The sequence below is a fragment of the Schaalia cardiffensis F0333 genome (genome assembly GCF_005886435.1).
In the GTDB taxonomy this organism is placed as follows: Bacteria; Actinomycetota; Actinomycetes; order Actinomycetales; family Actinomycetaceae; genus Pauljensenia; species Pauljensenia cardiffensis.
The window spans coordinates 2,075,773-2,191,115 of sequence record NZ_CP040505.1; the positions used below are offsets into that span (position 1 = coordinate 2,075,773).

A 115,343-nucleotide genomic window follows, 5' to 3' on the forward strand; every position below is an offset into this window, starting at 1 on the left:
GAGAGGACACAGAATCTCCTCCCCACCCCCACCTCATTATGATCTTCATCACTTCAAGTGCCCTGTAATACCCGCTGAAAGCCTGATCCGGGACGAATCAGGGTGATCCCTCCTGTCGCTTTCACCCTCGCACCCCCTACGATCGGGATGACAGTCGAATTTGAAAGGCGCATCATGTCAACTCCGACTCCCGTCCCCGCGAACAACGACGAGGCCAATGGTTTCCCGCAGGATCCCACCCTCGCCGCCGCATCACAGCCGATGACCCCGATGCCCATTGACAGCACTCCGGTCATGCCGAACAGTGAACCGGCTGCGATGAGCGACTCGCAGGCGTGGACCCAGCCCGCACAGCCCGCCCAATACCCGCAGGGTTCAACCCCCTATGGGCAGGCCCCCTACTCGCAGCCGACATACGGTCAAACGCCCGCAGGACAAGGCGCCCCGCAGGCTCCCTACGGCCAGCCCGCCTACGGGCAGCCTGCTACGGCTCAGCCTTCTTACGCTCAGCCCATGGAAGGCCAGTACTCCACTTCTTCGCAGGCTCTTGCCGAGCGCCTGCGTTCGAACTCGATGGTCTGCCTGATCCTAGGCATTCTCGGTCTTGTCATGATCGGTCTGCTCGGATCGATTCCCGCATGGATCTGGGGCAACTCCATCATCAAGGAGGCTGCGGCAAACGGAATCCCTGAGGATTACGTTTCGAATGCAAAGATCGGCCGAATCCTCGGTCTTGTTGGAACGTGGATTTGGATCATTGTTGTTGCCCTCAGCATCCTCTTCTTCATCGGAGTGATCATGTTCGGCATCGCAGCGGGCGCCTCGGGCTACTGATCCTGCGCTCCGCGCTCCACGCAGAATCACACTGAATCCTCCCGTTTCTCATCCGAAGCGGGAGGATTCAGCCACAAGCCTGGTGCCCCTGAGCTTTCATGCTCGGGGGCACCGCTACGCTGAATGCATGACGCCTCGCCACGATTCTGATCAGTTCCGCCGCCGATCCGGTTCAGACGCCGATCTTCTCGCCGATCTTCGCCGCATGGACTCGCGACCCTACGGCTCCTACAAGTCAGTGATCGGGGATTGGGATTACGGCGATTTCCAACTCTCGATCGATCGTGTCCAGTCCGATCCTTACGCCCCGCCCTCGGCGATCCGCGCGATCACAGTTCCAAAGACAATGGGCCTACCTGAAGAGGCCTTAAGTGATGGGCGCTCCCGGCTGGCGACCGCCGATTTTCTTGCACGAGCCTTCGATTCCGCCATCGCCGAGCGCGCCCGCGGTGGAGCGGTCCGCATAGCCCGCCCCGGACAGGAGATCCTCCAGCGTTCGAGCGTGACCGTCATGCCCGACCGCGTCGAGATCCGTTTCCAAGTGCAGCTGCCCGCGCGCGGCCGCTCAATCTTGGGGCGTGAAGCTGCCCGCATTTTCGATGTCGATGTCCCGAACATCGTGATGGATGCCTTCGATTTCATCTCCGAAGACGAGGCGACCACTACGAAACGCTCCGCGCTTCTCACGCACATTGCCGTGTACGAGGACTACCGGGCCTTGCAAGACATTCTCGTGGAGAAGAACTGGGTGGCTTTCGTGGCCGAGGGATCAATCCTGGCGAGGCGATCTGGGGTCTCGCAGTCCCCCATGGAAGATGCAGTCCCCTTCGAATCACCCGAGTCCTTGCGCTGCGCCGTCACCTTGCCCCATGCGGGCGAGATCACCGGCATGGCGATCGAACCGGGGGTCACGCTCATCGTCGGCGGCGGCTATCACGGCAAGTCGACACTTCTGTCCGCCCTGCAACGCGGCGTCTACGCGCACATCCCCGGCGATGGGCGTGAACTCGTTGCCACAACTCCGGATGCGATGAAGGTCCGGGCCGCCGATGGCCGTGCGGTCACTGCGGTTGATGTCTCTGCCTTCATCACGCATCTGCCGACCGGCGCCGACACCCGCGTCTTCTCCACTGAAAATGCCTCCGGCTCGACCTCGCAGGCGGCCGCGATCATGGAGGCAGTGGAGCTCGGCTCGCCTTTGCTCCTCATTGATGAGGACACTTCCGCAACGAATCTTCTTATTCGCGATGAGCGTATGCGCACTCTCGTTGCCGCTGAGAAGGAGCCGATCACGCCGCTGGTCGACAGGATCGGGGCGCTCGCCACATCGGGGGTGTCCACGGTGATGGTCATGGGCGGCTCGGGTGATTATCTTGATGTGGCTGACAGGGTCCTCATGCTCGATTCCTACCGGTGTCTCGACGTGAGTGAGCGCGCCCGAGAGGTCGTGGCTGCGATGCCACGCCGCCTTGATGACGAGGACGCCTTCACGATGCCCGCCCATCGTGTCCTGATCCGTCAGCGCCCGAACACGGAGCGCCCCAAGACGAAGTCCTCGGGTCTTGACGAGATCATTCTCGACCGTCGCAGTGTCTCCCTCTTTGACCTCGAGCAGATCGTTGATCCGGGGCAGACCGAGGCGATCGCCTGGGCGATGCGCACGATCCTCGAAGAACTCGCGAACTCTCAGGTGGCATTGCCTGATCTGCTCAAACGTTTCCAGCGGCGCTTGGATTCCGAGGGGCTGGACACGGTGACGAAGGCCGGGGCGCGCGCCTATCCTGCGTTCCTCGCACGTCCGCGCATGGTCGACATTGGCGCCGCACTCAACCGCTACCGGGGGCTGCGAATTCAATAGGGGAGATCAGCTGAGAGAACATCGCCTGCGAAAGATTGCATGCTTGTGGGCGACGTATGGCGGCTTGCGACTGAGGCACGAGGGGCGGGGGCATCTGCACGGGGAGAACGAAGGTGGGGAATCCGCACGGGGAGTACGAGGCGCACGGGGCCTCACACCCCGGGAAGCGCAATCCGATACGGGATTCCCGGTCCTTCCCCGCACACAAGGGCCCACCATCTGCGACAACTGCGAAGGCACCACACGCCTCTTTTCCCCACTACGCAAGGCCTCGCACCCGGGAGCGCAGGCACCCAAACTCCCCAGGCCCCTCGGAGCACTCGACGCTGGTACACCCCCTCAGAGCACCCCGAACTCCCCAGATCCCTCAGAGCCCGAGGAACCTCCTGATCGCGGGCATCTCCCTGCGGATCTGCGCCTGACCGGCGAGATAGTTCGCTTCGAGACGCTCCTTGCGCATTTCCGTATTCGAAATGGTGATGGACTCAGGAAAGAACAGGTAGGCGCGCCCCTCGGCCTCAAGCTCGAGCATCCTCTTACGCGCCGCGTTATAACGGGCGGGACGGCGGGCCACGCCCTCGTACACGGTGGGCAGCGTGCGGAACTTCGCTTTGAGCGCCGCACCGAGGGCGGGCCGCAGCGGGCCCTTCACATAGTCACGCGGACGAGTCGCGATCACGAGGAACTTTCGGTAGCCCTCACGCATCGGGACATCCAAGGCGATGCCACCATTCGGACCGAGCGCACCATCAACGTAGGTGTCGCCCTCGATCATGACCGGGGGCATGAGGATCGGAAGGGTGGAGGAGGCGCGCACCCTCGGCCCCAATGTCTCGAGCGTGGACATCTCCTCTTTCGTGAACCAGCGCATTTCACCTCGGGAGGCGTTGAATGCTCCGACGCGGGTCTTCACCGGGCTCGCTGCGAAGGTGTCAATGTCGAAGGGGATCGCGCCCTCGGGGTAGCAGATGCGCTCGTAGATGTACTCCGCGTTAAAATAGCCGCGCCCTTGGCGAAAGTGCGAAAAGCCACCGAAATCCGGGTCATCCACGATGTCGACGAAGGTGCGGCGCGAACGCGCGGCATCCCTGGACACGTAGTTGCACAGGTGCGAGGAGCCAGCCGAGATGCCCGACACGTGGCCGAAGTGGATTCCCTGAGCGAGCAACTCCGCCACGACTGCCGCCGTGTAGGCATTGCGCATGCCTCCGCCCTCGAAAACCAGGGCCGTGTCGAGCACATTCGGCGCAAGACCCGGGTCGAGTGCATTCCTGCTCCGAGGCGTTCCTCCAGTCTCCTGGCAGGGGTGCTCTTCAAGGCGCATCGACGATTCGTGCGCGCCTCGTCTCGCAGGAGTGAAGGTAGGCTCTGTAAAACTCCCCGCGCCTCGTTGTGTGGGCGCCGGCGTGGATTCTTGGACATTCATCGCTTCGGACACCCATCGAGCCTATTCCCGCAGCTTGGAGGACGCTCAACGAGGCTCTATTTGATGAGTGTGGGCCAGAGATTCTCCTGCGTGAAGGAGGATTCGTGCGTGGGCTGATCTGTGCCCTGCTGTGCCTGGGGGGCTCTTCTGCACGAAGGGCATTCGGATGAGCGAAGCTCCTCCTCCAATCCGTACCGGAAGAAGAGAGCTGAGGCGTGGTGCTGACAGCTCAAATCCTTCGGATTGGCACACCCCATGCCGATACGGCTCCGCCAGACCCTTCCGATTCACGGACCTGTGCTGTGGTGTCGAGGGCCGCCCCGTTCTCCGAGTCCGAAGATGCCCGAGGGCTTCGGTAGTCTCGGGCCATGACTGAAACGACCCTCCCTCCCCGCGCCCCAAAGAAGTTCGGTTTGCGCGTGCGCAGCATTCATGGCGATCACTTCGACGACGGTTGGGATTGGCTGCGCAACGAAGACAATGCCGAGGTCCTGGCACACCTCGACGCGGAGAATGCGTGGGCGGATGAGATCTGCGCGCCCACCGCGGGATTGGCGAAGAGGATCGCCGCCGAGGTGAAGGGGCATGCTGCGCTTGATGACGTGTCCGTGCCCGTGCGCGAAGGCGATTTCTGGTACTTTCACCGGTGGCGTGAAGGCGCATCCTACGCGACCCATCACCGCGTGAAGGCGATCGGAGATCCGAGTGCGCCGCTGAGCGCCGACTCGCTTCCCCCGAAACCCGCCGTGGACTCCCCTTTGCCCGGAGAGCAGCTCGTTTTGGATGAGAACGAGCAGGCTGCGGGACATGAGTTCTTCCGCGTCGCCGATATTGTGCCCAGCCCCGATGGTCGTTTCATCGCCTGGGCTCGTGATCTTTCCGGGGATGAGAGATACCAGTGGCTGATTCGCGAAGTCGCAAGTGGGAAGACCGTGGACGAGGCCGTGGTGGATGCTGGCTATGGCTTTGCCTGGGCTGCGGATTCTGCCTCCTTCATCTACGTCGGGGTCGATGATGCCTGGCGCGCATGCGAGATCTGGCATCACAGCCTCGGGACCACTCAGGGGCAGGATCGTCTACTCCTTGTTGATCCGGATGAGCGTTTCGAAATGGGCATCTCCACTGGCGCAGACCCGAATCTTGGCATCATTGCATCGGTATCCTCGACCTCCGGGAAGGCGTGGGCGTGGTCGCCTTTCACTCCGTGCGGAAGGCCGCTGCCGATCGTCGAGCCGAGGCCCGGGGTGATGGTGTCCCTCGAGTCTGCGGGCGATCACTTCCTTATTGTCCACACTGCGTCGACGCGGGAGGGCTCTTTGGCTGCGGCGCCGATCCCCGTTGATCTTGAGGATCGTTTCGAGACTGTGGGTCCGGAGTTCTCCCGATCGGCTCTGGGGAATCGGAAATCTGGCACAGAGCCTGCATTTTCGGGTTCATTCGCTACCTCTGGGCGCGCCGAGGAGGACAACACAGCCTTGACCCCAGGGAGCAGCGCTGGGTCTGCGAGCAACGCCGACCGCGTCCTCGCGCCTTCTTCCACCTGGATCTGCCTGCGCGAGCCCGAGGCGGGAGAAAGGATCCTCGACGTCGAAGCCTATGGCGGGTTCTGCGTCCTTACAATGCGCTCCGCCTCGCTCACACAGCTCGAGTACAGGATGCGTGAAGTGCCTCTCGTGCAGGGGCAGGGGCCTCGCCCTCGTTTCCTGGATGCTGAGGAGATTTCCAAAGCCTGGGGGCCGGGCCGCTTCGTTGAAACGGATGTGCCCGTCCGCACGATCCAGTCCATCAACGGCCCAAGGTTTCACGATGAGTTCTTCCGTTTCTCCGTGCAATCGCAGATCCAGCCGCCGCGCATCATGCAGGTGGATCCGCGAAGCGGAGAGGCGCGAGTGTTGAAAGTGACCGAAGCCCCGGGGTGGGACGCCTCCGCCTACGTCGAGGAGCGCGTGTGGGTTCGGGCCCGCGACCAGAAGACGCAGATCCCGGTGACGCTGGTGCACCGGGCCGATATCGCGCCCGATGGGACGAACCCCGGTTGGGAGCTCGGATATGGCGCCTACGAGGTCTCCTATGACCCTGAGTTCGAGATCCTGCGTCTGCCTCTCCTTAAGCGCGGCGTTGTCTTCGCGATCGCGCACGTTCGAGGCGGTGGTGAGCTCGGTCGCGCCTGGTACGAGGACGGCAAGGAATTCGCAAAACCCCATTCCTTCACGGATTTCATTGATGTGGGCGAGTGGCTCGTGTCCTCCGGGTGGGTCCACAAGGGGCGTCTCATTGGCGAGGGGCGCAGCGCGGGAGGTCTTCTCATGGGCGCGGTGACGAACACGGTGCCGGATCGCTACCGCGTGATCGTCGCGGGAGTGCCCTTCGTCGATGCTCTGACGACGATCCTTGATCCTTCTTTGCCGCTCACGATCGGCGAGTGGGAGGAGTGGGGCAATCCCATTGAAAGCCCCGAGGTCTATGCCCTCATGAGGGGCTACACCCCCTATGAGAATGTGCCGATTGGGGTTGAGCTTCCTGCGGTTATGGCGACGACCTCGGTGAATGACACGCGCGTTGAGTTCGTTGAGCCGACGAAGTGGGTGCTGCGTCTGCGCGAGGCGAGCGGCGCTCACGAGGACGCCGAACTCGCTCACGCTAGGCCGATCGTGCTGCGCACGCAGATGGTCGCCGGGCATGCCGGCCCCTCGGGTCGTGAGGGGCATTGGGCGGCGCGCGCAGAAGAGTTCGCTTTCGCCCTCGGGCAGGTGGGGATCGGGGCTTGAGCCCTTATCGGGGCCTGAACCTCTTTGAGGGATCGGTGAATCTTCGCCCACCCTGCGCGGTCTTATCGATTGCGCCCCGTCAAGAGGACGCGGAGGACTTCAGGAGCCCAGAAGACGCGCTGGTTCCCCTCGCCCTCACGGACTTGCAGGATCCGCAGATCGACGAACTGCCCGATCAGATTGTTCGTTCGCGAATACGACAAGCCCACCGCACGCTGAACCATCTTCGCAGTGAAGGACGGATGTGCTACCGCAAAATCGACGAGTTCGAGTGCCTTCGCCGAACGCAACTTCGAGGCGCTGACGGTCTCCTTCAGACGCCCTTGGACGTCCGCCAGCGCCAGCATGAGCTTTCGGGTCGAACGCGCCGAGTGGGCCAGGCCTCTGGCGAAGAAGGATAGGAAGGAATCCCAATCACCCTCGGTGCTGACTGCGAGGAGTCGATCGTAGTACTCGCCGCGTCTCGCTTCGAACCAGGGGGAGACTGTCAACGTCGGTTCTGAGAGCAAGTGGTTGCGAAGCAAGGTGAGGACGATCAGGTAGCGTCCGAGCCTGCCGTTTCCATCACGGAAGGGGTGAAGAGTCTCGAACTGGTAGTGAGCCATTCCGGCTTCAATGACGGGGTCGATCTTGCCGGAATGATCCCTTTCAATCCATGCGAGCAGGGATTCGACTCCGGCCCGCAGGCGATCTCCAGGAGGGGGCGGAACGAAACGGGAGCCCTTGATCGCAGGATCGTGCGGATCTGGGAGGTCGCGTCGTCCGATGACCACCTGCCCTTCTCTCAAGTGACCGGACTCTTCTTCCAGAGGAGTCCCCCGCATCAAAGCCCCTTGGAGGTCCTCCAACAGTCCAAGGGTGATCGGACGCCCTTCTTCGACCCAGGCATAGCCAGTCTCAGCCATGGTGACGTAGTTGAGGACCTCCCTCATTTCCACACTCGTGGGTGCGGCTTCATTTGCTGTGAGCACGGCGTCCAAAGGAGCGTATGTGCCTTCCAGGGCTGAAGTCGCCTGCGCTTCAACTCGCAACGAGGGGAGACGAAGGAGGTATGGCTGTGGAAGCTGACGCGCTGTCGCGTCGAGGGAGGCGAGTTCACGCCCGGCCGCCGCGACTTCACGGTAAGTCTGAGCGGACAGGGGCGGTTCTTCGCCGCTCAGGGGGATCGGAATGAAGGCCTTATGCGTCCATGAGCCCAAGATCGGATCCGAGCCGCTGATCTCAACGAGTTCACCCATGGCGCTGTTGTTGAACATTTCAAGATCCACAACACTCATCATAAGGCACTTGTTGCACATGAGAGGGGCCTCTATGTTCAACAATGGATACTTGTTGAACATAGCTTGATTGTGTGTGCCGAACAAGCACCACTTGTTGAGCATTCGCCAGATGAAGATGTTCATGAATGCGCATCTCCTGAGCAGGAGTTTGTTCTCCCCCCTCAGAAAGCCCAATTCGCATCTGACACACGCGCCTTGGTGGCGATGCCCTCACTGACGAGTCCGACGCGGACCGCAGCGCCAGATCGGACGCAAAGGGCGCAGTCAGCGCTCGGAGGGCGCGTGCCGCATCTTCATGTAGACGCCGCCCGCCTCCAGTTCGCTCAGCATCTGGTCGATGCGCTTCATTCGAGTCGCGGGACGCTTGGCGCGCGCGATCCACGCGAGGTAGTCATTGCGCTGGTAGGCGGGGCGGGCATCGTAATCCTGGCGCAGCCCCCGTTCGCCGAGCAGGTGGGCGATGTCCTCGGGCATCTCCTGGAGGGGTCGCATCAGCGTCATCGGGACCTCCCGGCGACGAGGGTCGATTGGTGCAGGAGGATTTTCAGGCCAGTGTCAGTGGGTGTCCAAAGGGATGTTTCGGCGCTGGAACCGCCCTCGAAACAGATCGTGTAGCGCACGCACCAGGCTCCGCCCGCTTCGACGACATTCATTGGGCTGACGCTCAGGCCCACCGGGGCAGGTCCGCCCATGCCCTGTGAAGTTCGCCCATCCGGCCAAATCCGCGTCGCATCCCCGGCCTCGAGGCCTCTCAAAGCCTCGGCGTCACCCCTCGTCCACGCGAGGATCATCCTCTTTTCGAGGGCGATCACCGCCTGCGCTCCCTCAAGCGCAGGCTCCGAACCGCCCGCATCCAGAGCCTTCACCTGATCAGGGGCCTCGTCCTCGTCGCAGGTCGAAGACTTTGAGAAACCGGGTCCTCGGGAGGGAACCTTGCCCGCCCGGTACTCTTCGGCGCAGGCCCGGGCGTGCTCATCGGCCAGTTCGTTGAGCGCATGCCCGGCATGGCCCTTCACCCATTCGAAAGTGACGCGCCGCCCCTCAATGGCACGGTCAATCTGCTGGATGAGCTCAAGATTCTTAATCGGCTTCTTATCGGCTTTGACCCATCCGCGCTTCTTCCAGCCGATCCTCCACTTCGACACGACGTTGATCGCGTACTGGGAGTCGCACAGGATATGCAGGTCTTCGCCCGCGAGGCCTGCGGCCTCGGTTGCTTTGAGCACTTCGAGGACTGCGGTGAGCTCACCGAGATTGTTCGTCCCTTCGGGCCATCCGCCCGCGTCCCAGCAGTCCTCGTCAACGACCCACGCCCAGCCTGCGGGTCCGGGGTTTCCGAGCGAGGAGCCGTCTGCAGCTGCGGTGATCGTCATGGGGTCATGCTAGTCGAGGGCGCGTAGGTCACCGCGAGCGCGAAAAGCAGGGACGAAGCAGGACACGCCTGAACGAAACGAGACGAGCAAGGGCCAAACAAGACGAACAGAGGCCAGAACAGACGGAGCGGGGAGACAACGTGGCGCACAGGAGTGAAAGAAGCGCAGAAGTAAGAGAGCCCCACGCTCAGCGATCACGGATTTCGAACAATGATTGACGACATGAAAGGTGTGAAGGAGCGAAAGATGTTGTGAAGGCTGCGAGAGGTGTGGAGGGTCCACATGACGATGCCGCTGGCCCCTATCGGGCGGCACAGACACAATGGGCTCATGTCCCTTTCCGCCACGCCGCCGCTCAACCCCGCTCAAGGGGAGCCCGCCACGGGTCCAGCACCTGCAAGGTCGAAGCGTCACGAGATCCTCGAGGGCGTGCGGATCACCGCTCCTGTCGCATTAGGGTACGTCCCTCTGGGCATCGCCTACGGCCTGCTGATCTCGCAGACCAGTCTGCCCCCTTGGATCGGGGTGGCCCTCAATATCGCTGCCTTTTCCGGATCGGCGGAGCTCCTCCTCGTCTCCCTCATCGCCTCGGCAACTCCCATCGCCTCCATTGCGGTGACGATCTTCCTCGTGAACTCACGCTACCTGTTCTACGCCTTCTCCTTCCCGATCTCGCTCGTGCGCACCAAGCTCGGGCGCTTCTACTCGGCGTATGCGCTGGTCGACGAGGCTTATGCGCTGTCCTTGTCACGCCCCGGGTGGACGCACACCCGCATTCTCACCATGCAGCTCTTCTTGCAGGGGTTGTGGATGTGTTCGGGGTTGACGGGGTTGACACTCGGTTCCCTCATCCCCGCATCCATCAAGGGCTTCGATTTCGCCCTCGTCGCCATGTTCATCGCCCTCACCTTGGAGGCGGCGCGCTCACTGTCGGATATTCCCTCCGTCCTCTTGGCGAGTCTCGCCCTCACGCTCGCCTGGTTCATCGCTCCGAGTCAATGGCTCATCACCTCGCTGTTGATCTTCGTGGGACTCTTGGCTGCGAGATTCGTATGGCTGAGGGCGCGCGGGGATCTTCCCCTGCTCGACGAGGAGCATTCTCCGGCAGACGAGGACCTCTCTCTGCTCGATGAGGCCCCTTCTCCGGCACACGCGGACGAGGGCCTTGCTCCTGCAAGCGCGGACGAGGACCTTCACCCACTTGAGGAGGACGGCGACGCTGATTCACAGTCCGACACGGAGTACGCCGGATCCTGCGCGAATGGGAACGAGGGCGCTTCGCAAGCCTGTGCGGACGGGGATCGAGTCGCCTCACCCCTAGGCGAGGACAACGTCCCTTCACCCGCCCGTGCGGACGGCGTCGAATCAGTGGAGGGTGAGCCGGAGGTGCGCTCATGACTCCGACGCTCGGATACATCCTCGCGGTGCTCATCGTGGTCTTCCTCGTCGACCTCGGCTTGCGCGCCATTCCCTTCCTTATTCTGGAGCCGCTACGCGAGTCTCGTTTCGTACGGACGATGGGAGTGTGGATGCCCGCGGGGATCCTCTTCGTCCTCGCCATTGTCTCCGTCCAGTCCAGCCTCGTTTCTGCACCGGGCAAAGCTTGGGCGACCATCGCGGCGAGCGCCATCACAGTGGCGGCGCATCTGCTGGGCGGGCGCCGCATGATGGTGAGCATTGCGGCGGGGACCTTGTCTTACGTGCTCTTCATCAACCTCTAAGAGGACCACCCTTGTCTCTTGCATGATTGGACACCGCCCTCTTGAACAACTGGGCGCTGCCTGAAGCGATGCACAGCGTCTGAACCGGTTCACAGCGTCTGAAGCGATGCGCGCCGCGCCTAAGCTCCGTGGCCACTACGGTTAGGCTTCCCCCATGCGCACGACGACCTACGTTCAGCATTCCTGCACCGTCCACGAGCATCGTCTTGAGGTCCCCCTCGATCATTCGAAGCCGATCAGCCCAACGAACCCGAAGATCGAGATCTTCGCCCGCGAGATCATCCGCCCGGGCGGGGAAAAGCTCCCGCACCTCGTATTCCTCCAAGGAGGTCCAGGCGGCAAGGGGCCGCGTCAAGGAGACTTCCGCGATGGGTGGATCGGCGAGGCGCTCAAGGAGTTCCGCGTCGTGCTCCTCGATCAACGAGGCACGGGCCAGTCCACTCGTATGGACTGGCAAGCCCTCCAGGAGTTGCCCGATGATCAGGCTCGCGCCGACCATCTCATGCTCTTCCGTCAAGATCAGATCATCAAAGATGCCGAGGCTTTCCGCGCTGAGATCACCGATGGCGCGAAGTGGACGACCCTCGGACAGTCTTACGGCGGTTTCCTCACTCTCGCCTACCTCTCGACCGCGCCGGAGGCCGTCGAGGCCTCCCTCGTGACCGGCGGCCTTCCCGGCCTCGTCCATGTCGATGACATCTACCGTCTGAGCTATGAGAAGACTGCGGCGCGCAACCGCTTCTACTTCTCGCGCTACCCGGGTGACGAGCAGAAGATCCGCGAGGTCGCGGCCCATGTGCGGGACACAGAGGAGCTTCTGCCCACGGGTGAGCGCCTCTCGAGCGAGCGCTTGCGCATGATCGGCATGAGCCTGGGGATGCAGAGCCGAACGGACATGTTGCACTATCTGCTCGAGGGCCCCTTCGTCACGCTTCGCGGCGAGCGGCGCCTCTCCTTAGAGTTTCTCGAGGGCGTGGCCGCGGAGGTCGCAATGAACCCCATGTACGGCGTGCTCCAGGAGGCGATCTACGCGTGTGCGACTCCGGAGCTTGCAGGAACGGCGACCGCTTGGTCGGCTGATCGTCTTGCCGAGGAGGTGCCCGGATTCGCCAAGGATGCCGATCCTTTGGATGCCTCCGAACCGTATTACCTGACCGGGGAGCATATGATGCGCCGCATTTTCGATGAGGACCCCGCCCTCGCCCCTCTGGCGGGTACGAGCGATATCCTCGCTGCGCGCACGGACTGGCCTGCGGTGTATTCGCCCGAGCGCCTCGCCGCCAACGAGGTTCCGATCGCCGCCGCAGTCTACGAGGAGGACATGTTCGTCCCGCGTGAGCTCTCCCTTGCGACCGCCCAGGCGGTTCGCAACACACGGACCTGGATCACGAACGAATACCAGCATGACGGCCTTCGCGCCTCTTCTGGGAGGGTCTTCGCCCATCTTCTCGAGCTCCTTCGCGACTGAGTTCCGCGCTTCTGTGGGGCCTTCTTCCTCTCGCCCAAGCCTTCCCCGTCAAAGTAGAGAAGTTTGCGCCCGAGTGGAGGGGTTCCCGCGCAAGTCGACACATAGCCCCAACGAAGCGGAGGGGGTGCCCCAACCAAGTGGAGGGGTTGACGACTTGTGGAGGGGATATAACCCATCCTCTTGCCGCAAACCCCTCCACTCACGATTCGGAGAAGCCACGAACGCGCGCGGGAAGAAGAGCGCCACCGACACGACACTCGCCCAGCCCACCCCGCCAGCCCTCCACTCGCACCGCGAAGACAAGGTGAGGAACGCGGCACAGGCTCATCTCCCTCTCCCACGAGCTCGCAGGTAGGCTTGCCGGTACGCGGCGCTGCGGCGCCGGATCACAATTTGGAGGACGAGTGAGCGCTGAGTCGGTGTTCGAGGCAATCAACTGGAACCGCATTGAAGACGAGAAGGACCTCGAGGTCTGGGATCGCCTGACAGGGAACTTCTGGCTGCCCGAAAAGATCCCGCTCTCGAACGACATCTCCTCGTGGAACACCCTGCGCCCCGCCGAGCAACTCATGACGAACCGTGTGTTCACGGGCCTGACTCTCCTCGATACCCTGCAGGGCACGATCGGCGCGATCTCCCTGATCCCCGACGCCCGCACTCCGCACGAGGAAGCGGTCCTCACGAATATCGCTTTCATGGAATCCGTGCACGCGAAGTCGTACTCCTCGATCTTCTCGACTCTTCTGTCAACTGAGGAGATCAATGAGTCTTTCCGCTGGTCTGAGGAGAACGGGCCCCTGCAGAAGAAGGCTGAGATCATCAAGTCCTATTACGAGGGCGATGATCCGCTCAAGCGCAAGGTCGCCTCGACGATGCTCGAGTCTTTCCTCTTCTACTCGGGCTTCTACGCTCCGATGTACTGGTCGGCGCACGCCAAGCTCACGAACACCGCGGACTTGATCCGCCTCATCATCCGCGACGAGGCCGTTCATGGCTACTACATCGGTTACAAGTACCAGCTGGGCGTTGCCGAATCGACTCAGGAGCGGCGCGACGAATTGAAGGACTACACCTACTCGCTCCTGTACGAGCTCTACGAGAATGAAGAGCAGTTCACCGAGGACCTCTACGATCCGCTCGGTCTGACCGAGGACGTGAAGAAGTTCTTGCGGTACAACGCGAACAAAGCGCTGATGAACCTCGGCTACGAAGCCCTGTTCCCCTCCGATGAGACGAACGTGAACCCGGCGATCCTCGCGGCCCTGAGCCCGAACGCCGATGAGAACCACGACTTCTTCTCCGGTTCCGGCTCCTCCTATGTGATCGGGGAGATCGTCGACACCGAGGACGACGACTGGGATTTCTGATCCTTTTCGAACGAAACGGAGGCCCGGCCTGTCTGCGGGCCTCCGCCCAGTTCCACCCCTTAACAGCCCGTGTTCTCACGCGAAGAAGCACCGATTTCCCGACAGCACACTCGTTGTGAATCCCCTCAAGGTCACCTTGACGGTTAAACTGTCCCTGATCGGGTGCGTCCTGCTTCTGATCCGCGCCTTCGCTTCATGCGGAGGAACGCTCTGCGCAACCATCACGGCGCGGGAAGAAAAGAGGAGTACCACCATGAGCATCTTCGACCGCTTCGAGAACGCCGTAGAGCGAGGCGTCAACAGCGCCTTCTCGCGCGTGTTCCGGTCGGGGATCAAACCCGTTGACGTCAACTCTGCGATCCGTCGTTCAATGGACGACTCCGCGAAGGAGCTTTCTCCCGAACGCACGATCGCCGCCAACCACTTCGTCGTCTACGCGGCGCGCTCCGACTTCGCTTCACTCGAAGCGGATCTGGAGATTCTCGCCGACGAGTTCGCGCTCCAAGCCACCGAGCATGCCACGGCGAATGGGTATGCGCTCCTGGGCCCCGTGCACATCGACTTCGCGGTGGATGACACCGAGCAGACTGGCCAGCTTCGGGTCGAGTCTTCGAACCGTCGGGGCCCCGCAGCTCCGGCGACCGCGTCCTCGCCCTCCCCCGCTCACCCGATCATTGACGTTGACGGTGAGAAGTGGCTCCTCACCGAACCCGTTACGGTCATCGGCCGTGGCACCGAAGCCGACATTGTCGTCAACGATTCCGGTGTTTCACGTCGCCATCTTGAATTGCGCATCACGCCGACGGGTGTAATCGCCACTGATCTTGGTTCGACGAACGGCACCTTCGTCGAAGGTCATAAGATCGACGCTGCGACCCTGCTCGATGGGAATCGAATCGTGATCGGCCGGACCCCCATCGACTTCTGGACCCACCCGGACTCGGACGGTGATCAATGACTACAGATCTTGCATTCACCGTTTTCAGATTCGCTTTTCTGATCCTCCTGTGGCTCCTCGTCCTCGGCGCTGTGCACACGCTGCGCCGGGATATCTTCGGCACAGTGGTCACTCCGCGAGGGAAAGGACGCAAGGAAGCTGATCAGCGTCGTCGAGACTCGCGTAAGCGCCGCCGTCAGGAGCCGGGCGTGAGCGAAACCCCTCATCACATCCTCCTGACCGGCGGCCCCCTCGTGGGAACGATGCTGCCCCTAAGCGGCGCGCCCGTCGTGATCGGGCGGAGCCCCGCCTGCACTCTCGTGCTCGAAGACGAGTACGCCTCCGGTCGTCATGCGCGCCTCCAACCCTCTGAGCGCGGATGGTGGATCGAAGACCTTGGTTCTCGTAATGGGACCTATGTCGACGATGAAAGGCTCGTTGAGCCGAGGCTCCTCACAGCAGGGGACATTATTCGCATCGGGCAGACGACCCTCGAACTGGTGAAGTGACATGGCGACGCCAGCGGTCGAATTCCACGCAGCGGCCCGCTCTGATGTGGGCCTTGTCCGTTCGAACAATCAGGATTCGGGTTATGCCGGTACGAACCTGCTGGTCCTCGCCGATGGTATGGGAGGACCTGCGGGTGGGGATATCGCCTCCTCCGTCGCCCTCGCCCACCTCGTCCCCCTCGACACCGACACCCACACTGCAGACTCGATGCTGGCCCTCTTGCGCGATGCCCTCATGGATGCGCACGATGAGCTCTCGGAACGTTCCAGACGCGACCCCGACCTCGAAGGCCTGGGCACGACGTGCATTGCGATCATGCGCTCGGGCAACAAACTGGCGATGGTGCATATCGGGGATTCTCGCGCCTACGTCCTACGAGGTGCGGCCCTCACGCAAGTGACGACGGACCACTCCTTCGTCCAATACCTCGTCGAAACCGGGCAGATCACCCTTGAAGAGGCCGAGCATCATCCGAATCGTAATGTCGTCTTGCGTATCCTCGGTGATTCGCAGGCGGATGTCACTCCTGATGAGACGATGCGCGAAGCCGTTCTCGGCGACCGCTGGCTCCTGTGCTCCGATGGTTTATCCGGAGTCGTTTCCCCAGAAACAATCGGCTCGGTCCTCGCCGAGATCAAGGATCCGGGACAGTGCGCTGAAGAACTCATCCGCCTGGCCTTGCGCGCCGGCGGCCCTGATAACGTCACCTGCGTCGTCGCAGACATCGTCAATTCCGGTTCTTTCCCCCCTGCGCCCCCGCAGATCGTTGGTGCCGCAGCCCTCGATCGCAACGCCGCTTCGCGCGGAGGCTCGAGTGCGGCCGCCCGCGCCGCAGCCCTCGGGAACAAGAAGGGCAGCGACCTTGACGAGGACGACCTCGATCTTGAAGAGAAGCGAAGGCCCTGGCTCCCTTTCCTTATCACCGCGTTGGTGACCCTCGTGCTCGCCGTCGCGGGCTGGGGCGGATGGGCGTGGACTCAGAGCCAGTACTACGTGATCGGCCAGGACGGATACGTCGTCGTCCACCAGGGGATCCCCCAGTCCTTGGGCCCCTGGGAGTTCTCACACTCGATCGAAGTGACGGATATTGCTTTGAAAGACTTGTCCCCCGTGGACCGTCAACGTCTCCAAGATCCCGTCATGAGGTCTTCTCGTGAACAGATCGACGAGTACCTCGCGCAGTTGCGCTCATCATTGAAGACGAGCGGGGAGGGCACTGAAGGCTCACAGTCCGGGACGAGTACTTCCCCCGATAGAGTGCAGTCTGTGCATTCAAGGATTGACAGCGGAGTGTCGGGAAGCACGGTGAAGGCCTGATGGCAACCGTGACGATCGCCCCGACGCGCCCGCGTCGATTCTTCGAACTCCTCCTCCTGCTGCTCGCCCTTGCGGTCGGCATTGGCGGGTATGCACTGACCAGTATCAACAGGACGGGAGCGCTTCCAGCGAATCTCCTGCAACACATCGGAATCCTCCTCGCCATCTCCCTCATCGCGAAACTTGGGATCCGTTTCCTCGCGCCCTATTCCGACCCCGTGATTCTGCCCATCGCGGTCGCGCTCACGGGTCTGGGCCTGGCGATGATCTACCGCCTTGACCAGTCCTACCAACAACTCGATCAAGCTATTGTGGGGATGCGTCAGCTCATGTTCGTGGGAGTCGCGATCATCCTCGCTGCGATCGTGCTCGTCCTCGTGAAGGATCACCGCAGGCTGCGCAGCTTCACCTACACCTTCGGTTTTTTGTCGCTGCTTCTCCTGCTTTTGCCCATGGTCCCCGGCTTGGGAGTGGAGACCTACGGGGCGCGAGTGTGGATCCGCATTGCCGGAGTGTCCTTCCAGCCCGGTGAGCTTGTGAAGATCACTTTGGCGATCTTCTTCGCCGGATACCTGGTGAGGAATAGGGACAATCTTGCGATCGGGGGGCGAAAGTTCCTCGGAATGCGATTGCCGAGGGCGCGCGACCTGGGGCCGATTCTCGTGGTGTGGCTAATCGGTATTTTGATCCTCGTCCTTCAGCGGGACCTGGGCACTTCTCTTCTCTTCTTCGGACTTTTCGTCGCGATCTTGTACGTGGCGACGAATCGCGTATCCTGGCTCGTCATTGGCTTCGCGATGTTCGCCCCTGCAGTCCTTGTCGCGGTCCAGGTCTTCCCCCATGTTGCGAACCGCTTCCACGTGTGGCTGCACGCCCTCGACGAGGATGTATATACGCAGGTCGGCGGCTCCTATCAGCTCGTGCAATCACTCTTCGGGCAGGCCTCCGGCGGTCTGATGGGAACCGGGTGGGGGCGGGGCTACCCGCAGCTCGTCCCCCTGGCGAACTCAGATTTCATCCTGTCCTCCCTGGCCGAAGAACTTGGCCTCACAGGACTCCTCGCAATCCTCGTCCTCTACTTGATCCTCATTGAACGCGGCTTGCGCACAGCGATCTCTGTTCGTGACGGCTTTGGAAAACTGCTCGCAACAGGTTTGTCGTTCTCCCTGGCGATCCAGGTGTTCGTCGTCCTTGGAGGAATCACGCGCCTCATCCCCTTGACGGGTCTGACCGCTCCCTTCCTCGCGGCCGGCGGTTCTTCAATGGTGTCATCGTGGCTGACCATCGCCCTTTTACTCCGCCTGTCTGATGCAGCTCGCCGTCCAAGCGCCGCATCCCCCGCACCGTGGAACTCCGGTATTCACCCGTCCCTTGAAGCAGCGGAGGCGAGCGAATGAACCAGCAGCTGCGAAGACTCTTCATCGTCATCCTCGTCATGTTCGCCTTCTTGGGTTTAGCTGCGACAAACTCGCACTTCTTCCAGGCTCCGAGTCTCAATGCCGATGGGCGTAATGAACGCACGATCCTTCATGCAGCGGAAACCGATCGCGGCCCCATCATTGTCAATGGCACCGCGATCGCCTCTTCTTCAAAAATGGAGGACTCTCAGCGTTTCCAACGCTCCTATGCGAATGGTCCGCTGTATGCGCCCATCACTGGTTACTTCTCCCCTGCCTTCTCCCAGGCCACGGGGCTTGAGGCCGCCGCTGAGTCCGTCCTCGACGGGCAGGCCCAAGCCCTCCTCGCCCAGCGCCTGCGCAACCTGTTCAGCGGGGCGAACCGTCAGGGCGGAGGCCTTGTCCTCACGATTGATCCTGCGATCCAAGAGGCAGGGGCAGCGGGGCTCGGAGAACGCAAGGGCGCAGTTGTCGCCCTCGACGCGAAGACCGGAGCCGTTCTCGCGCTGTATTCTTCACCCTCCTACGATCCGAATGCTCTGGCGGCTTTCGACACCGCAGTCGTTGAGGAAGCACACAGGGCGCTCCTCGAAGATGCGAATGATCCACTCGTGAACCGCGCGATCGGTGGGAATCGTTACGCTCCGGGTTCAGCTTTCAAGATCCTCACCTCGGTAGCGCTCCTGGAAAACGGCGTCGCAAACCCTGACACCCCCTTGGATTCCCCGGTTTCGACGCTCTTGCCGAACACGGAGACAAGCGTGTCGAATATTGAGTCGCAGACTTGTGGAGATGGGCAGCCGACCCTGTCGGAAGCTTTCGCCCGTTCGTGCAACACGAGCTTCGTCATCGCTTCCCAAAGCCTGACCCATGAGCAACTCGCGGATGTTGCCACCCGTTTCGGCTTCGGCAGTGCTGAGTCGATCCCCCTGCCGGTCACGCCCTCGGTATTCCCCGAGCAGACCGATGCCGCACAACTCGCAATGTCCTCGATCGGCCAGTTCTCCGTTCAGGTGACGCCCATGCAGATGGCGCGCGTCGCCCAGGCGATTGCGAATAAGGGGACGCTGATGCGCCCTTACCTCATTTCCCAGGTCGTCGACGCGGACCTGGTGGTCCGTTCTCAGACTTCCCCGGTTTCCGCTGGGCAGGCGGTGACGCCGGAGATTGCACAGTCGATCACTGAAATGATGAAGGGCGTCGTCTCTGCGCCCTACGGTACCGGCCAGTCAATGGCGATGGGGAATATCCAGGTCGCCGCGAAGACCGGCACTGCAGAAACCGGGATCGACGGCAAAGCGAACGCCTGGGCCGTGGGTTTTGCGCCCGCTGATGATCCACAGATCGCTTTCGCGGTCATCGTCGAGGGCGATGACGCGGATCCTGCACCTCATGGCGGCGATGTCGCGGGCCCGATCGCCCGTTCCCTTTTGGAAGCGGGGCTGCGATGAGCACTCATCCCACAGCGAGCGTCGGTCAGCTGCTCGGCGGCCGGTACATGCTGCTCTCCCCGATCGCTCAAGGTGGTATGGGCGAGGTCTGGAAGGCACGCGATTCTGTTACTGGTCGGCTCATTGCGGCGAAGGTTTTGCGCTCTGAGTTCGCCGGCGAGGAATTGTCTTTGTCGCGTCTGCGTATTGAAGCTCTGAACGCGATGAGCGTTCAGCATCCGAATATTGCGAATGTGCAAGACTCCGGGGAGGAGAACGGGCGCGGTTGGATCATTATGGAGCTCGTGGAGGGACTGCCGCTCACTCATTACCTGCGCGGCGGCTCCAGGATCCAGACGGTGGATCTGCTCCCGATTCTCATTCAGATCGCCATGGCCCTCGGGGCAGCAGCGAAAGCTGGGGTTGTTCATCGTGATATCAAGCCGGCGAATATCATTGTCCGTCCTGACGGGATGGTGAAGCTGACGGACTTCGGCATTTCACGGGCCGTGAATCAGATTGATCTGACTGCCGCGGGGATGGTGATGGGCACCGCCCAGTACCTGCCTCCTGAGCAGGCGATGGGTGAGAGGGCAAGCTCTTCTGGGGATCTTTATGCCCTCGGGGTCATCGCATATGAGGCTGCGGCGGGGCATCGGCCATTCACCGGGGATACTCAGGTTGATATCGCCTTCTCGCATGTGAATGATCCTGTTCCGCCGCTACCGAACGACGTCCCCAGGCCCTTCGCCGATGTGATCCTTCATCTTTTGGAAAAGGACCCTGCAAAGCGCCCCGATTCGGGTCTCGCCGTGGTTCGGGAATTGTCGAGTGCTGCGAAGGCCATGGGGATCAGCGTTGAACCACATGCCCTGCCCGATCCTTCTGGATCCACTCCTCGTGCCGCTTTCCCAGCGGTGTCACCGGTTGTTCACACTCAACGCAGGACTCTTCCCGAGGATCTTCTCCGGGCCCCTGCCGCTTTGGATGAGCCTGTGGATTCTCCGGCAACCCCTCCTGTCCCTGAGGTCTCAACCAGTCGTAATACTGCTCCCGTTCCCTCTCCGCTTCCTGCGAATGAGCGTGCGGCCCAGGTTCCTCCAGGTTCGTCCCCATCCGCCCACGCGGATGCTTCAGAGTCTGGGTCGGCTTCTGCACAGGAACGCCGCGCCATGCTCATGGCTCGTTTGAATGAGCGTGCCCGTGCGCGCCAGATGGCAGATGTTCATGGCAGGCCCTCCCCCGAAGAAGGCGCCGCTCACCCCACCTACCTTCAGCAGGGTGCTACTCCCAGTCTCCCGCACCAGGGCGATGCTCGCCCAGCTTCCTCCCACCATTCCCCCGCTCAACAAGCGCAGAAGCACCCGGCAACTCTTCCGCCCCTGCGGCGTTCACGTTCAAGGAGCAGAACCTATCCCGACCCATCGGCTTTGCCCGGAGGAGCCGCAGCCGCGCCTTGGCGTTCTGTGTCCCGCAACAGCATCGCCCCTCACGTGCCGAGGCCGATCGCGCCAACGCCGTACAATCGTTCACAGGTCGCACCGCCGCTTCCTTTGACGCGGAAACTTCTGCGCCTCGCCCTCGTCCTTCTTCTCGTCCTCGCGCTTCTTGCCCTCGGCGGATTCGCGCTCCACCACTTGCTCGGTTCCCTGTCGTCGACAATCGGCGCCACAGCCCCCACCCTCGAGGAGGTTCCCACATGGCTGAGCCCATGGCACACCGTCTAGCAGGCCGCTACGAGGTGCGTTCTCTTATCGGCCACGGCGGAATGGCCGAGGTGCATCTCGGATTCGACACGCGCTTGTCGAGGATCGTCGCGATCAAGATGCTCCGCTCGGACCTGGCGAGGGACTCCATTTTCCAGGCGCGCTTCCGCAGGGAGGCGCAGTCTGCTGCTTCCCTCAATCACCCGAATATCGTGTCCGTGTACGACACCGGTGAAGAAACCGTCACCGGCCCGGACGGACGCAGCATCTCGGTGCCCTACATCGTCATGGAGTACGTCGAAGGACATACCGTCAAGGAACTCCTCTCCGATGGCACTCCCGTCCCGATCAACGAGGCGATCTCCATCGTCTCCGGCATCCTCTCAGCGCTCGAATACTCTCACTCCCAAAACCTTGTCCACCGTGACATCAAACCGGGCAATATCATGCTCACCGGCGATGGCAAAGTGAAGGTCATGGACTTCGGCATCGCCCGAGCCCTGACCGACTCTCAGGCGACAATGACGCAGACGAACGCCGTGGTTGGAACCGCGCAATATCTCTCGCCCGAACAGGCCAGGGGCGAGCAAGTCGATGCGCGCTCAGACCTGTACTCAACCGGTGTCGTCCTCTTCGAACTGCTCACCGGCCGACCGCCTTTCACTGGGGATTCCGCAGTGGCCGTGGCCTATCAGCACGTTCAGCAGCTGCCACCCACCCCCTCCTCCGTAACCCCGGACATCCCAGAAGCCCTCGACCGTGTCGTCATGAAGGCCCTCGCGAAGGACCGTGAACAGCGTTACTCCTCCGCCGGATCAATGCTCGTTGACCTCATGAGAGCTTCGCGTGGGGGCAATGTGAACGCTCCTGAAACTGCAGTGTGGGCTCAGACTCAGACTCTCACTCCCACACAGGGCAGCTCCGCTCAGGGCACCCCCACGCAGACTCTTCCCTCCACCGCCTTCCAGCCCGTCGCTACGGCGACCTCGTCGATCGCCCCGGTGAGCGAAGAGCCCGAGGAGATTGAGGAGAAGAAGTCGAAGAAGAAGGTTCTTGTCCTCGCCGTTCTCGTCCTCGTCGCTCTCGCACTGATCGGCGGCATCTGGTACGCCCTGCAATCAACGACGAAGTCGAATGCGACAGTCGCAGTTCCCGATAACCTCGTGAATATGACTCAGCAGGACGCTCAGGCAGCGGTTGAAGCTGCGGGTCTTGTTTTCACCGTTGATCCGAAGAAAGTCCCCTCTGACACCGTCGCGGAGGGCTCCGTGGTCGAGACCGACCCGCCCTCTGGAACGATGGTTGCTCCCGGTTCCACGGTCAAAGCGAAAATCTCCAGCGGTTCCGATTCCGTGATCGTTCCCGACAACCTCATCAACATGAGTCCTGAAGAGGCGAAACAAGCGGTTGAAGCCCTTGGCCTAGTCTGGCAGCTCTCCTCCGACCAAGTCGCTTCAGACACCGTGGAAAACGGCAAGATCGCACAGGTCAATCCGTCCCCCGGCAGCAAGGTGAAGAAGGGGCAGACGATCACCGGTACCGTTTCCTCGGGCACGAAGTCTGTTGCGGTCCCTGATCTCACGGGTATGACGCAGGATCAGGCGCGTGAGGCATTGGCTGCGAAGGGCCTGAAAGTCGGTTCCGTCCTCACCTCCGACGACGCATCCCAGCGCGAGGGCCTCGTCCTCTTCAGCTCACCCGAGGCCGGGACAAGCGTGAACAAGGGCGAGTCCGTGTCCATCACTCTTTCCTCCGGGAAGGTCACCATCCCCGATACCATCGTCGGCTACGACAAGTCCTCCGTCATCGCAGCGCTCCAGGGGCTGACGCTCAGCGTCACCGTCACCGAGGAGTACTCCGAGGATCAGCCCGCCGGAACTGTCATCGCCGTGAACCCGGCGGAGGGTTCCCCTGTCGCTCAGAACTCGAATGTGTCTCTCACCGTGTCGAAGGGCCCCAAGCCGAAGAACCAGAATCAGCCGGGACAGAACAACAACGGTTAGGTCACCTATGAATTCCCACCTATGAAAGGCCCGAAGGGCTGATCTCGAAGTGCGCCGCCACGGAGGCGCACCCCTCGAGTTCAGTGCTCTCGACTCGCTCCTCCTTCGCCCTCGGTCATCAGGATCGAGGGCGAAGGGGGAGCGTACCTCTCATGAGGGAACTCAGAGGTCGGCGCCACCCAGGCCGAAGAACAACTGGACCCAGGGGTACACATAGGTGAAGAGCACCCAGACGATCAGCGCAATCAGCGCAGCAGACTCAAGTACTTTCAGCCACTTCGGACCGGGCAGATGGCGGAAGATCCACGCGTACACGATTCGATTCCTCTCCTAGGCGATCAGGCGGCCGGCTCTTCGGCGAGTTCGGCGGGCACACCAGTGTCCTTCGGGGTCCACGACTCGAAACTCAAATGGACAATGAAGCGCTGTGAATTGCCGTATTCGGGATGGCAGGTCGTCATCGTCATCCACCGTTGTGTGGGGGCCTGCGTCCAGGAGACATCCCCAATGACAGGCGCGATGACACGAGTATTCGTCTCATCATCGGCTTCAACGATTTCCCGGGATTTCACGGAGTACACAATGTAGTAGTTGTCCAATTCGACGACGACCTTGTCCTCGTCCTGTAGACGGTCGATCCAGCGGAAGTTGTTGCCGTAGGTCCGGCGGTGACCTGCAATGGAGAAATTACCAATCTCTCCCGGCTGGGCGGTTTCCTTGTAGTGGCCGGCGAATCCCTGGTCGAGGACCGCGTGCGAAGTCGTCTCTGCGAGCGGGATCCGCATCCAATTCCAGCTGGGCACATGCACGAGTCCGTACACCTCGTTCATTCCCGGTGATTGTGTGAATGCCGGAGGGGCGCTCGTGCGACGCTCACCGACGTTACTCGTCGAGGGGGCGTGCGCCTCAGAGTAGGAGTGAATCGCTTCATTGACGGGTCCTGCGACCTGATAGCTCGTCCAGTAGAGCTGCCAGAACACGAAACCGACGAGCACGAGAGCGGCGGTGATGAAAAGCTCCCCCAGTACTCCCACGAGCGTTATGGAGGGGGAGGAGCTTTCTCGAGTCACCCGCCGTGCGACATGCTGCGGTACCGTCATATCAATCCACCACCTGTGCGTAGGAGTTCGTCGAATCTGCGCTCGCCGCAGGGAGGCGCAGCTCGTCCTCGGTCGTCATTTCCCAACCGAGGCCGTAGAGCGTCACATAGGTCTTGTAGTTGACGATACGGGGATTCTCGTCAACCTTCCTGCGCAGTTGTGCCGGGTCACCGATTGCTTTGATCACATACGGGGGTGAGAAGGAGTCGCCGTCCACGAGGATCACATTCCCAATGCAGCGGATCACGGTCCTGCCGGTTACTCGGATGTCCTGCACAGTCATCGCTTCCGCGCCACCATTCCACAGTGCGTTCATGACGTCCTCGATGTCCTGCTGGTGGATGACGAGGTCGTTTGGCGCAGCCCCTCTGGCGAGAGAGTCGGGCGGGGCGTCAGTCAGTGTGATCGTGACCCCGGGCCCGCGCACCGCTTGGGATGCGAGGGCGGGGACGGTCGCTGCGGGCTGTTCGGTGGCTTTCGTGTAGCTATCGATTTCGGCTTTGAGCCCGAGGACTTGCTCCTCGAGGGCCCCGACTTCTGTTTGAGAGGTTCGCACGAGGCCGATCAGGTCGGAGTCGGAGTGGGGGGCTGTCTTCGCAAGCGAAGCGGAAATCGTGAAGAGAAGTCCCGATGCGAGTGTCACAACGAGGACGGAGACCCCTTTTCGCAGCGAAGAGGAGGTGGGGCTTGTGAGAATCTTGGGCTTCTTGGAGGAAAAAAGGAATGTGCGAGCGTCAGAAGAGGAGCTGTGGCGAGCTGAGGGGCGCGAATGAGCGCCGCCATGCTGGCGAGCCGAAGAAGACTTGTGTGGAGCAAGGGAAGATGAGTGAGAGGCGGAGTTGTGACGAGCAGAAGCCCGCTGCGACTCTGGGACGGGGGTCTTCCCAGGAGCTGTTTGTTCTGGGGCTGAGTTTCCCCGGGTGTCGTTTTCAACCTTGAGATGCTGCGCATCCGCTTGTTCAGCCTGTTCAGGCGATGTTTGGAGAGGGGTTTTGTCACCGGAGGGCGCGGGAGAGCCGAGGAGATTTTCATCCCTGTGCTCTTCGCCGCTCATGGCCTCTCCCGTGTCGCGCTTTCACATGTCTTATGGGGAAGACTACGCTACGAGCAGTGTCGTTCCCGCAACGCATCACAGGGACGCCCCGAGTATTGAGGAGTGACGTGGCCGAGTCGAAGAAGCGCAAGAAGGATGGGCGTGAGGTCTCGGACGACACCGAGATCCACTCGTGGACCGAAGGCATTCCGCTGAGCCCCCGCTGGTGGGCACCGGCCTTCGTGACATTGCTATTGCTCGGCCTCGTGTGGCTGATGGTCTACTACATCTCTTCGGGTACTTATCCGATCCCGAATATCTCGTGGTGGAACATGGTGATCGGCCTGGGCATCATGATGGTTGGATTCCTCATGACGCTGAAGTGGCGCTGAGCGCCCCTTAGGCTTCTCGGATTGATTTCGATGACCCGCCTGCGATCCTTTCGCAGGCGGGTCTTTTCACACCCGGGCGCCTTATCCTCGTCTCCGGCTGGCCCCGCGCTGGAGAATTCCCACAGGAGAGGGCCCCTACTCGCCTCACTCCTCTTTGTCTCTCGGTTCCTGTCTTCCCTTCACAGCCGGGGATCACGAGGCGAATCACCAACTACTCAGTGGAGAGTGGCACCGTGCTTGCCCAGTCCCTTGGGGATCACACCCACCAGTACTGACGATGGACCGGGCAGATGAGTGAGCGGAAGCAGTTTGGGCAGTGAAGTCCTTTCGGATTGGAGCTGCACGATGGGCACGCTTCGAGCGGGATCTCCTCGCACCATGGACACTCCGGGCCTTGAAGCTTCGACCTGCGGACCTTCACCCATTCGACGATTCGCATCTTCTTCCCCTTTTCTTCTCTGTGAATCTGCGGGGGCCTTCCTCGTGCATGCCAGCACACGAAGGGGCCCTGTACTCTTTCGACGGAGAGACCAGAGGCGCCGCATACCTCAGGCGTCACAGCAATCCTTGCCACAGCGCCCGAGATACCCTCAAAAGGCGCTGCACATCTAGAGCGCCAAAGCTGCGCGCACGATATGAGAATCAGCGAGAATCACGGCATGACCGAGCCACTTCCCAGCGACTTGTCCGCCTACGCCGGGCTTTGCGAGCTTCGGCTCGTGGGCGTCGACATGGATGGAACCCTCCTCGACGACCAGAAGCGATTCCCGCCCAAGCTTGATGAGCTACTCGATGAACTCGACTCGCGGGGTATTGTCTTCGCGCCCGCCTCGGGCAGGCAGGTGTGGACCCTTCTCGACATGTTCCCGAACCGCCCCGGAATGACAGTCATCGCCGAGAATGGGGCGATCGTCATGAAGGATGGAGTTGAGGTCTCCTCAAGCCCTCTCGATCATGAGACCGTGAGTCGCGCGATCGACCTCGTCCGCGCAGAGGTCAAGGCTGGGCGCAATGCGGGCCTACTTTTGTGCGGCAAGCAATTCGCCTACATCGAACGACATGATGAGCCCTTCACCTCCCAGGTTGACCCCTACTATCACCGGGTCCTCAAGGTCTCAGACCAGCACGAGGTCGTGGCGAAGATGGAATCGGACGCTATTGATGACGATGTCATCAAGCTCGCAGTCCTCGACCTTGAGGAAGTCACTCCGATCGCCGAGAAGACTCTGGGGCTCTTCGCCGATACTCACCAGTTCGCGATTTCGGGTCTGAACTGGGCGGATCTGCAGCTTCGCGGCGTTGACAAGGGGCGCGCCCTCAGGGCTTTGCAAGAAGCGATCGGCGTTTCTCCCGCGCAGACTGCCGCTTTCGGCGACTTCCACAATGATCTTTCAATGTTGGCTCAGGCCGAGTGGTCTTTCGCGATGGCCAACGCTCACGCCGATGTTATCGAGGCCGCGCGTTTCGTGGCTCCTTCGAATAACGAGGACGGCGTCGGCCAGGTCCTGCGGACGCTCCTTAACGGCTAAGCGGACGATTCTCCGCGGCTAAGCGGACGATTCTTCAGGGCTAAAGGATTCGAGGGGAGGCTGCGTTGGTTTTCAGCGCAGCCTCCCCCGAGTTCCGAGTCACATCGGGTCTTCACCTCACATGGCTGAACACACGCTGGAGGCCCTGACGGAACCGTCAGGGCCTCCAGCGTCTGCGGGCTCAACGCCCGGGCACGATGCGATTCACACGAGGGAGAGCTCACCAAACGCAGCATTCACGCTCGTCGTGATACTCCTCGACCTACTCCTTGGGGAAGTCGCCGATCTCCTCAGCCTCAGTAGCTGGGACGAAGGAATCAGTCTCAAGGTCGGCCCAGTACTCTTCAGCCCAGGGGTCCTCGATCGGCTGACTGCGCTTCCACAGGACATAACCGACGCCGGCGACAGTGCCCGCGAGAGCAGTCCATCCGATAGCGCGAAGGAAGCGCCTCTTCGGACGAAGCGCCTTCGTCGGGGTAAGGAGCGCTGCCTGCGAAACCTTCGTGGCGCGACGGGCGCGATCAACGAGTGCTCCCTCAGTGTTGAGTGCTTCGGCGCCCTCGTGGACTGCACGGTTGATGCGCGGAAGATAGTCGTCAACAAGCTCGGCGCGCGCGTGCTCAAGAGCAGGACGAGCGCGCTCAACGGCGGCCTGAGCTCGCTCGCTTGCGTCCTCGACGACGGGTGTGGCTTTTTCGATCGCGGTCTCCAGGGCGGCCTGGGCGCGAGGTGCCGCCCAGTCGACTCCCTGCTCAGCGAGGTCGGCGGCCTTAACGGCCATGCGACCAGCCGTAACGGCAACGGCGTCGCGAAGCTGAAGCGCCTCGGTGCGCAGCTTGTCCGCATCGAAGTTCGGCGTATTGGCCATGATGTCTCCGAATCCGTCAGATGGGGTTCGGCGCGGATGCGCCGTCTTGTCCTATTGTGCTACGAAGCTGTGTGATCTGCAGCCCACTGAAGCACTCTCGGTGCGCCGAGCTCGTGCCCGATAAGAGTGAATCTGGGACGATGAGAGGCATGGAAGCAACACTGCATACGAATAAGGGCGATATCCTCGTCGAACTTTTCCCGAACCACGCTCCCAAGACGGTCCATAATTTCGTGACCCTTGCCCGTGGCGAACGCGAATGGGTTGATCCGAACACCCGTCAGAAGACCTCCCGTCCGCTCTTCGACGGCACGATCTTCCACCGCGTGATCTCCGGTTTCATGATCCAGGGCGGCGATCCCCTCGGCACTGGCACCGGTGGCCCCGGCTACCAGTTCGATGATGAGATCCACCCTGAGCTCACCTTCGATTCCCCCTATGTTCTCGCGATGGCGAACGCGGGCAAGCGCATGGGTCGCGGTACGAACGGCTCTCAGTTTTTCATCACCGTCGCCCCGACTCAGTGGCTTTTCGGCAAGCACACGATCTTCGGCAAGGTTGTCGACCAGGCTTCGAAGGATGTCGTCGATACGATTGCCGCAGTTGTGACCGGCGCTAATGATCGTCCTGTCGAAGATGTCGTCATCGAATCGGTGACCATCTCCGAGTGATCTTTCGCAGAGCGCGATCCACGGGGCGAGGCCTGCGCCTCGCCCCGGCATCGTCCTCGTCGATGTGTTGTGTCGAATCATTCCCCGCAAGGAGAACGCCATGTCGGTACCCCAGTACGGTCAACGTTCCGATCCCTCCTCCGCGCCTCAATGCCCGCGCCATCCCGGCGTGAGATCGGTCGATTACTGCAAGAGGTGCAATCGACCGATGTGCGTGGCCTGCCTGGTTCCGACGGAGGTACGCGCCCTGTGCGTGGACTGCGCAGGTACGCCGACTTTTTCCCGCTCTTCGGCCACTCCGGGCGTGACGAAAACTCTGATCGGACTGTGCGCCTTCTTCGCACTCGTGGGCTTCATGCTCCCCAGTGTTGAACGTCTGTTTCTCTTCAGTCCAGCATTTGCAGCTATTCAGCCCTGGCGTTTCCTCACCACGGCCTTCTTGCACAGCGGAATCGTCCACCTCTTCCTCAATATGTTGGCCCTGTACTGGGTGGGTTCTCCCCTTGAGAAGATCTTCGGGCATTGGCGTTTCGCGGCGATCTATCTGCTCTCTGCGATCGGCGGTTCCGCATTCGTCCTCATGTGGGTGTTGGTCCAGCCCTCCACGGTCTATACGGCGACGGTCGGAGCTTCGGGCGCGGTGTTCGGCCTGTTCGGCGCACTTTTCGTTGTCCAGCGTGAGGCGGGCATGGATACGAGGGCGGTCCTTGTACTCGTGGCGGCCAACCTGGCGTATGGCTTCATTGCGTCGAATGTGTCCTGGCAGTCCCACCTTGGCGGCCTGATCGTCGGCGCCCTCGTCGCTTTCCTCTTGATCCGCCAGGGTCGGGCGAAAGGGGGGATAACGGCGAAGGAGCAAGAGTCTCAGGCCATGTTGATGACCGGGGCAATTTTCCTTGGCATGTGTGCATTCATCACGCTCATCTACAAGGTGCTTTTCGGTGTGCTCAGCTAGTTTTCGGCTGTTTTAGGCGGTTTTCACGGCGCGAGAAGGCTGTGAATTACACGTCTGTTGTTTATCCCCAGGTGTGTACACACCTGGGGATAACTTCATCTCCTTGTGGATACGACGTACTCTGAGCTCAGCCCCTTCGTGTCGAAGCCATCTCGCCCGAGAGGCCCCACAGGCCCATGCTGGGGGTGACAATGGAGCTACCCAGGGGTGGCCGCACCCGCATCCACACCCCGCATCACATCTCCCATACTGCGTATTGGGCGCCAGCCCGATTGAAAGGACAAGACGCATGAACTCCCTGAACAAGCGCGAAAGCGCGCCCATCGAGAACTCAACGATCGAAGCCCAGATGGGCCACCGCACAATCCGCGCCTTCACGGATGAGCCCCTCACCGAAGATGAGCTCACGACCCTCTACGAGGTCGCCCGACACACCGCCTCTTCTTCCTTCTTGCAGCAGACCACAATCATCCGCGTCACCGACCCCGTCGTCCGCGAGCGCCTGCACGCCGCATCGGGACAGCCCTACGTGGGCGGCACCCGCGGTGAACTCCTCGTTTTCGTGGCAGACCAGTACCGCAACTCGCGCATCCGAGAAGAAGGCGGGGTCGACAATGCGCCCCTGCATCGCACGAACCTGCTGCTGACCGCGCTGCATGACGCGCTCCTGGCCGCGCAGAACGTCGTCGTCGCCGCAGAGTCCATGGGCCTGGGCACCTGCTATCTCGGCTCCATCCACGCCGATCCGCGTGCAGTGATCGAAGCCCTCGGCCTGCCCGAACTCACCTTCCCCGTCCTCGGCCTCCTCGTGGGGCACCCGGATCAGGAGCCCCAGTTCAAGCCGCGTCTGCCGCTGTCGGTCATCGTCGCTGAGAACTCCTACCCGAAGGTCGACTCCTACTCGGAGCTGATCGCCGACTATGACGAGATCATCACCGACTACTACGACATGCGCGACACCTCGAAGCGCACCGAGTCCTTCTCCACTTTGGTGCGCACTACGATCGGTGTGGCCGGCGCTCATGTCTCCCCGATCCTTGAGGTCCTCAACGAGCAGGGTTTCGCATTGGAGTGAAGTGAAACTCAATGAGCCCGGGGTGTTCACAGGGGACACCCCGGAGTTCGAGGCCGGGGAGCGTCGCTTGACGAACATCGCTTTACGATGGAGTCATGCCTCGCTCCCCCGGCTTTCCCACCTACGTCTTCATCGAGCGTCACAGCTCCAACGCCGCTGTGCTCCATCCTTTCCCCGAGCACGATGTTGAAGCGGTGCGCGAAGCACTCGCCGCCGCCGGATTCGAGATCTCCATCCTCGGTTCTGGCGATCCGATTCGCGGTGAAGGCATCTACTTCCAGGATGAGCCTTTCGGCGATGAGATCCTCGGCCAGCTCGCTGATGCCCTGACCCTGCGCGGCATCGGCGCCTACGCTTATGCGCTGCTCGAGGACTCCCTCGGTCCGGGCTCGGGCTCAATCGCCTTATTCTCCCGCGTCGGCTCGATTTTCCCCCGCGAAGGCCGCCGCATCCTCTTAACGCACATGTGGGTCGGCGAGGTCGAGGGTCGGCGCACCGCAACAACCTGGTTCTTCGGCTCGCCCGAGGACCTGGAAGAGGCGAACATCCTCCTGGGTTCGCGTTTCGACACGGAGCCAGTGCACGATCTCAATGGGATGGCGGCGATCGAAGTCCGCCACGAGGAGGTCGCCTCCGGTCAGACGACCCCGGTCAAGCTCATGGATGAGATCTTCGCGATCCTCGGCGCTTCTGGTTTTGAGGGCCCAGCTTTCTGTTTCGATCAGAACGCCGGTTGACCGGCCCCGCTGACAGGTCGCCTCGCTCTTCGCACCCGTCGCGCCCAAGGTCCCCGCATTGCGCTCGCGCGTCAGCGTCAGACGATCGTTTCACCCCTGAGCGCCCCTGAAGAAGACGCCACTCCTTGGAGTTCACACCCAGCCCGTCGCCTCACGCTTCGCTCGCGTCGCGCTTCACCCACATCGCCCCCAAGACCCCCGCATCGCGCCTAGCGGATCGCCTCCATGACGCGCACGCCGTCAAGGACCGGCAGATAGGGCAGCGGATTGATCCCCGCTTCGAGGACGAAATCCGTGAGCTGGTGTCGAACGACCTCTTGCAGATTCACCGGGTCCCAGGGCTTGGCAATGTAATGGTCCAACCCTGCCTCGTTGAGTGCGCGGATCGTGTCATCCTGGTCCGCCTGGCCCGTGACGAGCACCGTCCTCGTCGAGGAAAAACGCGGGTCCTTCACGAGCTCCACGAGGAAGTCGACGCCGGACTTTCCGGGCAGTCGATGGTCAGAGAGGACGACGGCGAGCTCATCCCCGTCGGCAACAATGTCCTCGACGGCGCTCCACGCGTCATCAGCATCATCAGCGACTTCGAGGCGCACATGCCTCCAGAAGTCATCGAGGTCGCGTTCGAGGGCTTCGCGGACGTTCGCCTCGTCTTCGAGTGACAGGATCGCAAGGGTCATCGTGTTTCCTCCTTGGGCGTTTTCTCGTGCTTCATCGCGGGAAGGCGGACGATCATGCGCGTCCTACCGGGTTGGGATTCGACCGTGAGGCGGCCGCCGTGGTCGGAGACGATCGAGTGGACGATGGACATTCCCATGCCGAGCCCGTAGCGGACTCGACCGGCTTTCGTCGTGAAATGCGGTTCGAAGATCTTCTCAACGATCTCGGGGGCGATTCCCGGGCCATTGTCTTCAATGGTGACGCGGATGAACGTCCCTTCCTCTTCGAGGAGGATCCGGATCTGCGCGGGAGCGGTTCCACGGGCGAAAAGCGCCTCTTCTCCGGCCTTTCTCCGTTTCTCCAGGTCTTCGTGTTCGTCCTCGATCGCCTCTGCCGCATTCACAATGAGGTTCGTCCACACTTGTTGAAGCTTCGAGGGGTGGGCAAGAACAGGGGGAAGGGGCCCGCCCTCTCGGATGACCTCGACCCCGCGGAGCCGGTAGTCGGTGAGGCGCAGAACATCGTCAATACCTGCTGACACGTCGACGGCTTCAAAATCTGCAGCATCTGGACGCGCATATCCCTTGAGGGAACGAGTCAGGTCGATGACCCGCTCAGCGGCGGCGAGGACGGACCTGAGGGAGGAGCCGATCCTCGCCCCCGATTCGAGGACCTCAACGGTGGACTCGCCGGCTTGGGCAAAACTTCGGGCGCGCACAGGATCAACGACTCCCGCGAGGACGAGCCGCCTGGCCAGGCGCCTGTCGCCGCCGACCTCGGGAAGGAGGAGTTTCACGAGTTCGCGCTCCTCGGAGGTGGGTCGCGGTGAGGATTCGAGTGCCCGATGCATGGCCTCGCGGGCCTGTGAGAGTGAGGCCACGGCAGCAAGGACCCTGTCCACGTCCTCGCTTAAGTGTTCGGCTGCGCGGGCGAGGGCAGTCACGGGGTTGTTGAGTTCGTGTGCGATCCCTGCGGACAGTTCGCCGAGCATCGCGAATCGGGTTTTCTCGACGAGTTGCTCGCGCGTTGCCCGCAGGTCCTCGAGTGCCTTCTCCAAGGCTGTGCGTTGCGCTTCAAGATCGGCGGCGAGGAGGGCGTTCTCCAAGTGGAGGTCTTCGGCGCGCATGAGTCGGCGAGTGAGGGATTGGATGGCGAGTGCCGCCAGGGGTGCTGCGAGCGCGGGCTCTCTGAGCAGAGCGATCTCCAATTGTTCGTTCGTCAGGCGAACGACTCTCGCGGTCGAGGTCGTGACAGCTGTGAAGAACGCGTTTTCGCCGCGGGCCAGTGACACGAGGCCAATCAGTGGCCCGGATGTCGCGTGGTGTGCGAGGACCTCTCCTCGCAGCCCGTCACGGTGCAAGGACACGTCTCCTGCGAGGACGAGGTGAACGGCGCGCACGGGCTGGCCCTGGACGGCAAGTTCTGTGCCCGTGGGGATTACGAGTCGAGGGCGATGCCCCAGGACCCGTTCAACACCTTCCAAAAGGAGGCGCACGACCTGCTCTTCCTTCAAATCGAGGCCTTCAAGGATCGGACCTTGGATGGCGTTCGCAGGGGCTTCACCGATGAGTTCGAGGATCTCTTCTGGCGTGCGCCCCTCTCCTTTGAGGTGGTTGACCATCGTCGAATAGGACTGGCCGATGAGCAGTTCGACCGTCCAGGGGACCGACACGAGGGAGGCGAGCCGACCGGAGGTCGTTGAGCGTGCAAGATCGGAGTGGGTGGTTTCATCTGTGACGATGAGCCAATTCGTCGGCGCAAGAATCGGCCGCTCCTCAACGAGTTCGAGGGCGGTGTCAATGTCTTCGACCTCGGAGGTGACGAGACCGAGGATGACGTGGTCGTCGGCTTTGAGGGTCGAGTCGTAGTGGATGAGGTCCTCGGGTCCGTCGATCCGGTCGAGGCACAGGTTCGGGAATGCGAGTGCCATGTCTTCGGTGAGCGCTCGGGCCAGGCCCCGCGAGTCGTCTCCCATCACGAGGATGTGGAGGCTGTGGCCGACCCGGTGTCCGCCGTGGCGCACGTCCGTCTTCTCCCACACGCCCTCGCACCCATCCTCAGGGGGAGCGAGCCCCCGCTCCTCATTCATCTCAGATCACCCCGAGCGGACCCCAGGTGAGGGGTGCGACGAAGGAGAGGAGCAGGACACCGATGATGCCGACGATGACGCCGACGACGACCATTTCACGAGTCGGGGTCGTGCCCGTCGAGTAGGCGATCGCGTTCGGCGGGGTCGAGATCGGCAAGCACATGCCGAGTGAGCATCCCAGAGCGAGGACGATCGCGATTTCTGCGGCGGGAGTGGAGATCGTTGCGGCTAGGCCCATGCCCATGGGGACGAGGAGGTTCGCTGATGCGGAGTGGGAGATGACGTTCGAGGTCACCCAGCCGACGAGGGCGAGAACGAGGAGGAGGATGATTGTCGGGATCGCGCCCCATTGGATTGAGCCGAGGAGCCACTTGTCCAGGCCGGTCGAGCCGACGCCCGAACCGAGGGCGATGCCTCCGGCGACGAGCCAGAGGACCGGCCAGTCGAGGGCGCGCAGGTCGTCGCCGCTCATGACTTTCGTGAGCATGAGGACGACGACGGGAAGGAAGCCGACGATGTTCGCCGAAACCCCGTGGAGGGCCTCGGTCATCCACAGGAGGATCGTGACGAGCGCGGTCGCGTAGAAGATCTTCGCGTTGCGGCTCGTGTCGAACTTCGCGCTCGTGTCGATGCTGAAGACGGCGTCCTTGGGGATGTAGCGCCAGGCGATGAATCCCCAAGAGATCGCGAGGGTGATGAGCATGAGGGGTACGGCGGCGAGCATCCAGTCGAGGAAGGTGACGGAGATTCCGGCGCTTTGCAAAGCTCCGAGGGCGATCGCGTTGGGCGGAGTGCCGACGGGCGTGCCCATGCCGCCGACGTTCGCGGCGACGGGGATCGACAGGGCGATGCCGGTGCGCGCCCGCCCTTCGGGCAGGCCCATGATGACGGGCATCATGACGGCGAACATGGTCGCGGTTGTTGCCGTGTTTGACATGAACATGCTCATGACAGCGGTGATGAGCATGACTCCCATGACCGTTGATCGGGGTTTGCCGAGGAAGGGGCGGAGCAGGACGGCGGACAGGGCCCGGTCGACCTTGTACTTCGCTGCACCATCGGCCACCATGAAGCCGCCGAGGAACAAGATGATAACCGGGTTCGCGAGGGCCCCGAAGAAGCTCGTGTACTTGGGGGCATCTTCAGCGACCTGGAGGATCGCATGGTCGGAAACGAAGAGGACTTCGAGGAAGATCACGAGGGTCGCGGTTGCGGCCAATGGGACCGCTTCGGTGACCCACAGGAGGATCGCGGCAATGAAGATTCCGAACATCCTCGAACCTTCGACTCCCAGGCCGGGGAGTTGAACGAAGAGGAAGATGATGATTGCGCCGAGTGCGCCGATCTGTCCGAAGAGTTTCACGGGGCTTGGCCCGTGCGGCTTCTTCTGACGAGTCGTCATGTTCTGCGCGGAGCGCGGGTTCACCTGAATGTGCGAACGTTTGGTGCGGGGCACTGGTCAAGACCTCGTTGTCTCTTCTGTCACTGACGCCCACCAGGGTATGTCACTCCTCACAGGCTTGGGGGCTTCTTCAACTTTCTCAGCCCACTTGGCGGCGAGGACGGCGCAGCTCTGCTTCATCTGCTAGGAGGGGCCGTGTGCTCCTGAGCGAGGATGTGCCGATCCTGGGTCGACCCGGCACACTGGGAGTATGGCGAAACGACGATCCCCCCTTGAGCCCGTGGAGATCGCGACCGCAGGCATCCTCTCAGGGTTGACGGTCGTCCTCGGGCTCCTCGGATCTGCGCTCCCCATCTTCACTCTTCTCTTCCAGGTCGCCGCTGCCATTCCGATCGCGATGATCAGCTCTCGTTTGCGTACGAGGGCGAGCCTCGCAGCCCTCATCGTTTCGATCCTCATGTCAGCGGGCGTGGGGGGATTGCCGACGGCATGGGCGGTGACGAAAACCGTCCTCGTCGGCTGGGTCGTCGGTTTTCTACACCGCAAGGGTGCGGGCAGTTTCCTTGTGTTCCTCACGGCTTTCGGCATCGGGGTTATAGGCGCCGCAATCACCTGGGGTGTGCTCAGCGTCCTCGAAGAGTCACGCACCCTCCTCCTCGACTCGACGCGCACCTCAATGAACGGCTACTTCACTGTGCTGGAGGGTGTGCCCACGCTCGCCCCTTCAGTCGAATTGGCGCGCTCATGGGTCGAGCTCATGCTCGAATACTGGTGGACGTGGATCCCCGCATCCTCGGGCCTGTGGGTTTTCCTGCTCGCGCTCGCCGCGTATTGGCTTCTCACGAGGGTTTTGAGACGCATTGACATTGTTCGAGAATGGGATCCTCTCTTCGCGCCCGAAGGCTCAGATTCCACGAGTCCGGCTTCACAGATCGCGCCTCTTCCTTTGAAGTTGGAGGGCGTGGGTTTCACCTATCCGGGCGCCGACGAAGCGGCCTTGACTGATCTTTCCGTGCGGATCGATGCGGGTTTCACTGTCGTCCTCGGGCCGAATGGCTCCGGGAAGTCGACTCTGGCGCTGGTGCTCGCAGGCGCAGAACCGAGTTCGGGAAGGGTGATTCGCCCGGGACGGGCAGGGCTTGGGGAGTTCGGCGGCACCGCCCTCGTCGCTCAAAGGAGTGAGTTGCAGTTCCTGGGCACCACTGTCGTTGAGGACATCTACTGGGGGATGAGTCCCGAAGAGCGCAGCTCTGTTGATCTTCCCGGGCTTCTTGCCAGGGTCGGTTTATCGGGATTGGAAGACTCGGAGACGCGTCGCCTTTCTGGTGGGCAATTGCAGCGTCTTGCTCTCGCGGGTGCTCTCGCAAGACGACCGAAGCTCCTCATCTCCGATGAGTCGACCGCGATGATCGACCCGGCCGGGCGGGTCCAGCTTTTGGGGATTCTTCGGGGATTGGCGGCTGAGGGGACCGCAGTCGTGCATATCACCCACGATCCGCTTGAGTCCGCTTGTGCCGAGCGTGTGATCCGTTTGGAAGGGGGACGAGTCGTTGAGGATTCCTCTGCGCCTGTTTCAGCCTCGTCTGTTCCTTCTGCGCCTCCGCTCCCGTCAACGGATTCGCTTGCTTCTGTTGATTCACTTGTCTCTGCAGATTCGCTTCCTTCTGCGCCTCCGCTCCCCTCAGCCACTCCCCATCCTTCTACGCCACTAGCAGCCTCAAGAACCGAGGCTGCGCGGGAGGCCTTAGTGCGAGGCGCAGATGCGCAAGCCACGGTAGATGCCGATGCCATGGCAGATGTGCAGGCCGCAAAAGCTGCATTTCCCAGCGTTCCCCATCGTCCTCGTTTCGGAGCGCTTGCCTCTCAAGAGCCGACGCGCGTCTACACACAGGGTCACCGTGATCCTGCGAGCAGGGGCGATGCGAAAGAGCCCTCGCGCGCATACATGCCAGAGACTCAAGCACCTCCAAGCCTTCGCCTCAGCCCTCGTTCCCCCTCTGATCATGGGGAGGTCGAGCACCTGTGGGCGCGCGGCCTCGGACATGCCTACAACCCCGGCACGCCCTGGGAGCGCGAGGTCCTTTCCGAAGTTTCCTTCTTCGTCTCCCCCGGCCAATCGATCCTCATCACCGGCGAGAATGGTTCGGGCAAGTCGACCCTCGCGAGAATCCTCACCGGCCTGATGAGGCCGTCTCGAGGACGATGCACTCTCGGTTCACAGCCGGTGCACTTGCGCGTCGGCGAGGTCGCCCTGTCTCGCCAATTCGCCCGCCTCCAATTGCAACGCCCGAGCGTTGGCCTCGATATTCTCTCCGCCGCGGGCTTCGGCCCCTTGGTCGGCACGAGTCCTTCGGGGCGTCCTCATCGAGGCACAAGCGCGAGGAAAGGGACTTTCCTCAATCCTGAGGAAGCGGAGTATCTCCTCGCTTCAGCTCTCACGGAAGTCGGCCTCGATCCTTCTTTATCTTCGAAGAGCGTCGATGAGCTCTCCGGTGGACAACAGCGCAGGGTCGCCCTCGCGGGTCTTCTCGCTGCTTCCCCGAAGGTGATCGTCCTCGATGAGCCCATGGCCGGCCTGGACGCGGATTCTCGGGAAACTCTTGTGCGCATGTTGGACCAGAGGAAAGCTCGGGGGCTTGGGATCGTCGTTATCTCGCACGACACCGAAGGTTTGGAAGCCCTGTGCGATCGCAGGTTTCACCTGGACAAGGGGGTTCTCTCATGAGTTGCGAGGAACCTCAAGAATCGCCTCTGAGTCGGAAGGAAAGCCGCGTCACAAGGGAAGGCCGATCCGAGGGCAAGAACATCGGCTCCAGATTCCAGGTCGATAGGTCTGAGGCCGAGGCTGAAGGCACCCAAGTCGCGCCCAACAGGACTCAGGCCGAGGCTGAAGGCACCCAAGTCGCGCCCAAGAAGACTCAGGCCGGGACTGGAGGCACCCAAGTCGCTCCCAACAAAGCTGAGGCCGGGACCGAGGGAGGAGCGAGTGGGGGCCACCGCCCCACAAGGGCCAGGGACTTCACAAAACGCCCGAAACCTAAGGAGCGTCGCCGAATCGGCTTCTTCATACCGCGCCTCCTGCCCTGGTCCTCACCCCTGTCGAGGGTCCAACCTGAAGTGTTGATCCTCGCGTGGACACTCCTCACCACCTTCGTGCTGGTGTGGCCGAAATGGCCGACCCTCGGGATCGTTGCGCTCCTCCTCCTGCTTACCAGCATCTTCGGGCGTATTCCCCTCTCGGCGGTCCCGATTCCACCCATATGGTTCTGGTCGGGGCTCATCGGCGGCATGATCGGCGCATCGATTGATGGTGGGATCCTCATCTTCCTTCGCCTCATTGCACTCTCACTCGTGCTCCTATGGGGAAGCGCCCTGCTCTTGTGGACTTTCTCGACCGCGAGGATCGCTCAGGCTCTGCGTCGCCTCATCTCACCTTTGCGGTTCGTGGGAGCTCCTGTCGATGAATGGGCGCGCATCATGGGGCTTGCACTCACGGCGATGCCCGTCCTCGCCGAGCAGTCACAAGCAGTCGTTGACGCGGCAAAACTCCGCATGGGCGGCGAATGGACGCGCATGGGTCTTCGTTCTTCCCTCCGCCTTGGTGTTGACGTGACGACCGCGGTCCTTTCAGCGGCTTCTCGTTCTGCCCGCGACACCGGCAGAGCAATGTCGATGCGCGGTGGCCTTGATCCCCTGACCACAGAGCCTCTGCGTCTGGGTCTCAATGACGGGGTGGCTGCCGTGCTGAGTGCCCTCGCACTCGCCGGGATCATCGCCGCCCACGTCCTCGTCGATCTTGGCGGATCGTGAGCGCAGATCCGTCCGAAAACGCGTTCTCATTTGACGCGCTCACCTCCTCCCCCGTAACCTTTCAACGCACGCGCGAGTGGCGGAATAGGCAGACGCGCACGGTTCAGGTCCGTGTCCCAGTGATGGGGTGGGGGTTCAACTCCCCCCTCGCGCACCACACTTTCCCGCAGGATTCTGCGGGAAAATCAGTGCATTATGCGCGATGAAGCAGCAGCATTGAGATACTCATGATAATTCTTCATGGTTGAACCTGTGGGTCGCCTTTTTCACATGGCCTGAGCCCACTCCCCTTTCCTTTACCTCGACTCTCCTTGGTACAGGCTTTCACCCACCTCACCCTCAACTCGCAATGATCTTCGTCCCCGCGGTCCCAAGTTCACACAGGCCTTCACCCGTCTCCATCTCAGTTCACACTGGGCCTAGCCCGCACCATTCTTTGCTCGCACCGGTCTTATTCACCTCCGGTCTCTTTCCGGATCACTCGCTCCCCAACACCACAATCTCGAGCTTTTCAACAGCGCATGGACTCAGTTCAAGCGATCCCTCGCTTAAGACCCTCGAGAGAGCCTTTGGGATTCGTCGGTAATCTCTTTCAGCAAGCCCTACACGAGTCAAAGATTCCACCCCCGGCCTCGTTGATCGGATCATCCTCGGTGATATCCGCGACGTGGAGCACAGGTAGGTCGTGCAAGTGTGTCCTGATCGGCCCGTAGTGATGACGTGAGAGTCTCCCCCATGCTGTAGCGTTGACGCCGTAGTAACTCGGATTCATTGCGATACTCGCTCGTCGGTGTTTGCAGGAGCTTCGATCACTATCCCGGAACCCGACTTGGGCCGGGGAAACGCCCGAATGGGCCTGCAGATTGGAAACACCATGACTTCTGGTGTCGTGAAATGGTTCAACGACGAAAAGGGCTACGGCTTCATCACCCCCAGCGATGGCTCCGCCGACGTTTTCGCTCACTTCTCCAACATTGTTCAAGAATCTGGCCGCCGTACCCTCTTCGAGGGCGAGCAGGTCGAGTTCGACATCACTCAGGGCCCCAAGGGCCTTCAGGCGGAGAACATCCAGCGTCTCGCCTGAGTATCTCTTCGAGTTCTGATGCCGTCCGCGTCTGATTCGGCAAGGGCTCCAGGCTGCACGCGCCTGTGCTGACAAGCGTCAGATCCCATTGGCAGGCATGTGTGTCGATCAAGGTCCCTGTCAAACAGGCTCCGTGTCGACCAAGGCCCAGTGCCGACCAAGGCCTAGTCTCATCGGCCTTTTGACGGCAGAAAACAGGATCACCATCCCCTCGCGCCGCGCACCGAGGGGATTTTCCTCTTCGGAGCGGCGATTGCGACTCCATTCAGAGCGACGATTGCGACTCGCAAAGAGGTACCCAGGCACTCGAATCACGGTGCATCATGGGCCTCGAAACTCCAAAGCCGTAACGAGCCTCATCACAGGCTCGGATCAGTGAATGTGAGCATGTGAAATCAGGCGCAAAGATGGATAGGGAATTGGTGCTGCTGGTAACGTTATAACCGCTGATCCGAGGGGATGGAAACGTTTCCGGAATCGGGGATGCAACACTGACACACTGCTGTGCGGGGCACAGTCAGTGCTTCGCGCACTGACTCGAAAGAAGAACCCCATGAACAACATCGTGAAGTCTGAAATCGCCGTCGCCAGCTGGCAAGGCGAGGCGAACGCTGCGGGCGTCATCATCGCCGTTGTCCTCCTCGCCGTTCTCGGTGTTTTCGCCGCCGTCAACGCCTCCTCGACCATTTCGGCTGTCATCGCTGCTCTCGTTGGCCTCACCGCTGTTCTCTTCGCTCCCGCCGCTTACGCGATTCGCAACGAGAAGAACTGAACCGATAATCCGGGGCGCGCCACGCAGCGCGCCCCCGCATGACGAGCGCGACGCCTGTGACGTCGCGCTTTTTCTTTTGCCTTTTCACCCCATGACATCCACCCCATTTGCGCCCAAAACGTCGATCCTGTACATACATTTCTGCCGCTAACTCCATTGCGGGCCTTCGCTCTGCCATTTTTCTCCTATCGATGTGGAACCCGTGCCACCCTCATCCTCCTTCAGGTCTCAGCCCCGAAATTGGAACAGGAGAATCCTCAAGCAAGACATCGGAAGAGAAGACTCCTCAATCGACACAGTCGATCCGACTCTCTCCACACAAGCCAAAACTCCGATGGGGATAGCCTCATCAGTGGAGGGGTTGACGAATTGTGGAGGGGATATCACCCCTCCACTTGTCGTCACAGCCTCCACTCAGCACCACAGCCCCCACCGCACGCCAAGCCTCCGCTCAGCGCCAGATCCCAGGCACAATCAGATCGACGCATCCACACGATCTGAAGCCTTAATCGGGCTCTCAATCCTCACCTCATAAAGCTCACCTTCTGAAGTGGAGGGGTTGACGAATTGTGGAGGGGATATCACCCCTCCACTTGTCGTCACAGCCTCCACTCAGCACCACAGCCCCCGCCGCACGCCAAGCCTCACGCCCCTCCTACCCCTCAGCGGATCGGCACACGCAGAGGCGCGCGACGCTCAGTCTTGTCGCGTATTGTGCGGCTCTTCGCGACCGCTGTAGTTGACGAAACGCGAGAGGTGACCCTGGAAGAGGGTGCGAATTACTGCAGTCTCACCATTACGGTGCTTCGCGACAATGATGTCGCCTTCTCCTGGACGGTCTTCCTTGTCGTAATAATCGGGACGATGCAGCAGCATAATGATGTCCGCATCCTGCTCCAGCGAACCAGATTCACGCAGGTCAGACATCATCGGCTTGCGGTCATTGCGCGACTCGGAGTTTCGGTTGAGCTGCGCGACGGCAACCACCGGAACTCCAATATCCTTCGCGAGGAGTTTGAGATTACGCGACATGGCTGAGACTTCCTGCTGACGAGACTCGACCTGTCGGCCGCTCGTCATGAGCTGCAGGTAGTCGATCACCACGAGGCCGAGGTTGTGCTGCTGCTTGAGCTGTCGACACTTCGCACGAATCTCCGTGATCGTCATATTCGGTGAATCGTCGATATACAAGGGGGCGTCGGAGACTCTCTCCATCGTTCTGGCGACACGCTTCCAGTCGGTGTCATTCATCGAGCCCGCCTGCATCTTGGACAGGAACACTCCTGATTCTGCAGCGAGCATTCGCATCGCAATCTCCTGCTGACTCATCTCAAGGGAGAAGACCAGGGATGTGATCCCATGCTTGATCGAGGCCGAGCGGCAAAAGTCGAGGGCGAGAGTGGACTTGCCCATAGCGGGTCTGGCGGCAACGATAATCATCTGACCGCCGCGAAGCCCTTGTGTCAGGTCGTCAAGCTCCTTGAATCCCGTGGGAACACCTTGCAGCTTGCCTTTGGACTTCTCAATGTCTTCAAGGTGTTCGAGCAGCTCGTGAGTCATAGAGCCTACGGCGACGTAGTCCCTTGCGGTGCGTTCCGAAGAGACCGCGTAAATCTCGGATTGCGCCTGTTCGACGATCTCTTCGACCTCGCCACCGGCCTCGGCGTAGCCGAGTTGGACGATGCGCGTGCCCGCAGTGACAAGGCGACGCATGATCGCGCGCTCACGAACGATGCGCGCGTAGTAACCAGCGTTCGCCGCAGTCGGCACCGAAGCGATGAGGGTATGCAAGTAGGGGGCGCCACCGACCCTGGACAAAGTGCCTTCGCGCTGCAGATACCCTGCAACAGTGATCGCGTCGGCGGGTTCGTTTTGACCGAAGAGGTCCACGATCGCATCGAAGATGATCTCGTGATTCGGCATGTAGAAGTCGGAACCGCGAATCTCCTCTGTGACAGTAACGATCGCATCAGTGGTGAGCATCATCGATCCGAGGACCGACATTTCCGCGTCGATGTCCTGTGGTGGTGTGCGATCAAAATCTTCCGCCACGATGATCCTCTCTACAGTCGACGCACGCGAGAATGCGGCTCACCACCTTGAGGAAAGGGGCGTGGCTTGAGCGCCTTTCCTCACTGCGAGTCCGCGTCAGACCCTGAATCCATGGTCACGCGCACACGCGAGGGTATCGTCTCGACGCGAGAACTCCCACTCTCGATCTGAACTCGAATGGGGATAACCTGGGGATGGCGTGTGGATAACATGGCGCGTCGTCCACATCCCCTGTGGACGCTCGGTGTGTGTTGCGCTGCGTCCGTGAAAACCCCTCGGACTTTTCACGGCAGATTCATGCCATTCCCCCGATGACAGACTTGTCCACAAGTGTGTACACAGATTGTGGATTGAAATTGGAGGCCACATTCGTGGACGGAACCGATAGCCCATCCCCTAACTCTCAAGTGAAGCTTGAAGCTTCGCTTCCTGCTCCTGAGAGCACCTCCAACACACAAGCTAAACCTGGGTTGACCAGGAAAATTCTCACACTGGCGGTCCCAGCTCTCGGTGCACTCGTCGCCGAACCTCTCTTCACTCTCATCGACTCCGCGATGATCGGCCACCTGGGAACAGCCTCACTCGCAGGCCTGTCCCTCGCCTCCCAGATCCTCCAAACTCTCACCATCCTGTTCATCTTCCTCGCGTATTCCACAACCTCGCTCACAGCTCGAGCACTCGGCGCCAAGGACCGACGAGGCGCGATCCGCGCCGGAATCGACGCCTCCTGGCTCGCCGCACTGCTCGGCCTCATCGTCGCCGTCCTTCTCGCCGCACTCGCCCCCGCCCTCGTCAAACTCATGACGACAGATTCTTCCGTCGCGCACGAGGCCGTCGCCTATCTGCGGGCGAGCGCACCTGGCCTGATCGGCATGCTGATCGGCTATTCGACTGTCGGGACACTGCGCGGACTGCAAGACACCCGCACTCCCCTGCTCATCACCGGCATCGGCGCCATCCTCAACATTGGGCTCAACGCCGTCTTGATGTTCGGCCTCGGCCTCGGCGTCATCGGTTCCGGCTTGGGCACGTCAATCGTTCAACTCCTCATGGCGGCCGTGTACCTGTCGATCCTTAGGCGTGAAGCCGTATCGGTCGGCGCACCCCTGCGTCCGAGCGGCAGCGGCATCGCGCGTTCCGCGCTCGACGGTGCGCCTCTGATCGTGCGCGGCTTGGCACTACGCCTCGCAGGCCTTGCAACGATCTGGTCAGCATCGCAGCTCGGATCTGAGGCTCTTGCGGGTTATCAGATTGTTCTGGCCATCTGGACTCTCATCTGCTTCGTCTTGGATGCGCTAGCGATCGCCGCCCAGTCAATGGTGGGCCTCGCCCTCGGGCGCGGGAAGCTCAACGAACTCCGAGAGCTCTTGAGGATCCTGACGATCTGGGGTGCGGGAGCCGGGGTCGTACTCGGCATTGTGATCACTGTTCTTTCGCCGTGGATCCCCTTCCTCTTCGACGCGAGTTCCTCGGTAAGCCCGATCGCGAGATGGGGACTCATCGCCTGCTGCGTCGGCATGCCTTTGGGGGGCGTCGTCTTCACGCTCGATGGTGTGCTTCTCGGCGCTGGCGACAACCGCTATTTCGCGATCGCAGGAATCGGGCAGCTTCTCGTATTCTTGCCGGTTCTCGGGCTCATCGAGCTGTGGCGCCTCGAAGGTGCGGGCAGTATCGAAGTGGTCGCGGCAGCATGGGGCGCGTACGCCCTGGTCTACATGGGTGCGCGCCTGGCGACGAATATGTGGAGGACCTGGTGGTCGCGCTCCGGCCTGCTCGGATCCATGGATTCATCCCTGAGGGAGGGCTGATCGACTTGGGCTTCGTGTTCATTGAGCGCCAACCCGAGGCCTTGTATGAAGCCCGGGAGTCCGACCTTGCCTTCATCGACCGCCAACCCCGGGTCGTGCGTTCTCGATCGAGGGCTTGACGACAAGTGGAGGGGTTCACGACAAGTGGAGGGGTTATAACCCCTCCAAAACCCGCCATTGCCTCCACTAACGCAAAGTCAGAACCCGCACACCGAGAAGACCCCGCCGCCCCCTCCACTAGTGCACCAAAAGCACGAGCACCCTCAAAGCGCGCGAGCAAGAACTCCTTCAACACGCCACCGACCCGCCTCGAGCACTCCACGAGTCTGAGAAACAGAAGCTTCCCCGACAGGACGTGGCCCAGAACTCTCCGGACAGGGTGGCGCACTCCACTGGGCGACGACTAAGCTGGATCCCTGGATTGTCCAAGCTCCCGCAAGGGCATTCCACCGCAGACGAACCCTCGTCTGTGAACGCATGACCCTCCTGTCACGGACCGTCCGTGACCGCAAAGACCATAGGAGGTGGGTACTCACCGTGCGTAACTACGAACTGATGGTGATCCTCGATCCCTCGATCGATGAGCGCACCGTCGCCCCCACGATGGACAAGTACCTCGCGCCCGTGTCCGCCAACGGCGGCTCGGTCGACAAGGTTGACATCTGGGGCAAGCGTCGCCTCGCTTACGACATCCTCAAGCGCTCCGAAGGCATCTACGTTGTCATCAACATGACGACGACCCCTGATGTCGCGCTCGAGCTCAACCGTCGCATGGGTCTCGACGAGACCATCTTGCGCACCAAGCTCCTGCGTCCCGACGCCCACTGAGCATTCACTCAAACCCACCCACCCTTTAGCCCGAGGAGTTGAAATGGCCGGAGATACCCAGATCACGATCGTCGGTAACCTCACCGCTGACCCTGAGCTTCGCTTCACGCCGAGCGGTCAGGCTGTTGTCGACTTCACCGTCGCTTCGACGCCTCGCCAGTACGACTCGAAGTCCGGACAGTGGCGCGACGGCAACGCCCTCTTCATGCGTTGCAGTGCATGGAATGATTTCGCTGAGAACATCAGTGAAACCCTCCGCAAAGGCATGCGCGTGATCGTGCAGGGCAACCTCGTCCAGCGCTCCTACGAAACCAAGGACGGCCAGAACCGCACCGTCATCGAACTTCGCGTCGAAGAGGTCGGCCCTTCTCTCCGTTGGGCGCGCGCCCAGGTTTCACGCAATGAGCGTTCCGACCAGGGCCGAGGCGGCTATCAGGGTGGAAACCGTGGAGGCGCCCCCGCGGGCGGCTCCTACGGGGGTTCGAATGCCGGTTACGGCGCTCCTGCCGGCGGCACCGTCGACGATCCGTGGCGCGCATCCTCACAGGGTGACGCCGCCTTCGGCGAACCGCCGTTCTGATCGGTGTCGGCCACGGCCGACCCGAGCACGTACTGACATCACATCTTGGGGTGGATGAATAGTCCACCCGGATCCAAGGAGACCACCATGGCGAAGCCTCAACTTCGCAACAAGCCCATCAAGAAGAAGGCCAACCCCCTCAAGTCGGCCAAGATTGAGACCATCGACTACAAGGACACTGCGCTCCTGCGCAAGTTCATTTCCGATCGCGGCAAGATCCGTGCTCGTCGCGTCACTGGCGTCTCCGTCCAGGAGCAGCGTCGCATTGCCCGTGCGGTGAAGAACGCCCGCGAGATGGCGCTCCTGCCCTACTCGTCGACCGGCCGCTGATCGGGGAAGGAAATTCGCATGGCTACCACTAAGCTCATCCTCACCCGCGACGTCGCCAATCTCGGCAACGCCGGCGAGGTCGTTGAGGTCAAGTCCGGCTACGCCCGCAACTACCTCGTGCCCCGCGGTTTTGCGACCAAGTGGACGAAGGGCGCGCAAAAGCAGATCGACGAGATCGCTGCCGCCCGTCGTCGCCACGAGATCGAGTCCATTGATGACGCCCGCGAGTTGCGCGACGCCCTCCAGGCCGCCGCTCCTGTCGTCATCTCCGGCAAGGTCGGCACCTCCGGTCGTCTCTTCGGCGCTGTTTCCGGCGCCCAGATCGCCGAGGCCGTCAAGGCTCAGCTCGACAAGGTCATTGATCGTCGTCGCGTCATGATCGCTTCGCCGATCAAGTCCACCGGCGATCACACCGTCGTCGTGAATCTCCACCCGGAGGTCACTGCGAAGCTCAAGGTTCGCGTCATCGCCGAGTGATTCCTCGCCCGCGTCACAGTCTCGTCTGCGCCTCAATGGACGAGGACGAGGCTGCGTGCTGGAGTTGAAGGGGATGACCTCGAGTCGCTGAACCTTATGAGGGGCCCTCGATCCGCAAGGATCGAGGGCCCCTTACATTCCTTTCAAATCTACACGATGCCACAGCGCACGCTTCTTCCATTTCAAAGCGAGCTGACTGCCGGAATATGTCATATTTTCATCCTCATTGCTGAGCAGTGGGCTTCGCCCCTTCACAAAGACTCCCTTGCAACCAGCACTCGAAGCGTGCCACACAGGCCCAGAGGCCGAATACTCTTGCCGCGATGCAAGGCACGCGAGCACAAGCTACCTCCGCTGGCGAATCCGACTGATACTTTGAGCGGTTCACCATTGAGCACATTCCCTTAGGGCCTGCTTTATTGTAGATTGACAGTATTCTTGTACGCGTTTTCTGAAAGATTGTCTTGATGCCACTCGCTTCGTCCTTACGTTTTATGCTCGGTTCTGCGCTGACGCTCGGCCTCCTCTTCTCAGGTGCCGCCTCCGCAGCCACAATCGACCCGATTTCTCCTCATATTGATCAATCCTGCGCCTCCGGTTCCCTCAGTGAGGGGCCATGCGAGATTCCACATTTCGCCATCACTGATCCTCAAGAAGAATACGCAGTGAACCCAGGGGAAACTCTGACATTGAGTGGAACCGGATGTATTGCCGACTTCCCAACAAAGTTCGAAGCGTGGATGCTCTTTGAAGAACCCGCACGTCGAAGCGATCTCCCGTCTCCCACTCATGTGACGCATGATGTCGATACCGGTTCTTGGACCGCGACCTTCACTTTGCCTGATGAGCCCGGCACGATTCCGGTGTCATTTCATTTCACGTGCTCATCTGTCGAATCGTTTTTTGAGGCCCGCAGTTCCAGTCGCCTGCGGCTGTACTCCAGAGTGAATGTTCTTCCGAATTCACAAGAGGAACCGTCTACACCTCAAACCTCACAAGAGGAACCGCCCACACCGGAAACACCCTCGGATCCTCCTGCAGAACCGAGAATCACGCTCACTCAGTCTGATGTTGAGATCGGGGCTCCCCTCGAGCTTTCCGCCAGCGGCTTCGATCCTGATGAAGAGGTCGAAGTCTGGCTTCACTCCGACCCGATCAGACTTGGCATGATCAGAGCTGATGCCTCCGGTAACGCCTCCGGAACTTTCGTGGTGCCCGATAATGTACCCGCTGGCAGCCACACGGTGAAGTTCATTGGCACGACCTCGAAGAAGACCGCTCAAACGCCCATCACTGTGAAGAACAAAACGACAGCTGAGAAGGCGAGCTCGTCATCGCCCGCAGGCACTGACGCTTCTTCGAACACTGACAACGCCTCCTTCTCGTCAGCCTCCGGAAAGGCCACGAAAGAGCTTGCGAGGACCGGCGCAGATAGTCTTCCCGTCCTCTTTGCTGCAAGTCTCATGAGTCTCGTTGGTCTGGGTGCGCTTGTGCGTCGACGAGTGCGAGCATAGTTCCCTGATCGCAGTGCGGGGTCGCTGTGAGCATCGCATGCTCACAGCGACCCCGCACTTTTCATGAGCCTGACTGGAACAGTTCAGGGTGTGACGCTAGAGAATCTGGTGTGGTCTGTTGCTCAGAGGAGGGATCTTCCGATGAGGGCTGTTTCTGGCTTTGCTGCTCTAAATAGCTGAGCAAGGGGAGGGAGTAAGGTCGCCTGACAGCGGGACTCACCCATAAAAGGAGGTTTTGGCGATGTGTGGAGGGGCTATATCCCCTCCACTCACGCTGCCGCGACTCTACCCTCCACTCATGATCCCTTCGCCCACGCAAGCAGAACTTAAGGAATCCCTCACTCTCAAGATCCTTCACTCATACAAGCGTGCCTTGACTTCCACTTCCGCTCATGTTTCTGCACCAAAACTCTATGAAAGCACCCTCAGGCAGGTATTCGCGTACCTGCCAGTGCGATTGTGAACACCGTCGGTGAGGATTTAGCCCTCGAAGGCTGCGTGGGGGATCGCGACGATTCGTGCCGGAGCCGCAGCCCCTAGGCAACCATGTTCAGCTTTTGCTGGACCACGTGCGCGCGTAGCTCCGCTCACCATGCAGGGGTCGGGATAAAACACGGACGAACGTTGGTCTACGGGAGCGGGAATTACTCGCCATTAAGGGGTGGGGTGAAACAATCAACCGTGCCACTGCTCTAAGGTCGGCAGCGGCCAGTGCGCCTGTGATTGACACCCTCGTCCAGGACTAGTGCGAAGAGACCCGAGCAGTAAGTGGCAGACACCATTGCCTCTCCTCAACCACCGCACGCAGGCACCCAGGAACCTAAAGAACACAGCTGCATGCTTGCAAAACGACGCAGCACTGTCCTTGGTCTCGGCAGTCAGGATCTTGAGGAACCACGCGCAAATAGCCTTCGACACCCCTAGAGGCTTCCCCACATGCTCAGCGGGCAAAGAGGCCAGAACCCCAAGGGTGCTAGAAGCACAAGGAATGGACACTGCCACTCCTGAAACCAGACAAAGCGAGCGCCACGAAAACTGCCTCCGATTCCACCTATCCGAGTGCAAGCAAACGCCGCAACCAAACGAAAAGTCATGGTCGGCATCAGCTCCACTTTTCCAGGTGCGAGTAGATGCCCTGCGACAGGAATCTGACGAAAAACCAGGAGCCTGGGCGAAACACCGACTGAAACCAAACGACAACCTCCTCATCACAAGGCTCAAGAGCACACACGTGCAGACCGCACAGCGCAACAGCTCCGGGTTCTCGTGAACAGAAGGCTCCTCAACCGGCCCTCAGCATCAACCGAGCCCAGCAGCTCCTGAGGCTCGTAGGCACACAAGCCTCAGGTCTGCCCGGTGCACACCCTAGGGTTCGACTGCTGCGCCTCCGCCGCCGTTTCCACCACCCTCATTGTGCCCAGGGTTATCCGCGCCATCGTCGTGCCCGTCATGCCCGCCGTGCTCCTCATGTCCAGGCTCAGGGTTACCACCTGGGTTATTCGGGTCGTTCTGACCGGGGTTTTGAGACCCCTGATTCGAACCTTGTGAAGGCTGTTGGCCTTCCTGCGGCCTGCCGGAATCGGAGCCCTGCTCTGAGGAGCGCTGCCCAGAAGATTCTCCTGCGGAGCCTGCTGATTGCGCATCATCTTGGGAATCGTTACGAGACTTCGAATTCCTGTTCGTCTTCACATACCAGTCGAAACCACCAGTAGGCATTCCCTCAACAGCTGTCTGCATGTACTGGGTCCACACATCAACCGGCCAGTCGCCGCCGTGGAATTGGTCGAGTCCCCCGATGTTCGGCAGAGGGGCGGAGTTCCCGTCCTCGTCGGACCCGTACATCGACACGGCGGACACGAGGCCGGGGACAAAAGCCACGAATTGAGCGGCGCGCTGCTCTTGTGCGGTACCGGTCTTGCCTGCCGTTGTGAAGCCCCGAAGGTCCTGCGAAACCGATGATGCGGTGCCATCCCCCTTCGTCACCGCCTCAAGGGCAGGCATGATCGAAGAGACCTCCTCGACGGAGAACACTCGATTTTTGTCCGTGGGAGCCGTGTAGATGACGTTGCCTCTTGGACCGGTTACCGAGCGGATAATGTGCGCGTTGACGCGTTCACCGCCGTTCGCGATCGTCGAATAGGCGGTCGCGAGGTCAATATTGTGGGGCGAAGCGTATCCGAGAACGTTGAGGAGAGTTCGATCGAGGCCGAGGGTCTCCTCCGGGATTCCCGCGTCAATCGCCGCCTGCATGGTCGCTGCTGGTCCAATGTCTTTGTTCAAGGCGACATAGGAGGTGTTGATCGAGTAGCTCGTCGCCTTGATGAGGTCGACATTCCCGAAGGAGTATCCGCCGTCATTCTCTACAAGCTCCGACAATCCGTCGAAACGTTGAGGGGAACGCCCCGAATAGGTGTCATTAACTGAGCCGCCGGCACGCGCATTCGCGAGCAGAGCGAAAGGCTTGAAAGTCGAGCCCGCCATCGCGATGTCCTGAGTCACGGCGTTTTGCTGGCGCTCCAAGTAATCCGAACCCGCGTATTCGGCGACGATCTCCCCCGTATTCGGGTCGATTGAAGACAATGCCACATGCATGGTGGCGGGGTTCCAGCCCTCGACCTGTTTCATGCTTTCAGCGGCCGCCACTGCCGCATCCTGCTTCGCCCGGTCAATCGTCGTGACGATCTTCAGGCCACCATTGGCGATCTGAGTCTCGTCGATAGCTCCGGAGGCGATGAGTTCCGAACGGGCTTGCTCGATGAGGTAACCGTTCGGACCGGCGAAAGTCTCACTCTCCACCTGAAGAGGATCAATCGTCTCGGGGAAAGTTGCAGCATCCGCTTCCGACTGGCTGATCCACCCGTCCTCGACCATGAGGTTGAGGACGCGCGCCCACCTGTCTTTCGCCTTGTCCGGATCCTCAGCCGGATCCCAGGCCGAGGGCGCGGGGATGATTCCTGAGAGCATCGCGGCTTCGCTGAGGCTCAGTTCGCTGGCCGGGTGTCCGAAGTATGCCTGAGAAGCGGCTTCAATGCCGTAGGAGCCGCGACCGAAGTAGATTGTGTTGAGATAATTGCCGAGGATCTCATCCTTGGACTGTTCGCGGTTGATTTTGATCGCGAGGACCGCTTCTTCAGCTTTTCCCCTGTAAGAAGAGGTGGTTTCACCGACGTAATATCGTTCGACGTACTGTTGGGTGAGGGTGGAGCCGCCCTGACGCGATCCCGTCACCACGTTGGTGAAAAGTGCACGGAAAATACCTTTGAAGTCGACGCCGGAGTTCTTGTAGAAAGTGCGGTCCTCCGATGCGACAACCGCCTTGCCGACGTAGTCGGGCAGGGTCGAGGGGTCGATGATCTCTCGGTTGATGTCACCGAGTGAGCCCATCTCAGTCGAGCCGTCGGAGTAGTACAGCGTTGATTTCTGCTCGAGCGCCAAGTCCGAGGCCGCCGGAACGGCCAAGCTCGTGTACATGTAGAGGAATGCCGCCAGGGCTGAGATCAAGCCGACGAGAAAAGTGAAGACGAAACCGAGGCCGATCTTCTTGCCCAGACCTCTCTTTTTCTTCGCCGAGGTCGGGGCCTTCTTCGCTGTTCTGCCCGCAGCCTTCGCTGAGCTCGCAGATGCTGAGGCGCTTCCCCGGGATGCACCGAATGATTCGGGGGGCAGAGGAGGAAGACTCAACTCGGGGGCGCCGTCGGGTAGAGCACTTGAATGGGCTGCCTGGCCCCCATTGATGATTGAGCGCCGGACATTGGAGGGTTTAGGCGGGAGAGACCTCGAAGGATCCGATCCCATGATCTCGTCCCAGTTCTTCTTCCCATCGTTTCTCGCCACAAATTCAACCTTTCAGCTGGGTCTGCACTCCAGCGTAGGGCCAGAAGCCGTGAATCTGCCGATTTCGTGACAGTTCCAACGTTACGAATCGTTATTCACAGCAGATGAATAAAAGCTCGCCCACACTCGTAATCGGGATCGTCTGGCCTTGAAGGAAGGAAGCATTGTCAGCGGGGCGTGTTGGCTCGCACTGAGGGACCTGGACATCTCCCCCTGCTTGTGACCGTGCGGAGCATCAGAATCCACACTCACTGGCCCAGCCCCGCTCTGGAGCCTCTTCCTCGGGATCAGTCCCATTGCTCCTCGGGACGACCTTCTTCAGCCCACAGGGTGTGGAAGGTTCCCGGCTTGTCGATGCGCTGGTAGGTGTGCGCGCCGAAGAAGTCGCGCTGCCCTTGAATGAGCGCGGCCGGAAGACGCTCGGCGCGAATCTGATCGAAGTACGACAGGGAGGATGCAAACACGGGGATCGGCACTCCGGATGTGGCCGCGAGCGCGACGATCCGACGCAAGGAGGGCAGGCACTGCTCGAAGCGCTGTGCGAAAGGAGGGGCGGCGAGTAGGAGGGGGAGTTCAGGATCCGCCTCGTAGGCGGAGGCGATGTCGTCGAGGAATCCCGCCCGGATGATGCATCCTGCTCTCCAGATCCGTGCGATCGCGGCCTTGTCGATGTTCCACTCATGAACCTGGGCTCCAGCGGTGATCTCGTCGAATCCTTGCGAATAGGCCACGAGTTTCGAGGCGAACAAGGCGCGGCGCACGTCGTCGATGAAAGTATCGGGCTCACTGATCGTCAGTGGGAGTGCTGCGGCGTCAAGACCGCGAGCAGCCTCGCGCTGAGGAGTGGCGCAAGATGCTCCGCGCGCGAATGTTGCCTCCCCGATTCCCGTCACGGGCACGGCCAGATCCAGTGCCGTTTGTACCGTCCACTTGCCTGTGCCCTTCTGGGAGGCCTGGTCGACGATGACATCAACGAGGGCGCAGCCGCTATGAGAGTCTTTTTGACGCAGGACCTCGGCGGTGATTTCAATGAGATAGGAGTCGAGTTCGCCCTCGTTCCATGTTGAGAACACCTCGGCGATTTGCGCGGGGCTCAGGCCCAGTCCCTTGCGAAGAAGGTCATAGGCTTCGGCGATGACCTGCATGTCGGCGTATTCGATGCCGTTGTGGACCATTTTCACGAAATGACCTGCGCCGTCGGCTCCGACGTGGGCGCAACAGGGTTCGCCCTCGTAGTGGGCGCTGATCTTTTCGAACATGGGGCCCAGGCGCGTGTAGGACTCGATCGTGCCTCCGGGCATGATCGAGGGTCCCCATAGGGCACCTTCTTCACCTCCGGAGACTCCTGCGCCCACGAAGTGGAGGCCGAGTTCGCGGGCGCGACGCTCGCGTCGGATCGTGTCGGAGAAGAGGGAGTTGCCGCAGTCGACGATGATGTCACCTTCTTCCATGCGCAAGGCGAGCTGCTCCATGACGATGTCCGTGTCCGGGCCGGCCTTCACCATGATGATCGCGACGCGCGGGCGGGAAAGGGAGGCGACGAAGTCGTCGAGTTCGCTCGCAGGGACGAAGATGCCTTCTGAGCCGTCGCCGTGCGCGGCCATGAGCTTTTCGGTTCGCGCGGGAGTTCTGTTGAAGATCGCGGTCGCGTAGCCGTTGCGAGCGAGATTGCGGGCGAGGTTTGCTCCCATCACTCCCAGTCCGAAGACTCCGATATCAGCTGAGGCTGCTTGTGGGGTGAATGCGCTCATGCGTGTTGCTCCTCGGTTTCGGCTTGTCACCACCCTACGGCCGAGGTCGCCCTCGTGCAGCACAGCCTGGGCCTTGTTGTCCGCGCGCCTGTATCTTCCGTGGTCTTCGCTCGCCGACGCCCCCTGATTCTCCCCCGCCACATCCCCCACGGCCCAAGAGTCGGTGAGAACACGAAGATGGGGTAAGCCTTCATCACCTGGACCACCCCGACTCAAGATGTGGCGGGAGCGCAAAAGTGGGATCAGGCCCATCGCCTGGCCCGTGGCCCGAGAAGTGGCGGGAGCAAGAATCGTGAGTGTGCAAAGGTGCGCTTGTCCTCATTATCCCGAGGTGCGGTAGTCCTCATTATCCCGGGGTGCACTGGTCCTCGTGGAGGCAGACTCTCACTGACACTGCAAGACTGAAAGTCTTTCCCTTCCGATTTCACACATCAGTGAAAGTTTTTCCCTCAGACTGCAAATATCACTGCAAGTTCTACACTGTGAGTTTCAGTCTTGGGCGCCGTTTTTCACATGTTCAGGAGCCTGAGCCGCGCGCTTCGCCTTCGCCGCAGCCTTCTTCTGGCGCTTCTGGGCGACCATCGCCTCCCAGTGCGCCTGCTGCTCCTCGTACTCGCGAGCAATCTCTCGTACCTCCTCCGAAGACCACCACTCGAGGAGAGCCTCACGGGCCGCTTCCTTCCCCATCGGCCCCTTCTCCATACGCATGCCCATGAGGAACTCAAGCGCCATCTTCACCGCGCGTGAGGGACGAAGGCCCAGGATCTCCATGACTTCCTGACCGTCAAGATCAGGTCGGATCGCATCCAGCTCCTCTTGCTCGCGCAGGGTCGCGATCCGGGATTCGAGGTCGTCGTAAGCGGCGGAGAGCATATTCGCCTTACGTCGGTTGCGGGTCGTGCAATCGGCGCGAGTGAGGCGGTGGAGACGTTCGAGGAGCTCACCGGCGTCAGCGACATAACGACGCACCGCTGAATCCGTCCACGCGGATTCCCCATACCCATGGAAACGCAAATGCAGGGCGACAAGAGTCGACACGGCCTCAGTCGTGGCCTTATCGAACTTGAGGGCCTTCATGCGCTTGCGCGTGAGTTTCGCACCGACGATCTCATGATGATGGAAGGACACCGTCCCGTTCGGCTCGAAGCGCCGGGTCATCGGTTTGCCCACATCATGCATGATCGCCGCGAAACGCAAAATGAAGTCGGGTGCGGGGACGGGCCCATCCTCGTCTGTCTCAAGATCCATGGCCTGCTCGAGGACGGTGAGCGTGTGCTCGTACACATCCTTATGGCGCCTGTGCTCATCGACTGTGGACACCAGTTCAGACAATTCGGGAAGAACGATCTGACACACACCAGTGTGGACCATGAGTTCGAGGCCGCGACGCGGGTAGGGCGAGACGATGAGACGCTCCAATTCGGTGCGTATCCGCTCCGCTGACACGATCTGCAGTCGCGGGGCCATCACCTCCATCGCCTCCATGACATCGAGGTCGACATCAATGCCGAGCTGAGCCGTGAAACGTGCAGCCCTCATGATGCGCAAGGGGTCATCATCGAAGGACTGCTCGGCGGTGACGGGGGTGCGCAGACGAGCCTTAGCCAAGTCCTCAAGACCATGATGCGGATCCACTAGGACCATCCCCGGCAAGCGCATGGCCATGGCGTTCACCGTGAAATCGCGGCGCGTGAGGTCCCCTTCAAGGGTGTCTCCGAAAACGACCTCGGGCTTGCGCGAGCCGACCTCGTAGGAGTCACTGCGGTAGGTCGTCACCTCGACGACCAGGTCTTTCTTTCGCCCGCCGATCGTGCCGAACTCTTTGCCGATGTCCCATACTGCCGCACCCCACTGCGCCAGGAGCTCCTCGGTGCGTTCAGGCTTTGCTGAAGTCGTCAGGTCGAAATCGTTCGGCGTAACACCGAGGAAGGCATCGCGAACGGGACCTCCGACTAGGGCGATCTCTTCGCCTGCGGCCTCGAAAACGCGGCCGAGGTCGAGGATCTCCTCCGGCAATGCGCCAAAGGTTCGCTGCGCATTCGCCAGCAGTGTTGGAATATCGGAGTCGAGGGGAACGTGGTTTTTCGGGCTCATCGCCTCTCAGGATGCCATGACCTGATGCCCGCAGGCCACGAGCTCGAGGGCGAATGGAGCATGAAGTCACCCACTGCCCGTACACGAATTTCTCAATTGCCCCTAAGTGGGAGTGTCGGGAACGAGGGCGGGAGGGCAGCTCAACGCCCAGGCTGGCGCCAGTCGAAGCGGGAGCATCCGGCGCCGGTCGAAGCGAGAGTATGAGGAACGAGGGCGAGGGGCGCCTGAGGAGACAGGCACCCGAGGACACACTCGAAGCGTCATCTCATCTGCGCCTCCCTGATCGAAGCATCCCACAGGGGCGTGGCGAATCCGACTCGGCGCAGGAACAGCGTGCTGAGGTGACGGAATGCTCCGAACGGGCGTGGCGAATCCGACTTGGCGTGGGCAAAGCGCCTCCCTGCCTCTCGCCGACTAGAGTGGACTCATGCCTGCCAGACCGACGAACTTTCGACAGGGGGTTCCCAGCCCCCCGCGTCGTCGTCCCTCTTCGCACGCATCCCACTCTCATTCGCCTCACCTTCCCGTTTCTTCCGAGACTTCAGCAGGAGGCATCGTCGTCGATGTCGTTGACGGGATCCCCTACGCCGCCTTGATCGCCCGGCGCAACCGCGCAGGCCGGATTGAATGGTGCTTGCCAAAAGGCCACCTCGAAGCAGGTGAAACTCCCGAGCAGGCCGCCCTGCGCGAGGTCGCCGAAGAGACCGGTATTCATGGAAGGATCATCCGTCACCTCGCGAGCATCGACTACTGGTTCTCCGGAGCAGACCACCGCGTCCACAAGGTTGTCCACCACTATCTGATGGGCTACGAATCCGGTCTCATCACCGTTGAGCACGACCCGGATCACGAGGCCGAGGAAGCCGCCTGGATTCCTTTGAAGGACAGCTCCCATCGACTCGCATACCCCAATGAGAGGCGAATCGTGGCGATCGCCCTCGACCTTTTGTATCGGGGACTGTAAATGCGGCGCGCTCGTCCTGCTCTCATCACAGTGCTGATCTCCATGAGCCTGCTTATCATCAGCGTGTTCGCTCCAGCGCCCGCCCTCGCCGATGAAGAGGTGTCCCTGCCAGGGGTTTCGGATCCCCAATCACGCCCCTCACTTTTTGCGAAAGCCTCCTCATCTCATGGCATTGAAGTGTCGATCAATTCACTCTCGCCGAGGGTGATGAAAAACAATGAGGACCTGGTCATCTCGGGTGCCTTGAGGAACACTTCAGGACGCACCCTCACAACTCCCGCGATCCTCGTATCCATGTCGACGACACCCCCCTCGTCCGTGATGGATCTCGAAGAGGAACTCGATGTGGATGCGCAGATCGGGTCGACGATCAGTGCGACGAATCTTGAAATGAACCTTGAGGCGGACGCTTCTCATCGTTTCGAGCTACGTATTTCCGCTGAGAACTTGCCTTTCGACGACGAATCCGCGTGGGGTCCGCGGGCCCTCACCGTTGAGGTCTTCTCAGATGGCGCTTCGGGCCGGGATGCAACGATCGCACTTTGGGACTCCGGGGCTGATTTCGCTCCCTCGCGCCTCAGCGCTCTTATTCCTTGGACTTCGGTCAACACTGAGGGAGAGGAGGAGGAACGCCGCGCAGCGCTTGCCATCGCCTCAATCCCGGGGGCGACTCTCGCGATGGATGCTGCGCTCCTACCCTCCCTTCCTCAAAAGGATGAGGAGATAACTGAGCAGAAGACTCGTGAGAAGGTGAAAACCGATGAGGCTTTCCTCCGCTCCCTTCTCACCCCCGGTCGTGAGATCGTTGCCCTGCCGAGGGGGGACGCCGACCCGGGAACTGTCACTCTGGCGGGGAATTCAGAGTTGAGCACGCGCTTGACAGAATCGATTGAAAGCTTCCCCGCATCTATCGCGGAGCTGCGCAAACTTTCGGCCAAGAACTCCGATGACGAGGCCTCCCCCGAAGGCTCGCAAAGCTCTCAGTCCGGGGCGCAATCCTCCTCTTCCTCTGATTCCAGCGAATCACAAGGAGGCAACGTCAACGCAAACGGCCAGGGCAACGGAGTGCACAACGACAAGCAGATGCCCCCCGCTTCTCCTTCACAGGATTCGCAGGACACCGAGGACGAGGACGCGGCTCCGGCTTCAATCATTCGTCATGTCGCCTGGCCCTCTGCCTACACCTTCGGGACCTGGCAACTCGAAGCCGCGAAGAATGGGGTGAGCATCGCACCACTCGGGCGACTCGAACCCGATGAGGACTTGGACTTCACCTCACTTGCCCTCGCAGAAGTGGACACGACCACAGGGGAAATCTCCATGAGAGGGGCGAGTGAGCAGAGCGCGAGGGTCCTCATCCCAAACGTTTCACTCTCGCAGATCCTCGATTGGCAAACGACGAACACTGCCGATGAGCTTGATGCCGAACAGGCCCTCCAGGCGATCACCGCGATCATCGCCCATGATCGTCCGTCTTCTTCGCGAACCGTGTTCCTCACCTCCGATCGTTCCACCGCTCCGAACGCGGATCTTGCGGTCAGGGTCCGTGCTCTTTTCGACTCGCCGTGGGTAACGGGAATCAGCTTTTCAGATATCGCGGAGTCTGAGCCGACCGACGTGGAACGCATGATCGTTGAGCCGGGTGCACTGTCCTGGGAGGGAGCTACAGCCGTTTCCACTCTGAGCGACGCCCTCATCTCGGCGTATTCTTTCGCGAATGCGACGAGCGACCCGAAGGAAGCTCTTGCGGAGATCGAGGGTGAGATCCTCCCAGTCATCTCAGCACGATTCTCACCCGACGAGCAGCTCACCGCAGCCTCCCAGTTCTCTGCGAGAGTCTCGGGTTTGCGTTCACGTGTGGCCACAGAACCAGCGGGGGCCGTGAACCTCATCAACAAGTCCGCGGATTTTCCCGTGCGGGTCCGTAATGATCTGCCTTTGGATGTCACCGTGAAGGTGACTCTCCTGCCCTCCGATGCGCGACTGAGGATCGCCCACTCCTCTGAAGTGACGCTCCTCGCAGGCGCAGTCTCGACCGTCACTGTTCCCGTTGAAGCTATCGGTTCAGGCGATGTGGAAGTGACGTATCGGATTACGACTCCCGATGGTTCGGTCCTTGAGGATTCACGGAAGGTCCTCGTGCGTTTGCGCGCAGGCTGGGAGGATGCGATCACGATCAGCGCAGCGGCAGCTTTCGCCCTCCTCTTCATCTTTGGCCTTGTGAGAACACTTCGTCAACGTCTCGACAAGAGAAACGAGGAGAGTACTGCGAGCCCGGGCTCGCCTCAAGCTACCGAAGAGCATGATCCCCTGGAAGCCGACTCCACCCCCGACGGGGACTCCAACACAATCGACCAGCAGATGGGAAGCTGATGACCTCTGAAACGGCCCCCGAGCGAAGCCCCTCTGCGAAGCGCTCGTCGATTCTGCGTGCCAGTGCGATCATGGCTTCCGGCACGATGGTGTCGCGCATCCTCGGGTTCGTCCGTTCGATCATGCTGCTCGCCGCGATCGGCGCTGCCGGAGGTGGCGTGTCAGCCGCGTTCCAGACGGCGAACACTTTGCCGAACACGGTGTTCAATCTCCTCGCCTCCGGTGTTTTCGATGCCGTCCTCGTCCCCCAGATCGTGGGCGCCTTGAAGCGCAAGCACGATGGTGAAACCTATGTGAACCGTCTCCTCACTCTCGCGGGGACCCTGCTTTTCATTGTGACGATCCTGTCGATGGTCGCCGCGCCTCTTCTCGTCGTCATCACGGCCGCGGGCTATGACTCGGAGATCCGCACCCTCGCGATCCTTTTCGCGCTTTTGTGCCTGCCGCAGTTGTTTTTCTACGGCTTGTACAACCTGCTCGGTGAGCTGCTCAACGCTCGCCGCGTCTTCGGCCCGTACATGTGGGCGCCGGTCGTCAATAACCTTGTCGGGATTGCGGGCCTGGGCGCTTTCCTTGCGATCTGGGGCAGTTCGGAGGACCGTATTGAGGTCGCGGACTTCACCTCCGCACAGTTCTGGCTTTTGGGAGGTTCGGCGACTCTCGGCGTGATCGCGCAGGCGCTGATCCTTCTCGTGCCGATGAAACGCGCGGGAATCCGTTTCACGCCGGACTTCCACTTCCGCGGCACTCGCTTCGGCTCCACCTCGAAGGTCGCTGGATGGACTTTCGCGACTCTTGGGGTCAGCCAGGTCGGTGTCTTATCGACGAATAACCTGGCGGCCCTCGCGGATGCCTATGCGAAAACCCATGACGGAGTATTCGCGGGGATCAGCGCCTACGCGACGGCTTTCATGATCTTCATGCTCCCCCAGTCGCTCATCACCGTGTCCCTCACGACCGCGATATTCACCCGAATGGCCGAGGCCGTGGCCGATGGCGATGATCGGGGTGTTGCCGCACAGTACACGATGGGCGTCCGCACGATCACCTCGCTGACTCTGCTGGCCGCCGCGATCCTTATCGCGGGTTCGGTTCCGATGACGCAAATGGTTTTGCCCTCCTATTCGAATCAGGAGATCATCGCCGGGTATGCGTGGATCCTTGCGGCACTCATGCCGGGCGTTGCCTCTACGGGCATGGTCCTCATGAGCCAGAGAGTCTTCTTCGCCTACGAGGATGTGAAACCTGTGTTCCTCATGGGCATCGGTCCGACGATCATTCAGGTGATCGTCGGCTGGGGCATGTATTTCATGACGGGCGCCACCTGGTGGGTTGTCGGCGCCGCCCTCGGTGAAACTGCATGCCGCCTCGTGCAGGGTGTCATCGCCGTGGCTTGGGTGTCGAAGCGCAACGCATTCGTCGACAAGGCGTCACTGCTGCGCTCGTACTCCTCCTTCTTCGCTTCCGCTCTTATCGCAGGTTTGCTTGCGTTTGGGGCCTTGTGGGCTGTGGGCGTTCACACGATCGTGGAATCGACCTCGGCGCGCATCAGCATTGCGACCGGGAAGATGCTTCTCGTGACCCTGATCGCCTCCTTCGGATATCTGATCGCGCTTCGCTTCATCGCCCCAGGTGAGTCGGCTCGCACGATCGCCCCATTGCTCGCCCGCTTCAAGGTTCCCAACGGGGTGCGCATCCTCCTCGCCGCGCCGCTTCAGACGAGTCCGAGGAAGGTCGAGGATAATGGCTGACGACCACCGCAACGACATTGGGGGATTCATGGACGAGGACGCGATGCACAGCGCAGGGGAAGGCTCCTGCCCTGAAGAACCCCTGCCGAGCTTTGAACAGGTCCTCCACTCTTTAGAAGATGAAGTGAAGGAGTCTTCTTCTCCTGTGCACGAGGGGATTGAGGAGGCTGCTTCTCCTGCGTCAAAGAAGGAGGCGTGGGCCTCGACAGTGGTCTCCAGCGCTTCTGCTTGGACATCAAAGATGCGCGAGAAGATCGTGTCGGCGAAGGACTCGCTTCGCTCCTCGCAACTGGACAAGCCTGCTGAGGATCTTCCCCTGCCTCCACCTCCCCCCGACTCCTCGCTTCCCCCGATGCCGCCCGCCCCCGAGGATGGGGGAGCTGAGATTCAAGGAGCGAACTCGCAGGCTGTTGCCGCAGATGGAGACCCGCTCTCCCATCCCGACACTGCCCCTGCCCATCCCACCACTGCCCCTCCCCACCCCGCCAGCGCCCCTGCCGGAGGAGACGAGGAAAACGCTTCCAGCGGCGCCACAACGAAGGGCACTGGTATCCCAGCTCCGATTGCGCAAGAGCCCGTCCAAGAAGAGAAGTTCGAGGAGCCCATGGTCTTCGAGACAGAATCTGGCAGCAAGGATCCCTCGAAGGGGCAGTCCTCGAAACGCCACAACACGACCCCCACGCTGATTTCCGGTGCCCTCGAAGAGACGAGCGCCATCCCGACCATCGCAGGTGCGTCGGGTGGCTCTTCGAAGATTCCCGGGCAGGGGCATTTAATCGACCCGACAAAACCGACCCTCATTTTTGCCGCTGTTCTCACCATCCTTGCCGCGTTCTGGTCCTTCACCACAGCCTTCAAACCTGTGAACAGTATTGATTTCGCACAGTCGCTCGCCGATGCTCAATCAGCGGCTCATGGCGCTGGGGACGGCTCGGAGGAAGATGGCCATTCTGCAGAGGGACTCGCTCCGAAGATCAGCTCCGTTTCGGTCCTGTCCTGGTCGGATGATCAGGGGGATCACCCCGAGCAGGCCGTCGCGATGATTGACGGCGACTCCTCGACCTCCTGGCATTCGCGCTGGTTCGAGAACAATCAGTTCCTTGACGAATCTGCTGTGACTCTTGTTGTGAAGCTTGAACGCACTGCGACAGTCTCATCCGTGACCCTTGAGATGGATCCTTCGACTTCGGGCGGACAACTTGTCGTGCGCAATGTCACTGACCCTTCGAATCCTCGGAACGGAACACAACTCACGACTTCAGCGTTGTCTCCTTCAACGGAGATCAAGCTCCCCCAGCCCGTTGAAACCTCGATGCTCGCATTGTCCTTCAGGTCCATGCCGACCTCGGTCGACGGGAACGAGTGGGCGTGGGTCTCTGAACTGTCCGTCCAATAGTCCCTGCAGGCAGGCACTTTTTCTCAGGTCCCCGCCCCTCAGGTAGTCCGCCTTCAGGCGGAGAAAGGGATTGATATGTCCTTCAATCTCGTTCCCGGTCTTGTCACCGCCCCCGTCGTTGAGCCCTCTGAAGAGGCCTCGCTTCCCGCCCCTCGTCCCTCCTCCGAGCTCCCCGAGGGCGCGAAGGTCCACGATGTCATCATCGTGGGCTCTGGCCCCGCAGGCTATACGGCGGCGATCTACACGGCGCGTGCGGGCTTGAATCCGCTTGTCCTCGCGGGTGCTATCAGCGCCGGCGGTGCCCTCATGAACACGACCGAAGTGGAGAACTTCCCGGGCTTCCCCGAAGGTGTTCAGGGGCCCGAACTCATGGACAAGATGCGAGAGCAGGCGGAAAAATTCGGTGCTGAAATCCGCTACGAGGACGTCACCGCCGTGAACCTTTCGGGGGACGTGAAGGTCCTCGCCCTTGATGATGAGCTCCTGTATGCGCGCTCCGTGATCCTCGCGACCGGCTCCGAGTACCGTCATATGAACGTTGAGGGCGAGGATCGTCTCTCTGGGCGTGGTGTCTCCTATTGCGCGACCTGCGATGGCTTCTTCTTCAAGGACAAGGTTCTCGCGGTGATCGGCGGAGGCGACTCGGCGATGGAGGAGGCGAGCTTCCTGACGAATTTCGCCTCGAAGGTCATTGTCGTGCACCGCCGTGATGCGCTGCGCGCTTCGAAGTCGATGGCGGATCGTGCGATGGCGAACCCGAAGATCGAGTTTGAGTGGAACGCGGTTGTCGATGAGGTTCTCGGCGACGAGGCCGTGAGGGGCCTGCGTTTGCGGTCGACTGTGGATGAGTCGATGCGCGAGATCGGCGTTGATGGCGTGTTCGTCGCGATCGGCCACCTGCCGCGCACGGGTTTTCTCGCCGAGGATGTGGCCCTGGACGAGGCCGGGTACATCACGGTTGAGGAGCCTTCGACCCGCACGAGCGTTGAAGGCGTCTTCGCCTGCGGTGACGCTGTTGATCACAGCTACCGTCAGGCGATCACGGCGGCAGGTTCCGGCTGCCGCGCCGCTCTTGATGCGGAGCGCTGGCTAGCGGCTTTGAACGACTGAGTTCTTTCGGCTCCACCGGGGAGTCGGCTTCAGGGCTTTGACCTCTTGGGTGCCTTGGAGGTGCCCGCGAAGCGTCGCGCTGCATCTCGCCGCATTCTTTGAAGGGCGGTGGCTCCGGGCGAAGGCGAGAGCGAGGGCAAGAGCAAACGGCCATTGCTTGTGAAGACGAGGGTTAACGGCCATTGCTTGCGAAGACGAGTAGTTGTGCACGAGTAGTTGTGCAGACGAATGGTTGTGAGGATTACTGGTCATGAGCTGGGATCCGCCGCTTTCGTAGCGGCGCGATACCCTGGCACGCATGACGACTCTCCCTTCGCCGCGCGATCCTTGCCCCTGCTGCTCGGGCGCGTCCTTCGGAAGGTGCTGTGCTCCGATCCTCGCAGGTGAGGCGGCGCCGAGTGCCCTCGCCCTCATGAGGTCGCGGTATTCGGCGTATGTGCTTGGCGACGAGAATCACCTGTTGCGCTCCTGGCATCCGAAGACGAGGCCGACTCCGCCCTTTTGTGATCCGAAGATTGAGTGGCTCGGCTTGCAGATCGTGAATGTCGATGGGGGCGGCGAGGAGGATTCAGAGGGGATTGTCGAGTTCATCGCCTCGTGGCGCTCTCCCGCCGAATCTGCGGATTCTTCCCAGGCGTCGCAGGATTCCCGGGCTTTGCAGGGTGTTGCCGGGGCCGTATCCTCGGCTTCCGGTGCTGCCTTTTCGCCCGCCGAATCCGACTCCTCGGCTTCGGCAAAGGGCTCTTCGCCTTCAGATACTCAGTCTCGGTTCGATGGTGTTTCTGCCTCCTTCGCTGTGGAGTCGATGCGCGAGCGCTCGCGCTTCCTTCGCCGCGCGGGCCGATGGGTCTACCTCGATGGAGATATCCGATGAAGGGCACCGACGAGCAGTGCCCGAACTCTGCGGAGGCCTTCGCTGTCCCGGCGAGCACAAGCACTCCCCGCTTTTTCCTCTGGGGAATCCTCATGCTGGCGAGCGTCCCCCTGTTCGGTCTTGTCGTTCGACTTCCCCAAGTCGCCCATCTCGACCGGAGCATCCTCGATGCGCTGATCGCCATGCGCACTCCTGCACTGACCCAGGTGATGCTGGTTGTGACGAATGTGTTCGCGCCAGTGGTGGCGGTCTCGTGGACGATCGTCTTAGGTGGTGTGATTCGTGTGTTCAGCGGCTCCTGGCGTGAAGGACTCATCATTCCAGCGGCAATGGTGTGCTCCTCGGCGATCACTGCGCTCATCAAGGAGTTCATTGAAAGCATCCGCCCCGCTTTTCCCGAGCGCCTCGTCGTGGAGGGCTCCTATTCCTTCCCCTCCGGGCATGCGACCGCTGTTGCTGCGGCCTGCGCCGCGGGGGTGCTCCTCATGCTTCACCACCTTGCGAATCGCATTCCGAGCGACGAGGACGGATCCTTCCCCCGACTCCCGGCCCGGATCATCAAAGGTTTCGTCATTGCGGGCGCGATCACCCTGATCGTCCTCATCGCTTTCACGCGCTTGTATTTGGGGGCGCATTGGTTTTCTGATGTGGTCGCGGGTGCCTTAGTCGGGACGGCGTCCTCACTTATCGTCGCGGAACTGCTTTTGGGCAGCACCTGAATCGAGAAGAAGCGAATTTCATGCTCTTTCCTCCTTGCCGCACCTCCGCACTCCAGCCTCGATCTTGCAAGGAGCTCACAGCCGGGCCCTAGCTTTTCAGGCCACCCACACATCGCCATCGGTTATTCACCGAACCCACACCCCGCCCTCGCCCTTTCACCGAGCCCACACCCCACCTCAGCCTCGGTTTTTCCCGCATCCGCACCCACACCCCCGACCTCGACCTTTCACCGCACCCGTCCCCCGGCCCTCGGCCTTTCACCACGCTCACAGCCCGCCCTCAGCGATAGGCTGAAGAATCAACCCGGGGGCGAGGAAGATCGGAGGCACCGTGGCTGCCAACGAAGACATCGTGGACTACGTGGAACGCTCTCTCACGCCCATCGCGGCCGAGGATTTCACGCCCGTGGATTCGCTGATCCTGTCCTGGGCCTCCTACTTCCGCATCCTGCCCGACCTTCCCGAAGCGGCCACCGAAAGAGGCGTCGAGGTTCGCGATCTCCTGCGCGCCGAGTGCTTTCCCCGCTTCTTCTGGACCGTGTGGGACCCGGAGAAGTGCAAGCGGCTCCTTTTCGCAATGGCGGCGAGCCCACGCTTCCGCTCGATCCGTCAGTGCTTTTGCGTTGACGATGTTGACGATGCGGAGCAGAAGCAGTTCGCCGCCTGCGCCTACGTCCTCGGCCCCGATCTCCTGTATGTCGCCTTCCGTGGGACCGATCGGACCCTGGTCGGGTGGAAGGAGGACTTCAATATGACTTTCGCGGCGCCCGTGCCCGCCCAGGAGTGCGCCGCCGACTATCTTGCGACCCTCGCGTCGAGGACGGATGCGAAGCTCCTAGTCGGAGGTCATTCGAAGGGCGGGAATCTCGCAATCTATGCGGCAGCTCGCAATGCCGAGCTGCTGGGCGATCGACTTCTTCGCGTCTACTCCCACGACGGACCGGGCTTTGTGCCGGAGATCCTCGCCGAACCGGGGTTTCGCGCGATCGAGGAGCGCGTCGACAGGACCGTTCCGCAGTCTTCGATCGTCGGGATGTTCCTCGACCAGTCCTATGCGTACACGGTCGTGAAGTCCACGAATCTGGGACCTCTCCAGCATGATCCCTTCTCCTGGGTCGTGGAGGGGAAGGATTTTGCGAGGGCGAACGGGCTGAGCTTCGATGCGCGCCGCATTGATACGATCCTCTCGTCCTGGCTCCTCGACCATTCTCCCGAGCAGCGCGAGCTCCTCGTCGACGCGATCTATTCGATCATTACGCTTCCCGAGGTCGAAACCGTCACCGATCTCGTGGAGTCCTGGCAGCAGAGCATCCCGGCAGTCCGGGATCGCATTGCCGCCCTCGATCCAGAGGTGCGGGCCGCGATCCTCGGCATGTTCAAGAGTCTTGCGACCTCGGGCCTGCGTGGCTCGGGGCGGAAGAAGGAACAGCGGGCACACGAGGGGCTAGCGATAGCTCGTCGCCAGGGTCGCGAAGAGAAAAGTCATTCACACGCATCTAATGAGTCCTGAGCTGGGAATAGAGTCGGGCGATACCGAGTGAGCAGTGCAGCGGTGAAGCTGCCCAGGGCGGAGGCACGGGTGCGCGGATCGGAAACGAGGGCGTGCAGTGTGGCGATGTGTGTGCCCAGGGTGGATGTGGGGGTGTGCGGATCGGAAATGAGAGCGTGCAGGGTGGCGGTGAGGGTGTGCTGGGCGGTGGTGAGGGTAGGCAGAGCGTGGGTGCGCAGAGCGGAAATGTGGGTGTGCGGGGTGGAGACGTGGACTCATGGTGCAGCGGTGGGGGTGTGCGGGGTGAAGATGTGACCCCGAGGTATGTACCCGCTCATACACCGCCTGAGGTCAGTGTCTCTTCCGAAGCCAATGCTTTAGCTCGCTCGGGTGTTTGTTGCGGCGTTAGGGTTTTCTCTTTCTCTATGGAGAGGGTGTTGCTTCAGGCTCGTGGGGTGCCTGGTGCTTTCGCGAAGCCACCGGTGATCACTGGTGAAAGTGTTTCCTTCCTCCAGAAGTAAGCGCGCTTCCCACTGCTTGTCGTGTGGGTATGTGTCTGGTCGCGTGGTTTGTGGTGTGGTTATTTGTCGGAGGGGACGAGGCTGATTTTCGCTCGCAGAATTGTGATGGGGGTGGAGGTTTCTGTGCTGGTCAGGGCGTTGGCGAGGTAGGCGCTGCGCCCAGAAGGGTAGGTGATGGTCGCATTCCACGTTGTTGTCAGGGTGATGATGCGCCCGGGTGAAGTTTGGGTGTAGACGTGGTTGAGGGTTTGAACAGGATAGGGAGCCGACGGGTCGGTGGTTTCTAGGGTGGGGGAGCCATCTCCGAAGTCGTAGGAGAAGTGTGAGGCTTCTAAGGCGATGGTGATTGCTTGGCCAAAGAGGCTCAGGGTGGTGTTTTGTGTGGGTGAGGTGACGTGCACGAGGGTGGGCAGTCCGACGAGGGCGTTTGTTTTGGGTTGCCAGGCAAGTCCTGCGCCGTTGATGGTGTGTTGGGCGTGGGCGTAGTTGATGATCTGGCGGGGGGAGAGGGATTCAACGCTGGGCGCAGTGTTCGTGGTGGGGTCGGGGTCTGGGGTTTCGCTTGTTTGGGGGTGTTCGAGTCCGAGGATGATTCGGCATTGTTGAAGAAGGATCGGCCCGTTTGCGGCGTGGGCGAGGCACTCTTCAAGAGCCCGATTCCACTCATCCGCCGAAGAAACACCCACCTCAATGCCATCACCCACACTGAAAACAGGACCCTCAACAACAGGGACAGCATCAGGTGCAGGAGACGGAACAGCAAAGTCGGAGAACGAATAGGTGCCGGTGTAATCGATAGTGTCACCTGAAGTTGAGGTTGAGATCTGAAGGGATTCTTCAACAATAGTGTTGTCAGCTCCGAGAGCGGGCTCCGGTCCTAGTAGAAGTACCACCGAGATAAGAGATGAGATTACTATTCGTCGGAGTCTACCGGGACTGCGTGTCTCCATAGTCTTCTCCTTCTGCTCCAGTTATCTTCCATTCGCTTCCGTCCCAATGAGCGATGACAAAGAGATGTCCTGTCCCTGCTGGAACATGCTCAAGGGTTGGGGGCGTGTACCTGTCGGCTTTACTCCTTTGCAGTAACAAAGAGAGGATGTAGCTATCGGTGAATTGTGCTGTTTCTGGGGAATTGGTGTTGACGGGACGGTTGCCTTCGACTTGTGTGATGGTGAATTTGACTCCGTGGGTCCATCCTCCGTTGTCGTAAACGGCGTGGACCCGCTCACTGATTGTCTGGCAGTAGGTGCATCGTTCTTCTGAGAATTCGTCGAGGGCTGTGGTGTCGCCGCTTGCCCACGAGTAGTTGATGAGGTCGATGAAGTGCCTGGCTGCCTGCTCGGCTCCGGTCTCGTTGTACTGGAAGGCAAGCTCACTCATTGTTGGCACTGAGGGAGTGACATGAGGTTTCCTCAATGTGCCGTCCTCGTTGAGGATGTAATCGCCCGACATTACGACTTCGGCGGACTGTGCGGCAGAACCCGACTGAGCGCCGCTAGGCGAAAACACTGAACACCCGGAGAGCATTACGAGGCCGGAGAGGGTCAAGACGAAGGCAAGCACCCGGGCAGCATGGGATGAGCGTGTCATCTTTACACGCTAAAGCAGCCACCAGAGAAACTCCACCACTTCCCACAACCTGTGGACAGCTGTGACAGCGCGGAATCCTGGGCAAGACCAGTGAACCCTGAGGCTACTCACCCTTCCTATTGAATGGTGTAGTCGCGGGGTCGGCTCGCCTGTTTCGAAAGCAGAATGGGAATAGGAGGAGCAAGCGCACAACACCCTTGAGCAGGTGAGGTCAACGCACTTCTTCTTCAATCGCTTGATGTCAGGTTCGAACTGCGAGGCGTGCTCCGGACGCAACACGTGGGCACTTCAGATGTCGAGCGCGTCGAGCCTCTCCTCGGCGTCGGCATAGCGAGATGTGCCGCGCAGCGATTCTCCTGGCTTTCGCGAGTGCAGCACGCGATTCCCGATTTAGCTCGCCGTAACTCTAGGTGAAGGATCCTGTTTTCACGCACGATTTGCCGATAAAACGCCCGAGTGACCGAAGACAGATCGAACCCGAAGTCCTCAGCGATCGCCGCAGCACGCTCCTTCATTTCATCATCCCCATGTACAGTCCACCGTGCTCATCAGTCCCCCTTTGTACGACAGTGTGGATTCAGCGCCTGACATTTGAAAGAGCCACCGTACGGTCACAAGAAGTAACGCCAATGGGCGACATGCGCTACTGCGGTGTGTCGCCCACCATGCGAAGTTGACGATCCGTCATTCCTGAAATCGGCGACCCTCCGCCTCACGAATCGGAGCGATCGGGACTCCGTGTTCCCACCGCGGGCTCCAACTCGATCTTTTCCCCCGCCCAATGCTCGAGGAGCCAGCGGTCGTGGCTCGCGACGAGGAGCGTGCCGTTCCATTCGGCGAGAGCCTTTTCCAGGGCTTCGATCGAATCGAGGTCGAGGTAGTTCGTCGGCTCGTCGACAATAAGGATTTCGGGAGCTGCGGCCACAGCAAGGGCGAGCTGAACGCGCCGCTGATTCCCCGCCGCGAGCTCACCGACCGGGCGGGCCCACATCGAGGGGTGGAGGATTCCCGCACCGATTTCGCCGATGCCCGACTTCCAGGTCTTGGCATCCAGGCCGGGGTCACCCATTTCGGGGAGCCGCTGGGGGACGAGGGCGAGTCGCCTGCCGAGGTCGATGGAGCCGGTCGAATCGGTGGTCGGAGCAGTGCCTCTTGCGATCCACCGCAGGAGCGTTGACTTTCCGGCGCCGTTCGGGCCGGTGAGGAGCAGGTGCTCGCCCGTGCGCACGTCGAGTGTGATCGGCGCGAGTCTGCCGGGAACGGTTGCGTTTCGAATCGCGACAGCGACGGAAGCGTTCGCCTCCCTGACTGGCGGCAGGTCCATTGAGAGGAGGTATTCGCGGGGCTTGCGGACCTCGCGCGACTCCAGGGCCTCCAACTTCCTGTCGTCGTTTCGGGTCCTGCGCGTCATCGTCTTCGAGGCTCGGTCTGCGAAGAACTTCCTTTGGGAGGGCGTTGCCTCTTTGAGTCGGATCCCACCCTTCTGAATGTCCTCGGCGGAACGCCGGTGCACGCGGATCGACTTCTTCTCCTCCTGCTGGGCGGCGTGGAGCTTGGCATGTCCGGCGCGGGCCTTCGCCTTGCGCTCGAGGTAGTCGGCGTAGCCTCCTGCGCAGCGGTGCACGCCCGCAAGCGGAGCCTGAGCGGTCGCAGTGAGGAGCGCCTGCCAGGGCGCGGTGTCGAGGTCGAGGAGGACAGTCGCGGTCTCATCGATGAAGGCTCGGTCGTGGCTCGCGAATAGGATCGGCCCCGAGAAGGCTTTGAGGAGGGCCGACAGGTACCGGGCCGCTTCGGCGTCGAGATGGTTCGTCGGCTCGTCGAGGACGAGGACGGAGGGCGAGGCGAGGAGGGTGGCGGCGAGTTCGAGTCGACCTCGCTGGCCGGGGGACAGGGTCGCAAGATCACGGGCCCGCCCGTTTTTTCCGGCGATGATGGAAAGGCCGAGACCGGCGAGGGTCGTTTCGATGCGAACGTCGAGGCTCCACGCCTCGGCAGCCTCCATGTGAACGAGGAGCTCGTCGAACTCACGGCTAAGGCGCCGTTCCTCGGCCGGGGACGGACATGAGGCGAGCGCCGCGTTCACCTCCTCGAATCGTGCGGAGAGCGTGCGGATCGGCGCGGTCGCCGCATCGAGGCAGTCTCCGACGGTACCGGCCATCGCGTGGACGTCCGGGGCGCGTCGCAGGCCCGCGGCCCCGCCCTCGATTCCCGTGATCTCAGCGCTGCCGCGCCTGGGGACGAGGTCGCCGGTGACGAGAGAGAGGAGAGTCGACTTGCCGCAGCCGTTCGGCCCGATGAGACACGCGCGCTCCCCGTTGACGACGGAAAAGGACACGGCCTCGAGAAGGGGGTCAGCGGTGTAGGAGAAGGTGAGGTCAGTCAGGGTGATCGCGGGCACGGGTGCTCCTGGGTGCATCGATGCGGACGGGGAAGGTGTCGGACTGGGCCGAGGGGATTCACGCGATCATGCCGTCACGGTAGCACGCGTGCTCATCGAACCCAGCCCCGTGTCGAAGCGTCGGGGCTTCCGCTCGACGAGATCGGAGAGATCATGGCGAACCGTGGTGATCTTGAGGGTCTGCGCATCACCACGTCCAATCATCGCGAGCGCCTGTCTTGCGAGCGTGCACGGCTGGATGAGATGAGCGCAGCGTTCGACCGTATGAACACCTACTTTCAGGACTCCACGATGATCATCAACGTCCGCCGTATGCACATGCCCGTCATGACCATCGCATCCCTTCGCCGCATCCTTCTGTCTGACGCCGAAGAGGGCGAGTTATGGCAGGAAATCGGCCCACTCATGTCGAATAGCGGAGTTCCCCATGCCCGACCACGACGAGGGGTCTCGGCGGGGCGGCTCAACATTCTTAGGCGCGTCCGGGATGATCCGCATGGAAACCTCCCCTGTCATTCACTCCAATCATGGGCCCAATGCGGTAATGGGAACGACGCAGACGCCGTCCGCTCGCTTGTAGCTGTATCGACCACCCGTGATCACGATGAGGGCAGCGGGTTCACCGTGTCGGTCATGGTCGATTTTGTCGGCCATGCGCAACAGGGAGGCAGCTGCTTCATCTGCAGCGTTCTCCCCCAGTTTGACCTCAATGCCAGCCCACGTACCGTCGGGAAGCTCGAGGACGATATCGATTTGCGCACCGGTCCGAGAGTCACGCCAAGATGAGAGCGCCGCTCCGAGCGGTTGTGAATAGACCCGAAGGTCTCGGGCGACGAGTGATTCGAAGTGCAGTCCCGCCGCTTCGAGGTCTTTCGACAACTCGTCAACTCCCAGACCGAGTGCCGATGCCCCGAGCGAAGGATCCACGAAGTGATTGACCGGTGTTGTGCGGAGTCGGGTTCGAGATCTCATGTGCGGCCGCCAGGCTGGAATCGCTTCGACCAGCATCAGTCTGTCCAAAGCGTCGAGGTAGTTGGACAGCGTTTCTGATGCGACCGCTCCCCGTGGCCCTCCCCACATCGCGGGCTAGGGCCGTAAGGTTGAGCGGCGTCGCCGCGGATCGTCCCAGAGAGGTCAGGAGTCTTTCGATGTTGGCGGGATTCCTACGCAGTCCCATTCCAGGCACATCGACCTCGGCGACATTGCGAAGGTAGTCGCGCAACCAAGTTCGGGCTGCACGTTCAGTAGCGTCCAGAAGATCCGGCCAACCACCAATAACGATTCGTTCAAGCAGATTATGAATTGCCAGCCGCTCTGCCCGTCCACTCGGATCCTCACCAATCAGAAATCTCTTAAGGCTGATCTGTCCACTGGAGTGTCGTGTCTCGAACAGACTCATCGGCCGCATTCGGAGGCGCCCGATCCGGTCGGCCCCTGAGTGCATGCGTGCGTTGTCCCGTGGGCGCGCAGAGCCCGTCAGGATGTAGAGCCCCTTTCCTTCATGGTCATTCACGGCACGACGCACGAGATTCCACAACTCTGGGACCTCCTGCCATTCATCGAAGACAATCGGCGGAGTCTCCATGAACAGTTGCTCGGGCTGGATCTGAGCGGTGGCACGGGCGGCACGGGCTACGTCCATCCGAAGGACGGTCTTCGCTAGGCGTTGCGCTGTTCTCGTCTATCCGACGGCCTTCGGTCCGTTGATCAGTACGGCACCAGTTACCGACATCCGCTGCTGCAACTCGCTGTCCGCCACGCGAGATCGATAATCCGCCATATTTGAAATCTAAGATTCGCCATCTCCAGAGAAGTAGGGCTGTTCAAACAGCGATGAACATAAGCGAGTTCGTTATCGCCAGAGATTCTGACTGCGCCAGTCTTTAGAGAAACCCATCGTGCTCTGCGCGCTCAGACCAAGCGCTTCAACCGACTGAGGAAAGGTTGCCATGCCATCAACGAAGCGGGCAGGTCAGGAAGTCTTCGGGTCAAACGCTCTCAGAAGGTAGGCGGTGGTAGCCGCATGGAAACACACGCGGTGGTCCACCGGCGCTTTCGTGGAAGCTTGGAGGTGTGCAAGAAGATTTGGGAACTCCAACATGGCAAGGTTGAGGCGATTCGACTGGAAGACGAGCTCACGATTCCACACGCGATTGCCATGGGCACAGTGATTGCGCAACACATTCAAGGCTCGCAGCCACCCTCGGACGACCTCCTATTTTCACGCTCAGCTCCCGTGCGATTTAGCGCTGGTCCTTAAGAGCCATGAGATCCAGGAGACTGACCAGGCAGCCCATCGTCATGAACTCCGTTGCTACCCAGATGGGAACCTCGCTGTCGTAGCCTTCAACGAAGTGCAGGACAAACCTTTGCTTGCCGTATTCTGTGGCAACAGAGCCCCAACCGAGTAGTACGGTCTACAGCAAATCCGAGGAACAACACTCAAATCAAGGCCGCTGTCCGAATACCTTGGTTACGGTTGATGATTGCTTGACATAGTCCGCCGCATCAGGAGCAATCATCTTGAAGACTTCCATTAGGCTCTCATGAATAATGTCCGGCTCCTGACTCGGTTTCTTCCACCGATCGAAAATCGGTTCATGGTGAGCAATCCGGTTTCTTACATCATTGATGTCGCCAATGATCATGTCGATAGTGGCACGGTCGGTTCGCAGTGGGTACGCGTGATGGAGATACGGAACCCATACGGTCTTCTCATGTGATGCAGAAGTTAGGTGTCTCCAAAAACCGAAGCTCAACTCTGCCATCACCTTCCCTGCTGTCGCCTTTGCACCACCACACTTCCGTATCGCGTCGTCAACGGCACGACGATTCCGATAGTTCACGTCGCTTCCGCGTTTGAGACCCGATCTATCCTTCTTGATCCTCCAGATCGGCATCACCGCCGGTGAATTAGGATCCAGCAACCAATGAACACCGCCTGACCAGCGTGTTCCTATAGCTGCGTCGTAGGCATTCCGCAGCGCGATTTCAAAGTGTGCGATGTCGTGCATGAGTGCTTGACCAAGAGCGACATTCCACTCATACAACGTCAATGCTCGGCTGTGGTCCCCTGCGCATAAGTCGAGGTACTTCTGAAATCGGGGAGTTCCCAGCTAAGCTTCGATCCAATCATCAGACACGGATTGGCCTCCAGAAGATTCAAAGCCCCGGCGACTTGGCCGAAGCCAGCGGTCCACACGGGGCTAACGCTGCTGATAGTACTTCAGGTTCGCTCAGCCGGTCAATCGCCCGTAGCAACATGCCAGTAGAACCCCGACGATACAAACATTCTCAGAGGCCACTACCGTCCTAGATGGATCGATCGAAGTTGACATCCCCAACAACCTGGGAGATGCTTTCGCCCACCAGGTCCACTCTCAATACGGGAACTCCACCGACATTGGCTCACAGAAGAACACAAGCTCTCCCCCGCTCCTCGACTCTGATTCGCAAGCCCGGAACGATGGCCACACCAATAACAGCACCATGCCGCTTCTTCGCGTGAAAACGAAAACCCCCGTGCACGCTTTCGCCTGCAGCGGGGGTGTTTCTATTCTGTGGAGCTAACGGGACTCGAACCCGTAACCCCCTGCTTGCAAAGCAGGTGCGCTACCAATTGCGCCATAGCCCCCGGTGAAGACTCAGTCTTCGTAAGGTTCGTCCGTGACGGACTTCCACAACTCAACGTTATCGGAGAGATCCTCGAAGATTTGACGAATAACAACGCCGACTGCAACAGCCGCGGTGACCGCTGACAGGGCTGTGATCCACTTCTTCATTGGGGATCTCCGTCTCTCGTGCGATGCGGATGGTGGGCCTAGGTGGGCTCGAACCACCGACCTCAGTCTTATCAGGACTGCGCTCTAACCTACTGAGCTATAGGCCCATCCGTGCTCTCTCGGGCACCGCATTATCGTAACCGCCCTTGAGTTGCACCGGCAAATCCGTGGACGTGAGGTGCGGCACGACGCTCCTTGAAGAGCAAAACCTGTCCCACATCAAGGCTCAGCTAGGAGCCGCGTGCCACGTCACGCTATGAAGCTCGACATCAAGCCGTGAAGCTCGGCCCGGCGCACACCCCACCTCAAGGCACGCCAGGGGCGGGCGCGCGCCTCATTCATCCATGAGGGAAACTTTGATTCCGCCCACCAGGGAGGCGATGACGTTGTAGAGCATCGCTCCCAGGGTTGCGGTCGCAGTCAAGAGCACGACATTCGAGACCGCCACGATCGTCGCATAGGACAAGACCTTCGGCAGGCGCAGGTAGTCGAGCAGGGAGGTGAACTTCTGAGCTCCGATCGTCTTGAGGAACTCCTCGATCGTCGAGAAGACGTGCATCCCATCGACCATGAACCACAAGACCGCGGTGCCAATAACCATCGCAATGCCCAGGGCCACGGACAAGAGGAAACTGACCTTCATGACCGTCCAGGCGTCGACGCGTGCGATCGCGAGATCAACCCTGCGGGGGACGTCATCGTACACGCTGCTCTGCTCGCTCATTCCTCGTTGCCTTCCTCACTGGATTCCTCCTCAGACGCTACAGCCTCCGAGGCCTTTTCGATGGTGTTCTCGCCCAGAGTGGCGGTCTTCTCGCTTGAAGACTCCTCCGAAGCCTCACCTGAAAGCTCCCCCGAAGCCCCTCCAGAAAGCTCCTCTGACGTCACGCCTGAAACCTCGCCAGACGTTCCGCCAGAAACCTCATCCGAAAACTCGTCTTCGTCCTCGTCGATGTCGCGCTCCGGGTTCGGCGTGATCGCAATAATGCGGTCATCCTCATCGGGGCGGGCGAAAATCACACCCATCGTATTGCGGGCGGTCGGACGCACATCAGAAGCATTGACCTGAACGAGTTTGCCGGATTCCGTGATGACCATGACATCCTCGTCCGGATTGACGACGAGGGCGCCCACGAGGCCACCTCGCTCATCGACAAGTTTGCCGACGCGCACGCCAAGAGTGCCGCGCCCCTTCCTCGGATACTCCTCCACGGGTGTGCGCTTCGCATAACCGGACTCGGTGACGATGAGCAGATCCGAGCCCTCGCGGGGCACCTCCATCGACAAGAGCTCATCGTCGCCGCGGAACTTCATGCCGCGCACACCCGAGGTCGAACGCCCCATGGGACGCAGATTCTCATCGCTCGCGGCAAAACGAGCGGCCTGGCCGTCACGGGACACGAGGATCAGATCCTGGTCGGAGGTGATGACCTGCGCGGACACGAGCTCATCGGGACGCCCCGCCTCGTCCTCGCGAAGGTTGATTGCGATAATGCCGCCGGTGCGGGCCGACTCGTAGAGCTTGAGCGGAGTCTTCTTGACAAGACCGGACTTCGTTGCGAGCACCAGGTAGTCGGCGACCTCGTAATCACGGATCGCGAGGACTTGCGCGATCTTCTCCTCAGGCTGGAAGGCCAGGAGATTCGCGACGTGCTGGCCCTTGGCGTCGCGACCGCCCTCGGGAATCTCATAGGCCTTCGCGCGATACACGCGCCCAAGGTTCGTGAAGAACAGCAGCCAATGGTGGGTGGTCGTGACGAAGAAATGCTCCACCACGTCATCGCCGCGCAACTGGGTGCCGCGCACGCCCTTGCCGCCGCGCTTTTGGGAACGGTAATGATCGGTGCGGGTGCGCTTGGCGAAGCCGTCGCGAGTGATGGTGACGACCACATCCTCTTCGGGGATGAGGTCTTCCATGCTCATTTCCCCATCGAAGGGGACGATGCGGGTGCGCCTCTCGTCGCCGTACTTCGCGACAATCTCTCCAAGCTCTTCAGAGATGATGGCCCGCTGGCGCTCGGGGCGCTCCAAAATGTCGCGCAGGTCCGTGACGCGCGCAGTGAGTTCGGCGTGTTCGTTGAGGATCTTTTGGCGTTCGAGGGCGGCGAGGCGGCGCAGCTGGAGGGCGAGGATCGCGTCAGCCTGGACACTATCCACGTCAAGGAGCTCCATCAAACCGGTGCGCGCCTCCTCAACCGTCGGGGAACGGCGGATGAGGGCGATGACTTCGTCAAGCGCATCCAGGGCCTTGAGGTAGCCCTCGAGGATGTGGAGGCGTTCCAGGGCTTTGCGGAGGCGGAAGTTCGTGCGCCTTTGGATGACCTGCATCTGGTGGGTGACCCAGTGGCGGATGAAACCGTCAATCGACAAGGTGCGCGGCACGCCGTCGACGAGGGCGAGCATGTTCGCTGAGAAGTTCTCCTGCAGGCTCGTCCTCTTATACAGGTTGTTGAGGACGACTTTGGCGGTGGCATCGCGCTTGAGGACGATGACGAGCCTTTGCCCGGTGCGCCCCGAAGTTTCATCGCGGATGTCCGCGATCCCCTGGATCTGGCCGTCGCGCACGAGCTGCGCGATCTTATCTGCCAGGTTATCGGGGTTGACCTGGTAGGGAAGCTCGGTGACGATGAGGCACTGCCTGCCGTGGATCTCCTCGACGTTGACGACTGCGCGCTGCGTGATCGAGCCTCGGCCCGTGCGATAGGCGTCTTCAATGCCCTTTCGTCCCAGGATCGTCGCACCCGTCGGGAAATCCGGGCCGGGGATGATCTTCAGAAGGGCTTCGAGGAGTTCTTCACGGGAGGCCTCGGGGTTGTCGAGCGCCCACTGGACTCCCTTGGCGACCTCGCGCAGGTTATGGGGCGGGATCCTCGTCGCCATGCCGACTGCGATACCTTCGGAGCCGTTGACGAGCAGGTTCGGGAAGCGCGAGGGCAGGATCGTCGGTTCTTGGTTCTTGCCGTCGTAGTTGTCTTGGAAGTCGACGGACTCCTCGTCGATGTCGCGCACCATCTCCATGGCGAGGGGCGCCATTTTGCATTCGGTGTAACGCGGAGCTGCGGGCCCGAGGTTGCCGGGGGTGCCGAAATTGCCCTGGCCGGCGACCAGCGGATAGCGCAGCGACCACCATTGCACGAGGCGCGCGAGGGCATCGTAGATCGCCGAATCACCGTGCGGGTGGTAGTTGCCCATGACATCGCCGACGATGCGGCTCGACTTCGAGAAGGACGAGCTCGGACGGTATCCGCCGTCGTACATCGCGTAGAGGACGCGACGGTGCACGGGTTTGAGGCCGTCGCGCACGTCGGGCAGGGCTCGCCCGACAATGACGCTCATCGCGTAGTCGAGGTAGGACCTTTGCATTTCGACCTGGAGGTCGACCCTTTGAACACGGTCAAAATCGACCGTTTCTTTGCTCGGGGTGGTCTTCTCGTCGCTCACATTCGTCCTTCGTTTGTTTGTCGATGCCCAAGGCCGGGCGTTTCGGCCCCTGGCGTCGTCTCAGTGTCAGATGTCGAGGAAGCGCACGTCGGAGGCGTTGCGCTGAATGAAGGAGCGGCGACGGTCGACGTCGTCCCCCATGAGGATCGTGAAGATCTCGTCCGCGTCCGCCGCCTCATCGAGGGTGACCTGTTTGAGGATGCGGTGAGCCGGGTCCATGGTGGTTTCCCACAGCTCATGGTCGTTCATCTCACCCAAGCCCTTGTAGCGCTGGATGCCGCCTTCCTTCGGGAGGCGGTGTCCTGCGGACTGGCCTGCGGTGAGGAGCTTGTCGCGTTCCTTATCGGAGTAGGCGAATTCGTGCTCGGCGTTCGTCCATTTGATGCGGTAGAGCGGCGGCATCGCGATATAGGTGTGTCCCTGTTCGATCAGGGGGCGCATGTATCGGAACAGGAGGGTGAGCAGGAGCGTCGCAATGTGCTGACCGTCCACATCCGCGTCGGCCATGATGACGATCTTGCCGTAGCGGAGCTTGTTGAGGTCGAAATCCTCGCCGATTCCCGTACCGAAAGCGGTAATGAGGGAGCGGATGGTGTCTGAAGACAGGGCCCGGTCCAGGCGCGCTTTTTCAACGTTGAGGATCTTGCCGCGGATCGGCATGATCGCCTGATGTTCGGGGTCGCGTCCACCGACGGCTGAACCTCCCGCAGAGTCGCCCTCGACGATGAAGATTTCGCAGTCTTCGGCCTTGCGCGAGGAGCAGTCACGCAGTTTGCCGGGCATGGAAGCGGATTCGAGGACGCCCTTGCGTCTTGTCGCTTCGCGGGCCTTGCGGGCGGCGACTCTGGCGGCCTGAGCTTGCTGACTCTTCTGGATGATCGCCTTCGCTTCGGCAGGGTGGGCGTCGAACCAGTCGCCGAGCTGCGAATACACCTGCTGTTGGACGAAAGTGCGGGCCTCGGTGTTGCCGAGTTTCGTCTTCGTCTGGCCTTCGAACTGGGGTTCGCTGAGTTTGATGGAGATGACGGCGGTGAGTCCTTCGCGGATATCGTCGCCCGTGAGGTTGTCATCCTTGTCCTTGATGATGTTCTTCTCGCGCCCGTAGCGGTTGACGAGAGTGGTGAGTGCGGTGCGGAACCCTTCTTCGTGGGTGCCGCCTTCGGTCGTGTTGATCGTGTTCGCGAAAGTGTGGACCGAGGACGAGTAGGCGGTCGTCCATTGCATGGCGATCTCGACACTCATCGTGCCTTCGTCGTTTTCCGATTCGAAGTCGATGATCTCAGCGTTAACGACATCGTTCTTCTTCGTCGAATCGATGTATTCGACGTAGTCGCGCAGGCCGTGCTCGTACATGTAGCTGACGGCGCGGTGACCGGGAACCGGATCGTCGGCTGTGCCGAGCTCGTCGCCGGTGATTTCGTCGCCATCGTCGACGGCGGTGGGCCGCTCATCGGTCAGCGTGATGCGCAGGCCCTTGTTAAGGAAGGCCATCTGCTGGAAGCGTTGACGCAGGGTCTCGAAGGAGAAGACGGTGGTTTCGAAGATCTCGGGATCGGGGTAGAAGGTCTGTGTCGTACCGGTTTCCTCGGTTGCTTCTCCGCGGACGAGTTCGGTGATCGGATGTCCGCCGTTCGCAAAAGACATGCGCCACACGTAGCCCTGACGGCGGATGACTGTGTCGACGCGGGTTGATAGGGCGTTGACGACGGAAATGCCGACGCCGTGCAGGCCACCGGAAACCGCGTAGCCGCCGCCACCGAATTTGCCTCCGGCGTGCAGGATCGTCATGACGACCTCGACGGTGGGCTTGTGCTCGCTCGGGTGTTCATCGACGGGGATGCCTCGACCGTTGTCGACGACTCGAAGACCACCGTCTTCGAGGATCGTGACCTCGATGTGGTCGGCGTATCCAGCGAGTGCTTCGTCGACGGAGTTATCGACGACCTCGTAGACCAGGTGGTGGAGTCCGCGTTCGCCGGTCGATCCGATGTACATGCCCGGGCGTTTGCGGACGGCCTCTAGCCCCTCGAGAACGGTGATGTCCGAAGCACCGTAGCCTTCGGACCCGTCGGTCGTCATCTCGTTGTCAGCCACACGGCTCCCCTCGTACGAGTCGGGCCTTCGGACCCGACGATTCACCTGTGTAATTCTACCAAAAGCACCTTTTGGGGCCTTTTTTCCACTGGCTGTGCGCCTTCCTTCATATAATGTCTGAGCTGCGAGAACACTCGTGTGACGAGGGCCACTGGCGTGCTCGGCGATCCGGAGCGGAAACTCTCGTGGAAAAAGCGGGTTCCGCTTGCCTCATCCGTAGGTGTCTCGAGGGCCACGGCCGGGCACCGAGAGCGGCCCTTTTCGCCACGAGGGCGCGACCGGGCCACGGATGATGACCTGCGTGACGACTCCCGGGCCGACTTCTTCGTCGATGCGTCTCTCGATCGTGGCGAGCAGCAGGTGTAATTGTTTTGCCCATGCGGTCGACGAGCATCGGATGATCAGCGTCTGGTTCTCGAAGGTCTCCACTTCGGAGTGTTCGGCGACTTGGGGGCCGACAATCGCCGGCCATTTCGCCATGATCGACCCCATTTTCGTTGGCGTATCCCATTGGTTCTTCTTCACCATTGACGCCAGCACGGAGCCGATCGGCCTCGAGTCCCTGAACTTCAGGTGCATCGCCGCCATTCCTGGAGCTTTCGCCCATTTCGAGCGCGCGCGGATCCTCGCCCGCTCCAATGCATGCAGATCGCCCCTGAACTCACCCAAGGCCCCGGTATCACCGGGCTTATCGTGGACTCCCCCACCATCCTCGCCTGTTTCCTCGGCCTCGGCTCCACCTGACTCATTTCCTTGTCCAAGTTCAATGGCTGAGGCCTCAGAAGTGCCGGTCAAAGAGCCGAGGGAGGGGCGGGTCTCTTCAAGGCCCCAGCTCGGCGCGGCAGAGCGGACATAGCCCTTCGCCCGGGCGATCCTTTGGGCCTGCGCCAAAGCTCTGGCGAGGTATTCTTCGCCGATTCGAGTTCCCGCAGGATCTGGGTCACCCATCGGATCGCTGTTCACAGGTGGATCGGGAGTCACGAGGCCGCCACCGTATCCGCTTCAGGCACAAAAGCCTCATCCTTTGGACTCGAGGCGGAAGCAGGAATCTCAGCTCTGCGTTCACCCTTGCTCTCAGCATCCTCGCCGGTAGCGGGATCGACACCCCCAAGGACATCGGGCTTGACACTTTCGCAAACACCGGAGCTTTCGTTCTCAGCTGCGCCGGATTCATGACTGTCGGAAGTTGCGGATTCAACATTCACGGTAGTTGTGGGCTTAGCGCTATCGGAGACGCTGGGTTTGACACCCTCGCTGACGCTGGGCTCAAAGCCCTCGGAACCACTGGGGTCTTCGCTCTCGACGAGGCCAGGCTCAGCGCTTTCCTTAGCTCCAGGCTCTTCGAGGAGGACCTGGGATCCGGTCCTCGGATCCCAGTGGATTTTCAGCACATGCGAATCCAACTCGGGGGGAACATCAGCTTCAACGGCGGCCGTAATGATCACCTGGTCTGCGGCATTGATGCGGGTCGCCAGGCCTGCCCGGCGTTTGGAGTCGAGCTCTGCGAACACGTCATCGAGGATCAATATGGGCGTCTGCCCGTCAAGGCGCAGAAGATCGAAGCATCCCAATCTCAAGGCGAGTGCAACCGACCAGGACTCGCCATGACTCGCGAATCCTTTCACGGGCATGCGTCCAAGCTTCAAGCCCAGGTCGTCACGATGAGCGCCCACAAGATTCACTCCACGCTCAATCTCTTGGTCGCGCATCCTGTCGAAAGCCGCGAGAAGGCGACGCTGCTGCGCTTCAACATCACCGAGATCACCACTACCAGGATCATCCGGATTCGTCCCGATTGTCCGATCAATGGAAGCGTCGAAGGAGAGTTCGAGGTGACGATGAGAATCGGCGACATCATCATAGGCCCTAGCCGCAGGCTCGGACAGGAGTGAAGCAACCTTGAAACGGGTGGCGCTGACCTTCGCTGAGAGTTCCGCGAAGCGTTCATCCCATACCTCGATTGTCGACAAATCCGGGGTCCGGCCGCGCCGCAGTTGAGACTGCGCGTGTTTCATGATTGCGGCTCGTTGACGCAAAACCCGATCAAAGTCTGCTTTGATCTGCGCATACAGGGGATGCATCTGAATGGCGATCTCATCGAGGAAGGCTCTTCGCACACTCGGGTCACCTCGGACGAGTTGCAGGTCTTCCGGGGCGAACACGACGGTGCGGACAAGGCCGAGGATTTCGCGGGGACGAACATTCGCCCGGTTGATGCGCGCACGATTCGCTTTGCCGCGCACAATCTCGAGTTCCACGACCTGTTCACGATCCTCATCACGCACGGTCTTCACGCGGACAAAAGCTCTGGCAGGCGCAGGCTCTTCCTCGTGAGTGGGAATGCGTACGAGCGACCCTTCAGCGGAGACGCGGTGCGAAGAGAAAGTCGACAGGTAGGCGATCGCTTCAACGAGGTTCGTCTTGCCTTGGCCGTTGTGGCCGAGGAAGACAAGAGGGCCTGCGGGCAGCTCGAGGACGACGCGCTTCCACGAGCGAAAATCGTCGAGCGCGAGGTGCGAGACCCGCATCTGTCACACGCCGAAGCGAATCGGCATGAGGAGATAACGGAAGGTCGTGACCTCGCCCTCGTCGGCCTTCGTCTGACCGGTCATGACGGCCGGCTTATTCGGGTGGGTGAAGCCGAAGCGCACGTAGTCCGTGTCCATGACCGAGAGGCCATCGATGAGGAACTGGGGGTTGAAGGCGGTCGCAATGTCTTCGCCATACAGGCTCGCTTCGAGTGCTTCGGAGGCTTGAGCATTGTCACCCTGTCCGGCTTCGAGAACGAGGCTGCCATCCGTGAAGGAGAGTCGGACGGAGGTTTTTCGCTCGGCGACGAGGGACATGCGCTTCACAGCTTCGAGGAGCGTATGACGATCGCACACCGCCTGGATCGGAGTCGATTCGGGGAAGAGTCGGCGAACCGGCGGGTAGTCGCCGTCCATCAGGGTTGAGGTGGTGCGACGGCCCGAGGCTTCAAAGCCGATCAGCGAGGATGCTCCTTGCTGGGAGGAGTCCGAGATGCCGAGTTCAACTGTTTCACCTGAGGTCATCGACTTTGCGACATCTTGCAAGATGCGAGCCTTTACGAGGGCGATGTGCTCGAAGGCGGGATCTGCGGGGGTCCATTCGAGCTCACGCATCGCAAGACGGTAACGGTCGGTCGCAAGGAATGTCATGTGCTCGCCGTCGATCTCCATGCGCACACCGGTGAGCAGAGGCAGAGTATCGTCCCTGGACGCTGCGATCGACACTTGGGAGACAGCCTGGGAGAGGACCTGGGAGTCGACGGTGCCCGCGGTTTGCGGCTGGGCAGGAAGGAGCGGGTACTCGTCAAGAGGCATGACTGCGAGAGTGAAGTGTGAAGAACCGCAGGTGAGCTTCACTTTTTGACCGTCGAGTTCGATTGTGACGGGCTTGTTCGGAAGGGACTTCGAAATGTCTGCGAGGAGGCGACCAGAAACGAGGACTTCGCCCGCCTCTTCAACGGTCGCGGGAATGTGGGAGTTCGCGGAAACCTCGTAGTCGAAAGAAGAAAGGGTAAGTTCTTCGGCCTCAGCCTGGATGCGCACGCCCGCGAGGATCGGTGTGGCCGGGCGAACGGGCAAGGCACGGGCGGTCCACGAAACTGCTTCTGCGAGAACGTCGCGGGCGACGGTGAACTTCATTCCGGCCTCCGTGAGAACAAGACGATATGCCTCCCTACTCTACCCGTGATCTTCGCTTCTTTGACACTGTGAAGAAGAAAGCACTGATCGGCGGCGTATTCAGCACGCCCTTGAGTGTGGGGCAGGGGTTCATAACGCTGTGATCTGAAGTCCGGTAGTGAGAAGCGAAGTTCAGCGAGGTCGGGGCGGAGCTTGTGGTGATGGGGTTTTTCTTGTCATTCAAATGACAAAAGATCCTTCATCATCAGCTGTGTGGACACTGTGGAAACACGGACTTATCCCTGCAAATTACAGGTTTTCACCCGTGCATCGAGTCGGGGATGACTCTGGGGAGAGGGCACGTTGACCTGTGAATGACAAGAATCCTCGTTCGTCTGTGTCCACAGATCCTGAGGAGGCATCCACAGCGGGGGATGCTTAGTGCACTGAGGAACTCACAGAGCCTGTGCACGAGTTTCACTCCCGTGTGTTCCTCTGCACGACTCCCCGTTCGGGTTTCAGTCGCCCCGGGCCTTCTTCTTGATGCGGTTCGTCAGCTCCGAGACATGGTTGAAGGTCTCGCGCTTTTCCTTCATGAGGGCGAGGATCTTTTTATTCGCGTGGATCACGGTCGTGTGATCGCGCCCGAAAGCCTGGCCAATCTTCGGCAGCGACAGATCCGTCAGTTCGCGGCACAGGTACATGGCGATCTGACGGGCTTCGACGACCGCGTGGGAGCGATCCGTGGAGCACAACTGGTCAATGGTGACGCCGAAATATGCGGCGCACTGGCCCATGATGAGGGCGACCGTGATCTCATTGTCGTCCGGGTCGGAGACATAGTCCTTGAGCATCATCTCTGCGAGGGAGATATCGATGCGTTCCTTCGTGAGGTTCGCGTAGGCGACGACACGCACGAGGGCGCCCTCGAGCTCGCGAATGTTCGAGGAGATTCTCGAGGCAATAAACTCGAAGACCTCAGGTTGGATCTCGAGGGCGTCAGTGGCGGCCTTTTTCTGGAGGATCGCGATACGTGTCTCGAGATCTGGTGGCTGAACATCAACGAGGAGGCCCGATCCGAAGCGCGAAGTGAGTCTCTCTTCGAAGCCATTGAGGTAGTTCGGGTGGACATCGGAAGTGATGACGATCTGCTTATCAGCTTCGTACAGGGCGTTAAAGGTGTGGAAGAAGCCCTCCATCGTCTGCTCTTTATCCCCAATGAACTGGATGTCGTCAATGAGGAGGATGTCGAGTTCGCGGTAGCGGCGATGAAACTCCTCGACGGCGGAGTTATCGGTCTTGTTCAGTCGGATCGCGTTGATGAACTCGTTCGTGAACTCTTCAGAGTTGACGTAGCGGACTTTGAGCTTGGGGTAGAGCGAGAGCGCATAGTGGCCGATCGCATGCAAAAGGTGAGTCTTGCCCAAGCCCGAATCACCGTAGATGAACAGGGGGTTGAAGGAGGAGCCCGGTGATTCTGATGCGGCCAATGCGGCGGCGTGGGCGAAACGGTTCGAGGGGCCAATGACGAAGGTGTCGAAGGTGTACTTCGAGTTCAATCGGGTTGGCTGCCCGCCAAAATCCGCGGGAGCCCCAGCCGCAGTCGCTGGGGTCGGGGTCGACGTTGACGCTGAAGCTGGGGACTGTGTGGCTGGGATGGCTGATTGCGCTGGGGAGTGCACTGGAGTCGCAGGGCCATCCTCTTCGGCCTCGTCATCTTCAGCGGCGAAGGAGGGATCGACCGTGATAGCGATGCGGATCTTCTTTCCGAGAGTTTCGGATAGAGCCGTGGTCACTTCGCTCGAGGCTTTGGATTCGATCCAGGTCTTTGTGAACTCGGAGGGAACGGCGAGGAGGATGGTGCCTTCGATGTTGCCGAGAGGAGTGGCGCTCCTCAGATAGGTCGCGGCTGCGGGGCCCAAATCATGAGTGGAGACGGCGTCAAGTGCTTTGAGCCATGCATCGGCCAGGGATGTCGTCTCCACGTGAAGTCCTCCAGAATCGATCTTCAGTGATGTCAATCACCGGATCATAGCTTCGAATGGGCGATCCGGTCGCATGCCACTGTATCTGTCCCCAGGCGCATTCACAGTCTGGGGATGAAACTGTGGAAAGAGATCTGCGAATCACATAAATGTAGTTACATCAATGGGTTGCGGCGATTCTGCGGAAAGAGGGTTTTCCACAGCCGTGTGGACGCCGAAGCTCCATTCACACAATGTGGACAGAAGAGTCCACAGAGAATTCCACAGGTGTGGACACGGGGAGTGCGTCACAACGAGCTCGGGCGCGTTGACTCACTCCCCCACTCCCCCTAACCTAGGTGTCTGTCTGTGCCCGAAATTCGGGCATGCCATCGATTCCTGCGCAGGTCGTCTGCGGTGGGATCGCCACCAAACGACCGATGAGTGGTGGATAGCCGTCCACCACTTTCGCCGAGGAGAACTGCAGTGACCACCAAGCGGACCTTCCAGCCCAACAACCGTCGTCGTTCCAAGACGCACGGCTTCCGCCTGCGCATGAGCACCCGCGCCGGCCGCGCCATCCTGGCTGCCCGCCGTCGTAAGGGTCGCGCCAAGCTGTCCGCCTGAGACCGCACTGGTGCTGCCTCGCGCACACCGGATGGTCGATCCTGAAGATTTCCGCCTCACTTTCCGAAAGGGAGCACGAGCCGGGAACCCGGTCCTGATCGTCCACGCTCGAACCGACGAGGAAGGCAATGACCGCCTCGTCGGTTTCGTCGTGCCTAAGAGGGAGATCAAAAGGGCCAACGGGCGTAACCGTGTGAAAAGGCGGCTTCGACATCTCATGAGAGAACGCCTCGACACCCTGCCTGAGGGGAGCAGAGTCGTCGTCAGAGCCAGCGGCAAAGCACTCGAACTCAACTCACACCAGCTCGCCCACCATCTCGATTCCGCTCTCGAAAGAGCCTGGAAACGCTGGGATTCCACATGTTGATTCCCACTCCGAGCGCACTCGTGCGAATGGTGTTCACCGCTCCAATCCGCCTCTACCAGCAGTTCCTCTCACCGGCGCTCGGACCGCGCTGCCGCTACTCGCCAAGCTGCTCGGCCTATACCCTCCAAGCGATTGAAACTCACGGAGCGATTAAGGGCATAGTGCTGGGGTGCTGGCGGCTCCTCAGATGCAACCCTTGGAGTCTTGGCGGTGTCGACCATGTCCCCGAAAAGGGACGATGGACCCCGGATCCGTGGATTCCTCCCGAAGACTGGGTCGGCAACGCAATCATCGAAAGGCCCCTGCCCATGGGCATGAGCCCGAATATGGAGAGCAAGGACAGCATCGACCTCGAAGACGAGGGCCGGGAAGTGTCGATCCGCCCCGGCAGCGTGCACCACCCCATTGACGAGGCACACAGCCCCGACCTCGTCCCCGAAAACCACCCGGCGAAAGCCGGACAATCGAAGGGCGCCCCTGGCGTCCGCACATCCTGAAGGAGAACACATGTTCGACAAGATCCTTCATCCCTTCGCCGTCGCGGTGGCGTGGGTATGGGTAAAGATCCACGACTTCCTCGTCCTACTCGGATTCTCCTCCGGATCCGGCGTGGCATGGGTGATTTCGATTGTCCTGCTCACGATCATCGTGAGGATCTTGATCCTGCCGCTGTTCCTCAAGCAGATCAAGAGTTCGCGGGCCATGCAGGCCATTCAGCCGGAAGTGAAGCTTCTCCAAGAGAAGTACAAGGGTAAAACCGATCAGGCTTCGCGCGTCAAACAAAGCGAAGAGACACAAGCCCTGTACAAGAAGTACGGCGTCAGCCCCTTTGCATCCTGCCTTCCGCTCCTCGTTCAACTTCCCATCCTCTTTGCGATGTACCGCGCGATCTACGCGGTGAAGGACCTCGCGGCCGGCACCTACACCTACGCGGGCATCGAGGCCGATCGCCTCGGACCGATCACCCAGGAACTGGCCTCCTCCATTAACGGCTCAACCGTTTTTGGCGTGCCCCTCTCGCACACAATCACCTCAGGTGATGGCATCGCAGCGATCATCGTTTTCGTCATCCTCATCGGCGCGATGATGGTCCTCCAGTTCTTCTCCATGAGGATCTCCATGGTGCGCAATATGCCGCCGATGGACTCGAACAATCCGATGATGCAATCGCAAAAGTCGATGCTCTACGTCATGCCGCTCATGTACCTCTTCTCCGGCGGCTTCTTCCAGATGGGCGTCATCATCTACATGGTCACAGCAGCCCTATGGGCGATTGCGCAGACCTACTGGACGATCAAGGTCATGCCCACCCCGGGTTCTTCCGCTTACGAGGAACTCCTCAAGCATCGTCACGACAAGTACCTCGAATGGGCCAAGCCCTTCTTCGCATCCTACGACGAGGCCCGCTCTGCGCTGCCCTCCGCCGCGGATGATGCCCAAGTCCTTGAGCTCAATGAGAAAACCTTCACTGAGGCAGCCGCTCAGGCGAAGAAGCTGAAGGTCGCGACCGACTTCCCCGAGTCTATGAGCCCCGGTGAGAAGGTGTCGATTTTGCGCAATCTAGCGAGCCAGGAATGGACGACCCTGCCCGATGAGGTCTGGATGCGCACGCTTCGCGTGGCCGCCGAAAAGGCCGAGGAACGCCGCAATCAGCAGGTCAAGCGCGAGCAGAACAAGCGTTTGTCCCGCGAAGAACGCCAAACCAAGGCTCAGCGCCAGCGCGCCGAAGAAGCCCGCAAGGACAGTGCCTCTGACAATCCAGCCGGATTGAGTGCCGAGGAGATCGAGCGCCGCCGTCAGGAGCGTCGCAAGGCCCGTCGCAAGCAGAACAAGAAGAAGGGCCACTGAGCCTTAACACGAGGGCTCAGGCACCCTCGTCCCCCAGCCATCTAGCCCTGTTGAATTGGGAGAACACTCATGACTGAGAACACCAGCACGGACAAGCTCACCCGCCTCGAGGAGGAGGGTGAACTCGCCGCCGACTACCTTGAAGAACTTCTCGACATTGCCGACCTCGACGGCGATATCGAGATCGATGTGGAGAACGGGCGCGCAAGCGTTGAGATCATCTCCGAGCACTCCTCTGGCCTGGATCGTCTTGTCGGTGAAGACGGAGAGATCCTCGACGCCCTCCAAGAGCTCACCCGCCTTGCGGTCCAGACTGAAACTGGTGAGCGTTCGCGCCTCATGCTCGACATTGCCGGCTTTCGCGCCGAACGCAAGGCCGAGCTCCAGGACCTCACCATGGAGGCGATCGCACGCCTTCGTGCCACTGGCGAAGCGCAAAAGCTCGAGGCGATGAACCCCTTCGAACGCAAGGTCTGCCACGACGTTGTCGCCGAAGAGGGCTTCCTTTCCGAGTCAGAAGGCGCCGAACCTCACCGTTGCGTCGTCATCTTGCCCGCTGAAGAGGACGAGGTCGAAGAGGCGGAGACTGAGGGGTCCGAGGAAGAGTGAACAACCTCAAGGGGGTTGATGACCCCACTCTCAAGGGGGTTGGTAACCCCCCTTCGTCGAAGGAACAGACTCAACTTGAGGACCCTGCGACCCTTGCCGTTCCAGATCCCCTTAAGCGTAAAGTCGGTGATCCCTTCGAGCCTGAGCAGCCCACGGAAGCAGTCAAAGAGTTCTTCGGCTCGGCATTCGCCGATGTTGAGGAATACGTTCACATGCTCGAAGAAGAGGGTGAGCTTCGCGGCCTCGTCGGACCACGGGAAATGCCTCGACTCTGGTCGCGTCACGCGGTGAACGCTGCCGCTGTCTTGGACTTCCTTCCCCGCAAGGGCCAAGTTCTCGACATCGGCTCTGGCGCCGGCCTTCCGGGGATCGTCATCGCGATTTGCCGACCTGATCTCGATGTTCACCTTGCCGAACCGATGCAGCGCCGCTGCGAATGGCTTTTCGATGTCGTGGAGAACCTCGGCTTGGACAATGTGACGATCCACCAGGCCCGCGCCGAAGAACTCAGGGGCAAAGGGCAGGCCGATGTCATCACAGCCCGCGCAGTTGCCAACATGTCAAAGCTCATCCGCATGACGACCCGTTTAATCGCTCCAGGTGGTTCCCTCATGGCTCTTAAGGGGCGCCGCGCCGCCATCGAGATTGAAGAGGCCGCTAAGGAACTCAAGAGCCACCATCTGCGCGCTGAGATCCATGAGGTCCCATCGATTATGGAGGACGAATCCACATACGTGGTGGTCTGCAAGCGTCAGAAGTAGGCCGGGTTGAGAGTGAGAGCGAAAAGCGAGGTGAAGCCCGGGCTCACGGCGGGGTCGGAGCTCAATGCTGAGTCGCCGAGGTCTGATTTGCGGCGAGTTGCGGGACGAGGCCGGAGGCGTATGCCCGTGTGAGGACTGAGGTGTGTGTTGGCACGGGGCCGGGGTGTGCAGCTGGGCTGAGTCCGGAGGCGCGTAGCGGGGCGAAGTTCTTGGCATATGTCGCTGTGGGGGCGGAGGAGTGTGCCGGGACGGGGCCCTTGGCGTACGCCGGTGTGATATGCGGCGTGAGAGCCGCAGTGAGGTCGGTAGCGAAATCGGGGAAAACGCTTCGGGGCCGTGAGATCCGAGGTGTCTGCCAGGTGAGAAGTGGGATCAGATCTGTGGCGAGATCCGGGGAGTAGGCCGAGACTCACTCCTTGCTCGAGACATGCCCTCTGTGTTTACCCCGATCTGGGACCTGGTCGAGGCCGAAGAGGTTATCCACAGGGGATGTGTCGTCGATCATCCTGAGGTGGGCACGCAGGCGGTCTCACTACTTGCCCACGCGGCCACGTACACTGGGCGGGGCATCAAACGGAAGGGAAGAGAGTGAGCAACCCGAAGAGTCAGGATACTCCCCTGCTCTCCCAGATCGAGCAGAACATGCACGATCAGAGAATGCTTGATAACGCATCTTTCGGTCGGCCTTCACGCACACGCGTCATCGCGGTCGCAAATCAGAAGGGCGGGGTCGGTAAGACCACGACAGCAGTGAATCTCGCTGCCGCACTCGCCCTCGGAGGGCTTTCGGTCGTGGTCGTGGATGCGGATGCCCAAGGTAACGCTTCGAGTGCTTTCAGCATCGAGCATTGCGCAGGAACTCCCTCAACCTACGATGTGCTCATCGGCGGTGCCGCCCTAGCCGATGTTTTGCAAGAGTGCCCCGATATAGAAGGTCTTCGCGTTTGCCCAGCGACGATTGACCTTTCAGGTGCAGAGATTGAACTCGTGGATCTACCGAGGCGTGAGTTCCGTTTGGCTGAGGCAATGAAGGAGTTTCTCTCCATCACGCGCGATGTTGACGTCGTCATTGTCGATTGTCCCCCCTCTCTTGGACTCGTGACTCTCAATGTCATGGTCTCTGCAGATGAGGTTCTCATTCCGATTCAAACGGAGTATTACGCGCTGGAGGGCTTGAGCCAGTTGTGGAACACGATTGAGCGGATTCGGAGCGAACTCAATCCAAAGCTTCACGTGTCGACGATGCTTTTGACGATGTTTGATCGGCGTACTCGCCTCTCCGAAGAGGTTGAAGCCGAAGTTCGAGCGCATTTCCCCGCCCTTACTTTGAACACGGTCATTCCTCGTTCGGTGAGGATCTCCGAAGCGCCGAGCTTCGGCCAATCGATCATCACTTACGAGCCTCGAAACACAGGGGCCCTTGCCTACCGGAAGGCTGCCCTCGAGTTGAGTTTGAGATTCGCGCAGGACTGAGGAGGAGAGCCGAGGGTGGTGCTCAAAGCGGAGTTGAAGGAAACTTTGGCGATTTTTGGTTCGGCTTTGACTAAGTGAGCCTCTGATATTCTGCTCTGCTCTGCCCTGGTCTGCCCTGGTCTGCCCTGGTCTCGTCGGGTCTGGTCTGCTCCGGCCTGGGATGAGTGATTGTCTTCCGGTGTTGTCGTTGCCTGAACATTCGTCTGAGATCGCAATCTCTGAAACGTCATTCGAGCAGCGTATTGTGCCGAGTGTCTAGACAATGTTGAACCTCGGGGGATCTGTTCTCAGAGCATCGCTGTTCTCAGCGGAGCCTTGGAGTGGAGGCTCGCATAGTTGTGTACACGTTTGATGGTCGGTCCTCCTATCGGATATCGGTCGACGCACCTCGTAATCGTTCCGTTGTGAATCTCGAGGAATGTTGATTCTAGGGAGGAACTTGTCGAGGTCTTGAGCAAGAGTCGGCATTGAGAAGCAATTGAGGATTCACGACCGCAGTAGTAGAAGGAGTAATTGTGCCGAATCGTCTTTGACTTGGATTGATTCATATGGAACGTTTCATTTAACGGGATCTGAGGACGCACCTCTCTTCGTTTTCGTATTGAGCTTGTGCGTTTGAGTTTTTGTCGCTACAGAGTCCAACTGATGCTCAGAGATGATCGCAGGATTTTATGAGAACGTTTATCACCTTGAGTGTTTCACGTGAAACACTTCGGCGCTTCTGCCCCTGTCTCAGGCGCTGTTCTTGGCGGGCGGCATCTCCGCGCGCTACTTCGGAATGAGCAACTCGGTGTGATCTGCGGATATATGGAAGAGGAGGCGGTCTTCTCAGATTGATTGCTTGAGGACCGAGCGAAGAAGGTTGAGATCGCCGAAGTGCAGGGATAACAGCAAAGAGCTGTAAGAAGGCAATAACTCATGAACATCCGCAGGAGCGCTCCTTTGGATGCAACTGCGAGCACGAGCTTCACCTCGGAGGGCATCTCCGAAGAGGCGGGGCCGGAGGGTATCTCGCTTGTCTGTTCACGGCGAAGCTAAGTCGTCGCGGTCGCGGGGGCATCTGGCGTCAATGACAGTGCAATGTGGTGATAAGCCGAATGGACGATCAGGCGGTGGTGAGCTTTGGACACCGGGATATGGCGCCCGTAGCGCAGAGCTCCGCAAAGAATAACGAATGAATAGCGTTCTTGGAGGAGGAGCCCTATACCTGAGTAGATTCACCCATTGAGCAACAGCGCCTCTTCAATGGTGCGGAGTGAATGCATGAGTTTCGCTGAGTGTCCAATGGGAGGAAGTCGTTCAAACCAGGCCTTGGAGAGTCTTTCTCATAGGCGGTTCGGGGGAGACAAAAGGCTAAGCAATGAAAGCTGATTTTGGCTGACGAACGGCAACGAAGAAGTCGTCGCTCTCCTCTTTGAAGAGCTGCACCTTGGTTGTCGTGCTGCTGCCGCAAGGGCCGGGGAAGCCCCGCCTTCGAAGACGCAGATAGTGTTCTTATTCGTAGATGCACAGCGAAGCTAGTGTCCACAGTGAGTTCCATCCCGGATGAGGATCGTTGTTTCACGTGAAACAATGGAGTTCGATTCAAGGAGGATACGGATGTCTCAGAAGAAGTCTCCCCGTGGCGCGGGCCGTCATTCAGCGCTCGGACGTGGGCTTGGTGCACTGATTCCGACGCAGGTTGACGAAGTCAATGTCGAGGAATCGTCGCAGGTAGATCCTCTTGACGTCTTCTTCCCCGCACGTCCGAATACCACTGCACGTCAAAGAGGCGGTTCCGCAAAAGGTCTGCTTGTACCGAAGGCCGCAACATCGAAGACCCCCACCTCAAGGAAGACAAGAGTGAGCTCCTCGGGCTCGCCTCTCACCGAGTTCGAACCTCCTGCCAAAGAACTTCAGGAGGTTGCAGAAGTTGAGGAGACTGCTCCAAGAAGCCCCAACAAGAAAGCCTCCGACGCAACACATGCCAGCACTAAGATGCTCGGCTCCACCGGTTCAAAGCCGAGAACTACTCATTACAACGCCGAAGCCCAGCGAGAGGTTTCAGCTAAAAGTCGATTTGCTTCGCAGCAGGATCTCAGCACCACCGCTAAGAAGACGGACGCGATGCTCGAAGAGCAGACCAGTACAACAGCCGAAAAACGATCGGGCACGGGGTCATCTTCCACTGCTGAAGAACAACCGCGGGCCGCACTTTCATCGGTTCTCTTAGACGATGCTCTGAAGGATGCTTCAGCTCAGTCCTGCAATAGTGTTTCACGTGAAACATCGGATGAGCTTCTTCCCGTGCCCGGCGCGAGCTTTGCCGAGATTCCACTCTCGTATATCGTTCCGAACACCCGTCAGCCTCGTGAAGTGTTCGACGAAGATGATTTGGCTGAGCTCCGAGATTCGGTTCTCGAGGTCGGAATCCTCCAGCCCATCGTTGTTCGTCCGATCGACTTCACAGCTGACATGTCCAAGGGGTTGGAAGAAAGCCTGGAGGAGAAGCCTGAGGCACGCTTTGAGCTCATCATGGGTGAGCGTCGACTTCGAGCGGCTGAACTCGCAGGGCTCGACAGGGTTCCAGCAATCATTCGACAAACTGAAGACCAAGACCTCCTGAGAGATGCTCTACTCGAAAATCTTCACCGAGCCCAGCTCAATCCGCTTGAAGAGGCATCTGCATACCAGCAGCTCATGGCAGATTTTGGGGCCACACAGGAGGAGTTGTCGAAGAAAATTGCACGTTCACGCCCGCAGATTGCCAACACCCTCCGTCTCCTGAAGCTTCCGCCCACAGTTCAAAAGAAAGTCGCGGCGCAAGTGATCTCCGCTGGGCACGCGAGGGCACTTCTTTCCCTTGAAACGGTCGAGGATATGGAGCTTCTGGCTGATCGTATCGTTGCGGAGGGTCTCTCTGTTCGCACAACTGAGGAGCTTGTTCGACTTGGACGCGCTAAGGCCGCACCTCGTCCTCGTACCCGAACGCGTCCTGTCATTTCTGCACTCGGCGAGCAGGTTGTTTCCGCACTTCAGGATGCCTATGAAACCCGGGTAAGTATCACCGAAGGAGCCAAGAAAGGCAGGATCGTCATCGAATTTGCGGGTCCTGAAGATCTTCGCCGAATCGCAGACTTAATTTCTGCACAACACTAAAACTCAAAGACTAAAGTGCCGCTAGGCCCCTCATGCCTGCCCGTTCTAATGGCCACCTTGACCTCGTGCGATTCACCACTAAAGTGGTCGCATCGAAGCGGAGACGCGAGAATGGACGCACATGCACTGACAAGGAGGCGTACATGGTCGAGTCTTCGGCACCCATCACGGCCTTCTTCGATGTTGGTGGGGTGATTGTCAACTCCCATCCCAGTGCTCAACACATTGCAAGCCTCATTGGCGATGGACGACAGTCTCTTGTGAACTTCGTTGATCAGGCGATGTGGGCGCATCGTGACGGGTATGACGCGGGCGCCTCCGACCGCGAGTTCTGGGACCGAGTCGCAGGTGACTGCGGGAAGCCTGCAGTAACTGATGAGCTTCTTGAAACCCTTGTCGAATACGACTCAATGCGCGTTCACCAGCCAGTTCCTGAAACAATTGAGCTACTGAAGGACTTGCATGCCCAAGGAATCCGCCTGGGGATCCTTTCGAATGCTCCACGTCCGATCGCGAATGAGATTCGGCGAACTCAGTGGGCCCAGTATTTCGAGAGCTTCACTTTTTCCTGTGACACCGCGTGCTGCAAGCCCGATCGACCAATCTACCGAGCTGCCCTTGAAGCGATGGGGATCGAGGCTAAGGAAGCGGTCTTCTTCGATGACCGGAAGAAGAACATCAGAGCGGCCGAGTTGCTTGGCATTCGCGGAATCATGTGGACGAATGCCGAACTCGCGCGCCGTGATCTCATTGACCTCGGAATGCTCGCTTAAGCCGTTCTGCTCCTCGCGCGTATGCAATAGAAAAAGCTAGGCAGAGGCAAGACAAAAGTAGGGTCCCACATAGTAGTGCGAGCGCTTGTTGAACTAGCTGCCCAGGACCTAGGCGCGGGCAGATCGATGCAGCCGGGTTGGATATTCTCGCTGTGTTGCTCAATGAATCGGGCTAGCCATGGGTGGACTGCACGTCGGAACGAAGCAAAAATCCCTCAGAGGCAAAATAGCTCGGAACAGGCAGCTTGCCGACGAGTCAATAGGGAGGGTTCGCACTCTGGCCCCCACGAGATTGGAACAGAGGTGGAGATGGGAGCGGTGGCGGGGGCAAGAGGTCCGGGCTAAACGACATCCCAACTGCCCAATCTGTCGGCTTAGACAGAAGAATCGTGCGGGCCGGTACATCGGCTGAGACAGAAACATCGTGCTCACCGATAGCCCGGGTTCACCGATGGGAAGACGTAGCTGAGGGGATAGGTCGCTGGAATCCTCTATGATCTCTCGAATACAGCGGAAATGGCGGAGTCGAGGGAGAGGGGTGATCTTGATGCGCAGAGCCTGCCGCAGACATGGAGATTTAGCGCAGCTTGAGCGTAGAGCCCAAAATCCCCGATCCTGAACCAACAGCACGAACGAAGAAGGCGTACATAGTTCGCTCGAAGCCCCGTCGATACCATTGAGGGGCAGCAGAGGCCCGGTCTCAGGGAAGATACGCACGTTCCGTAGAGTTCAGATGCAGTGCCGCCACAACACCCAAGTGAAGCGGAAAAACCCACACTGGATTCGGCAGTGACTCCAAAAAGCCCCTCTCCCGCCTCAGGAGCTATTCGCCGTCATGCGAGGACGCTTGAAGCCGCAACCCTCTTGTGAACTGTGGGCGTCGGCTAAAGGAAAGAGAGGCTATTGGCGAGCAGTGGCTGCGAACGGCCAATTGTCTTCGACAACTCCTCCAGGTGTGTTGAGCTCAGTCTTCTGCGTCCTCGGAGGCGATTCCATCCTCGGAAAGAATTCCCTCCTCTGAGCCCATTTCGTCCTCGTCAATGACAGGCCGTCCTGCTGCAACGAAGTCAACGATTCGGCAGCACAATTCTGCGAAACTGCCTGCGTTCTCCGCAGCAAGGGGGAGGAGGGAGGTGTCGGTCATGCCGGGCGTGACATTCGCATCTATGAACCAGCATGTGCCCTCATCGTCGACGACGAAGTCAATACGGGACAGATCTCGCAAGCCCAAAATTGTATGCGCTTCGATTGCAGCTTCCCGAAGAACATCAAGCTCATCGCGCGTGAAGCGAGCCGGAACGAAATACTCGGTCTCATCGGTCGTGTAACGAGCGGCGTAGTCGTATTCACCAGTGTCCGTCGCGATCTCAACCGGAGGTAAAGCGAGCGGGCCCTCTTCGAGGTCTATAACGGAGACAGCGATGTCGCGTCCTTGAATGAACTCTTCTTTCATGATGTGCTCGCCATATGCGAATGCTTCAACCATCGCCGAACGCAACTCGGCGGGATCATGCACGGTTGAAATGCCGAGGGCGGAGCCGCCATCGGTCGGCTTGATGACCAGAGGAAAGGAGGTCTGCGCTTCGATAGCTTCGAGGACTTGAGAGGCACCAAGTTGACGGAAGAGAACCTGGGGGAGTGCTACCCAACCGGGAGTCTCAAAATCAGCAGCTCCGAGAAGTGCCTTAGCTGTTGGCTTATTCGATGCAAACTTTGCTTGTGTCGATGCTGAACCAACGAAGGGAACGCCAATTGCTTCGAGCAGTGTCTGAAGGGAGCCGTCCTCGCCAATAGAGCCGTGGACCAGAGGCCAGATCACATCGGGAGCGAACTCTTCAATGACTGAGAGGAGTCCTTGATCAACATCGCTGAGCCGAACCTCGTAGCCCGCCTCTTGGAGAATATTGGCAACTCGGCGACCGGAGCGAACGGACACGTCTCTTTCATGCGTGAGACCTCCGGCGATGATGAGGACCTTCGACTTCACGGTGTATCTCCTGTTCTCCTTCAATGCTTCATGCGAGTTCAGAATTGCGGTGTTTCACGTGAAACATTGAGTGTGAATCACTATAGGTGTTGGCCACAGAGTATGTGATGATCTGGAGTGTTCATAGGCAGCCATAGTCGCTCTGTTCAGCGAGCTCAGAGGGCATTGGGCGCAGGGGCAACACCCGGCCCGACCTCGTCGATGTCGTGTTTGTGGAAGCCGGCGCCGAACATATCCACGAGTTCTTTCTCGGCATTGACGACAGTCGACAACCTGCGCACGCCCTCGCGAATCTGCTCCGGCGTCGGATAGCAGAAGGACAGACGCATGTGGTCTGCGCCCTGACCGTCGTAGTAGAAGGCTGTACCGGAGACATAAGCGACCCGCGCACGAACAGCGCGAGGCAGCATGGACTTCGCATCGAGCCCTTCGGGCAGGGTCACCCAGGTGTAGAAGCCACCTTCGGGACGGGTCCATGAACAATTGGGCATGTATTCCTCGAGCGCGTTCAGCATCGCCTCGCAGCGCTCCGCATACATTGCACGGAAGGCCTTCACCTGCGAGTACCAGTCGTAGTCGCTCAGGTAATCGGCGATTGCCATTTGGCCGATCATCGAAGGCGAGAGGATCGCCGACTCGGACGCCAAGACGAGCTTGTCTCGAATCGCGTGGGGTGCGTAAGCCCAACCAATGCGGAAGCCGGGCGCAAACATCTTCGAGAAGGAACCGAGATAGACGACGCCTTCGGGGGAGAAGGATTTGAGTGCAGGCAGTGGATCGGCGTGAAAACCGAGGAGACCGTAGGGATTGTCCTCGAGAATGAGGACGTGCTCTCGCATGCAAATCTCAGCGATGAGCGGACGACGCTCCAAAGACAGAGTCACTCCCATTGGGTTGTGGAAGTTCGGAATCGTGTAGAGCATCTTGATCGTGCGCCCCGAAGCCCGAACATCGCGAATGACTTGCTCAAGAGCTTCGGGAATGATGCCCTCATCATCCATGGGGACGTGAACACAGTCCGCCTGTCTGGCGCGGAAAACGCCAAGCGCGCCCACATACGAGGGCGCTTCAAGCAAGATGACATCGCCCGGGTCGATGAAGAGCTCGGTCATCAGGTCAAGAGCTTGCTGAGAACCGGTCGTGATAACGACATCATCTGGGTCTGCTCCGACGATTCCCTCGTAGCTCATGACTTCGGTGATGCGTTCGCGCAAGACCTCCCAGCCCTGACCAGAGCCGTATTGCATTGCCTGTGCGCCCCGGGTGGAAATGAGGCGTTTCGCCGACTCTGCGAGGCGATCAAGAGGAAGGTCTTTCAAATTCGGCATGCCACCGGCGAGAGAGACGACCTCGGGGCGCGAGACAACGGAGAACAGAGCGCGGATCTCGGAAGCTCGCAGGTTATGAGCTCGTTCAGCGTAGGCATCGAACCACGGGTCGAGTCGATTTCCCTGCGGATTGCTGTCCGGATGCGCTGATGTGCTCACTGAACCTTCCTTACCTCGTTGATCGTTGCACTCGGGCCGAGCCGGTGGGGCAGCCGTTCGTGGCCTAAAGCCAGATCGGCGAGAGCCCTGGCTCCAGTCCCGGGCCCGGTGCGCCTATTCACAATGTTCGAGGTCGAGCCGTGGATCCTCAGGCTCCGACCTCGTGCCGCCGCCGAAAAGCTGGGAGGCTGACCGGCATACTAGGTGACGAGCTCCAGAAGCCGCGAGCCTGTCGGAGCGACACTCCACCTCAGTGTGCCATGTCACGGGCATCGAGAGGCGTTCGGATCAGAATATGGTGCGCAGCGGGAGGAGTTCCGCCCAGCCTCACTTTCTCTTCAGTCGATCCAAGAAGCTCTCTCAAACAGAAGAGGCGGAGTGGAATCTCAAGATCAAAAGCCACTGAAGTGCCCCAGGCGAGAAGATGATCCCCTTAATGGGCCGAATATTTCACAAGGTAGAAGCTCTCATCTCAAAGGGAGGGGAGGCCAAAATCATCGTGTGTCCTACTCATGCCAAAACGATGCCCGAATCACCAGAAGATCGGGCGACTCGCTCTGATTCCTCTGGTAGCCGAGCGCCCCTCTTCGGAGCGAATTGCGCGTCTACGAGGAAAGCTTTCGCCAGCGAAAAACGCGCAGATACAAGCGCAGAGTCCTAAACTGTTACGCCAAGAACGAGGGTTCGTTGAGAACGCGCCACGAGATCGAAGAGGTGAGGTGAGGGGAACAATGCAGCTGATCTCGAATGAGGCTCTGCTCTTCGGGGCGGGAGCCCTCGCATTGACGATGGTCTTGAGTTTTTTCCTCGGCCTCGAGCGTCACTTCCACCTCAAAGACGCTGGCGTGAAAACGCATGTCCTCGTGGGAATGGGTTCGTGTCTGTTCACCCTGACCTCGATCTACGGATTCGTCGTCCCTGAAACTTCGACTCTCACTCTCGATCCTTCGCGCCTCGCAGCTCAGATCGTCTCGGGCATCGGCTTCCTCGGTGCAGGAGTCATCTTCGTCAACAACGACACCGTAAAGGGCCTGACCACTGCCGCGACCGTGTGGCTCTCGGCGGCAATCGGCGTTGCATGCGGCGCAGGACTCGGAGTACTCGCGGTCATCACACTCGTCTTGCACTTCCTGCTGATCTTCGCCATCGGTCCCCTTGTGGAAAAAATCCCCTCAAGTCACCGAAACGATCGGACGGTCATTGAATACGAGTCTGCAAAGGGTGTGATGAGAAAGATCCTCGTGGTCGCATCGGAGCATGGATACGCAGCTTCAGTGAAATCAACGGAATCCATCCAGACCGAAAACGGTGCGGGAATGCGCGTTGTTCTGCGATTCGAGGGCCCCTACCCCCAAGATGCCCTGATGAAGGAGCTTGCCCAGATCGAGGGCATTACGGCAGTGGATCGTGTGGAGCGGGCGGAGTTCGACTGAGATTCGAATAGCACTGCCCGCTGAACTTCCCACACAACATGCCAATGAACTCACCAATGTGGGAAGTAGTTGGCATGGTGAGTGGAAAGCTCACTGTCTTGTGCTCATGAGCGCAACATCGCCGCTTCTCTTCCGTGATCGCAATATCGCCGCCTTTCTTCCTTGTGAAATAGAAGAAGAACCGCGAAATAGCTGACAGATGCAAACGTTTGCGTTAGCATGGTCGAACACTTTGCGCATGAACGCCGAGCAAAGAAGCTCGGGATGTGCAAACGCTGTGGTTCCAGGAGGAATGGCCCGTGAGCATCACAGTCATCGGATCGAATAACACAGACCTCATCACCTACATCACCCGTTTTCCAGTTGAAGGCGAAACCATCGAGGCGCCCGACTTCGAAATCGGATTCGGCGGAAAGGGGGCCAACCAGGCTGTCGCAGCGGCGCGCCTCGGCTCCGAGGTCATCATGATGACCTGCGTCGGCGACGATGCTTTCGGTGCGGCGACGATCGAAAACCTCGCACACAATGGCATTGACCTCTCGCTCGTGAAACAGGTTCACGGCACCTCCGGTGTGGCGCCGATCTTCGTCGACCCCGACTCCCACAACCGCATCATCATCGTCAAGGGCGCGAACAATGGACTATTGCCCGAGGACGTCGAAGCTGGCGCTCACGCCATATCAAAGACCTCACTCATCGTGTGCCAGCTCGAGATCCGCATGGAGACCGTCGCGGCTGCGATCGCCTTGGGAAAGAGACTGGGTATTCCGGTTCTTCTCAATCCTGCACCGGCCACGAAAGATCTCGACCTTGAACTCGTCGCTCAATGCGCCTACGTGATGCCGAACGAGTCTGAACTCGAACTCCTGACCGGCATCGCGACCGAAACGGAGGAACAGGTGAAGCGCGCCGCCCAAGTCCTTCTCGAAGCGGGCTGCCCGAATGTCATCGTCACCTTGGGATCACGAGGCGTCCGTTGGCTCTCTCACACTGGAGACGATGTCTTCATCGCCCCATTCTCCATCGACCCTGTGGACACCACAGGCGCGGGAGATGCCTTCATCGGTTGCTTCGCGCACTGCCTATCCGAGGGCCTCGAAGTTCGCGAGGGACTTGAACTCGCGAATGCATATGCGGCGCTGTCGGTCACTGCACGGGGGACCCAGAAGTCGTACCGCGATGCGCAGGAGTTCCGTTCCTGGCTTTCCGATAGAGACCACGTCCTTGCCGAGTCCCCTGTATTGCACCGTTGATAACGATTGCACAACATCGAGCGATAATGCTCGACACGCTGCGATGTTCGCCATACGATCAGTAACGTTCGTTCTAGGGGTCAAGCACGCACCTCTGAGCGTTCGACGGACCGTTCCTTCTTTCTGTCCCTGAGCTCGATGATGAGCTCGAACCCCGGGAAGAAGAAGGGAGGAATTGTAATCCGGTGCCCACGCGCGCAAGACGATCCCATCAGCGTTGATGTGAATCACAAGGAGTCATCATGAAGTCTCGAATCGCAGCCGCAAGTGCAATCGTTCTCACTTCGGTACTAGGCCTCGCCTCTTGCTCTGGCGGGGACTCGACGAACTCCTCTTCGTCGTCCTCCCCCACAGGGTCATCCTCGAACTACACGATCGCCATCGTGCCCAAGGACGCGACGAACCCCTGGTTCGTGCGCATGGAGACAGGCGTCAACAAGTACGCCGAAGAAACCGGGCTCAATGTGTTCCAAAAGGGTCCGGCAGAAACCGATGCCACCATGCAAGCGCAGGTCATCCAAGACCTCATCGCCCAAGGCGTTGACGCAATCGGCGTCGTCCCCGTCGACCCTGGAGCAATCGAGCCCGTCCTTAAAGAGGCCATGGACGCCGGCATCGTTGTCGTCACCCACGAGGGTGCCTCCCAAGAGAACACGATGTACGACATCGAAGCCTTTAACAACGCCAAGTACGGTGCGTTCATCATGGACAACCTCGCAGCCGCAATGGGTGAAAAGGGGACCTACACGACGATGGTCGGTCACGTCACCAACGCCTCTCACAATGAGTGGGCAGACGGCGCCATCGCCCGTCAAAAAGAGGCCTACCCGAATATGACCCTCCTTGCAGCCGAGCCGCGCGTCGAATCCCAGGACAACGGCGAGACCGCCTACCAGGTGGCCAAGGAGGTTCTCAAGAAGTACCCGGAGGTCACAGGCATTCTCGGCACCTCCTCCTTCGATGCTCCCGGCGTTGCCCGTGCGATCGGCGAGCTCGGCCTGCAAGGCAAGGTCTTCACCGCGGGAACCGGCATGCCCGACGCGAACAAGGAAATCCTGGACAAGGGACTCGTCTCCGCCCTCACCCTGTGGGATCCGGCGGACGCGGGTTACGCGATGGCTTCACTGGCCGCGAAGATCCTCGATGGGGAGAAGATCGAGGACGGAATCGACCTCGGCCCCAAAGGATACGTCATGCACTTCGCCGAGGGCTCCACGAAGGTCCTCGAAGGTGACGGCTGGATTCAAATCACCAAGGACAACGTCGACAGCTTCGGCTTCTGACGATCGCTCGGGGGCGTCGGATCTGCCGACGCCCCCGCGTTCCGCGTGAAAAGCAGCGGACTCGAGAACTCCTCAAGGCGCTGCACCTCGGAAGGAAACGGGAATGGAATCCCCACTCATCTCAGTGAAGAACGTCTCTAAGACCTTCGCAGGCGTCAAGGCGCTCAACAACATCGACCTCGAGATCGCCCCGGGCGAAATCCACTGCCTCGCCGGCGAGAACGGCTCAGGAAAGTCGACCCTCATCAAAGTGATCTCCGGAGTCCACCAACCAGACTCGGGCACCATTGAAATCAACGGGCGAACATGGACGAAGATGACGCCCCTCGAAGCGATCGGCGCCGGAGTCCAAGTGATCTACCAAGACTTCTCCATCTTCCCGAACCTCACAGTCATGGAGAATCTTGCCCTCACGACCGAGGTCGCAGCGGGAAGGAAACTCGTCAACTGGAAGCGCTTCAGGAAGATCGCCGAGGAGGCAGTGGCGAAGATCGGCTTCACCGTAGACCTTGACGCGAAGGTCGGAGAGCTCTCCGTCGCAGACAAGCAACTCGTCGCGATCTGCCGGGCACTCATGTCAGATGCGAAGCTCATCGTCATGGATGAGCCGACCACCGCACTGACAAAACACGAGGTCGACGCACTCTTCTCCATCATCTCCGACCTCAAGGCCCGCGGTATCGCCATTCTCTTCGTCTCCCACAAACTCGAAGAGGTCTTCGAAATCTCCGAACGCTTCACCATCCTCCGCTCCGGAGAAAAGGTCATCACCTGCGAACGCGACGAGCTCGACCGCCACAAATTCGCAAAGTACATGACAGGCAAGGAGTTCACCGAAACCCGTTTCGAAGCAGATGCCCTCACTGAAGAAGTAGTCCTCGAGGTGAAGAACCTCTGTGCAGCAGGGGCTTTCGAAGACGTCTCCTTCTCCCTCAAAGGCGGAGAAATCCTCGGCATCACAGGCCTACTCGGATCCGGACGCACGGAACTCGCACTCGCCCTCTTCGGCTCCCTGCCCACGACCTCGGGAACGATCAGCGTGAAGGGAAGAAACGTCACCCTCTCCTCTGTACAAGACGCCATCAAAGCCGGCATCGCCCTCGTCCCTGAAGATCGCCTCACTGAAGGGCTCTTTCTCACCCGATCAATCGGGGAGAACATCGTCATTTCAGAACTCGATTCCTTCGCGGGCGCACTCGGCGTTCTCGATAAGAAGAAGATCGAGAAGGAGGAGATCAGATGGGTCCAAGAACTCGAAGTCGCCACCCCGAATCATGAGAACGCCGTCAACACCCTCTCGGGCGGCAATCAGCAGAAAGTCGTCCTCGCCAAGTGGCTCGCGACGAAGCCCGACGTCTTGATCCTCAATGGACCAACCGTCGGCGTCGACATCGGATCGAAGTACACAATCCACTCGATCCTTCAGCGCCTCGCCGCTCAGGGCATGGCGATCGTCATCATCTCCGACGATATCGCCGAAGTCCTCACAAACTGTTCATCCGTCCTCATCATGCGCGGTGGTCGCATATGTGAATCCATTGATCCGGCTACGACGAGCGAGGCCGAACTCGGCGAGCTCGTCTCCCGCGACACGGCCCAGGAAGGAGTGAAGTGACATGACTTCGCTGAAGGCAAAAGTCCTGCGAGCGAATGAGTTCTGGGTCTTCCTCGTGATCGTCCTCCTCGCCCTCGTCATCCAGATGCGAAGCGGCCAGTTCTTCTCGGCGAATAACCTCGTTGATCTCGCGAACGCGATGGTCGTCCCCGGGCTCTTCGCCATCGCCGCACATCTCGTCCTCGTATCGGGCGGAATCGACGTGTCCTTCCCGGCCCTCGCCTCACTCGCGGTCTATGCGACGACCCGCATCCTCGTCGATCAAGGATTCAACGGACCGGTGATCGTCCCCTTCCTTCTCGCTATGCTGTTCGGCGCACTCCTCGGAGCGTTCAACGGGATGTTCACCTCGTGGCTCACAGTCCCGACACTCATCATCACGCTCGGTACAGCGAATGTCTTCTCCGGCGTCATGCAGGGCGCGCTCAAATCGGTCCAGATCCCCAACATCCCCCAGTCAATGAAAGCTTTCGGCGAGTCCACCCTTTTCACGGTGACGAATACCCAATCCGGCCTCAAATCCGTGATGCCGACGAGCTTCCTCATCTTCCTCGCCGTTCTCGCCATCGTCTTCTTCATCACCCGATACACAATGTTTGGGCGCGGTATCTTCGCGATCGGCGGCGACGAATCAGCCGCGGAGCGCGCCGGATTCAAAGTCCGGCGCACGAAGTTCTGGCTCTATGTCATCGTCGGAGTCATCGCCGCCCTCGCGGGCATGGTGCGCACCACTTCCATGGGCCAGATGCACCCGACGAATCTTCTCGGCATGGAGATGATGGTGATTGCGGCCGTCGTCCTAGGAGGCACGGCGATAACCGGCGGCACCGGTTCACTCACGGGTGTCATCCTCGGCACTCTCCTCATCGTCATCGTTCAAAACTCAATGATCCTCACCGGCATCCCAACCTTCTGGCAGGGCTTCGCCCTCGGCCTCCTCATCATCATCGGTACCGGCGTTTCTGCCGTGCAGGTGGCGAGGTCGAAGCGCACCCAAGCAGCGGGAATGTGACAGGAGAACCACTGATGAGTACTTCATCCCTTTCCCAACGCAAACGAGTCGGAATGCCGTCCTTCCTCACGAAGGACACGTACATGACGAGGCTCATTCTCATCCTCGTCCTCCTCCTCATCTTCTTCGCGGTCGTCAAGCCCGGTCCCTTCTTCGCCTTGAGGACCTGGCAGTCTATGGCGATCCAGTTCCCCGAATTCGGGCTCATGGCACTCGGCGTCATGCTCACAATGTTCACCGGCGGTATTGACCTTTCGGCGGTTTCGATCGCGAACGTCACCTCGATCTGCACAGCTCTCATCCTGCGAGCAACCCTGACCGGGGATGCGAGCCCCTCCTCGATGGGTCTTGCCTTCGCGATCGCTCTTGGGGTCGCACTCACGGTTGGATCAGTGTTCGGCGCCTTCAATGGTTTCCTCGTCTCGGTGCTGAGGATTCCACCGATCCTCGCGACCCTGGGAACCATGGAACTCTTCGGCGGCATCGCGATCATCCTCACAGGAGGAAAACCTGTCTCCGGTGTTCCTGATGCCTATGGAGCTGTCTTCGCCGCTCGCATTGGAATCGTGCCGATGCCGCTGATCGTCTTCACCGTCTGCGCGCTCCTCATCGGTCTCATCCTCGCGCTCACCGGATTCGGCACGAAGATCCTCCTCATCGGTGCGAATGAAAAGGCGGCGCACTTCTCGGGACTGAAGATCAGAAGCCTTCTCATGAGGACCTATATCCTCTCGGGCATTCTCTCCGCGATGGCAGGCCTCGTCATGCTGGCGAATTACAACTCCGCGAAAGCCGATTACGGAGCGAGCTATACGCTTCTCACCGTCCTCATCGTCGTCCTCGGCGGAGTGAACCCGAATGGAGGAAGAGGACGGATCGCGGGCGTGGTCCTCGCGATCGTCATCCTCCAGGTGCTGTCCTCGGGGCTCAATATGTTCCCCAATATCTCCAACTTCTATCGCGCGCTGATCTGGGGCGGAGTACTCCTCGTCGTCATCTGTGCGAACGAACTCAATGGCAAGAACCCCTTCAAGGGCCTCCTCGTGGAAAGGAAGAAAGCATGAAGACTGTGAGAAGCAAACAGATCGTCGTGGGGGCTGACTTCGCGGGATTCCCACTCAAAGAGGCGGTCAAGGGTCACCTGCAGGAGCGAGGTTGGACCGTCACCGACCTCACCCCGGACATCTCAAGCGCCCCCATGTACCACCGCGTCGGTTTCGCCCTCGGTGCGAAGATCGCCGAAGGCGAATTCGAACGGGCCCTCGCCTTTTGCGGGACCGGAATGGGAATCCACATCGCCGCTTCTAAAGTTCCGCACGTGCACGCCGCTGTTTGCGAAACTGTTCCATCCGCAAAGCGAGCAGCTGCGGCGAATAACGCGAACCTCCTTGCGATGGGCGCGTTCTACGTCGCTGAACGCACGGCGATGGCAATGGCCGATGCCTTCCTCGAATCCGAGCTCGGTACGGGGTACGAGGACTGGGAAGGCTTCTACGAATACCACCGCATCGGCTATGACGAATGCGAAAGCTTCGACTATGCCGCCTATAAGGCGAACGGCTTCGAAGTCGTCAATCCTCAGAAGGCTCTCCTCGCCCCCGAGCCAAAGGGGTTGGCTTACTGAGGTGCGAGGCCTACTGAAGCGCGAGGCCGACTGAGGCGCACATACGTGGAATCCGCCGCTCCTTCAACCAAAATCGAAAGGAGCGGCGGACTCGTGTTCGCCTTGAGAAGACTCCCCATAAAATCAGTGATCCTGCCTTTGGGTGGGCACAAGACCAATGGACGCCCCTCGGGTCGTGCAGGTCTTGGGTTGTGTAAGTCTGCGGATCCACCCCTCAAAAGGTCAGTTGATTCGGCTGAGTGAATTGGCTCGAGTCGACTGAGCGAAGGGTCAGGCGAATGAGGCCAAGAGCATGATTCTTCCCCGAAAAGCAGGAGCTCCTCAGCCCTCGAAACCGGTTGATTCGCGAACAATGAGCTCGCCTCGCACGATGATTCGCTTCTCGATTGGCTCATCTTCGGATAAGAGAAGATCGACTCCGCGCCGGGCGATCTCAGCGAGAGGTTGGCGAAGTGTCGTCAAAGACGGTCGCATTAATTGGGCGAACTGAATATCGTCAAAGCCTGTGACCATGACCTCCTCCGGGATTCGCCAACCGCGGTGGCGAAGCTCTGTCGTCGCACCAATCGCAATGAGGTCGTTGAGACACACGAAGGCATCCCACTTGTCCCCGCGGGCCAGCAGAACGCTCACCGCATTGCGTGCGGACTCAACCGAGAAGTTGCATTCAACGACGTCAGTGTCCTTCAGCTGCATCCCGAACTCCTCGGCCGCAATTCTCGCTTCACTCACGCGCGTCATGGAGGAGACATCAGTTCCCGTGTTTGAGAGGAGGGCGATGCGCTGAGCTCCTTTATCGCGCAAGTGTTCGAGGATCGCGCGAATACCGTGACGATCATCGACTCCGACCATCGGAAGTTCAGGGAGTTGAACCGCGCGATCGAGCTGCACGGTGTTGACGAGTGATGAAGTGCGCTCGAGGGCGGGGGTGGAGAATGCCTCATGGCAGGGCACGGAGATCAGTCCGTCAACGGAGCCTCCCTCGAAGGAGCGGAGCTGAAAATCCTCTTTGATCACCGACATTTGGGAATCTGAGAGCAGCAAAGACAGGCCGCGCTCGGCCAGACAATGCTCCACTTGGACAACGAGCTCCATGAAGAAGGGATTCGAGATCGAGGGGACCACCATGCCGATCTGCTTGGTCCTCGCGAGTCGTAAGGATCGGGCGACCGGGTTGACTCGATATCCGAGCTCGCGTGCGACCTGGCGCACATGATCGCGGGTCTGGGCGCCGATGAGTTCGGAGCCGCGTCCGAGCGCCCGCGAGGCTGTTGAGACGGAGACGCCCGCTGCGCGTGCGACGTCAACTAACCGGGGTCTTTGCCTGTCATCGGTCGCCATGGCCTCAGCGTAGTGCTTGTCGATCATTGGCATTGTGGAATGTCATCCCTAGTGCCTCGTGTATCAACTCTGAGATCAGAGACAAGCACTGTCCGCTGAGCTTCCCACATAACATGCCAATGAACTCACCAATGTGGGAAGTGGTTGGCATGTTCAGTGGGAAGCTCGCCCACGCCTCACCGGATTTCGATCAACGCTCCGGAAGAACACGTCGGTAGCGCTGTCGAGGGCTCTTTGGAGGCTCAGTTGCCTCGACCACGCCGTCCTCAATCAGTGAATTCAGGGAGTTCTGTACAGAGGTTCTGCTCAGTCCCGTGGCTCGGACGAGGTCTTTGGTTGAAGCGCTTTCGCGATCTATCAGGATCGCTCGTACGGCTTCCAGCGCGGTGGTGTACTGCTCAGCTTGAGCGACGCGGCGCCGACGGAACACGACTGTGAACTGGGTGAGATCGTTCTTGAATTCGGCCGGAGGCATCAAAGCCTCGCGAAGCGCCGCTTGAATCACCTGAATCCCCGTGCCGCGGTTCTCCGCGATGATGCCGCCATCCGCGAGAGCCACGCTCTCCAAGAAAGTTGCCAGGCGTTGGTTGCGAGTCGCAGAAGTGCCGGCGGCCTCAAGCGTCGCAAGAGTAGTGTTCCCGTAGAGCCCCCCTGGATTCGTGATCTCAAGACGATCGACGAAGAGGTTGACTTGCACCTGAGTGCCGCGCGCTGCTGGGGAGTAATCGCGGTGCATGAGTGCGTTGACAATGGCTTCTCTCACTGCGACGAGCGGGTAGTCGGGAAGTTCTGTCCTGAATCTCTCGCCGATAAGCGCTCCAGTCCGCATGTTCCTCGCAACGAGGTCGAGCGTGCGTTCGACGAGTTCAGGAATCGGGCCAGTCACTGTTGCACTGTCAAGAAGTCGAGTTCCTGTTGTGATCTCCCCTTTTGATGTTCCCGGGAACATCGCCCAAGTGACCGTGAGCCGCGGGAAGAACTCCTGGGGGTACTCACCCATGGCGAGGAGAGCTGCGAGGGTCGGATGCTCTTGCCGGGTGATGCGCAGGCGCGTAAGCGCCAGATCCTCACCATGTGCGAAGGTTTTCGGACGTTTTACCCGTTCGCTTTGAAGGAAGGGAGTGAGGATGCTGGAATCGAGATCATCTACGGAAGCATCGTCGACGGGCTCCTCATCCCATTTCGGCTGTGTTTTCTGCTCGATGAGGCGGTCGACTTCATATTGCGTCATCCGCATATCGCCGTCACCGGTGCGTTTGTAAGAACCCCCGTAGCGCCCCTGGTCGGTGACATAGCAGGGTTTATCAAGCGACTGCATTTCCGGGATTTCTGCGACGAGGACGAGAGCGTCGTCGACCTTGAGAATCTCGATTTCGGGCCGAACGACGGGAGTCATCTGCTCGCACCGGGACATGAGCTGGCTCTGTGCGCTCTGGGGGTCGAAACCCTCGACGGGTGTGAACCCCTGGGTTTCCGACAGGCCGATGATGAGGGTTCCACCGTCAGACTGAGAGAAGGCGCTCAAGGTTTCACGCACGGCTTTGCCGATCCCTGACTTCACTTCTTCTGAACTGGTGTCGAAACCGAGAAGACGGAAACGATCGATGCGCTCGCGAAGCTCTTCATCCAACATGCCAACTACTTCCCACATTGGTGAGTTCATTGGCATGTTGAGTGGGAAGCTCGCCCAAAACTCAGGAAGACTGAAGGAAAGACCTGAAAGCTGAGTCTTTAACGGCCTCCTCTGCCGCATCTCAAGTGGCCGACCCGGGCACGCCTGACTCTCCGGGGACTCTTCCGATCTGCTTTCCTAGCATTGCCCTCTTCATCATGCTGGGCCTTTTCGCTTCTCGTGCGAATCATCCTAAGGAAACGTGTTCCCCTTCAATGTCTGCTCCGAACTCGTATCAGGAGGAAGACGGCCCCGCAGTTATACGACTCGCCCTCGGCTCCTCTCAGAGCGCCCTCCCTCGGATCGCCTTCTCTCGGGTCGCCTTCTCTTAGAGCGCCTCACCGGTGATGCGGTGTCGGATCTCGTAGATCTGGCCCGCATGCAGCTCAACGGCGGTGCGGAAACCGGCATCACTGAGAGGATTGGGAGCTCCTGATACGCCTGTTCCGAAATCGAAAGCGGATGTGATCGCCTCAATGCCCAGGCATAGGTTCCTCCCACACCACGGGGCGCCTTTGCGACCGTAGTTCGAAATCCACAGCATCGCGTGGTCGAGCACCTCGGTATCCCACTCAAGGGCGACACGATATCCCTCGGCCTCATTGAACAGTGCGACGCGCCCCTCCTTCGGGGCGGCCAAAAGAACGATCTCGTCGACCTCGTCTTTGAGGGGAAGGCGCGTGAGATCCAGCGTGCCACCATCAGCTCGAGGTGCCTTGGTCGCATCGTGGAACACCGCGCCCCTGTCCAGTACTGAGGTGCCCGAATCGGCGGGGAAGGCCCACAAGGAATCGCATTCGGGAAGCTCGATGCGCGCACCGCCCTCGGCCTCGGGAAGCGAAAAGATCGGATGGAGGCCGAGCGGCAGGCAACAGTCGGAACGAACGAGGATCGAATCGAGGAAGTCGACGGCGCCTTCGAGGCAGGTGACGCGGCGCTCCACCTTCTCAATCGGGGAATCGGGAGCATATTCGAGGAAGAGCCTCGCATAGTCTTCACCGACTTCGCTTGCGGTCCACTCCAAGTTCGCGGAGGGGCCGTGCACCCATTCGCTCGGGCCCGCAAAACCTTCACGCCACGCCTCTGGCAGGTCCTCGGCTGAGGCGGGGACCGCACCGAAGGGGACGCACAGGAAATCACCCCGCAAGCTGTCAAGCAGCGCAAGCTCGGGGAAGCCCTCCCATTTCGCCGTGTACGAGGGCGAGAACTGGCGCGGGGTTCCGGGGTTGAAGACGAGGGTCGTCATCGCGCCGAGGGACTGAATGCTTGCGCGCACGCTTTCGTTTCCGATGATGATGTTCATGTCGACTCCTTCGTCGAGAACACTGAGGTGACCAGGTGTGGGCGGTGCTGAGGCCAGGAACACCCGGAGTCACCTGGGGCGGGGGGAGGCCACCCGGGGCCAGTCTGTACCTGGATCACCCTGGGGTGCTGCTTCGTGAAACAGATCCAAGTGTAGTCACCTGTGGTCTGCCTACTCTGCGCCCCGTGCCCGACTGTCAACTCGAAAAAGATGATGTCGGAACTTGGCCCAACTGCTGCGCCCCCGGGGGCCGACTTGTGCCTGATGAACTCGCGTCCGATGAACGCGTACCCGATGAGTATGGGGATTATTCACCTGACCCGTGCCTGATGAACCTGTGCCTGGTGGGCGTGGGGGCCGCTCCACCCGACTTGCGCCCGATGAGTGTGTCGTCCCCGTTTCCTTCCCCCTGAGTGATTAGTACGGATGCCGTCGTCCCCCGCCCCGGCCCTCCTCGCCCGCCTCGTAGCCCTCGTCCTTTCATCCGCCTCGTCCTCTTCGCTTCCTCTTAGTCCCTGGGCTTAGTCCCTGGGTGAGTTAGCGCCCGTAGCGCGCGGCGAAGTCCTCTTCGAGGCGTTCAAGGGAGGTGCCCTTCGTTTCGGGCACGATGAACAGGTAGAAGCACAGTGCCACGACGTTGATCGCGCCGAAGGTCGCGTAGGTCCATGCTGCTCCCAGGTGGGTGATCATCACGGGGAACACGTAGGACACGAGCGCGTTCATCAGCCAGCCGCACCCGACTGCAAAACCCTGTGCGACACCGCGGATGCGCGAAGGGAAGATCTCCGACACGAGAACCCAGTTCACCGTGCCCGACTGTTTCGCGAACACGAAAAGTGAAACGAGGACGAGGACGAGCCACGGCAAGGCGGAGGGCACATCCGCGGAAATCGACCCATCGGGCAGCGTATAAGGCGTGATTCCGAAGGCGAACACGAGGGCGAGAGCAAATAGGAAGAAGGTGACGCCTGATTCTTGGTAGATGCCCACATGGCGGCGCTTGAGTCTGCCGACGAGCCACAAGCCGAAGGCCGCGCCAAGAGTCGCAACCGCGCCCGTAATGACGTTCAGGGAGATCGAATCGGTTGTGGAAAAGCCCGCCGCCCGCAGAATCTTCGGCAGGTAGTACATCGCCGTGTTGATGCCGGTCAACTGGTCGAAGCAGGCGAGGCCAATGCCGATGAAAGTGAGGCGCCTCGTCCAACGCACTCGCATCGTCCTCGAAAAGGACCAGGTGCCTTCGCTCTTGGCGCGCTCGTGCAGATCGACAATCTCACGGATCTCATCTGCGATGTCGTCGCGCTCGGGATCGCGGATCTGTTTGAGAGAGCCGATCGCCTCGACATAGTGGAGGTTCGCAGCGTACCAGCGTCCCGACTCGGGCATAAGGCGCATCCCGATCCACAAGAGAATCGCGGGGATCGTCGCGAGGACGAGCATCCACCTCCACGCAGCGCCGTTTCCACTGAGAATGACGATATCGGCCATGGTCGAGGCCTGATCCCAGCTCAGCTGCGAGGATTGTGCGATTGCCGGGTCAACGGTGACGTGAGGGCCGCCGTGGCCGCGGGCGAGCATTGCATTCATTGAGTAGGCGAGCAGCTGGCCGAAGACGATCATGAACTGATCGAGGGCGACGAGTTGACCTCGGACTCGTGTTGGCGCGGATTCTGACAGGTAGATCGGCACGGTCGCGGACGCCCCGCCGACGGCCCAGCCGAGGATGAAACGGAAGAACAGGAGGACTGGGATATTCGGGGAGAGAGTACAGCCCAGAGTTGCGATGGTGAACACTCCGGCGAGGAGGAGGATGTTGAAGCGCCTGCCCCTCGAGTCGGAGATTCTCCCACCGAGGATCGCGCCGAGCGCGGCGCCGAGGGCGAGAGTTGCGCCAACCAGGCCCTCGTCGAACTCGTTGAGCCCAAGGCCGCCAGCGGCGGGCGGCATGTACATGTACGGCAGTGCGCCTGCGATGACTCCGGTGTCATAGCCGAAGAGGAGCGAGCCGAAGGTCGCGACCGTTGCGAGGAGAGCAATAGAGCGACGCGGCCCTGAAGCGGGCGTCGCCTCAACGAGGGCGCTGAGCTCGTCATCAGAAGGAATCGCAGTGCTTCTCGGGGGACTTGATGTCATAAGCCCATCATCGTCCGATGACACGTGAAAGGGAACACCGAAGTCTCGGGGACTGCGACTTGATCATCTGTGCACCTGTGGTTGAGGGTTGGTGTGGGTCAACACTGCACTATCGGAACTCCTAGACGCCACCTCCTAATATCTCCTAATATGGGCATAATTAGGAGATTTTAGGAGATTTTAGGAGATGGAGGCAATGAAGGTCCCCATTTCACCACCGGCAACACTGGCGGATATGAGACGCATCCTCATTGGAGGAAACACTGACACGCGACATCTCGTCGACGTCATCACATCCAGAACATTGGCTGAAGATCCCTTGTACCACCCGTGGGAGTGGTTCTTCCGACATGAACCCCCTGAGGGATTTACGCGTGAGGAGTGGTGGGTTGCTGTTCGTTCAGCCCGCGCTGCGACAGCGCGGCCTCTTCCCCTGAGGCTCACAAATGGCCAGGCACTCACATTCAATCTTCCCGACCCGCTTCTTCGGCTCGTCGACGAGATCTCCGCGCGCGCTCGCGGGCAAATCGAGCTTCCGGAACCCGTTGTGAATACGGCTACCCGCAATCGCTACCTCGTTCGCTCACTCATTGAGGAATCAATGACGTCTTCCCAGCTTGAAGGAGCCGCAACCTCGCGAATCGATGCAAA

At 60.3% G+C, this 115,343-nt stretch carries 92 protein-coding genes, 3 tRNA genes and 3 pseudogenes (1 of these 98 running past the window's edge); 57 read left to right on the forward strand and 41 right to left on the reverse strand.

From position 1 onward, the window contains the following. Positions 1 to 174: 174 nt before the first annotated feature. Together FFA61_RS08520 and FFA61_RS08525 are read left to right on the forward strand one after the other, a co-directional pair. Positions 175 to 834, forward strand: coding sequence for a hypothetical protein (locus tag FFA61_RS08520; RefSeq protein WP_131247226.1), 660 nt, complete (start codon positions 175 to 177; stop codon positions 832 to 834). A gap of 127 nt (positions 835 to 961) precedes the next feature. After that, positions 962 to 2,692: an ABC-ATPase domain-containing protein gene (locus FFA61_RS08525; RefSeq protein WP_005962949.1), complete on the forward strand. Its 1,731-nt coding sequence runs from the start codon at positions 962 to 964 to the stop codon at positions 2,690 to 2,692. Between the two features lie 367 nt (positions 2,693 to 3,059). Here the strand turns inward: FFA61_RS08525 and FFA61_RS08530 are convergent, their stop codons facing one another. Next, positions 3,060 to 3,896: a patatin-like phospholipase family protein gene (locus FFA61_RS08530; protein WP_425326413.1), complete on the reverse strand. Its 837-nt coding sequence runs from the start codon at positions 3,894 to 3,896 to the stop codon at positions 3,060 to 3,062. Positions 3,897 to 4,486: 590 nt separating this feature from the next. Here FFA61_RS08530 and FFA61_RS08535 point away from each other — a divergent pair. Beyond that, complete coding sequence (locus FFA61_RS08535; protein ID WP_005962941.1) at positions 4,487 to 6,886, forward strand: S9 family peptidase; 2,400 nt, start codon at positions 4,487 to 4,489, stop codon at positions 6,884 to 6,886. Between the two features lie 62 nt (positions 6,887 to 6,948). Here FFA61_RS08535 and FFA61_RS08540 read toward each other — a convergent pair whose 3' ends face one another. From FFA61_RS08540 to FFA61_RS08550, 3 genes are all read right to left on the reverse strand, one after another. Further along, positions 6,949 to 8,166 (reverse strand): Fic family protein, encoded by a 1,218-nt coding sequence (locus FFA61_RS08540; RefSeq protein ID WP_242600872.1) that lies wholly within the window; start codon positions 8,164 to 8,166, stop codon positions 6,949 to 6,951. Positions 8,167 to 8,430: 264 nt separating this feature from the next. Then, positions 8,431 to 8,667: a YdeI/OmpD-associated family protein gene (locus FFA61_RS08545; RefSeq protein WP_005962936.1), complete on the reverse strand. Its 237-nt coding sequence runs from the start codon at positions 8,665 to 8,667 to the stop codon at positions 8,431 to 8,433. Further along, positions 8,664 to 9,539: a ribonuclease H family protein gene (locus FFA61_RS08550; RefSeq protein ID WP_005962933.1), complete on the reverse strand. Its 876-nt coding sequence runs from the start codon at positions 9,537 to 9,539 to the stop codon at positions 8,664 to 8,666. Before FFA61_RS08550 ends, FFA61_RS08545 begins: the two co-directional genes overlap by 4 nt. 282 nt (positions 9,540 to 9,821) lie before the next feature. Here FFA61_RS08550 and FFA61_RS08555 point away from each other — a divergent pair, with 282 nt between their 5' ends. The 11 genes from FFA61_RS08555 to pknB all read left to right on the forward strand — a co-directional run bounded on the left by FFA61_RS08555 (position 9,822) and on the right by pknB (position 23,395). Beyond that, a complete protein-coding gene (locus FFA61_RS08555; protein WP_005962930.1) occupies positions 9,822 to 10,937 on the forward strand; it encodes an AzlC family ABC transporter permease in 1,116 nt (371 codons plus the stop codon). Then, positions 10,934 to 11,260, forward strand: coding sequence for a branched-chain amino acid transporter permease (locus tag FFA61_RS08560; RefSeq protein ID WP_005962928.1), 327 nt, complete (start codon positions 10,934 to 10,936; stop codon positions 11,258 to 11,260). Before FFA61_RS08555 ends, FFA61_RS08560 begins: the two co-directional genes overlap by 4 nt. A gap of 154 nt (positions 11,261 to 11,414) precedes the next feature. Further along, entirely contained in the window at positions 11,415 to 12,728 is a 1,314-nt protein-coding gene (locus FFA61_RS08565) for an alpha/beta fold hydrolase (protein ID WP_005962925.1), read from the forward strand. 404 nt (positions 12,729 to 13,132) lie between these two features. Further along, positions 13,133 to 14,095, forward strand: a complete 963-nt coding sequence (gene nrdF, locus FFA61_RS08570; protein ID WP_005962923.1) for a class 1b ribonucleoside-diphosphate reductase subunit beta — start codon at positions 13,133 to 13,135, stop codon at positions 14,093 to 14,095. A gap of 253 nt (positions 14,096 to 14,348) precedes the next feature. Then, positions 14,349 to 15,053 (forward strand): FHA domain-containing protein, encoded by a 705-nt coding sequence (locus tag FFA61_RS08575; protein ID WP_005962921.1) that lies wholly within the window; start codon positions 14,349 to 14,351, stop codon positions 15,051 to 15,053. Further along, complete coding sequence (locus FFA61_RS08580; RefSeq protein WP_005962919.1) at positions 15,050 to 15,541, forward strand: FHA domain-containing protein FhaB/FipA; 492 nt, start codon at positions 15,050 to 15,052, stop codon at positions 15,539 to 15,541. Before FFA61_RS08575 ends, FFA61_RS08580 begins: the two co-directional genes overlap by 4 nt. 1 nt (position 15,542) lies before the next feature. Continuing rightward, positions 15,543 to 16,859 (forward strand): PP2C family protein-serine/threonine phosphatase, encoded by a 1,317-nt coding sequence (locus tag FFA61_RS08585; protein WP_005962917.1) that lies wholly within the window; start codon positions 15,543 to 15,545, stop codon positions 16,857 to 16,859. Further along, complete coding sequence (locus tag FFA61_RS08590; RefSeq protein WP_005962915.1) at positions 16,859 to 18,256, forward strand: FtsW/RodA/SpoVE family cell cycle protein; 1,398 nt, start codon at positions 16,859 to 16,861, stop codon at positions 18,254 to 18,256. The genes FFA61_RS08585 and FFA61_RS08590 overlap by 1 nt, the downstream gene beginning before the upstream one ends. Beyond that, the gene (locus FFA61_RS08595; RefSeq protein WP_005962914.1) at positions 18,253 to 19,707 is read left to right on the forward strand and encodes a peptidoglycan D,D-transpeptidase FtsI family protein; all 1,455 of its coding nucleotides are present in this window, start codon (positions 18,253 to 18,255) and stop codon (positions 19,705 to 19,707) included. Before FFA61_RS08590 ends, FFA61_RS08595 begins: the two co-directional genes overlap by 4 nt. Continuing rightward, positions 19,704 to 21,413 (forward strand): serine/threonine-protein kinase, encoded by a 1,710-nt coding sequence (locus FFA61_RS08600; RefSeq protein ID WP_005962912.1) that lies wholly within the window; start codon positions 19,704 to 19,706, stop codon positions 21,411 to 21,413. Before FFA61_RS08595 ends, FFA61_RS08600 begins: the two co-directional genes overlap by 4 nt. After that, positions 21,386 to 23,395 carry a Stk1 family PASTA domain-containing Ser/Thr kinase gene (gene pknB / locus FFA61_RS08605; protein WP_005962910.1) on the forward strand — a complete coding sequence of 670 codons (2,010 nt, stop codon included), beginning with the start codon at positions 21,386 to 21,388 and terminating at the stop codon, positions 23,393 to 23,395. The genes FFA61_RS08600 and pknB overlap by 28 nt, the downstream gene beginning before the upstream one ends. 162 nt (positions 23,396 to 23,557) lie before the next feature. On the opposite strand, the gene FFA61_RS09225 is transcribed toward pknB, so the two are convergent. Genes FFA61_RS09225 through FFA61_RS09460 form a run of 3 tightly spaced genes read right to left on the reverse strand, consistent with a single transcriptional unit; the run spans position 23,558 to position 25,138 of the window. Then, positions 23,558 to 23,710: a hypothetical protein gene (locus tag FFA61_RS09225; RefSeq protein ID WP_005962908.1), complete on the reverse strand. Its 153-nt coding sequence runs from the start codon at positions 23,708 to 23,710 to the stop codon at positions 23,558 to 23,560. 23 nt (positions 23,711 to 23,733) lie between these two features. Continuing rightward, complete coding sequence (locus FFA61_RS08610; protein ID WP_005962905.1) at positions 23,734 to 24,495, reverse strand: class E sortase; 762 nt, start codon at positions 24,493 to 24,495, stop codon at positions 23,734 to 23,736. Between the two features lies 1 nt (position 24,496). Further along, positions 24,497 to 25,138, reverse strand: a complete 642-nt coding sequence (locus FFA61_RS09460) for a DUF881 domain-containing protein (RefSeq protein ID WP_242600871.1) — start codon at positions 25,136 to 25,138, stop codon at positions 24,497 to 24,499. A gap of 518 nt (positions 25,139 to 25,656) precedes the next feature. Between FFA61_RS09460 and FFA61_RS08620 the strand changes: the two genes are divergently transcribed. Then, positions 25,657 to 25,920: a cell division protein CrgA gene (locus FFA61_RS08620; RefSeq protein WP_040313589.1), complete on the forward strand. Its 264-nt coding sequence runs from the start codon at positions 25,657 to 25,659 to the stop codon at positions 25,918 to 25,920. Between the two features lie 215 nt (positions 25,921 to 26,135). Here the strand turns inward: FFA61_RS08620 and FFA61_RS09230 are convergent, their stop codons facing one another. Further along, entirely contained in the window at positions 26,136 to 26,345 is a 210-nt protein-coding gene (locus FFA61_RS09230; RefSeq protein WP_175406564.1) for a hypothetical protein, read from the reverse strand. A 234-nt stretch (positions 26,346 to 26,579) separates the two neighbouring features. Here FFA61_RS09230 and FFA61_RS08625 point away from each other — a divergent pair, with 234 nt between their 5' ends. Beyond that, positions 26,580 to 27,449 (forward strand): Cof-type HAD-IIB family hydrolase, encoded by an 870-nt coding sequence (locus FFA61_RS08625; RefSeq protein ID WP_040313588.1) that lies wholly within the window; start codon positions 26,580 to 26,582, stop codon positions 27,447 to 27,449. A gap of 262 nt (positions 27,450 to 27,711) precedes the next feature. On the opposite strand, the gene FFA61_RS08630 is transcribed toward FFA61_RS08625, so the two are convergent. Next, a complete protein-coding gene (locus FFA61_RS08630; protein WP_005962893.1) occupies positions 27,712 to 28,317 on the reverse strand; it encodes a hypothetical protein in 606 nt (201 codons plus the stop codon). Between the two features lie 149 nt (positions 28,318 to 28,466). Between FFA61_RS08630 and FFA61_RS08635 the strand changes: the two genes are divergently transcribed. The 4 genes from FFA61_RS08635 to FFA61_RS08650 all read left to right on the forward strand — a co-directional run bounded on the left by FFA61_RS08635 (position 28,467) and on the right by FFA61_RS08650 (position 31,755). Then, positions 28,467 to 28,988, forward strand: coding sequence for a peptidylprolyl isomerase (locus FFA61_RS08635; RefSeq protein ID WP_040313587.1), 522 nt, complete (start codon positions 28,467 to 28,469; stop codon positions 28,986 to 28,988). A 304-nt stretch (positions 28,989 to 29,292) separates the two neighbouring features. Beyond that, positions 29,293 to 29,943: a rhomboid family intramembrane serine protease gene (locus FFA61_RS08640; RefSeq protein ID WP_242600870.1), complete on the forward strand. Its 651-nt coding sequence runs from the start codon at positions 29,293 to 29,295 to the stop codon at positions 29,941 to 29,943. A 289-nt stretch (positions 29,944 to 30,232) separates the two neighbouring features. Beyond that, positions 30,233 to 31,018: an NADPH-dependent oxidoreductase gene (locus FFA61_RS08645; RefSeq protein ID WP_005962885.1), complete on the forward strand. Its 786-nt coding sequence runs from the start codon at positions 30,233 to 30,235 to the stop codon at positions 31,016 to 31,018. Positions 31,019 to 31,113: 95 nt separating this feature from the next. Continuing rightward, a complete protein-coding gene (locus tag FFA61_RS08650; protein WP_005962882.1) occupies positions 31,114 to 31,755 on the forward strand; it encodes a hypothetical protein in 642 nt (213 codons plus the stop codon). A gap of 209 nt (positions 31,756 to 31,964) precedes the next feature. On the opposite strand, the gene FFA61_RS08655 is transcribed toward FFA61_RS08650, so the two are convergent. From FFA61_RS08655 to FFA61_RS08665, 3 genes are read right to left on the reverse strand one after another with little or no spacing between them, the layout of a single operon-like run. Beyond that, entirely contained in the window at positions 31,965 to 32,435 is a 471-nt protein-coding gene (locus FFA61_RS08655; RefSeq protein WP_005962879.1) for a response regulator, read from the reverse strand. Continuing rightward, positions 32,432 to 34,504, reverse strand: coding sequence for a sensor histidine kinase (locus tag FFA61_RS08660; RefSeq protein ID WP_005962876.1), 2,073 nt, complete (start codon positions 34,502 to 34,504; stop codon positions 32,432 to 32,434). Before FFA61_RS08660 ends, FFA61_RS08655 begins: the two co-directional genes overlap by 4 nt. Before the next feature lies 1 nt (position 34,505). After that, a complete protein-coding gene (locus tag FFA61_RS08665) occupies positions 34,506 to 35,906 on the reverse strand; it encodes an SLC13 family permease (RefSeq protein WP_005962873.1) in 1,401 nt (466 codons plus the stop codon). 250 nt (positions 35,907 to 36,156) lie between these two features. Between FFA61_RS08665 and FFA61_RS08670 the strand changes: the two genes are divergently transcribed. From FFA61_RS08670 to FFA61_RS08690, 5 genes are all read left to right on the forward strand, one after another. Beyond that, entirely contained in the window at positions 36,157 to 38,631 is a 2,475-nt protein-coding gene (locus FFA61_RS08670) for a DUF2232 domain-containing protein (RefSeq protein ID WP_005962867.1), read from the forward strand. After that, positions 38,628 to 39,716 (forward strand): energy-coupling factor transporter transmembrane component T family protein, encoded by a 1,089-nt coding sequence (locus FFA61_RS08675; RefSeq protein WP_005962865.1) that lies wholly within the window; start codon positions 38,628 to 38,630, stop codon positions 39,714 to 39,716. Before FFA61_RS08670 ends, FFA61_RS08675 begins: the two co-directional genes overlap by 4 nt. A 70-nt stretch (positions 39,717 to 39,786) precedes the next feature. After that, a tRNA-Leu gene (locus FFA61_RS08680) sits at positions 39,787 to 39,873 on the forward strand. Between the two features lie 717 nt (positions 39,874 to 40,590). Continuing rightward, positions 40,591 to 40,800, forward strand: coding sequence for a cold-shock protein (locus FFA61_RS08685; RefSeq protein ID WP_040313902.1), 210 nt, complete (start codon positions 40,591 to 40,593; stop codon positions 40,798 to 40,800). Positions 40,801 to 41,353: 553 nt separating this feature from the next. Beyond that, positions 41,354 to 41,572: a hypothetical protein gene (locus tag FFA61_RS08690; protein ID WP_005962859.1), complete on the forward strand. Its 219-nt coding sequence runs from the start codon at positions 41,354 to 41,356 to the stop codon at positions 41,570 to 41,572. 696 nt (positions 41,573 to 42,268) lie between these two features. Here the strand turns inward: FFA61_RS08690 and dnaB are convergent. Then, positions 42,269 to 43,576, reverse strand: a complete 1,308-nt coding sequence (dnaB, locus tag FFA61_RS08695; RefSeq protein ID WP_233050522.1) for a replicative DNA helicase — start codon at positions 43,574 to 43,576, stop codon at positions 42,269 to 42,271. A gap of 518 nt (positions 43,577 to 44,094) precedes the next feature. On the opposite strand from dnaB, the gene FFA61_RS08700 reads away from it, so the two are divergent. The 6 genes from FFA61_RS08700 (at position 44,095) to FFA61_RS08725 (ending at position 49,161) form a co-directional block, all read left to right on the forward strand. Next, the gene (locus FFA61_RS08700) at positions 44,095 to 45,432 is read left to right on the forward strand and encodes an MATE family efflux transporter (RefSeq protein ID WP_242600869.1); all 1,338 of its coding nucleotides are present in this window, start codon (positions 44,095 to 44,097) and stop codon (positions 45,430 to 45,432) included. Between the two features lie 537 nt (positions 45,433 to 45,969). Beyond that, entirely contained in the window at positions 45,970 to 46,260 is a 291-nt protein-coding gene (gene rpsF / locus FFA61_RS08705; protein WP_040313584.1) for a 30S ribosomal protein S6, read from the forward strand. A gap of 43 nt (positions 46,261 to 46,303) precedes the next feature. Then, positions 46,304 to 46,840 carry a single-stranded DNA-binding protein gene (locus FFA61_RS08710; RefSeq protein WP_005962845.1) on the forward strand — a complete coding sequence of 179 codons (537 nt, stop codon included), beginning with the start codon at positions 46,304 to 46,306 and terminating at the stop codon, positions 46,838 to 46,840. A gap of 87 nt (positions 46,841 to 46,927) precedes the next feature. Next, a complete protein-coding gene (gene rpsR / locus FFA61_RS08715; RefSeq protein ID WP_005962843.1) occupies positions 46,928 to 47,170 on the forward strand; it encodes a 30S ribosomal protein S18 in 243 nt (80 codons plus the stop codon). 18 nt (positions 47,171 to 47,188) lie between these two features. Next, on the forward strand, positions 47,189 to 47,647 hold the full coding sequence (gene rplI, locus FFA61_RS08720) for a 50S ribosomal protein L9 (RefSeq protein ID WP_005962842.1): 459 nt from the start codon (positions 47,189 to 47,191) through the stop codon (positions 47,645 to 47,647). A 467-nt stretch (positions 47,648 to 48,114) separates the two neighbouring features. Then, positions 48,115 to 49,161, forward strand: a complete 1,047-nt coding sequence (locus tag FFA61_RS08725) for a hypothetical protein (RefSeq protein ID WP_131247221.1) — start codon at positions 48,115 to 48,117, stop codon at positions 49,159 to 49,161. A 1,365-nt stretch (positions 49,162 to 50,526) separates the two neighbouring features. On the opposite strand, the gene FFA61_RS08730 is transcribed toward FFA61_RS08725, so the two are convergent. The 3 genes from FFA61_RS08730 to FFA61_RS08740 form a co-directional block, all read right to left on the reverse strand. Next, on the reverse strand, positions 50,527 to 52,995 hold the full coding sequence (locus tag FFA61_RS08730; protein ID WP_005962835.1) for a transglycosylase domain-containing protein: 2,469 nt from the start codon (positions 52,993 to 52,995) through the stop codon (positions 50,527 to 50,529). Between the two features lie 287 nt (positions 52,996 to 53,282). Further along, on the reverse strand, positions 53,283 to 54,746 hold the full coding sequence (gene gndA / locus FFA61_RS08735) for an NADP-dependent phosphogluconate dehydrogenase (protein ID WP_040313583.1): 1,464 nt from the start codon (positions 54,744 to 54,746) through the stop codon (positions 53,283 to 53,285). Positions 54,747 to 55,235: 489 nt separating this feature from the next. Further along, on the reverse strand, positions 55,236 to 56,840 hold the full coding sequence (locus FFA61_RS08740) for a CCA tRNA nucleotidyltransferase (RefSeq protein ID WP_005962828.1): 1,605 nt from the start codon (positions 56,838 to 56,840) through the stop codon (positions 55,236 to 55,238). 427 nt (positions 56,841 to 57,267) lie between these two features. On the opposite strand from FFA61_RS08740, the gene FFA61_RS08745 reads away from it, so the two are divergent. The 8 genes from FFA61_RS08745 (at position 57,268) to FFA61_RS08780 (ending at position 67,537) form a co-directional block, all read left to right on the forward strand. Next, the gene (locus tag FFA61_RS08745; protein ID WP_005962825.1) at positions 57,268 to 57,804 is read left to right on the forward strand and encodes an NUDIX hydrolase; all 537 of its coding nucleotides are present in this window, start codon (positions 57,268 to 57,270) and stop codon (positions 57,802 to 57,804) included. After that, positions 57,805 to 60,177: a DUF6049 family protein gene (locus FFA61_RS08750; RefSeq protein WP_005962822.1), complete on the forward strand. Its 2,373-nt coding sequence runs from the start codon at positions 57,805 to 57,807 to the stop codon at positions 60,175 to 60,177. It begins immediately after the preceding gene. Next, positions 60,177 to 61,928 (forward strand): murein biosynthesis integral membrane protein MurJ, encoded by a 1,752-nt coding sequence (gene murJ / locus FFA61_RS09640; RefSeq protein WP_005962820.1) that lies wholly within the window; start codon positions 60,177 to 60,179, stop codon positions 61,926 to 61,928. The genes FFA61_RS08750 and murJ overlap by 1 nt, the downstream gene beginning before the upstream one ends. Further along, positions 61,921 to 63,324: a hypothetical protein gene (locus FFA61_RS09645; protein ID WP_005962817.1), complete on the forward strand. Its 1,404-nt coding sequence runs from the start codon at positions 61,921 to 61,923 to the stop codon at positions 63,322 to 63,324. The genes murJ and FFA61_RS09645 overlap by 8 nt, the downstream gene beginning before the upstream one ends. A gap of 75 nt (positions 63,325 to 63,399) precedes the next feature. Continuing rightward, entirely contained in the window at positions 63,400 to 64,434 is a 1,035-nt protein-coding gene (gene trxB, locus FFA61_RS08765; RefSeq protein ID WP_005962814.1) for a thioredoxin-disulfide reductase, read from the forward strand. Between the two features lie 298 nt (positions 64,435 to 64,732). Next, positions 64,733 to 65,308: a YchJ family protein gene (locus FFA61_RS08770; protein ID WP_131247217.1), complete on the forward strand. Its 576-nt coding sequence runs from the start codon at positions 64,733 to 64,735 to the stop codon at positions 65,306 to 65,308. Next, positions 65,305 to 66,027 carry a phosphatase PAP2 family protein gene (locus tag FFA61_RS08775; RefSeq protein ID WP_005962808.1) on the forward strand — a complete coding sequence of 241 codons (723 nt, stop codon included), beginning with the start codon at positions 65,305 to 65,307 and terminating at the stop codon, positions 66,025 to 66,027. The genes FFA61_RS08770 and FFA61_RS08775 overlap by 4 nt, the downstream gene beginning before the upstream one ends. A gap of 331 nt (positions 66,028 to 66,358) precedes the next feature. Further along, positions 66,359 to 67,537 (forward strand): Mbeg1-like protein, encoded by a 1,179-nt coding sequence (locus tag FFA61_RS08780; protein WP_005962805.1) that lies wholly within the window; start codon positions 66,359 to 66,361, stop codon positions 67,535 to 67,537. A 559-nt stretch (positions 67,538 to 68,096) separates the two neighbouring features. Here the strand turns inward: FFA61_RS08780 and FFA61_RS08785 are convergent. The 6 genes and pseudogenes from FFA61_RS08785 to FFA61_RS09670 form a co-directional block, all read right to left on the reverse strand. Further along, a complete protein-coding gene (locus FFA61_RS08785; RefSeq protein WP_131247215.1) occupies positions 68,097 to 68,987 on the reverse strand; it encodes a hypothetical protein in 891 nt (296 codons plus the stop codon). Next, positions 68,965 to 69,627: a DUF6318 family protein gene (locus tag FFA61_RS08790; protein ID WP_083879458.1), complete on the reverse strand. Its 663-nt coding sequence runs from the start codon at positions 69,625 to 69,627 to the stop codon at positions 68,965 to 68,967. The genes FFA61_RS08785 and FFA61_RS08790 overlap by 23 nt, the downstream gene beginning before the upstream one ends. A 712-nt stretch (positions 69,628 to 70,339) precedes the next feature. Then, positions 70,340 to 72,025 (reverse strand): ABC-F family ATP-binding cassette domain-containing protein, encoded by a 1,686-nt coding sequence (locus FFA61_RS08800; RefSeq protein WP_005962792.1) that lies wholly within the window; start codon positions 72,023 to 72,025, stop codon positions 70,340 to 70,342. Positions 72,026 to 72,091: 66 nt separating this feature from the next. Then, positions 72,092 to 72,343 (reverse strand): hypothetical protein, encoded by a 252-nt coding sequence (locus tag FFA61_RS08805; protein WP_040313581.1) that lies wholly within the window; start codon positions 72,341 to 72,343, stop codon positions 72,092 to 72,094. 207 nt (positions 72,344 to 72,550) lie between these two features. Next, a pseudogene (locus FFA61_RS09335) lies at positions 72,551 to 73,021 on the reverse strand (DUF4143 domain-containing protein); the annotation flags it as partial. Then, a complete protein-coding gene (locus FFA61_RS09670; RefSeq protein WP_483407241.1) occupies positions 72,909 to 73,595 on the reverse strand; it encodes an ATP-binding protein in 687 nt (228 codons plus the stop codon). The gene FFA61_RS09670 and the pseudogene FFA61_RS09335, both read right to left, overlap by 113 nt. Between FFA61_RS09670 and FFA61_RS09465 the strand changes: the two genes are divergently transcribed. Next, positions 73,527 to 73,688 (forward strand): hypothetical protein, encoded by a 162-nt coding sequence (locus FFA61_RS09465; protein WP_242600868.1) that lies wholly within the window; start codon positions 73,527 to 73,529, stop codon positions 73,686 to 73,688. The genes FFA61_RS09670 and FFA61_RS09465 overlap by 69 nt on opposite strands. 580 nt (positions 73,689 to 74,268) lie before the next feature. On the opposite strand, the gene FFA61_RS09655 is transcribed toward FFA61_RS09465, so the two are convergent. The 12 genes and pseudogenes from FFA61_RS09655 to dnaA all read right to left on the reverse strand — a co-directional run bounded on the left by FFA61_RS09655 (position 74,269) and on the right by dnaA (position 86,974). Further along, positions 74,269 to 74,385: an Abi family protein gene (locus FFA61_RS09655; RefSeq protein WP_083879477.1), complete on the reverse strand. Its 117-nt coding sequence runs from the start codon at positions 74,383 to 74,385 to the stop codon at positions 74,269 to 74,271. 87 nt (positions 74,386 to 74,472) lie between these two features. Next, complete coding sequence (locus FFA61_RS08825) at positions 74,473 to 75,039, reverse strand: hypothetical protein (RefSeq protein ID WP_005962777.1); 567 nt, start codon at positions 75,037 to 75,039, stop codon at positions 74,473 to 74,475. Positions 75,040 to 75,586: 547 nt separating this feature from the next. After that, positions 75,587 to 75,659: transfer RNA gene (locus tag FFA61_RS08830), tRNA-Ala, on the reverse strand. 10 nt (positions 75,660 to 75,669) lie between these two features. Beyond that, the gene (locus FFA61_RS09235) at positions 75,670 to 75,807 is read right to left on the reverse strand and encodes a DLW-39 family protein (protein WP_005962775.1); all 138 of its coding nucleotides are present in this window, start codon (positions 75,805 to 75,807) and stop codon (positions 75,670 to 75,672) included. 30 nt (positions 75,808 to 75,837) lie between these two features. Beyond that, a tRNA-Ile gene (locus FFA61_RS08835) sits at positions 75,838 to 75,914 on the reverse strand. Positions 75,915 to 76,141: 227 nt separating this feature from the next. Beyond that, positions 76,142 to 76,531, reverse strand: coding sequence for a DUF3566 domain-containing protein (locus FFA61_RS08840; protein ID WP_005962772.1), 390 nt, complete (start codon positions 76,529 to 76,531; stop codon positions 76,142 to 76,144). Next, positions 76,528 to 79,248, reverse strand: a complete 2,721-nt coding sequence (gyrA, locus tag FFA61_RS08845; protein WP_005962770.1) for a DNA gyrase subunit A — start codon at positions 79,246 to 79,248, stop codon at positions 76,528 to 76,530. Before gyrA ends, FFA61_RS08840 begins: the two co-directional genes overlap by 4 nt. 66 nt (positions 79,249 to 79,314) lie before the next feature. Continuing rightward, a complete protein-coding gene (gyrB, locus tag FFA61_RS08850) occupies positions 79,315 to 81,327 on the reverse strand; it encodes a DNA topoisomerase (ATP-hydrolyzing) subunit B (protein ID WP_207382566.1) in 2,013 nt (670 codons plus the stop codon). 225 nt (positions 81,328 to 81,552) lie between these two features. Further along, a complete protein-coding gene (locus tag FFA61_RS08855; protein WP_242600867.1) occupies positions 81,553 to 82,323 on the reverse strand; it encodes a DciA family protein in 771 nt (256 codons plus the stop codon). A 368-nt stretch (positions 82,324 to 82,691) separates the two neighbouring features. After that, positions 82,692 to 83,870, reverse strand: a pseudogene (gene recF / locus FFA61_RS08860) (DNA replication/repair protein RecF); the annotation flags it as partial. Positions 83,871 to 83,873: 3 nt separating this feature from the next. Beyond that, positions 83,874 to 85,010, reverse strand: a complete 1,137-nt coding sequence (gene dnaN, locus FFA61_RS08865; protein ID WP_005962760.1) for a DNA polymerase III subunit beta — start codon at positions 85,008 to 85,010, stop codon at positions 83,874 to 83,876. 497 nt (positions 85,011 to 85,507) lie between these two features. Further along, positions 85,508 to 86,974, reverse strand: coding sequence for a chromosomal replication initiator protein DnaA (dnaA, locus tag FFA61_RS08870; RefSeq protein WP_005962755.1), 1,467 nt, complete (start codon positions 86,972 to 86,974; stop codon positions 85,508 to 85,510). A gap of 465 nt (positions 86,975 to 87,439) precedes the next feature. Between dnaA and rpmH the strand changes: the two genes are divergently transcribed. The 7 genes and pseudogenes from rpmH to FFA61_RS08905 all read left to right on the forward strand — a co-directional run bounded on the left by rpmH (position 87,440) and on the right by FFA61_RS08905 (position 92,638). Continuing rightward, a complete protein-coding gene (rpmH, locus tag FFA61_RS08875; protein WP_003791379.1) occupies positions 87,440 to 87,580 on the forward strand; it encodes a 50S ribosomal protein L34 in 141 nt (46 codons plus the stop codon). A gap of 10 nt (positions 87,581 to 87,590) precedes the next feature. Continuing rightward, entirely contained in the window at positions 87,591 to 87,947 is a 357-nt protein-coding gene (gene rnpA, locus FFA61_RS08880) for a ribonuclease P protein component (RefSeq protein ID WP_005962751.1), read from the forward strand. Beyond that, a pseudogene (gene yidD / locus FFA61_RS08885) lies at positions 87,941 to 88,270 on the forward strand (membrane protein insertion efficiency factor YidD); the annotation flags it as partial. The gene rnpA and the pseudogene yidD, both read left to right, overlap by 7 nt. A gap of 184 nt (positions 88,271 to 88,454) precedes the next feature. Continuing rightward, positions 88,455 to 89,795 carry a membrane protein insertase YidC gene (gene yidC / locus FFA61_RS08890; RefSeq protein WP_005962747.1) on the forward strand — a complete coding sequence of 447 codons (1,341 nt, stop codon included), beginning with the start codon at positions 88,455 to 88,457 and terminating at the stop codon, positions 89,793 to 89,795. 69 nt (positions 89,796 to 89,864) lie between these two features. Continuing rightward, positions 89,865 to 90,404 (forward strand): Jag family protein, encoded by a 540-nt coding sequence (locus tag FFA61_RS08895; protein WP_005962744.1) that lies wholly within the window; start codon positions 89,865 to 89,867, stop codon positions 90,402 to 90,404. Further along, positions 90,401 to 91,165, forward strand: a complete 765-nt coding sequence (rsmG, locus tag FFA61_RS08900; RefSeq protein ID WP_005962741.1) for a 16S rRNA (guanine(527)-N(7))-methyltransferase RsmG — start codon at positions 90,401 to 90,403, stop codon at positions 91,163 to 91,165. The genes FFA61_RS08895 and rsmG overlap by 4 nt, the downstream gene beginning before the upstream one ends. Before the next feature lie 642 nt (positions 91,166 to 91,807). Next, entirely contained in the window at positions 91,808 to 92,638 is an 831-nt protein-coding gene (locus tag FFA61_RS08905) for a ParA family protein (RefSeq protein ID WP_051057846.1), read from the forward strand. A 287-nt stretch (positions 92,639 to 92,925) separates the two neighbouring features. Here the strand turns inward: FFA61_RS08905 and FFA61_RS08910 are convergent, their stop codons facing one another. Next, a complete protein-coding gene (locus tag FFA61_RS08910) occupies positions 92,926 to 93,186 on the reverse strand; it encodes a hypothetical protein (protein WP_005962733.1) in 261 nt (86 codons plus the stop codon). 1,051 nt (positions 93,187 to 94,237) lie between these two features. Between FFA61_RS08910 and FFA61_RS08915 the strand changes: the two genes are divergently transcribed. Both FFA61_RS08915 and FFA61_RS08920 read left to right on the forward strand, forming a co-directional pair. Continuing rightward, positions 94,238 to 95,776, forward strand: coding sequence for a ParB/RepB/Spo0J family partition protein (locus tag FFA61_RS08915; protein WP_131247213.1), 1,539 nt, complete (start codon positions 94,238 to 94,240; stop codon positions 95,774 to 95,776). A gap of 143 nt (positions 95,777 to 95,919) precedes the next feature. After that, entirely contained in the window at positions 95,920 to 96,549 is a 630-nt protein-coding gene (locus FFA61_RS08920) for an HAD family hydrolase (protein ID WP_040313578.1), read from the forward strand. A gap of 964 nt (positions 96,550 to 97,513) precedes the next feature. Here the strand turns inward: FFA61_RS08920 and FFA61_RS08925 are convergent. Together FFA61_RS08925 and FFA61_RS08930 are read right to left on the reverse strand one after the other, a co-directional pair. After that, positions 97,514 to 98,536: a D-alanine--D-alanine ligase family protein gene (locus FFA61_RS08925; protein WP_040313577.1), complete on the reverse strand. Its 1,023-nt coding sequence runs from the start codon at positions 98,534 to 98,536 to the stop codon at positions 97,514 to 97,516. Between the two features lie 155 nt (positions 98,537 to 98,691). After that, the gene (locus tag FFA61_RS08930; protein WP_005962719.1) at positions 98,692 to 100,023 is read right to left on the reverse strand and encodes an aminotransferase-like domain-containing protein; all 1,332 of its coding nucleotides are present in this window, start codon (positions 100,021 to 100,023) and stop codon (positions 98,692 to 98,694) included. A 731-nt stretch (positions 100,024 to 100,754) separates the two neighbouring features. On the opposite strand from FFA61_RS08930, the gene FFA61_RS08935 reads away from it, so the two are divergent. The 7 genes from FFA61_RS08935 (at position 100,755) to FFA61_RS08965 (ending at position 108,243) form a co-directional block, all read left to right on the forward strand. Continuing rightward, positions 100,755 to 101,456, forward strand: coding sequence for an MgtC/SapB family protein (locus FFA61_RS08935; protein WP_005962713.1), 702 nt, complete (start codon positions 100,755 to 100,757; stop codon positions 101,454 to 101,456). A gap of 299 nt (positions 101,457 to 101,755) precedes the next feature. After that, the gene (gene rbsK / locus FFA61_RS08940) at positions 101,756 to 102,709 is read left to right on the forward strand and encodes a ribokinase (RefSeq protein ID WP_040313883.1); all 954 of its coding nucleotides are present in this window, start codon (positions 101,756 to 101,758) and stop codon (positions 102,707 to 102,709) included. 242 nt (positions 102,710 to 102,951) lie between these two features. Beyond that, complete coding sequence (locus tag FFA61_RS08945; protein WP_005962707.1) at positions 102,952 to 103,992, forward strand: autoinducer 2 ABC transporter substrate-binding protein; 1,041 nt, start codon at positions 102,952 to 102,954, stop codon at positions 103,990 to 103,992. Between the two features lie 103 nt (positions 103,993 to 104,095). Next, positions 104,096 to 105,607 (forward strand): sugar ABC transporter ATP-binding protein, encoded by a 1,512-nt coding sequence (locus tag FFA61_RS08950; protein WP_005962704.1) that lies wholly within the window; start codon positions 104,096 to 104,098, stop codon positions 105,605 to 105,607. Position 105,608: 1 nt separating this feature from the next. After that, positions 105,609 to 106,619 carry an ABC transporter permease gene (locus FFA61_RS08955; protein ID WP_005962701.1) on the forward strand — a complete coding sequence of 337 codons (1,011 nt, stop codon included), beginning with the start codon at positions 105,609 to 105,611 and terminating at the stop codon, positions 106,617 to 106,619. A gap of 14 nt (positions 106,620 to 106,633) precedes the next feature. Further along, a complete protein-coding gene (locus tag FFA61_RS08960; RefSeq protein WP_005962698.1) occupies positions 106,634 to 107,683 on the forward strand; it encodes an ABC transporter permease in 1,050 nt (349 codons plus the stop codon). Further along, positions 107,680 to 108,243 carry an RpiB/LacA/LacB family sugar-phosphate isomerase gene (locus FFA61_RS08965; RefSeq protein ID WP_005962695.1) on the forward strand — a complete coding sequence of 188 codons (564 nt, stop codon included), beginning with the start codon at positions 107,680 to 107,682 and terminating at the stop codon, positions 108,241 to 108,243. The genes FFA61_RS08960 and FFA61_RS08965 overlap by 4 nt, the downstream gene beginning before the upstream one ends. Positions 108,244 to 108,564: 321 nt before the next feature. Here FFA61_RS08965 and FFA61_RS08970 read toward each other — a convergent pair whose 3' ends face one another. The 4 genes from FFA61_RS08970 to FFA61_RS08985 form a co-directional block, all read right to left on the reverse strand. Then, complete coding sequence (locus FFA61_RS08970) at positions 108,565 to 109,617, reverse strand: LacI family DNA-binding transcriptional regulator (RefSeq protein ID WP_244920178.1); 1,053 nt, start codon at positions 109,615 to 109,617, stop codon at positions 108,565 to 108,567. Between the two features lie 157 nt (positions 109,618 to 109,774). Next, positions 109,775 to 111,217: an ATP-binding protein gene (locus FFA61_RS08975; RefSeq protein WP_040313880.1), complete on the reverse strand. Its 1,443-nt coding sequence runs from the start codon at positions 111,215 to 111,217 to the stop codon at positions 109,775 to 109,777. Between the two features lie 367 nt (positions 111,218 to 111,584). Beyond that, positions 111,585 to 112,559: an aldose epimerase family protein gene (locus FFA61_RS08980; RefSeq protein ID WP_005962680.1), complete on the reverse strand. Its 975-nt coding sequence runs from the start codon at positions 112,557 to 112,559 to the stop codon at positions 111,585 to 111,587. 537 nt (positions 112,560 to 113,096) lie between these two features. Beyond that, a complete protein-coding gene (locus FFA61_RS08985; protein WP_005962674.1) occupies positions 113,097 to 114,692 on the reverse strand; it encodes an MFS transporter in 1,596 nt (531 codons plus the stop codon). Between the two features lie 196 nt (positions 114,693 to 114,888). On the opposite strand from FFA61_RS08985, the gene FFA61_RS08990 reads away from it, so the two are divergent. Then, positions 114,889 to 115,343, forward strand: partial view of a Fic family protein gene (locus tag FFA61_RS08990; protein WP_040313877.1) — the beginning only. Its footprint extends 904 nt past the window's final position; 455 of the gene's 1,359 nt are visible here — the first part of the coding sequence; it begins with the start codon at positions 114,889 to 114,891; its stop codon lies off the right edge, out of view.

Excerpts from the sequence above, each read along its gene's own strand:
- FFA61_RS08520 (WP_131247226.1), top strand. The coding sequence starts at position 175 with ATGTCAACTCCGACTCCCGTCCCCGCGAACAACGACGAGGCCAATGGT.
- FFA61_RS08525 (WP_005962949.1), top strand. The coding sequence starts at position 962 with ATGACGCCTCGCCACGATTCTGATCAGTTCCGCCGCCGATCCGGTTCA.
- FFA61_RS08530 (WP_425326413.1), bottom strand. The coding sequence starts at position 3,896 with ATGCGCAATGCCTACACGGCGGCAGTCGTGGCGGAGTTGCTCGCTCAG.
- FFA61_RS08535 (WP_005962941.1), top strand. The coding sequence starts at position 4,487 with ATGACTGAAACGACCCTCCCTCCCCGCGCCCCAAAGAAGTTCGGTTTG.
- FFA61_RS08540 (WP_242600872.1), bottom strand. The coding sequence starts at position 8,166 with ATGATGAGTGTTGTGGATCTTGAAATGTTCAACAACAGCGCCATGGGT.
- FFA61_RS08545 (WP_005962936.1), bottom strand. The coding sequence starts at position 8,667 with ATGACGCTGATGCGACCCCTCCAGGAGATGCCCGAGGACATCGCCCAC.
- FFA61_RS08550 (WP_005962933.1), bottom strand. The coding sequence starts at position 9,539 with ATGACGATCACCGCAGCTGCAGACGGCTCCTCGCTCGGAAACCCCGGA.
- FFA61_RS08555 (WP_005962930.1), top strand. The coding sequence starts at position 9,822 with ATGACGATGCCGCTGGCCCCTATCGGGCGGCACAGACACAATGGGCTC.
- FFA61_RS08560 (WP_005962928.1), top strand. The coding sequence starts at position 10,934 with ATGACTCCGACGCTCGGATACATCCTCGCGGTGCTCATCGTGGTCTTC.
- FFA61_RS08565 (WP_005962925.1), top strand. The coding sequence starts at position 11,415 with ATGCGCACGACGACCTACGTTCAGCATTCCTGCACCGTCCACGAGCAT.
- FFA61_RS08575 (WP_005962921.1), top strand. The coding sequence starts at position 14,349 with ATGAGCATCTTCGACCGCTTCGAGAACGCCGTAGAGCGAGGCGTCAAC.
- FFA61_RS08580 (WP_005962919.1), top strand. The coding sequence starts at position 15,050 with ATGACTACAGATCTTGCATTCACCGTTTTCAGATTCGCTTTTCTGATC.
- FFA61_RS08585 (WP_005962917.1), top strand. The coding sequence starts at position 15,543 with ATGGCGACGCCAGCGGTCGAATTCCACGCAGCGGCCCGCTCTGATGTG.
- FFA61_RS08590 (WP_005962915.1), top strand. The coding sequence starts at position 16,859 with ATGGCAACCGTGACGATCGCCCCGACGCGCCCGCGTCGATTCTTCGAA.
- FFA61_RS08595 (WP_005962914.1), top strand. The coding sequence starts at position 18,253 with ATGAACCAGCAGCTGCGAAGACTCTTCATCGTCATCCTCGTCATGTTC.
- FFA61_RS08600 (WP_005962912.1), top strand. The coding sequence starts at position 19,704 with ATGAGCACTCATCCCACAGCGAGCGTCGGTCAGCTGCTCGGCGGCCGG.
- pknB (WP_005962910.1), top strand. The coding sequence starts at position 21,386 with ATGGCTGAGCCCATGGCACACCGTCTAGCAGGCCGCTACGAGGTGCGT.
- FFA61_RS08610 (WP_005962905.1), bottom strand. The coding sequence starts at position 24,495 with ATGACGGTACCGCAGCATGTCGCACGGCGGGTGACTCGAGAAAGCTCC.
- FFA61_RS09230 (WP_175406564.1), bottom strand. The coding sequence starts at position 26,345 with ATGGGTGAAGGTCCGCAGGTCGAAGCTTCAAGGCCCGGAGTGTCCATG.
- FFA61_RS08625 (WP_040313588.1), top strand. The coding sequence starts at position 26,580 with ATGACCGAGCCACTTCCCAGCGACTTGTCCGCCTACGCCGGGCTTTGC.
- FFA61_RS08630 (WP_005962893.1), bottom strand. The coding sequence starts at position 28,317 with ATGGCCAATACGCCGAACTTCGATGCGGACAAGCTGCGCACCGAGGCG.
- FFA61_RS08635 (WP_040313587.1), top strand. The coding sequence starts at position 28,467 with ATGGAAGCAACACTGCATACGAATAAGGGCGATATCCTCGTCGAACTT.
- FFA61_RS08645 (WP_005962885.1), top strand. The coding sequence starts at position 30,233 with ATGAACTCCCTGAACAAGCGCGAAAGCGCGCCCATCGAGAACTCAACG.
- FFA61_RS08650 (WP_005962882.1), top strand. The coding sequence starts at position 31,114 with ATGCCTCGCTCCCCCGGCTTTCCCACCTACGTCTTCATCGAGCGTCAC.
- FFA61_RS08655 (WP_005962879.1), bottom strand. The coding sequence starts at position 32,435 with ATGACCCTTGCGATCCTGTCACTCGAAGACGAGGCGAACGTCCGCGAA.
- FFA61_RS08660 (WP_005962876.1), bottom strand. The coding sequence starts at position 34,504 with ATGAATGAGGAGCGGGGGCTCGCTCCCCCTGAGGATGGGTGCGAGGGC.
- FFA61_RS08665 (WP_005962873.1), bottom strand. The coding sequence starts at position 35,906 with ATGACGACTCGTCAGAAGAAGCCGCACGGGCCAAGCCCCGTGAAACTC.
- FFA61_RS08670 (WP_005962867.1), top strand. The coding sequence starts at position 36,157 with ATGGCGAAACGACGATCCCCCCTTGAGCCCGTGGAGATCGCGACCGCA.
- FFA61_RS08675 (WP_005962865.1), top strand. The coding sequence starts at position 38,628 with ATGAGTTGCGAGGAACCTCAAGAATCGCCTCTGAGTCGGAAGGAAAGC.
- FFA61_RS08685 (WP_040313902.1), top strand. The coding sequence starts at position 40,591 with ATGACTTCTGGTGTCGTGAAATGGTTCAACGACGAAAAGGGCTACGGC.
- FFA61_RS08690 (WP_005962859.1), top strand. The coding sequence starts at position 41,354 with ATGAACAACATCGTGAAGTCTGAAATCGCCGTCGCCAGCTGGCAAGGC.
- dnaB (WP_233050522.1), bottom strand. The coding sequence starts at position 43,576 with ATGTCGGTCCTCGGATCGATGATGCTCACCACTGATGCGATCGTTACT.
- FFA61_RS08710 (WP_005962845.1), top strand. The coding sequence starts at position 46,304 with ATGGCCGGAGATACCCAGATCACGATCGTCGGTAACCTCACCGCTGAC.
- rpsR (WP_005962843.1), top strand. The coding sequence starts at position 46,928 with ATGGCGAAGCCTCAACTTCGCAACAAGCCCATCAAGAAGAAGGCCAAC.
- rplI (WP_005962842.1), top strand. The coding sequence starts at position 47,189 with ATGGCTACCACTAAGCTCATCCTCACCCGCGACGTCGCCAATCTCGGC.
- FFA61_RS08725 (WP_131247221.1), top strand. The coding sequence starts at position 48,115 with ATGCCACTCGCTTCGTCCTTACGTTTTATGCTCGGTTCTGCGCTGACG.
- gndA (WP_040313583.1), bottom strand. The coding sequence starts at position 54,746 with ATGAGCGCATTCACCCCACAAGCAGCCTCAGCTGATATCGGAGTCTTC.
- FFA61_RS08740 (WP_005962828.1), bottom strand. The coding sequence starts at position 56,840 with ATGAGCCCGAAAAACCACGTTCCCCTCGACTCCGATATTCCAACACTG.
- FFA61_RS08745 (WP_005962825.1), top strand. The coding sequence starts at position 57,268 with ATGCCTGCCAGACCGACGAACTTTCGACAGGGGGTTCCCAGCCCCCCG.
- FFA61_RS08750 (WP_005962822.1), top strand. The coding sequence starts at position 57,805 with ATGCGGCGCGCTCGTCCTGCTCTCATCACAGTGCTGATCTCCATGAGC.
- murJ (WP_005962820.1), top strand. The coding sequence starts at position 60,177 with ATGACCTCTGAAACGGCCCCCGAGCGAAGCCCCTCTGCGAAGCGCTCG.
- FFA61_RS09645 (WP_005962817.1), top strand. The coding sequence starts at position 61,921 with ATGGCTGACGACCACCGCAACGACATTGGGGGATTCATGGACGAGGAC.
- trxB (WP_005962814.1), top strand. The coding sequence starts at position 63,400 with ATGTCCTTCAATCTCGTTCCCGGTCTTGTCACCGCCCCCGTCGTTGAG.
- FFA61_RS08770 (WP_131247217.1), top strand. The coding sequence starts at position 64,733 with ATGACGACTCTCCCTTCGCCGCGCGATCCTTGCCCCTGCTGCTCGGGC.
- FFA61_RS08775 (WP_005962808.1), top strand. The coding sequence starts at position 65,305 with ATGAAGGGCACCGACGAGCAGTGCCCGAACTCTGCGGAGGCCTTCGCT.
- FFA61_RS08785 (WP_131247215.1), bottom strand. The coding sequence starts at position 68,987 with ATGGAGACACGCAGTCCCGGTAGACTCCGACGAATAGTAATCTCATCT.
- FFA61_RS08790 (WP_083879458.1), bottom strand. The coding sequence starts at position 69,627 with ATGACACGCTCATCCCATGCTGCCCGGGTGCTTGCCTTCGTCTTGACC.
- FFA61_RS09465 (WP_242600868.1), top strand. The coding sequence starts at position 73,527 with ATGGTCATTCACGGCACGACGCACGAGATTCCACAACTCTGGGACCTC.
- FFA61_RS08825 (WP_005962777.1), bottom strand. The coding sequence starts at position 75,039 with ATGCACGACATCGCACACTTTGAAATCGCGCTGCGGAATGCCTACGAC.
- FFA61_RS09235 (WP_005962775.1), bottom strand. The coding sequence starts at position 75,807 with ATGAAGAAGTGGATCACAGCCCTGTCAGCGGTCACCGCGGCTGTTGCA.
- FFA61_RS08840 (WP_005962772.1), bottom strand. The coding sequence starts at position 76,531 with ATGAGCGAGCAGAGCAGCGTGTACGATGACGTCCCCCGCAGGGTTGAT.
- gyrB (WP_207382566.1), bottom strand. The coding sequence starts at position 81,327 with ATGACGACCGACGGGTCCGAAGGCTACGGTGCTTCGGACATCACCGTT.
- dnaN (WP_005962760.1), bottom strand. The coding sequence starts at position 85,010 with ATGAAGTTCACCGTCGCCCGCGACGTTCTCGCAGAAGCAGTTTCGTGG.
- yidC (WP_005962747.1), top strand. The coding sequence starts at position 88,455 with ATGTTCGACAAGATCCTTCATCCCTTCGCCGTCGCGGTGGCGTGGGTA.
- FFA61_RS08895 (WP_005962744.1), top strand. The coding sequence starts at position 89,865 with ATGACTGAGAACACCAGCACGGACAAGCTCACCCGCCTCGAGGAGGAG.
- FFA61_RS08905 (WP_051057846.1), top strand. The coding sequence starts at position 91,808 with ATGCACGATCAGAGAATGCTTGATAACGCATCTTTCGGTCGGCCTTCA.
- FFA61_RS08910 (WP_005962733.1), bottom strand. The coding sequence starts at position 93,186 with ATGAATCAATCCAAGTCAAAGACGATTCGGCACAATTACTCCTTCTAC.
- FFA61_RS08915 (WP_131247213.1), top strand. The coding sequence starts at position 94,238 with ATGTCTCAGAAGAAGTCTCCCCGTGGCGCGGGCCGTCATTCAGCGCTC.
- FFA61_RS08920 (WP_040313578.1), top strand. The coding sequence starts at position 95,920 with ATGGTCGAGTCTTCGGCACCCATCACGGCCTTCTTCGATGTTGGTGGG.
- FFA61_RS08935 (WP_005962713.1), top strand. The coding sequence starts at position 100,755 with ATGCAGCTGATCTCGAATGAGGCTCTGCTCTTCGGGGCGGGAGCCCTC.
- FFA61_RS08945 (WP_005962707.1), top strand. The coding sequence starts at position 102,952 with ATGAAGTCTCGAATCGCAGCCGCAAGTGCAATCGTTCTCACTTCGGTA.
- FFA61_RS08950 (WP_005962704.1), top strand. The coding sequence starts at position 104,096 with ATGGAATCCCCACTCATCTCAGTGAAGAACGTCTCTAAGACCTTCGCA.
- FFA61_RS08955 (WP_005962701.1), top strand. The coding sequence starts at position 105,609 with ATGACTTCGCTGAAGGCAAAAGTCCTGCGAGCGAATGAGTTCTGGGTC.
- FFA61_RS08960 (WP_005962698.1), top strand. The coding sequence starts at position 106,634 with ATGAGTACTTCATCCCTTTCCCAACGCAAACGAGTCGGAATGCCGTCC.
- FFA61_RS08965 (WP_005962695.1), top strand. The coding sequence starts at position 107,680 with ATGAAGACTGTGAGAAGCAAACAGATCGTCGTGGGGGCTGACTTCGCG.
- FFA61_RS08970 (WP_244920178.1), bottom strand. The coding sequence starts at position 109,617 with ATGCCAATGATCGACAAGCACTACGCTGAGGCCATGGCGACCGATGAC.
- FFA61_RS08975 (WP_040313880.1), bottom strand. The coding sequence starts at position 111,217 with ATGTTGGATGAAGAGCTTCGCGAGCGCATCGATCGTTTCCGTCTTCTC.
- FFA61_RS08980 (WP_005962680.1), bottom strand. The coding sequence starts at position 112,559 with ATGAACATCATCATCGGAAACGAAAGCGTGCGCGCAAGCATTCAGTCC.
- FFA61_RS08985 (WP_005962674.1), bottom strand. The coding sequence starts at position 114,692 with ATGACATCAAGTCCCCCGAGAAGCACTGCGATTCCTTCTGATGACGAG.